This is a genomic window from Nonomuraea sp. NPDC049758, from assembly GCF_040674635.1.
Classification (GTDB): Bacteria; Actinomycetota; Actinomycetes; order Streptosporangiales; family Streptosporangiaceae; genus Nonomuraea.
Genome location: NZ_JBFAMZ010000002.1, coordinates 550,540 through 659,991 on the forward strand (window position 1 = coordinate 550,540; position 109,452 = coordinate 659,991).

At 70.6% G+C, this 109,452-nt stretch carries 113 protein-coding genes, 2 tRNA genes and 1 pseudogene (2 of these 116 cut by a window edge); 54 read left to right on the plus strand and 62 right to left on the minus strand.

The genetic code is table 11. The annotated features are described in order from the left end of the window. Positions 1-1,464: the 5' end (the start) of an AAA family ATPase gene (locus tag AB0J46_RS07110; RefSeq protein WP_364327545.1), read on the minus strand. It extends 2,274 nt beyond the left edge of the window; 1,464 of the gene's 3,738 nt are visible here — the first part of the coding sequence; its start codon is at positions 1,462-1,464; its stop codon lies beyond the left edge, outside the window. Between the two features lie 251 nt (positions 1,465-1,715). Further along, positions 1,716-2,231, minus strand: coding sequence for a hypothetical protein (locus AB0J46_RS07115; RefSeq protein ID WP_364327548.1), 516 nt, complete (start codon positions 2,229-2,231; stop codon positions 1,716-1,718). Here AB0J46_RS07115 and AB0J46_RS07120 point away from each other — a divergent pair. Continuing rightward, positions 2,224-2,637 carry a hypothetical protein gene (locus AB0J46_RS07120; RefSeq protein WP_364327551.1) on the plus strand — a complete coding sequence of 138 codons (414 nt, stop codon included), beginning with the start codon at positions 2,224-2,226 and terminating at the stop codon, positions 2,635-2,637. The genes AB0J46_RS07115 and AB0J46_RS07120 overlap by 8 nt on opposite strands. A gap of 241 nt (positions 2,638-2,878) precedes the next feature. After that, entirely contained in the window at positions 2,879-3,787 is a 909-nt protein-coding gene (locus tag AB0J46_RS07125; RefSeq protein ID WP_364327554.1) for a hypothetical protein, read from the plus strand. A 15-nt stretch (positions 3,788-3,802) separates the two neighbouring features. Here AB0J46_RS07125 and AB0J46_RS07130 read toward each other — a convergent pair whose 3' ends face one another. Further along, complete coding sequence (locus AB0J46_RS07130) at positions 3,803-4,156, minus strand: YbaB/EbfC family nucleoid-associated protein (protein WP_364327557.1); 354 nt, start codon at positions 4,154-4,156, stop codon at positions 3,803-3,805. A gap of 17 nt (positions 4,157-4,173) precedes the next feature. Beyond that, a complete protein-coding gene (locus tag AB0J46_RS07135; protein ID WP_364327560.1) occupies positions 4,174-4,521 on the minus strand; it encodes a hypothetical protein in 348 nt (115 codons plus the stop codon). On the opposite strand from AB0J46_RS07135, the gene AB0J46_RS07140 reads away from it, so the two are divergent. Then, complete coding sequence (locus AB0J46_RS07140) at positions 4,496-4,750, plus strand: hypothetical protein (protein ID WP_364327563.1); 255 nt, start codon at positions 4,496-4,498, stop codon at positions 4,748-4,750. The two genes, AB0J46_RS07135 and AB0J46_RS07140, sit on opposite strands and share 26 nt — an antisense overlap. An 87-nt stretch (positions 4,751-4,837) precedes the next feature. Here the strand turns inward: AB0J46_RS07140 and AB0J46_RS07145 are convergent, their stop codons facing one another. From AB0J46_RS07145 to AB0J46_RS07155, 3 genes are all read right to left on the minus strand, one after another. Next, positions 4,838-5,200 (minus strand): nuclear transport factor 2 family protein, encoded by a 363-nt coding sequence (locus tag AB0J46_RS07145; protein WP_364327566.1) that lies wholly within the window; start codon positions 5,198-5,200, stop codon positions 4,838-4,840. Positions 5,201-5,320: 120 nt separating this feature from the next. Then, positions 5,321-5,596, minus strand: a complete 276-nt coding sequence (locus tag AB0J46_RS07150; protein ID WP_364327569.1) for a hypothetical protein — start codon at positions 5,594-5,596, stop codon at positions 5,321-5,323. Between the two features lie 80 nt (positions 5,597-5,676). After that, on the minus strand, positions 5,677-5,943 hold the full coding sequence (locus AB0J46_RS07155; RefSeq protein ID WP_364327572.1) for a hypothetical protein: 267 nt from the start codon (positions 5,941-5,943) through the stop codon (positions 5,677-5,679). Between the two features lie 169 nt (positions 5,944-6,112). Here AB0J46_RS07155 and AB0J46_RS07160 point away from each other — a divergent pair, with 169 nt between their 5' ends. Then, positions 6,113-7,393, plus strand: coding sequence for an esterase-like activity of phytase family protein (locus tag AB0J46_RS07160; protein ID WP_364327575.1), 1,281 nt, complete (start codon positions 6,113-6,115; stop codon positions 7,391-7,393). Between the two features lie 9 nt (positions 7,394-7,402). Here the strand turns inward: AB0J46_RS07160 and AB0J46_RS07165 are convergent, their stop codons facing one another. The 3 genes from AB0J46_RS07165 to xylA are packed head-to-tail and all read right to left on the minus strand — an operon-like array spanning position 7,403 to position 10,394. Further along, entirely contained in the window at positions 7,403-8,506 is a 1,104-nt protein-coding gene (locus AB0J46_RS07165) for a Gfo/Idh/MocA family oxidoreductase (RefSeq protein WP_364327578.1), read from the minus strand. Further along, positions 8,503-9,246, minus strand: coding sequence for a sugar phosphate isomerase/epimerase (locus tag AB0J46_RS07170; protein ID WP_364327581.1), 744 nt, complete (start codon positions 9,244-9,246; stop codon positions 8,503-8,505). The genes AB0J46_RS07165 and AB0J46_RS07170 overlap by 4 nt, the downstream gene beginning before the upstream one ends. After that, entirely contained in the window at positions 9,243-10,394 is a 1,152-nt protein-coding gene (gene xylA / locus AB0J46_RS07175; RefSeq protein WP_364327584.1) for a xylose isomerase, read from the minus strand. Before xylA ends, AB0J46_RS07170 begins: the two co-directional genes overlap by 4 nt. A 90-nt stretch (positions 10,395-10,484) precedes the next feature. Between xylA and AB0J46_RS07180 the strand changes: the two genes are divergently transcribed. Next, on the plus strand, positions 10,485-11,597 hold the full coding sequence (locus AB0J46_RS07180) for an ROK family transcriptional regulator (protein WP_364327587.1): 1,113 nt from the start codon (positions 10,485-10,487) through the stop codon (positions 11,595-11,597). Between the two features lie 4 nt (positions 11,598-11,601). Here the strand turns inward: AB0J46_RS07180 and AB0J46_RS07185 are convergent, their stop codons facing one another. Next, entirely contained in the window at positions 11,602-12,117 is a 516-nt protein-coding gene (locus AB0J46_RS07185) for a DinB family protein (protein WP_364327590.1), read from the minus strand. A gap of 89 nt (positions 12,118-12,206) precedes the next feature. Here AB0J46_RS07185 and lysS point away from each other — a divergent pair, with 89 nt between their 5' ends. The 4 genes from lysS to AB0J46_RS07205 are packed head-to-tail and all read left to right on the plus strand — an operon-like array spanning position 12,207 to position 16,144. Then, complete coding sequence (gene lysS, locus AB0J46_RS07190; protein ID WP_364327593.1) at positions 12,207-13,820, plus strand: lysine--tRNA ligase; 1,614 nt, start codon at positions 12,207-12,209, stop codon at positions 13,818-13,820. A 13-nt stretch (positions 13,821-13,833) separates the two neighbouring features. Then, positions 13,834-14,373 (plus strand): AAA family ATPase, encoded by a 540-nt coding sequence (locus AB0J46_RS07195; RefSeq protein WP_364327596.1) that lies wholly within the window; start codon positions 13,834-13,836, stop codon positions 14,371-14,373. A gap of 60 nt (positions 14,374-14,433) precedes the next feature. Next, positions 14,434-15,162, plus strand: a complete 729-nt coding sequence (locus AB0J46_RS07200) for a glycosyltransferase family 2 protein (RefSeq protein WP_352321313.1) — start codon at positions 14,434-14,436, stop codon at positions 15,160-15,162. 19 nt (positions 15,163-15,181) lie between these two features. Then, complete coding sequence (locus AB0J46_RS07205) at positions 15,182-16,144, plus strand: 2-dehydropantoate 2-reductase N-terminal domain-containing protein (RefSeq protein ID WP_364327599.1); 963 nt, start codon at positions 15,182-15,184, stop codon at positions 16,142-16,144. Here the strand turns inward: AB0J46_RS07205 and AB0J46_RS07210 are convergent. After that, positions 16,119-16,646: a DUF6886 family protein gene (locus AB0J46_RS07210; RefSeq protein ID WP_364327602.1), complete on the minus strand. Its 528-nt coding sequence runs from the start codon at positions 16,644-16,646 to the stop codon at positions 16,119-16,121. The genes AB0J46_RS07205 and AB0J46_RS07210 overlap by 26 nt on opposite strands. A gap of 74 nt (positions 16,647-16,720) precedes the next feature. On the opposite strand from AB0J46_RS07210, the gene AB0J46_RS07215 reads away from it, so the two are divergent. After that, positions 16,721-17,161, plus strand: a complete 441-nt coding sequence (locus tag AB0J46_RS07215) for a hypothetical protein (RefSeq protein ID WP_364327605.1) — start codon at positions 16,721-16,723, stop codon at positions 17,159-17,161. Between the two features lie 2 nt (positions 17,162-17,163). Here the strand turns inward: AB0J46_RS07215 and AB0J46_RS07220 are convergent, their stop codons facing one another. Then, positions 17,164-17,577, minus strand: a complete 414-nt coding sequence (locus tag AB0J46_RS07220) for a hypothetical protein (protein ID WP_352357506.1) — start codon at positions 17,575-17,577, stop codon at positions 17,164-17,166. Between the two features lie 62 nt (positions 17,578-17,639). Here AB0J46_RS07220 and AB0J46_RS07225 point away from each other — a divergent pair, with 62 nt between their 5' ends. Continuing rightward, complete coding sequence (locus tag AB0J46_RS07225) at positions 17,640-19,541, plus strand: nitrate- and nitrite sensing domain-containing protein (RefSeq protein ID WP_364327609.1); 1,902 nt, start codon at positions 17,640-17,642, stop codon at positions 19,539-19,541. 176 nt (positions 19,542-19,717) lie between these two features. Here the strand turns inward: AB0J46_RS07225 and AB0J46_RS07230 are convergent, their stop codons facing one another. Genes AB0J46_RS07230 through AB0J46_RS07240 form a run of 3 tightly spaced genes read right to left on the minus strand, consistent with a single transcriptional unit; the run spans position 19,718 to position 21,497 of the window. Next, positions 19,718-20,584, minus strand: coding sequence for a hypothetical protein (locus AB0J46_RS07230; RefSeq protein WP_364327612.1), 867 nt, complete (start codon positions 20,582-20,584; stop codon positions 19,718-19,720). Between the two features lie 24 nt (positions 20,585-20,608). After that, the gene (locus AB0J46_RS07235; protein ID WP_364327615.1) at positions 20,609-21,346 is read right to left on the minus strand and encodes an MBL fold metallo-hydrolase; all 738 of its coding nucleotides are present in this window, start codon (positions 21,344-21,346) and stop codon (positions 20,609-20,611) included. A 10-nt stretch (positions 21,347-21,356) separates the two neighbouring features. Continuing rightward, a complete protein-coding gene (locus AB0J46_RS07240; RefSeq protein WP_352321299.1) occupies positions 21,357-21,497 on the minus strand; it encodes a hypothetical protein in 141 nt (46 codons plus the stop codon). A gap of 388 nt (positions 21,498-21,885) precedes the next feature. Between AB0J46_RS07240 and rho the strand changes: the two genes are divergently transcribed. The 3 genes from rho to AB0J46_RS07255 all read left to right on the plus strand — a co-directional run bounded on the left by rho (position 21,886) and on the right by AB0J46_RS07255 (position 25,941). Next, positions 21,886-22,998, plus strand: coding sequence for a transcription termination factor Rho (gene rho / locus AB0J46_RS07245; RefSeq protein WP_364327618.1), 1,113 nt, complete (start codon positions 21,886-21,888; stop codon positions 22,996-22,998). A gap of 20 nt (positions 22,999-23,018) precedes the next feature. Next, on the plus strand, positions 23,019-24,029 hold the full coding sequence (locus AB0J46_RS07250; protein WP_364327621.1) for a putative RNA methyltransferase: 1,011 nt from the start codon (positions 23,019-23,021) through the stop codon (positions 24,027-24,029). A 145-nt stretch (positions 24,030-24,174) separates the two neighbouring features. After that, a complete protein-coding gene (locus tag AB0J46_RS07255; protein WP_364327624.1) occupies positions 24,175-25,941 on the plus strand; it encodes a prolyl oligopeptidase family serine peptidase in 1,767 nt (588 codons plus the stop codon). 50 nt (positions 25,942-25,991) lie between these two features. On the opposite strand, the gene AB0J46_RS07260 is transcribed toward AB0J46_RS07255, so the two are convergent. Continuing rightward, on the minus strand, positions 25,992-27,194 hold the full coding sequence (locus AB0J46_RS07260; RefSeq protein ID WP_364327627.1) for a GAF domain-containing SpoIIE family protein phosphatase: 1,203 nt from the start codon (positions 27,192-27,194) through the stop codon (positions 25,992-25,994). 462 nt (positions 27,195-27,656) lie between these two features. Here AB0J46_RS07260 and AB0J46_RS07265 point away from each other — a divergent pair, with 462 nt between their 5' ends. Both AB0J46_RS07265 and AB0J46_RS07270 read left to right on the plus strand, forming a co-directional pair. Further along, the gene (locus tag AB0J46_RS07265; protein ID WP_364327630.1) at positions 27,657-31,847 is read left to right on the plus strand and encodes a HAMP domain-containing protein; all 4,191 of its coding nucleotides are present in this window, start codon (positions 27,657-27,659) and stop codon (positions 31,845-31,847) included. Between the two features lie 3 nt (positions 31,848-31,850). Further along, on the plus strand, positions 31,851-32,480 hold the full coding sequence (locus AB0J46_RS07270; protein WP_364327633.1) for a response regulator: 630 nt from the start codon (positions 31,851-31,853) through the stop codon (positions 32,478-32,480). A gap of 64 nt (positions 32,481-32,544) precedes the next feature. On the opposite strand, the gene AB0J46_RS07275 is transcribed toward AB0J46_RS07270, so the two are convergent. Both AB0J46_RS07275 and AB0J46_RS07280 read right to left on the minus strand, forming a co-directional pair. Beyond that, a complete protein-coding gene (locus AB0J46_RS07275; RefSeq protein WP_364327636.1) occupies positions 32,545-33,795 on the minus strand; it encodes an NYN domain-containing protein in 1,251 nt (416 codons plus the stop codon). 186 nt (positions 33,796-33,981) lie between these two features. Continuing rightward, positions 33,982-36,318: a sigma-70 family RNA polymerase sigma factor gene (locus AB0J46_RS07280; protein WP_364327639.1), complete on the minus strand. Its 2,337-nt coding sequence runs from the start codon at positions 36,316-36,318 to the stop codon at positions 33,982-33,984. A gap of 111 nt (positions 36,319-36,429) precedes the next feature. Between AB0J46_RS07280 and AB0J46_RS07285 the strand changes: the two genes are divergently transcribed. Further along, positions 36,430-37,128, plus strand: a complete 699-nt coding sequence (locus tag AB0J46_RS07285) for a hypothetical protein (RefSeq protein ID WP_364327642.1) — start codon at positions 36,430-36,432, stop codon at positions 37,126-37,128. Between the two features lie 10 nt (positions 37,129-37,138). Continuing rightward, entirely contained in the window at positions 37,139-37,672 is a 534-nt protein-coding gene (gene pyrE / locus AB0J46_RS07290) for an orotate phosphoribosyltransferase (protein WP_352357535.1), read from the plus strand. Here pyrE and AB0J46_RS07295 read toward each other — a convergent pair. Both AB0J46_RS07295 and AB0J46_RS07300 read right to left on the minus strand, forming a co-directional pair. After that, on the minus strand, positions 37,647-38,051 hold the full coding sequence (locus tag AB0J46_RS07295) for a hypothetical protein (protein ID WP_364327645.1): 405 nt from the start codon (positions 38,049-38,051) through the stop codon (positions 37,647-37,649). The genes pyrE and AB0J46_RS07295 overlap by 26 nt on opposite strands. A gap of 89 nt (positions 38,052-38,140) precedes the next feature. Beyond that, entirely contained in the window at positions 38,141-38,851 is a 711-nt protein-coding gene (locus tag AB0J46_RS07300) for a DedA family protein (protein ID WP_364327648.1), read from the minus strand. A 126-nt stretch (positions 38,852-38,977) separates the two neighbouring features. On the opposite strand from AB0J46_RS07300, the gene fbaA reads away from it, so the two are divergent. From fbaA to AB0J46_RS07315, 3 genes are all read left to right on the plus strand, one after another. Continuing rightward, complete coding sequence (fbaA, locus tag AB0J46_RS07305) at positions 38,978-40,000, plus strand: class II fructose-bisphosphate aldolase (protein WP_352357541.1); 1,023 nt, start codon at positions 38,978-38,980, stop codon at positions 39,998-40,000. A 34-nt stretch (positions 40,001-40,034) separates the two neighbouring features. Beyond that, entirely contained in the window at positions 40,035-40,445 is a 411-nt protein-coding gene (locus AB0J46_RS07310) for a DUF3151 domain-containing protein (RefSeq protein ID WP_352318011.1), read from the plus strand. Positions 40,446-40,573: 128 nt separating this feature from the next. Then, complete coding sequence (locus AB0J46_RS07315; RefSeq protein ID WP_364327652.1) at positions 40,574-41,857, plus strand: adenylosuccinate synthase; 1,284 nt, start codon at positions 40,574-40,576, stop codon at positions 41,855-41,857. 133 nt (positions 41,858-41,990) lie between these two features. Here the strand turns inward: AB0J46_RS07315 and AB0J46_RS07320 are convergent, their stop codons facing one another. Beyond that, complete coding sequence (locus AB0J46_RS07320; RefSeq protein WP_364327655.1) at positions 41,991-42,677, minus strand: GNAT family N-acetyltransferase; 687 nt, start codon at positions 42,675-42,677, stop codon at positions 41,991-41,993. A gap of 155 nt (positions 42,678-42,832) precedes the next feature. Between AB0J46_RS07320 and AB0J46_RS07325 the strand changes: the two genes are divergently transcribed. Beyond that, positions 42,833-43,741 carry a glycerophosphodiester phosphodiesterase family protein gene (locus tag AB0J46_RS07325; RefSeq protein WP_364327658.1) on the plus strand — a complete coding sequence of 303 codons (909 nt, stop codon included), beginning with the start codon at positions 42,833-42,835 and terminating at the stop codon, positions 43,739-43,741. 90 nt (positions 43,742-43,831) lie between these two features. On the opposite strand, the gene corA is transcribed toward AB0J46_RS07325, so the two are convergent. After that, positions 43,832-44,848: a magnesium/cobalt transporter CorA gene (gene corA / locus AB0J46_RS07330; protein WP_352357551.1), complete on the minus strand. Its 1,017-nt coding sequence runs from the start codon at positions 44,846-44,848 to the stop codon at positions 43,832-43,834. A 462-nt stretch (positions 44,849-45,310) separates the two neighbouring features. On the opposite strand from corA, the gene purD reads away from it, so the two are divergent. From purD to AB0J46_RS07350, 4 genes are all read left to right on the plus strand, one after another. After that, complete coding sequence (gene purD, locus AB0J46_RS07335) at positions 45,311-46,528, plus strand: phosphoribosylamine--glycine ligase (protein ID WP_358290629.1); 1,218 nt, start codon at positions 45,311-45,313, stop codon at positions 46,526-46,528. Beyond that, complete coding sequence (locus AB0J46_RS07340; RefSeq protein ID WP_364327663.1) at positions 46,525-47,361, plus strand: phosphoribosylaminoimidazolesuccinocarboxamide synthase; 837 nt, start codon at positions 46,525-46,527, stop codon at positions 47,359-47,361. Before purD ends, AB0J46_RS07340 begins: the two co-directional genes overlap by 4 nt. Before the next feature lie 78 nt (positions 47,362-47,439). Continuing rightward, entirely contained in the window at positions 47,440-48,705 is a 1,266-nt protein-coding gene (murA, locus tag AB0J46_RS07345) for a UDP-N-acetylglucosamine 1-carboxyvinyltransferase (protein ID WP_358290635.1), read from the plus strand. 201 nt (positions 48,706-48,906) lie between these two features. Beyond that, complete coding sequence (locus AB0J46_RS07350; protein WP_125644142.1) at positions 48,907-50,196, plus strand: GTP cyclohydrolase IIa; 1,290 nt, start codon at positions 48,907-48,909, stop codon at positions 50,194-50,196. Between the two features lie 362 nt (positions 50,197-50,558). Here AB0J46_RS07350 and AB0J46_RS07355 read toward each other — a convergent pair whose 3' ends face one another. Beyond that, positions 50,559-51,017, minus strand: coding sequence for a rhodanese-like domain-containing protein (locus AB0J46_RS07355; RefSeq protein WP_364327668.1), 459 nt, complete (start codon positions 51,015-51,017; stop codon positions 50,559-50,561). A gap of 159 nt (positions 51,018-51,176) precedes the next feature. On the opposite strand from AB0J46_RS07355, the gene AB0J46_RS07360 reads away from it, so the two are divergent. Next, complete coding sequence (locus AB0J46_RS07360; RefSeq protein ID WP_364327671.1) at positions 51,177-52,115, plus strand: EamA family transporter; 939 nt, start codon at positions 51,177-51,179, stop codon at positions 52,113-52,115. Here the strand turns inward: AB0J46_RS07360 and hisC are convergent. The 7 genes from hisC to AB0J46_RS07395 form a co-directional block, all read right to left on the minus strand. Next, on the minus strand, positions 52,112-53,170 hold the full coding sequence (hisC, locus tag AB0J46_RS07365) for a histidinol-phosphate transaminase (RefSeq protein WP_364327674.1): 1,059 nt from the start codon (positions 53,168-53,170) through the stop codon (positions 52,112-52,114). The genes AB0J46_RS07360 and hisC overlap by 4 nt on opposite strands. A gap of 62 nt (positions 53,171-53,232) precedes the next feature. After that, positions 53,233-53,730 (minus strand): GNAT family N-acetyltransferase, encoded by a 498-nt coding sequence (locus tag AB0J46_RS07370; RefSeq protein ID WP_364327677.1) that lies wholly within the window; start codon positions 53,728-53,730, stop codon positions 53,233-53,235. After that, positions 53,727-54,383, minus strand: a complete 657-nt coding sequence (locus AB0J46_RS07375) for an NUDIX domain-containing protein (protein WP_358290649.1) — start codon at positions 54,381-54,383, stop codon at positions 53,727-53,729. The genes AB0J46_RS07370 and AB0J46_RS07375 overlap by 4 nt, the downstream gene beginning before the upstream one ends. A gap of 31 nt (positions 54,384-54,414) precedes the next feature. Then, on the minus strand, positions 54,415-56,214 hold the full coding sequence (locus AB0J46_RS07380; protein WP_364327680.1) for a DUF4434 domain-containing protein: 1,800 nt from the start codon (positions 56,212-56,214) through the stop codon (positions 54,415-54,417). A 43-nt stretch (positions 56,215-56,257) separates the two neighbouring features. After that, entirely contained in the window at positions 56,258-57,346 is a 1,089-nt protein-coding gene (locus AB0J46_RS07385; protein ID WP_364327683.1) for a glycosyltransferase, read from the minus strand. Between the two features lie 19 nt (positions 57,347-57,365). Next, positions 57,366-58,613 (minus strand): nucleotide sugar dehydrogenase, encoded by a 1,248-nt coding sequence (locus AB0J46_RS07390; RefSeq protein WP_364327686.1) that lies wholly within the window; start codon positions 58,611-58,613, stop codon positions 57,366-57,368. 130 nt (positions 58,614-58,743) lie between these two features. Next, entirely contained in the window at positions 58,744-60,417 is a 1,674-nt protein-coding gene (locus tag AB0J46_RS07395; RefSeq protein WP_364327689.1) for a glycosyltransferase family 4 protein, read from the minus strand. Positions 60,418-60,473: 56 nt separating this feature from the next. Between AB0J46_RS07395 and wecB the strand changes: the two genes are divergently transcribed. Continuing rightward, a complete protein-coding gene (wecB, locus tag AB0J46_RS07400) occupies positions 60,474-61,604 on the plus strand; it encodes a UDP-N-acetylglucosamine 2-epimerase (non-hydrolyzing) (protein WP_364327692.1) in 1,131 nt (376 codons plus the stop codon). A 54-nt stretch (positions 61,605-61,658) separates the two neighbouring features. Further along, positions 61,659-63,695, plus strand: coding sequence for a glycosyltransferase (locus tag AB0J46_RS07405; protein WP_364327695.1), 2,037 nt, complete (start codon positions 61,659-61,661; stop codon positions 63,693-63,695). Between the two features lie 3 nt (positions 63,696-63,698). Here the strand turns inward: AB0J46_RS07405 and AB0J46_RS07410 are convergent, their stop codons facing one another. The 3 genes from AB0J46_RS07410 to AB0J46_RS07420 all read right to left on the minus strand — a co-directional run bounded on the left by AB0J46_RS07410 (position 63,699) and on the right by AB0J46_RS07420 (position 66,176). Continuing rightward, on the minus strand, positions 63,699-64,346 hold the full coding sequence (locus AB0J46_RS07410; protein WP_364327698.1) for a hypothetical protein: 648 nt from the start codon (positions 64,344-64,346) through the stop codon (positions 63,699-63,701). 107 nt (positions 64,347-64,453) lie between these two features. Continuing rightward, a complete protein-coding gene (locus tag AB0J46_RS07415; RefSeq protein ID WP_364327701.1) occupies positions 64,454-65,941 on the minus strand; it encodes an SPFH domain-containing protein in 1,488 nt (495 codons plus the stop codon). A 10-nt stretch (positions 65,942-65,951) separates the two neighbouring features. Then, entirely contained in the window at positions 65,952-66,176 is a 225-nt protein-coding gene (locus AB0J46_RS07420; protein WP_364327704.1) for a hypothetical protein, read from the minus strand. 110 nt (positions 66,177-66,286) lie between these two features. Between AB0J46_RS07420 and AB0J46_RS07425 the strand changes: the two genes are divergently transcribed. From AB0J46_RS07425 to AB0J46_RS07450, 6 genes are all read left to right on the plus strand, one after another. Further along, a complete protein-coding gene (locus tag AB0J46_RS07425) occupies positions 66,287-67,747 on the plus strand; it encodes a hypothetical protein (RefSeq protein ID WP_364327707.1) in 1,461 nt (486 codons plus the stop codon). Beyond that, complete coding sequence (locus tag AB0J46_RS07430; RefSeq protein ID WP_364327710.1) at positions 67,744-68,601, plus strand: PrsW family glutamic-type intramembrane protease; 858 nt, start codon at positions 67,744-67,746, stop codon at positions 68,599-68,601. The genes AB0J46_RS07425 and AB0J46_RS07430 overlap by 4 nt, the downstream gene beginning before the upstream one ends. 164 nt (positions 68,602-68,765) lie before the next feature. Then, positions 68,766-70,877, plus strand: a complete 2,112-nt coding sequence (locus AB0J46_RS07435) for a nitrate- and nitrite sensing domain-containing protein (RefSeq protein ID WP_364327713.1) — start codon at positions 68,766-68,768, stop codon at positions 70,875-70,877. Next, entirely contained in the window at positions 70,874-71,281 is a 408-nt protein-coding gene (locus AB0J46_RS07440) for a roadblock/LC7 domain-containing protein (RefSeq protein ID WP_352318060.1), read from the plus strand. The genes AB0J46_RS07435 and AB0J46_RS07440 overlap by 4 nt, the downstream gene beginning before the upstream one ends. Further along, entirely contained in the window at positions 71,278-71,640 is a 363-nt protein-coding gene (locus tag AB0J46_RS07445; protein ID WP_352357593.1) for a DUF742 domain-containing protein, read from the plus strand. The genes AB0J46_RS07440 and AB0J46_RS07445 overlap by 4 nt, the downstream gene beginning before the upstream one ends. Next, positions 71,621-72,193: an ATP/GTP-binding protein gene (locus AB0J46_RS07450; RefSeq protein WP_352318064.1), complete on the plus strand. Its 573-nt coding sequence runs from the start codon at positions 71,621-71,623 to the stop codon at positions 72,191-72,193. The genes AB0J46_RS07445 and AB0J46_RS07450 overlap by 20 nt, the downstream gene beginning before the upstream one ends. A gap of 53 nt (positions 72,194-72,246) precedes the next feature. Here the strand turns inward: AB0J46_RS07450 and AB0J46_RS07455 are convergent, their stop codons facing one another. The 6 genes from AB0J46_RS07455 to AB0J46_RS07480 all read right to left on the minus strand — a co-directional run bounded on the left by AB0J46_RS07455 (position 72,247) and on the right by AB0J46_RS07480 (position 78,286). Continuing rightward, positions 72,247-72,621 carry a DUF742 domain-containing protein gene (locus AB0J46_RS07455; RefSeq protein ID WP_358290686.1) on the minus strand — a complete coding sequence of 125 codons (375 nt, stop codon included), beginning with the start codon at positions 72,619-72,621 and terminating at the stop codon, positions 72,247-72,249. Next, the gene (locus AB0J46_RS07460; RefSeq protein ID WP_364327719.1) at positions 72,618-74,852 is read right to left on the minus strand and encodes a nitrate- and nitrite sensing domain-containing protein; all 2,235 of its coding nucleotides are present in this window, start codon (positions 74,850-74,852) and stop codon (positions 72,618-72,620) included. The genes AB0J46_RS07455 and AB0J46_RS07460 overlap by 4 nt, the downstream gene beginning before the upstream one ends. A gap of 56 nt (positions 74,853-74,908) precedes the next feature. Continuing rightward, the gene (locus AB0J46_RS07465; RefSeq protein WP_364327722.1) at positions 74,909-75,592 is read right to left on the minus strand and encodes a DUF998 domain-containing protein; all 684 of its coding nucleotides are present in this window, start codon (positions 75,590-75,592) and stop codon (positions 74,909-74,911) included. A gap of 353 nt (positions 75,593-75,945) precedes the next feature. Next, positions 75,946-77,433, minus strand: a complete 1,488-nt coding sequence (locus AB0J46_RS07470; protein ID WP_364327725.1) for an FGGY family carbohydrate kinase — start codon at positions 77,431-77,433, stop codon at positions 75,946-75,948. 84 nt (positions 77,434-77,517) lie between these two features. Further along, positions 77,518-77,706: a hypothetical protein gene (locus tag AB0J46_RS07475; RefSeq protein ID WP_352318071.1), complete on the minus strand. Its 189-nt coding sequence runs from the start codon at positions 77,704-77,706 to the stop codon at positions 77,518-77,520. 130 nt (positions 77,707-77,836) lie between these two features. Then, a complete protein-coding gene (locus tag AB0J46_RS07480; protein ID WP_364327728.1) occupies positions 77,837-78,286 on the minus strand; it encodes a MarR family transcriptional regulator in 450 nt (149 codons plus the stop codon). Between the two features lie 63 nt (positions 78,287-78,349). Here AB0J46_RS07480 and AB0J46_RS07485 point away from each other — a divergent pair, with 63 nt between their 5' ends. Beyond that, complete coding sequence (locus AB0J46_RS07485) at positions 78,350-78,859, plus strand: VOC family protein (protein ID WP_352357608.1); 510 nt, start codon at positions 78,350-78,352, stop codon at positions 78,857-78,859. Between the two features lie 44 nt (positions 78,860-78,903). Next, the gene (locus tag AB0J46_RS07490; protein WP_352318077.1) at positions 78,904-79,134 is read left to right on the plus strand and encodes a hypothetical protein; all 231 of its coding nucleotides are present in this window, start codon (positions 78,904-78,906) and stop codon (positions 79,132-79,134) included. A 96-nt stretch (positions 79,135-79,230) separates the two neighbouring features. On the opposite strand, the gene AB0J46_RS07495 is transcribed toward AB0J46_RS07490, so the two are convergent. Both AB0J46_RS07495 and AB0J46_RS07500 read right to left on the minus strand, forming a co-directional pair. Next, positions 79,231-80,511, minus strand: a complete 1,281-nt coding sequence (locus tag AB0J46_RS07495) for a TIGR04013 family B12-binding domain/radical SAM domain-containing protein (RefSeq protein WP_364327732.1) — start codon at positions 80,509-80,511, stop codon at positions 79,231-79,233. A gap of 15 nt (positions 80,512-80,526) precedes the next feature. Continuing rightward, positions 80,527-81,105 carry an NAD(P)H-dependent oxidoreductase gene (locus AB0J46_RS07500; protein ID WP_364327735.1) on the minus strand — a complete coding sequence of 193 codons (579 nt, stop codon included), beginning with the start codon at positions 81,103-81,105 and terminating at the stop codon, positions 80,527-80,529. A gap of 79 nt (positions 81,106-81,184) precedes the next feature. Between AB0J46_RS07500 and AB0J46_RS07505 the strand changes: the two genes are divergently transcribed. Next, positions 81,185-81,523: a helix-turn-helix domain-containing protein gene (locus AB0J46_RS07505; RefSeq protein WP_364327738.1), complete on the plus strand. Its 339-nt coding sequence runs from the start codon at positions 81,185-81,187 to the stop codon at positions 81,521-81,523. Positions 81,524-81,684: 161 nt separating this feature from the next. After that, on the plus strand, positions 81,685-82,854 hold the full coding sequence (locus tag AB0J46_RS07510) for an MFS transporter (RefSeq protein WP_364327741.1): 1,170 nt from the start codon (positions 81,685-81,687) through the stop codon (positions 82,852-82,854). On the opposite strand, the gene AB0J46_RS07515 is transcribed toward AB0J46_RS07510, so the two are convergent. Next, positions 82,811-83,329 carry a hypothetical protein gene (locus AB0J46_RS07515; RefSeq protein ID WP_364327744.1) on the minus strand — a complete coding sequence of 173 codons (519 nt, stop codon included), beginning with the start codon at positions 83,327-83,329 and terminating at the stop codon, positions 82,811-82,813. The two genes, AB0J46_RS07510 and AB0J46_RS07515, sit on opposite strands and share 44 nt — an antisense overlap. 185 nt (positions 83,330-83,514) lie before the next feature. On the opposite strand from AB0J46_RS07515, the gene AB0J46_RS07520 reads away from it, so the two are divergent. The 4 genes from AB0J46_RS07520 to AB0J46_RS07535 all read left to right on the plus strand — a co-directional run bounded on the left by AB0J46_RS07520 (position 83,515) and on the right by AB0J46_RS07535 (position 86,344). Further along, positions 83,515-84,600, plus strand: coding sequence for a S1 family peptidase (locus tag AB0J46_RS07520; RefSeq protein ID WP_364327747.1), 1,086 nt, complete (start codon positions 83,515-83,517; stop codon positions 84,598-84,600). A gap of 135 nt (positions 84,601-84,735) precedes the next feature. Then, positions 84,736-85,113: a VOC family protein gene (locus tag AB0J46_RS07525; RefSeq protein WP_352357622.1), complete on the plus strand. Its 378-nt coding sequence runs from the start codon at positions 84,736-84,738 to the stop codon at positions 85,111-85,113. 2 nt (positions 85,114-85,115) lie between these two features. Beyond that, positions 85,116-85,484: a VOC family protein gene (locus tag AB0J46_RS07530; RefSeq protein WP_364327750.1), complete on the plus strand. Its 369-nt coding sequence runs from the start codon at positions 85,116-85,118 to the stop codon at positions 85,482-85,484. A gap of 299 nt (positions 85,485-85,783) precedes the next feature. Then, complete coding sequence (locus AB0J46_RS07535; RefSeq protein ID WP_364327753.1) at positions 85,784-86,344, plus strand: DoxX family protein; 561 nt, start codon at positions 85,784-85,786, stop codon at positions 86,342-86,344. A gap of 1,086 nt (positions 86,345-87,430) precedes the next feature. On the opposite strand, the gene AB0J46_RS07540 is transcribed toward AB0J46_RS07535, so the two are convergent. From AB0J46_RS07540 to AB0J46_RS07555, 4 genes are all read right to left on the minus strand, one after another. After that, positions 87,431-88,147 (minus strand): hypothetical protein, encoded by a 717-nt coding sequence (locus AB0J46_RS07540; RefSeq protein WP_364327756.1) that lies wholly within the window; start codon positions 88,145-88,147, stop codon positions 87,431-87,433. 153 nt (positions 88,148-88,300) lie between these two features. Further along, positions 88,301-88,672, minus strand: a complete 372-nt coding sequence (locus AB0J46_RS07545) for a hypothetical protein (RefSeq protein ID WP_364327759.1) — start codon at positions 88,670-88,672, stop codon at positions 88,301-88,303. 337 nt (positions 88,673-89,009) lie between these two features. Then, positions 89,010-89,101: transfer RNA gene (locus tag AB0J46_RS07550), tRNA-Ser, on the minus strand. A 164-nt stretch (positions 89,102-89,265) separates the two neighbouring features. Next, positions 89,266-89,826, minus strand: a complete 561-nt coding sequence (locus tag AB0J46_RS07555; RefSeq protein ID WP_352318104.1) for a YceI family protein — start codon at positions 89,824-89,826, stop codon at positions 89,266-89,268. Positions 89,827-89,920: 94 nt separating this feature from the next. Here AB0J46_RS07555 and AB0J46_RS07560 point away from each other — a divergent pair, with 94 nt between their 5' ends. Next, complete coding sequence (locus AB0J46_RS07560; RefSeq protein ID WP_364327763.1) at positions 89,921-90,412, plus strand: MarR family transcriptional regulator; 492 nt, start codon at positions 89,921-89,923, stop codon at positions 90,410-90,412. Positions 90,413-90,426: 14 nt separating this feature from the next. On the opposite strand, the gene AB0J46_RS07565 is transcribed toward AB0J46_RS07560, so the two are convergent. Beyond that, entirely contained in the window at positions 90,427-90,957 is a 531-nt protein-coding gene (locus AB0J46_RS07565; protein ID WP_364327766.1) for a SigE family RNA polymerase sigma factor, read from the minus strand. Positions 90,958-91,172: 215 nt separating this feature from the next. Here AB0J46_RS07565 and AB0J46_RS07570 point away from each other — a divergent pair, with 215 nt between their 5' ends. Continuing rightward, positions 91,173-92,120, plus strand: a complete 948-nt coding sequence (locus AB0J46_RS07570; RefSeq protein ID WP_364327769.1) for a hypothetical protein — start codon at positions 91,173-91,175, stop codon at positions 92,118-92,120. Further along, entirely contained in the window at positions 92,117-92,932 is an 816-nt protein-coding gene (locus tag AB0J46_RS07575; RefSeq protein WP_364327772.1) for a MauE/DoxX family redox-associated membrane protein, read from the plus strand. The genes AB0J46_RS07570 and AB0J46_RS07575 overlap by 4 nt, the downstream gene beginning before the upstream one ends. Before the next feature lie 103 nt (positions 92,933-93,035). Here the strand turns inward: AB0J46_RS07575 and AB0J46_RS07580 are convergent, their stop codons facing one another. Next, positions 93,036-94,217, minus strand: coding sequence for an ATP-binding protein (locus AB0J46_RS07580; RefSeq protein WP_364327775.1), 1,182 nt, complete (start codon positions 94,215-94,217; stop codon positions 93,036-93,038). 220 nt (positions 94,218-94,437) lie between these two features. Between AB0J46_RS07580 and AB0J46_RS07585 the strand changes: the two genes are divergently transcribed. After that, positions 94,438-94,923, plus strand: a complete 486-nt coding sequence (locus AB0J46_RS07585; RefSeq protein WP_364327778.1) for a SigE family RNA polymerase sigma factor — start codon at positions 94,438-94,440, stop codon at positions 94,921-94,923. Here the strand turns inward: AB0J46_RS07585 and AB0J46_RS07590 are convergent. Further along, positions 94,889-95,134 (minus strand): hypothetical protein, encoded by a 246-nt coding sequence (locus AB0J46_RS07590; protein WP_364327781.1) that lies wholly within the window; start codon positions 95,132-95,134, stop codon positions 94,889-94,891. The two genes, AB0J46_RS07585 and AB0J46_RS07590, sit on opposite strands and share 35 nt — an antisense overlap. A 12-nt stretch (positions 95,135-95,146) precedes the next feature. Here AB0J46_RS07590 and AB0J46_RS07595 point away from each other — a divergent pair, with 12 nt between their 5' ends. Together AB0J46_RS07595 and AB0J46_RS07600 are read left to right on the plus strand one after the other, a co-directional pair. Next, positions 95,147-96,082: a hypothetical protein gene (locus AB0J46_RS07595; RefSeq protein WP_364327784.1), complete on the plus strand. Its 936-nt coding sequence runs from the start codon at positions 95,147-95,149 to the stop codon at positions 96,080-96,082. Between the two features lie 11 nt (positions 96,083-96,093). After that, a complete protein-coding gene (locus AB0J46_RS07600; protein WP_364327787.1) occupies positions 96,094-96,552 on the plus strand; it encodes a MaoC family dehydratase in 459 nt (152 codons plus the stop codon). Here AB0J46_RS07600 and AB0J46_RS07605 read toward each other — a convergent pair whose 3' ends face one another. The 7 genes from AB0J46_RS07605 to AB0J46_RS07635 form a co-directional block, all read right to left on the minus strand. Next, positions 96,553-96,762 carry a hypothetical protein gene (locus tag AB0J46_RS07605; RefSeq protein ID WP_352365768.1) on the minus strand — a complete coding sequence of 70 codons (210 nt, stop codon included), beginning with the start codon at positions 96,760-96,762 and terminating at the stop codon, positions 96,553-96,555. A 32-nt stretch (positions 96,763-96,794) separates the two neighbouring features. Next, positions 96,795-98,333: a radical SAM protein gene (locus tag AB0J46_RS07610; RefSeq protein WP_364327790.1), complete on the minus strand. Its 1,539-nt coding sequence runs from the start codon at positions 98,331-98,333 to the stop codon at positions 96,795-96,797. After that, complete coding sequence (locus tag AB0J46_RS07615) at positions 98,330-99,061, minus strand: prolipoprotein diacylglyceryl transferase family protein (RefSeq protein WP_364327793.1); 732 nt, start codon at positions 99,059-99,061, stop codon at positions 98,330-98,332. The genes AB0J46_RS07610 and AB0J46_RS07615 overlap by 4 nt, the downstream gene beginning before the upstream one ends. Positions 99,062-99,065: 4 nt before the next feature. Next, complete coding sequence (locus AB0J46_RS07620; RefSeq protein ID WP_364327796.1) at positions 99,066-99,338, minus strand: hypothetical protein; 273 nt, start codon at positions 99,336-99,338, stop codon at positions 99,066-99,068. A gap of 499 nt (positions 99,339-99,837) precedes the next feature. Continuing rightward, positions 99,838-100,068 (minus strand): hypothetical protein, encoded by a 231-nt coding sequence (locus tag AB0J46_RS07625; protein ID WP_358290834.1) that lies wholly within the window; start codon positions 100,066-100,068, stop codon positions 99,838-99,840. A 654-nt stretch (positions 100,069-100,722) separates the two neighbouring features. Next, positions 100,723-101,349: a response regulator transcription factor gene (locus tag AB0J46_RS07630; RefSeq protein ID WP_364327799.1), complete on the minus strand. Its 627-nt coding sequence runs from the start codon at positions 101,347-101,349 to the stop codon at positions 100,723-100,725. Continuing rightward, entirely contained in the window at positions 101,346-102,812 is a 1,467-nt protein-coding gene (locus tag AB0J46_RS07635; RefSeq protein ID WP_364327802.1) for a histidine kinase, read from the minus strand. Before AB0J46_RS07635 ends, AB0J46_RS07630 begins: the two co-directional genes overlap by 4 nt. A 461-nt stretch (positions 102,813-103,273) precedes the next feature. Here AB0J46_RS07635 and AB0J46_RS07640 point away from each other — a divergent pair, with 461 nt between their 5' ends. Together AB0J46_RS07640 and AB0J46_RS07645 are read left to right on the plus strand one after the other, a co-directional pair. After that, positions 103,274-103,819 carry a hypothetical protein gene (locus AB0J46_RS07640; RefSeq protein ID WP_364327805.1) on the plus strand — a complete coding sequence of 182 codons (546 nt, stop codon included), beginning with the start codon at positions 103,274-103,276 and terminating at the stop codon, positions 103,817-103,819. A gap of 57 nt (positions 103,820-103,876) precedes the next feature. Next, positions 103,877-103,949 (plus strand) — tRNA-Arg (locus AB0J46_RS07645). Positions 103,950-104,024: 75 nt separating this feature from the next. On the opposite strand, the gene AB0J46_RS07650 is transcribed toward AB0J46_RS07645, so the two are convergent. The 5 genes from AB0J46_RS07650 to AB0J46_RS07670 all read right to left on the minus strand — a co-directional run bounded on the left by AB0J46_RS07650 (position 104,025) and on the right by AB0J46_RS07670 (position 107,113). Then, positions 104,025-104,318: a tyrosine-type recombinase/integrase gene (locus AB0J46_RS07650; RefSeq protein WP_364327808.1), complete on the minus strand. Its 294-nt coding sequence runs from the start codon at positions 104,316-104,318 to the stop codon at positions 104,025-104,027. Next, positions 104,315-105,241, minus strand: coding sequence for a DUF3027 domain-containing protein (locus tag AB0J46_RS07655; RefSeq protein ID WP_364327811.1), 927 nt, complete (start codon positions 105,239-105,241; stop codon positions 104,315-104,317). The genes AB0J46_RS07650 and AB0J46_RS07655 overlap by 4 nt, the downstream gene beginning before the upstream one ends. Further along, complete coding sequence (locus AB0J46_RS07660) at positions 105,238-105,468, minus strand: DUF5615 family PIN-like protein (RefSeq protein ID WP_364327814.1); 231 nt, start codon at positions 105,466-105,468, stop codon at positions 105,238-105,240. The genes AB0J46_RS07655 and AB0J46_RS07660 overlap by 4 nt, the downstream gene beginning before the upstream one ends. 524 nt (positions 105,469-105,992) lie before the next feature. Beyond that, positions 105,993-106,406 (minus strand): hypothetical protein, encoded by a 414-nt coding sequence (locus tag AB0J46_RS07665; protein ID WP_364327817.1) that lies wholly within the window; start codon positions 106,404-106,406, stop codon positions 105,993-105,995. 431 nt (positions 106,407-106,837) lie between these two features. Beyond that, positions 106,838-107,113, minus strand: a complete 276-nt coding sequence (locus AB0J46_RS07670; protein WP_364327820.1) for a hypothetical protein — start codon at positions 107,111-107,113, stop codon at positions 106,838-106,840. Between the two features lie 179 nt (positions 107,114-107,292). Here AB0J46_RS07670 and AB0J46_RS07675 point away from each other — a divergent pair, with 179 nt between their 5' ends. From AB0J46_RS07675 to AB0J46_RS07685, 3 genes and pseudogenes are all read left to right on the plus strand, one after another. Then, positions 107,293-107,697 carry a hypothetical protein gene (locus AB0J46_RS07675; protein WP_364327823.1) on the plus strand — a complete coding sequence of 135 codons (405 nt, stop codon included), beginning with the start codon at positions 107,293-107,295 and terminating at the stop codon, positions 107,695-107,697. Positions 107,698-108,280: 583 nt separating this feature from the next. After that, a complete protein-coding gene (locus AB0J46_RS07680; protein ID WP_364327826.1) occupies positions 108,281-108,964 on the plus strand; it encodes a hypothetical protein in 684 nt (227 codons plus the stop codon). 341 nt (positions 108,965-109,305) lie between these two features. Then, positions 109,306-109,452: pseudogene (locus tag AB0J46_RS07685) on the plus strand (transposase family protein); it runs 435 nt beyond the window's last position.

Sequence of the window (109,452 nt, forward strand, 5' to 3'; positions counted from 1 at the left end):
GCCGTGGTGGGCGGCCGTGCTGGCCTGAAGAAACGCTCGCTCGTCGGGGGTGAGCGTGTCGAGGTGGTCGGTGAGGTGTTCGCGGGCGGTGGCGAGCTGGAGTCCGCGGTAGAGGGAGCCCGTGTCGCGGGCGTGACCGTTCCAGACGGTGGCCGCTTCGGTCAGGCGGCGGTGGACGCGCAGCCGTTCCCGGTCTTCGTCCACCCAATCGCGCAGGCGGGGCCAGGCGGTCAGCAGCGCCTCGTGGGCCAGGTCGGCGGTGTCGTCGTCCAAGGTGATCAGGCGGGCGACGGCCAGTCGTTCCAGCAGGACCGGGCCCGGGTCGTCCGGGTCGCCGGTGAGCAGTTCGGCGCGCCGCACCGGGCGGCGGGTGTCCTGCGCGCCGGCCTCGGCCGGCGTGACCAGGCGCAGCAGCAGCTCGCGTAAGCGCAGCCGCTCGACGGCGGTGAGATCGGCGTAGAGGTTCTCGGCGGTGTGGGCGACGGCGCCGTGGATGCCGCCGGTGGCCTCGTAGTCGGTCAGGGTGAGTGCCTTGCCGTGGTGGCGTCGCCAGGTCTCCAGCAGGGCGTGCGACATCAGCGGCAGCCCGCCGGGCTCGCCCGCCACCTCCTCGATGACGGTGGCGGTCAGTTCACGCTGGACGATCAGACCGGCGGCCGCCGCCGGTCGGATGATCGCCTCACGCAATTCCGGCCGGCTCATCGGGCCGACCGGGACCGTGGAGTCCCGGACGGCCTCCATCAGAACGGGGTGGCGTGCGCAGTGGTCGAAGAAGTCCGCGCGTACGGCCAGCACCACCCGGCCGCCCTGATCATCCCTGCTCCTGGCGACCAGGGCGTCGATGAACGCCTGCCGCTCGTCCGGGTCCTGGCACAGGGTGAACGTCTCCTCGAACTGGTCGACCACGATCACCTCATCCGCGGCGGCCTCCGGCAGCGCCGACCGCGGGTGGGCGCCCGGCGTCACCACCCACACCTCGCGCGGCCGCAGCTTCGGCACCAGCCCCGCACGTAGCAGCGAGGACTTGCCGCAGCCCGACGGGCCCACCACCACGACCAGGCGATGCGCCTCCACCAGCTCGGCCACCCGCTCGACCAGCGCGGCCCGGCCAAAGAAGTACGCCTGATCGGCCGTCTCGAACCTGGCCAGCCCCCGATACGGCGACCGTGCCGCATCCCCGCCCGAGCCGGTGGCTCCACGGGCGGCGGTGAGGGCCTCCTCCCATCGGGCCCGCCACCGCTCCGCGTCGCCGCCGCATGCCTGCACGTAGGCCAGGGTGACCGGCAGGGTCGGCAGTCTGTCCCCTGCGGCGGCCTGCGCCAGCGTGGTGGCCGAACACGGCACCCGAGCGGCCATCGCGCGATACGACGGCCCGCCCGCCTCCTGCCGAAGCTTGCGCAGCTCCACGGCGAAGGCGGCTACCGGCCCGTCCGCCGGATCGATCGGTCGTTCACGGCGTCCCACACGATCCCCCATATCCCCGAATACGGGCAAACCAGCACAACGTACCCAGCTCTGCAGAGATGATCAAGACGTGTTCAAGTGGCGAATCGGGCAGCCACCAGGCCGACCGTCCTCAGCCGGACAGGCCACGCCCTGCCGCCGCACGCCGTTCCAGGCGGCGCCCGCCTGGCCCGCGACCTGGCGATCCGTCGGCATCGGATCGAACCCGCGGCTGAACGCGTCCCGTACTGCAACGATGCCGTAGGGGCCGCCTACTGGTTCGCGGGTCGGTAGCCGGGCGGCGGGCCGTTCCTGATGTGCCAGGTCATGCCGGTGGCCAGGTCGAGGAAGAAGTTCTTGCGCTCGTCGTCCACCGCGTCCCGGTGGACCTGGAACGGGCCCTTGTTCGACCAGCCGGTGCCCGAATCGATCGGGTCCCCGTCGGGGAGTCGGGGGCGTACGCGATGGATACGCTCGCCGGTGGTGACGTCATAGGTCTCGACGAGGTTCCCGTCGTCGCTGATGATCAGGAGCCGGCTTCCGTCCGGTTTGAGGAAGGCGGTGCGGGACCGCAGGAGCCCGTCGGGGACGGCGGTGCTCAGAAGCTGCTTGCCGCGGTGGTCGTAGGCGATCACGCTGGAGGCCGTCCTGACCACCGTCCCCGCCGAATTGACTTCGAGCACCTTCAGCACGCCGGGAAGCGTGATCCCGCTCCACGTCCTGGTGTCGATGACGCGGGTGCCGTTCCTGGTCAGGGCGACGTACCTGCCGCGTTCGCTGATGCTCACCTCGCCATTTCCGCTCGCTGATCTCGATGTCCCTCAGGGCCAGGTCGATGTCGTCGAGCTGCGACGCGGCCGTCTGCTCCGCCAGCGCGCGCTGCTCGGTGAGCAGGGAAGAGATCATCCCGAAGAGCTCGTCGCGGACCGCCGGGTCGTCGACTTTCCGGCTGACGACCTCCTGGACATCCTGCAGTTGTTCCTGCGGATAGACAACGCGAATGCGGTCGATGATGGTTCGCTTTCGCTCCAGCAATATGGGCAGGGCGCCGATCGAGACCGTCGCCTCCGCACCGGTCTTGGCGATTATCGCGCCGGCCGATGCGCTGATCTTCAGCGCCAGAGTGCCGAACTGCGACGGGTTCGCGATTGCCCGGTTCGCCCGGTCGAGGGAATCCTTCAGCTCAGTCAATGACTGCTGCTCGATCTGCTGCTGGCCGAGCCCCATGAGCTGCATCTGGGGCTCGTAATAAGCCCGCGCAGTCTCCACGTAACTCGCCAGTTGTGAAACCGGGACGATGGGCGTTCGGCTCATGACCGGAAACCCTGACCGGACCGGCACCTGACGGCGGCGGAAATCCGGGACTGGCGTTACCGACGATAATGATGGGATGATCCGACAACCGATTGTCGATTTCAGCAGAAAGGGTTGTCGAATGAGTCCTTCTTCCCGGGCGCTGCCGATGGCGGGGTTCATGTTCTCCGCCGTCGGGGTGGGCGGCGTGGTTCTGCAGATGTTGAGCGTGGCCTATCCCGACGGCGATCCGGCGAAGGCGCGGGCGGCCGCGGAGTTGTTGCGGCAACTGGCCGGACGCGTGGACGCCAGTCTTGACGACGTGGAGGAGGTCGCGGCCCGGGTCTGGCTGCCACCGAATTCCGGTGCGGGCATCGACGCGTTCCGGACGTATTTCAACCAGGAGATCGCGCCCTATCCGCCGCGCGTCTCCGCCTACATCCGCGGACTGGCGGACGCGGTCGAGGATTACGCGGAATTGCTGGAACGCACGCAGCACACGTTGCGCACGATGGCCATGATCCAGTGGATCGAACTGCTGATGTTCTTCTGCTGGCCGGCGATCGACAAGAAGGTCCAGGTGATGATCAACTGGGCGATGCGCAGGTCGCAGGCGCGGCTGCTGCTCAAGATGTTCGAGAACGCCGTGGGGAAGCGGTTCATCTACGCCGTCGGGGGCAGCCTGGCCTACACCGTTCTCGACCAGGCGGTCGTCGACGGGCTCAAGCTGGCGCGCGGCGAGGACACCGGCTCCTGGGGGGACCGCGGCGAGTACATGCTGAAGAACTTCGCGGCGGCCATGGTCTTCTACCACGTGGACCCGGCCAACTTCGGCAAGGCCGCGAACGTGCTGCCGAAGAACCCGGCGGCGCGTAACGCGGTCGTGTTCCTGACCGGGTCCACCATCTTCAGCACCACCGCCAACGCGCTCAACCGGCCGGGCGACGTCGTGGACGACCCGGTCAGCCTGTTGCCGACCTGGCAGCAGATGCTCGCCAAGCTGGGGGTCGCCGCGGGCCAGGACCAGTTCAGGCGGTGGCGCCGGTACTGAGTGCCGGTCACGTCGTCAGTCCCGGGTGAAGCGACGGACCTCGTCGGCGAAAGGGGTCAGACCGGTCGTCATCAGGCCGGTCATCTGGGCGGCGAGGTCCTCGGCGGCGGCGTTCGCGGCGGCCAGGACGGCCTCGGCCAGGGCGTCCGCGCCCAGTCGCATGGCCCGCGGATCGATGCGCAGGCCGCCGAGCGCGCCGGTCGGCAGCACCTCCGCCCGCACCTGGCCGTCGGCGGCCTCGCCACGGCCGCGGACGGCGTCGAGGCTCTCCTGCAACTCCTCCAGCGGGCGGATGTCGGCCTGGAACTGGCCGAGGAGCCGGCGCATCTCGTCGTCGTAGTAGGGGGTGGGGTCTTCGGGGGTGGTCATCGGGGGCTCCAGGGGTGTCAGGCGAACTGTCCGTCGGGGGCGAGCTTGGGCGGGTCGGACACTTCGGGCAGGGATGCGATGGTGGCCCAGTTGGCGACGTCGAAGCTGGTCCGCATGTCGGCCAGGCGGTCGGCCACCGCCGGATAGACGTCGCGCAGGGCGTCGACGTAGGTCTCGGCCTTCTCCAGGGCCGTCGAATAGTTCTTCTTGAAGGTGTTCGCGGTCTCGTCGGTGCCGGCGAAGTCGCCCAGCGCGTCGAGGGCGTCGAGGATGCGGCGGGTGTCGGTCGCGAATGTGGTGCGCTCGGCGGCAAAGGCGTCGGCGGCCTTGGTGAAGGTGGTGCCGTACACCTCGGTGGTCGGCATCCCGGAGCCCTGGGGGGCGGGCACGGCCGGGGCGGGGGCCGAGGGGGTGGCGCTCGGGGTCGGGGTCCCGGTCGGGGTCGGGGTCGCGGTGGGCGACGGGGTTGCCGTGGAGGTCGGGGTGGGGGTGGGGTACGGGGTCGTGGGGCTGGGGGTCGGGGGCTCGCTGGGGGTCGGGGGCGTGGGGCTCGGGGCGGGGGTACCGGTCGGGGTGGGGGTGGGCGGCTCGTAGGTGGGCATGGCGGTTCTCCTGTCGGTACGTGGCCGCCGGCGGCGCACGAGAGTTGTCCACAATACCGACAGGAATAAAGGGCAGGGGCTACGGCTCGTATACGGGGGCTAGATCGGCGAAGATGCGGTAGTTCGAGATCAGGCCGTCGTCCCGGGTGTGCCAGATCGACACGGCCACCGCCGCGGCCTCCTTGCCGTCGAGCCGCCGATACGTCACCTCGGTCTCGGCGATCGTGTCGGCCCCCACCTGCCAGTCCCGGACGATCCGGTGCCGCAGGCCGCCGATGGTCGAGTAGAACGTCCGCAGGCCGGCGGCGACGGCGTCGCGTCCCACCATGGGCTCGGCGTTGCCGAACACCAGGGTGGCGTCCTCGGCCAGCAGCTCGGCGAACTTGTCAGGGTCGAACGAGTCGACCACCTGGAAAACGCGTCGTACCACATCGTGGGACATGTTGATCATTCCTCACGTGGACGGGGTCGCTGCTGCGGACGATACGGGACGACGCGTTCCCGTGCGACAGGCCGGCGCGTCCGGCGCTTCCGGCACACAGCCGGGCGTTCCGGCGGGTGCTCAGGCGGGCGAGGCCCCGCCGGGACCGGGCGGCGACTCGAAGGTGATCGACACGATGGCGCTGATGGCCAGGTTGTGCTCTCGTACGCCGGAGGTCCGCTCCGAGGACTCGACGGTGACGACGGAGTCGCCCCGGCGGGTGACGTGGCCGGTGAAGCAGTCGCCGCTCAGCAGGCGTACCGAGATGACCCGGTTCTCGTGGCGGGCGTTGTCGAGGAGCGCGATCCAGGAGGTGATGAGCCCGGTTCCGGGGGGTTCGAAGGGGTCTTGGGTCATGAGCACCCTCCTGCCCCGAACGAAGGGAAGGGAACGGCCGGACCGGGGACCTCACCGGCAGGCAAGGAACCGGGACGGGCTCAGCCCGTGCAGCCCTCGCCCGACAGGGAGCCGTTCCAGGAGAAGGCCGTGCGGCACAGGTACGTGCCGGGGTCGGGGCCGGCCGTGATCGTGACGTGGACGTTCACGTAGCCGACGCCCTCGCAGTCCCGGCCGGAGATCGTGCCGTGGTCGATCCGGCCGAGGAAGCAGGTGTAGGCGCCGTCGGCGCGGGCGGCCTGCGCGGGCAGCAGCGAGCAGATGAGCGCGGCCGCCGCGGCGACGGCCGTACGCCGGATGAGGGTCACGGCTCCACGGTAGGAAGCCCCCCGAAGCCCGCCTAGTACGACATGTCACCAACCGTCGTTAAATTTCGTGGGATGTCGTGTGACGAATTCACGCGCCCTTCAACGGCAGGACATCCAGCGCGGATACCTTTCGACCCTTATCTGTAGATTTGCTGCCAAGGGAAGCGTCATGTCTCGTTCGTTCATCGCCATGCTGGCCGTCGGCGCGGCCCTCGCCACCACCGTCGCCGCGCCCGCCGACGCCGCCTCGGGACGGCAGCCGCGCGTCCTGTCCGACGTGACGCTGCCCGCCCCCGACCTGGCCGCCTTCGAGCCGGACATCGTCAAGGACTCCCGTGGCGTCAAGCTCGGCGGCCTCGGCAGCGGCCTGTTCCCGGCCAGGCGCGCGGGCGAGTACTGGATGGTCACCGACCGCGGCCCGAACGGCGAGCCCAAGATCAACGGCGAGAAGCGGCGCACGTTCCCGGTGCCGGAGTTCGCGCCGGCGATCGTCCGCGTGGCCGTGCGGCACGACACGGCGCGCATCGTGGAGAGCATCCCGCTGAAGACCTCCGACGGCACCCCGATCACCGGCCTGTCCAACCAGTCCGGCCACGACGAGGCCCCCTACACCTGGGACGGCCTGACGCAGCTGCCCTACGACCCGAACGGCCTGGACACCGAGGACATCGTCACCGACGGCCGCGGCGGCTTCTGGCTGGTGGACGAGTACTCCCCCTCGCTGCTGCACGTGGCGAGCGACGGCCGCGTCCTGGCCAGGTACGTCCCCAAGGGCCTGAAGCTCACGGGCGCCGGCTACCCGGTCCACGAGACACTGCCCGCGATCCTGGCGACCCGGCAGCAGAACCGCGGCATCGAGGCGCTCGGCGTCTCGCAGGCCGAGCGCGCCCTGTACCTGGCCGTGCAGAGCCCGCTCGCCAACCCCGACAAGAAGACCGGCAAGGCGTCGAGCACGGCCCGCATCCTGCGGGTGGACCTGCGTACCGGCCGCCCGACCGGCGAGTGGGCCTACACCATGGAGAACGTGGCCACCTTCGACCCGGCGGCCGAGCAGGGCGACATGAAGATCTCCGCCCTGAACGTGCTGAGCCCCGGCCGCCTGCTGCTCCAGGAGCGCACCGACGCCGTGGCCCGCCTCTACACCGTCGACCTGCGCCGGGCGACGAACCTGCTCGGCGGCCGGCACGACGACCCGGCCACCACGCCCTCGCTGGAGGCGTCGCTGCCGTCGAACGTCACCGTCGCCACCAAGGCACTGGCCGTGGACCTGGCCGCGATCCCCGGCCTGCCCGGCAAGATCGAGGGCGTCGCCCTGCTCGACCCGGTGACGCTCGCCGTGGCCAACGACAACGACTTCGGCCTCGGCACCTTCGACGCCGACGGCCGCCTGGTGGACTCGGGCGTGACCAGCCGGATCCTGACGATCCGGCTGGCCAAGCCGCTCTTCTGAGCCGTCCCGTCAGGACAACGTGCTCGCGTACGGGTCCCAGCCGGCGGGCAGGGGCTCGGGGGCCGTCACGGCCGAGGTGATCGGGCGGAACTCGGCGCGTTCGCCCGACTCGGTGATGGCCGTCATGAGCTCCAGCACGTGCAGCGTCAGCTCGCCCGAGGCCCGGTGCGGCGTGCCCGCGCGCAGCGACCGGGCCAGGTCGAGCACGCCGATGCCGCGCCCGGCCTGGTCGGCGGCGACCGGCAGCTCCCGCCAGTCGGGGTCGTGCGGGCCGCGGACCAGCAGCGGGCCGCCGAAGGTGTTGGGGTCGGGCAGCAGCAGGGCTCCTTCCGTGCCGATCACCTCGATCAGCTTGCGGCTGACGGGCGAGTCGAAGCTGAAGGTCGCGGTGGCGGTGGCCGTGCCGGGGAAGTCCAGCAGGGCGTTGACGTGGGTGGGCACGTCCACGGGGAACAGGGTGCCGGCCTTGGGGCCCGAGCCGACGACCCGCTCGGCGCGGGCCCTGCGCGTGCCGCCCGCGACCCGGGCGACCGGGCCGAGCAGGGAGACCAGCGCGGTCAGGTAGTAGGGGCCCATGTCGAACAGCGGGCCGCCGCCGGGCCGGTAGTAGAACTCGGGATCGGGGTGCCAGGACTCCGGGCCCAGGTTCTGGAAGGCGACGGTGATCCCGACCGGCTCGCCGATCAGGCCGGAGCGCAGGGCGTGCGCCGCGGCCTGGAGACCGGGGCCGAGGAAGGTGTCGGGGGCGCCGCCGACGCGCAGGCCCAGGTTGGCGGCCTCGGCCATGACCTTGGCCGCCTGGTCCATGTCCAGGGCGAGCGGCTTCTCGCCGTACACGTGCTTGCCGGCGCGCAGGGACTCCAGCGCGACGGTCGCGTGCGCGGCCGGGACCGTCAGGTTGACCACGATCTCGACCTCGGGCAGGGCGAGGATCTCGGCCAGGCCGCCCGAGGCGGGCACGCCGTGCTCGCGGGCCGCCGCGGCGGCCCGGCCGGTGTCGAGGTCGGCCACGCCGAGCACCCGCACGTCGGGGAAGGCGGTGAGGTTGCGCAGGTACTGGGCGCTGATCACTCCGGCGCCGACGACCGCGACGCCGACCGGCCCGCCGCTCATGAGCCCTCCAGGCCGGTGAGGTGGGCGTGGCTGTCGGCCAGGGCGGTGAACAGGTCGGTCGCGCACGTGTCGAGCTCGACGATCCGCCAGGCGTCCGGCGCGGCGGCCAGGATCTCGGGCACCGGCATCGCGCCCGCCCCCACCGCCGTGTGCGGCTCGCCCTTCACCACCGGCCCGTCCTTGACGTGCAGCGCGAGCGTGCGCCCGGCCAGGCGGCCGAGCAGGGCGGGCACGTCGGCGCCGCCCACGGCCGCCCAGTACGTGTCGATCTCCAGGAACACCTCGGGGGCGAGCAGGTCGGCCAGCGCCTCGATGGCGTGCCGGCCGTCGATCCTGGGCTCGATCTCCCACCAGTGGTTGTGGTAGCCGATGCGCATGCCGTGCCCGGCCGCCTGCTCGGCCAGGCCGTTCAGCAGGTCGGCGGTGCGCGAGAGGCCGTCGCGGGTGGTGAACTCGGCCTCGGGGACGCCGCCGGGGATGATCACCAGGTCGGCGCCGACCGTGGCGACGGCGTCGAAGACCTCGGCGGGCTCCTGGCTGAGCAGCGCGTACGCGTGCGTGCTGCTCACCGCGAGCCCCAGGTCGTCGATCACCTGGCGGAAGCCCTTGGGGTCGGCGGTCGGGTCGAAGGGCTCGACGGCGCCGTAACCGATGCCGGCGATGCGCTCAAGGGTGCCGTCGCGGTCGGCGGCGAGCTGTTCCCTGACGGTGTAGAGCTGGACGCTGAGCGGCCTGGTCATCCACGGACCCCCATGAGGTGTTCGAGGGCGAGCTGGTTGAGCCGGGTGAAGTGGAAGCCGCGCCGGGCCGCCGCCTCGGGGTCGAAGTCGTCGGCGGCCAGGTCCTGCCAGGTCTCGCCCGCGGCGAGGGTGGGCCGGGCCAGCTCGTCCACGCGGGAGGCGCGCAGGGCCTCCTGGACCTCGGGGTCGGCGCGGAAGGCGCGCGACTTCTCCTTCAGGATCAGGTACGTGCGCATGTTCGCGGCGGCCGAGTCCCACACGTCGTCGGCGTCCTCGGTGCGCAGCGGCTTGTAGTCGAAGTGGCGGGGGCCGTCGTAGCCGCCGTTCTCCAGCAGGTCGACCAGGAAGAAGGCGCTCTTGAGGTCGCCGTGGCCGAAGATCAGGTCCTGGTCGTACTTGGGGCCGTGCTGGCCGTTGAGGTCGATGTGGAACAGCTTGCCGTGCCACAGCGCCTGGGCGATGCCGTGGACGAAGTTGAGCCCCGCCATCTGCTCGTGACCGACCTCGGGGTTGAGGCCCACCATCTCCGGGTGCTCCAGGTCGTTGATGAGCGCCAGGGCGTGGCCGATGGTCGGCAGCAGGATGTCGCCGCGCGGCTCGTTGGGCTTGGGCTCCAGGGCGAAGCGCAGGTCGTAGCCGCGGTCGAGGACGTACTGGCAGAGCAGGTCCAGGCCCTCCTTGTAGCGGTCGAGGGCCGCCTTGACGTCCTTGGCCGCGTCGGACTCGGCGCCCTCGCGGCCGCCCCAGCACACGTACGTGGTCGCGCCGAGCGAGGCGGCCAGGTCGATGTTGCGCATGACCTTGCGCAGGGCGTACCGGCGCACGTCGCGGTCGTTGCTGGTGAACGCGCCGTCCTTGAACACCGGGTGGGTGAACAGGTTCGTGGTGGCCATCGGGACCTTCATCCCGGTCTCGTCCAGGGCCTTGCGGAAGGCGGCGATCGCCTTGTCCCGGTCGGGCTCGACGGCCAGCAGGTCGTCGTCGTGGAAGGTGACGCCGTACGCGCCGAGCTCGGCCAGCCGGTGCACGCTCTCGACGGGGTCGAGCGCGGGACGGCTCGCGTCGCCGAACGGGTCACGGGCCTGCCAGCCCACGGTCCAGAGTCCGAAGGTGAAGCGATCGGCGGGTGTCGGAGTGAAGGATGACATTTGCTGACGTCCCCTACCTTTAGTCCATAATCTGTACATAATCCTGAGGAGGCATGCATGGTGGCGTCAAGGGGGGTCCGGCATGATTCCATGCGTGCCCGCAATCTGGCCGTGGTACTCCAGGCCGTCCACGCGCACGGCCCACTCACCAGGGCGGCGCTGGCCGAGCTCACCGGGCTGACCAAGACCACCGTGTCCAGCCTGGTCGCGGCCCTGTTGGAGGCCGGCGCGGTGAGCGAGTCGGGCGCGGTGCGCGACGGCGAGCGCGGGCGGCCCGGCGTGGCCGTGCGGCTGAGCGGGCACCGGGTGGCCGCGCTCGGGCTGGAGGTCAACATCGACTATCTGGCCGCCTGTGTGGTCGACCTGACCCGGTCCGTACGCCTGCGCCGCATCCGTCCGGCCGACAACCGCGGCTCCGACCCGGCCGACGTGCTGCAACTGCTGCGCGACCTGGTGAAGGAGGTCACCGCGGAGGCCGAGGCGGCCGGGCTGCGGGTCATCGGCGCCGCCCTGGCCGTGCCCGGCACGGTCGAGGACGGCCTGCTGCGCAACGCCCCCCACCTGGGCTGGCGGGACGTACGGGTGGCCGACCTGCTCGACCTGCCGTGCGCGGTCGACAACGAGGCGAACCTGGCGGCGCTGGGCGAGTTGTGGTTCGGCTCGCGGGCGACGGACTTCCTCTACGTCTCCGGCGAGATCGGCGTCGGCGCCGGGCTGGTCGTGGACGGGACCGTGTTCCGGGGGACGTACGGGCTGGCCGGCGAGCTGGGCCATGTCGTCGTGACCCCCGACGGCCCCGCCTGCCGCTGCGGCGGCCGCGGCTGCCTGGAGGTGTACGCGGGCCAGGACGCCCTGCTCGGCGACCTGGACTCGGTCGCCGCCCTGGCCGACGCGCTGGCCGCGGGCGACCGGCGCGCGCTGGCCGCCTGCGCGCGGGCCGGGGAGGCGCTCGGGGTGGCGCTCACGTCGGCCGTGCACCTGCTGGACCCCGGCCGGATCGTGCTCGGCGGCGTCTTCGCCCCGCTGTTCCCGTGGCTGGAGACCCCGGCCCGGGACGTGCTGGCGGCCCGGCTGGGGCAGATGCGCGGCACGCCGCCCGCCCTGGTCGTCTCGGCCAACGGCGCCGACGCGGCGGTGCTGGGGGCGGCCGGGCTGATCATCCAGCGGATCGTCGCCGACCCGGCGGACGTGCTGGGCGTGTGAAGGGTCAGTAGTAGCCCTTGTTCCCGTCGACCAGCTCTCTGACGATGTCGAGGTGGCCGGCGTGCCTGGCGGTCTCCTCGACCATGTGGATCAGCACCCAGCGCAGCGAGGACGCCGCCGACCGGAAGTCGGGGTGCTTGCCGACGTCGTCGAGCGAGTGGGCGGCGACGATCTCGTTGGAGCGCTCGCACTGCTTGGCGTAGTCGTCGAGGAGCTGGGCCAGCGTGACGCCCTCGACCAGCATGTCGGCGTCTTCGGGCTCCTCGAGGAACTGCGGGTTGCCCTCGGCGCTGCCGCCCAGGAAGAGCACCTCGAACCAGCAGTGCTCGGTCCAGCGCATGTGGGCGACCAGACCGGCCATCGTCATCAGGGGCGAGGTCGGCAGGACCGGCCGGTGGGCGTCGGCCTCGGACAGCCCCTCGCACTTCCAGTGGACGATCGAGCGCTGCATGTCCAGCCAGCCGACGAGCTGGGTACGTTCGTCGGCCACGAAGGGCGGACGTACACGGGGTGGCGTCATGCGCGGGAGGCTACTGCAGGGCTCATCGGCAACGCACCGGATTTTCGGCTGGTTCGCGCATGACCCGGGCGAGCCGCGACAATGGCTCGATGGCGGAAAGTGCAGAGGCCGACTGGGTCTCCAGGTTCGCGGACGAGGTGATCTCCGAGGCGGAGCGTCGTGCCCCGGGCAAACCGATCGTCTGCGCCTCCGGGCTCAGCCCCTCGGGCCCCATCCACCTGGGCAACCTGCGCGAGGTCATGACCCCCCACCTCGTCGCCGACGAGATCAGGCGGCGCGGCCTCGACTGCGTCCACCTGCTGTCCTGGGACGACTACGACCGTTTCCGCAGGGTGCCCGCGGGCGTCGACCCGTCCTGGGCCGAGCACATCGGCAAACCGCTGACCTCGGTGCCCGCCCCGCCGGGCAGCCCGCACGCCAACTGGGCCGAGCACTTCAAGGCGCCGATGACCGCCGCGCTGACCGAGCTGGGCGTCGACTACCGGGGCATCAGCCAGACCGAGCAGTACACCTCGGGCGCCTACCGGGAGCAGATCCTGCTGGCCGTGCGCGAGCGGTCGCGGATCGACGCGATCCTGGCGGCGTACCGGACCAAGGACGGCGGCCGGGAGGTGGCCGACTACTTCCCGTACAAGCCGTACTGCGAGCTGTGCGAGCGCGACCTCACGAAGGTCACCGCGTACGACGACGAGACGACCGAGCTGGCCTACACCTGCGAGTGCGGGTTCGGCGAGACCGTGCGGCTGGCCGAGCACGACCGCGGCAAGCTGGTGTGGAAGGTCGACTGGCCGATGCGGTGGGCGTACGAGGGCGTGGTCTTCGAGCCGTCGGGCGTCGACCACCACTCCCCCGGCTCGGCCTGGGTCGTCGGCGGCCAGATCGTCGGCGAGGTGTTCGGCGGCGAGCAGCCGATCGGCCCGATGTACGCCTTCGTCGGCATCACCGGCATGGCCAAGATGAGCAGCTCCAAGGGCGACGTGCCGACCCCGGCCGACGCGCTGGGGATCATGGAGGCGCCCGTGCTGCGCTGGCTGTACGCCCGCCGCAAGCCCGCCCAGTCCTTCAAGATCGCCTTCGACCAGGAGATCCAGCGCCTCTACGACGAGTGGGACGCCCTGGCCCGCAAGGTCGACTCCGGCCAGGCCCAGCCCGCCGAGCTGGCCGCCCACGCCCGCGCCGTGGGCACCGCCGCCGGGCCGCTGCCGGCCACGCCGGTCCCGGTGCCCTACCGCACGCTGGCCTCGATCCTCGACATCACCACCGGCCACGACGAGCAGGCGCTGCGCATCCTGCGCGACCTCGACGCCGTCGACCGGCTCGACCAGGCCCGCCCCCGGCTCGACCGGGCGCAGCGCTGGGTGGCCGACCACCTGCCCGCCGACCAGCGCACCCACGTGCGCGAGACGCCCGACCAGGACCTGCTCGACTCGCTCGGCCAGACCGAGCGCGAGTCGTTGCGGCTGCTGGCCGACGGCCTCGACGACTGGACGCTCGACGGCCTCACCAGCCTGGTCTACGGCGTGCCGAAGCTCCAGGCCGGCCTCGACGCCGACGCCAAGCCCACGCCGGAGCTGAAGGCGGCCCAGCGCGCGTTCTTCGTCCTGCTCTACCGGCTGCTGGTGGGCCGCGACACCGGGCCGCGGCTGCCCACGCTGCTCATGGCGGTGGGCGCCGACCGGGTGCGGAAGCTGGTCGGCGGATGAGGGGCGGCCGCGGGTGAACGGCGTCGTCCTGGTCACCGGGATCTCGGCCGCCGGCAAGTCCACGGTCGCCCAGGCGCTGGCCGAGCGCCTGCCGCGGTCGGCCCACGTCCGGGGCGACACCTTCCGTCGCATGGTCGTGGGCGGCCGGGCCGAGATGACGCCCGGGTCGGAGGAGGAGGCGGCGCGCCAGTTGCAGCTGCGCTACCGGCTCGCGGCCCAGACGGCGGACTTGTATTTCGAAGCCGGATTTACAGCAATTGTGCAAGATGTGGTCCTTGGAGAGGACTTGGAGCGGTTCACCGGGTGGATCCGTACCCGTCCGCTCCGGGTGGTCGTGCTCGCCCCCGACGCCGCCGCCGTCGAGCGCCGCGAGCGCGAACGCGCCAAGACCGGCTACGGCGCCTGGACGATCGCCCAGCTCGACGCCGCCCTGCGGGCCGAAACGCCGCGCATCGGCCTGTGGCTGGACACCTCCGCCCAGTCCCCCGCAGAGACCGTCGAGGAGATCCTCGCGCGGGCGGACGAGGCATTGGTCGGCGGAGATCGCATATAAGTAGGATCACTGCAAGGCAGTGTCAAGTGGGCTGCATGTGTGCAGGTGCACCTTGTACCCATGAACAAGCAGCCCTTCGCCGCCAGTGTCAGTGTCATCGTCCCCGCGATGAACGAAGCCGAGAACCTTCCCCACGTCTTCGCCACGCTGCCCGACTGGATCGACGAGGTGATCCTGGTCGACGGCAACTCGACCGACGACACCGTCGCCGTCGCGCGCAGGCTGCGCCCCGACCTCCGGGTCGTCGTGCAGAGCCGGCGGGGCAAGGGCAACGCCCTCATCGAGGGCTTCCAGGCCGCCCGGGGCGACATCATCGTCATGATCGACGCCGACGGTTCCACCGACGGCAAGGAGATCCGCTCGTTCGTCGAGACCCTGATCGACGGCGCCGACTTCGCCAAGGGCTCCCGGTACGCCCCCGGCGGCGGCTCCGACGACCTCAGCCCCATCCGGTCGCTGGGCAACAAGTTCCTCACCGGCCTGACCAACATGCTGTACGGCACCCGCTTCACCGACCTGTGCTACGGCTACAACGCCTTCTGGCGCGACCACCTGGACGTCATGGAGCTCGACTGCGACGGCTTCGAGATCGAGACCCTCATGAACGTCCGGGCCGCCCAGGCCGGCCTGGTCATCCACGAGGTGCCCAGCCACGAGCGCTCCCGGATCCACGGCGCGAGCAACCTGCACGCGGTGCGCGACGGCTGGCGCGTGCTGAAGACGATCATGCGCGAGCGTACGCGCGGGACCGCCCTGATGCCGCAGACCGAGGTGGCGCTCGCGAAGTAAGAAGTGACATTCTCGGACAATGCGCTACATAGTGATCGGAGCAGGAGCAGTCGGCGGCACCATCGGCGCCCGCCTCCACCAGGGCGGGCACGAGGTCGTGCTCGTCGCGAGAGGCGCGCACCACGAGGCGCTCAAGCGTGACGGACTCCGCCTGATCACCCCCGACTCCGACGAGACCCTGCGCATCCCCACGGCCTCCGGCCCGATCCCCACCCGCGACGACGACGTGCTGATCCTGGCCACCAAGTCCCAGGACACCCTGGCCGCCCTCGATCCCTGGCCGACGGACCTGCCGGTCGTGTGCGCGCAGAACGGCGTGGCCAACGAGCGCACCGTCCTGCGCAGGTCCGAGCGGGTCTACGGCATGTGCGTGTGGCTGCCGTCCCAGCACCTCGAACCCGGCGTCGTGGCCGCCTACGGCCGGCCGTACTCGGGCCTGCTGCACGTCGGGCGCTACCCCCAGGGTGTGGACGACCTCGCCGGGCGGATCGCCGACGATCTCGGCAAACACGGGCTGCTCGCCCGCGCCACCCCCGACGTCATGCGCTGGAAGCACGGCAAGCTGCTCAACAACCTCGGCAACGCCGTCGAGGCCCTCGTCGGGCACGCCGACGGCATGGCCGAGCTCGTCGACCGGGCCCGCGCCGAGGCCGTCAGCGTGTTCGAGCACGCGGGCATCCCCTACTCCACCGCCGAGGACGAGCGCCGGGTCCGCGGCCACCAGGTGGACGTCGTGCCGATCGAGGGCGTCCGGCGTGGCGGCGGATCGTCCTGGCAGAGCCTGGCCAGGGGCAGCGGCTCGATCGAGGCCGACTACCTCAACGGCGAGATCGTCCTGCTCGGCCGCGAGCACGGCGTGCCCACGCCGGTCAACGAAGTGCTGCGCCGCGAGGCCAACCGGGTCGCCCGCGAGAAGCTGCCGCCCGCCTCGATGCCGGTGGCCGAGCTGACCGCGCTCATCGACGCGCGTTCCGCAGCCTGATCCCGCTGAACTCCATGCTGCTGCCGGTCACCTCGTGCCAGAACGGCCACAGGTTGTCCAGCACGCGCAGCTGGATCCCGGCCTGCTCGTGCAGCTCGAACAGGTCGCCCACCGGCTCGGGCGGTCCGATCGGGACGACCGGCTCCCTCGACACCACGGCGTGCGGCGGGTCGCCGATCGGCGCGAACCCGGCCGCGGGCAGGCGGTAGGCGTACAGGCGCACGTCCATAATGGCCTTGAGCCAGGCGTACTCGACGGCGTGCACGCGGTCGCCGCAGCCCGCGCCGGCGATCCTGGCCACGTCCTCGTCGGTGGTGTCCGGCCCGCGCCAGGCCATCGCCCGCGGGCAGGCGCGCGGGAACCAGTGGTCGGGGCAGCGGTCGTGGCCGACCGCCCACACGTACGGCTCGCCGAGCGAGGACGTCACCGCGACCTGGGGCACGAACCGCTCGATGGTCGGGTCCTCGGAGAAGTGCAGCACCTGGCCGGGCTCGGGTCTCATACCCGCCATCATGCGCATACCCCGTCTCCGTCAGGGCAGAAGAAACGCGCTCTGACGACAAGGGGTGAGTTCGGATGGTCTTATTGGGTCTGATCCTGGTCCTGCTCGCCGGCGGCGCCGTCGCCTTGGTGGTGACGGAGGAGAGCTCCAGGTACATCCTGTTCGGCAACACCTACCAGCTCGACCACGTCCAGATGTTCCTCGCCGGAGCGGTCGTCGCGGCCGCCCTGCTGGCGGGGATCTGGCTGATCGGCGCCGGGTCGCGCAGGACCGCCAGGAAGCGCCGCAGGCTGCGGGCCGTCCGCGCCGAGGCGTCCGACCGGGTCTCCCGCCTGGAGGACGAGAAGCGCGACCTCGAACGGCGGCTCGAACGCGACCGCAACCGCGCCGCGCACGACGGCGGAACGGACGGCCGCGTCGCGCACGAACGGGTCGCGAGCGAGCGAGCCGCGCACGAACCGGTGGACGGCGACCGGCTGGTGGCCGGCGGCCGCCCCGACGACACCAGGCCGTGAGCTCATGGGCGCGAGGGCAGCAGCTTGCCCTCGCGCCAGAGCGCGAACCCCGTGACCAGCGCTCCCACGCCTTCCCAGAGCCCCACGCCGAAGAACTCGCCCGGCGCCGCCCCCGTCAGCACCAGCGTCGTGAACACCGCGAACGTCACCAGCCGGAACGGCACGGTCCACCGGAAGAACGGCGTGTAGTCGGCGGATGCCGCGAAAACGTAATAGACCCCCATGTTCACCGCCGCCATCGACGAAGCCGCCATGTAGACCAGCGTGTAGTCGCCGGACGGGCGTACGTCGAGCACCTCGAAACCCAGCAGGACCAGCAGGGAGTCCGGCGACAGCAGCCCGACGAGCCCGAGCGCGAAGGCGAGCACGCCGAAGACGCCGATGGTCCAACCGGCGGCGGAACGCGGAAGACGCACAGAAATCCTTCCAAAAGGGGGTGTAATCTGCGAGGCGATCTCATCATGCACCCGGAGGTCGCATGCCCCCCACGCGTGGCCGTCCCATTGCTCTGAAGCTCCTGATCCTCCTGCTCGTGCCGCTGCTGTCCCTGGTCGGGCTGTGGGCGTTCGCGGCGGGCCTGACCGGCGGCGACGGCCTGCGCCTGCTGGAGATCAACAAGCTCGCCTCCAACCTGGCCACGCCGTCGGAGCGGATCAACGCCGAGCTCCAGGACGAGCGGCTGGCCTCGGTCGAGTTCCTGGCCACCCACCGCGGCGCGGACAAGCTGGCCAGGCAGCGCGGGCAGACCGACCGGGCCGTGGCGGCCTTCCGCAAGCTGGCCAAGGACCAGCGCGGGATGTCGCCCGAGATGCGCACGCAGCTCGACGCCCTCAACGCCAAGCTCGACCTGCTGTCCGGCATCCGCGCCGAGGTGGACGGCAACACGGTCGCGCCGCTGGCCGTGATCGACGGCTACAACCAGATCGTGGACGCCTCCTTCCGCATGTACGACGCGATGGTGCTGGTGCCCGACATGTCGCTGTACCGGCAGGCGCGGGCCGTCACCATGCTCGGCGAGGCCAAGGACCTGGTCTCGCGCGAGCGCGCGATGATCGTCGTGGTGCTGGCCAGAGGGCGGGTCGAGGCCGTCGAGCGGGAGGCGTTCACCGGGATGGTGGCGACCCGGCGGCTGCTGTACTCGCAGGCGCTCTCGCACCTGGACGGCGGCCTGCGCGGCCCGTACGCGCAGCTGGCCACCTCGCCCGTCTACAAGGAGTTCCTCGACGCCGAGGACGCCATCCGGGGGCAGGCCGCGATGAACGGCCTGCCCGCCACCGCCGCCACCTGGGAGGTGGACGGCCAGAACCTGTGGGCGGTGCTCGAACGCGACCAGGGCCAGGCCGTGGAGGGCATCGTGGCCCGGGTGACGCCGGCCGCCGGAAGCATCCTGATCAAGATCGGCGTGGCCGGCGGCGTGGGCCTGCTCGCCGTGCTCGCCTCGATCCTGCTGTCGCTGCGCTTCCGCAGGCGGCTGGTCCGCGAGCTGGCCGGGCTGCGCGACGCGGCCACCGAACTGGCCGAGGTGCGGCTGACCGGGCTGATCGAGCGGCTGCGCACGAACACCGGCCCGCCCACGGCCGCCGAGGTCGCGCCGCTGGAGGTCAGGACGGAGACCTCCGAGGTCGCCGACATCGTGCGGGCCTTCAACCACGTGCAGTCCACGGCCGTGGAGGCCGCCGTCGACCAGGCCAGGCTGCGGCACGGCGTCAGCCAGGTCTTCGTGAACCTGGCCCGGCGCAACCAGTCGCTGCTGCACCGCCAGCTGCTCCAGCTCGACAGCATGGAGCGGGCCACCGAGGAGCCCGACCTGCTGGCCGACCTGTTCAAGCTGGACCACCTCACCACCCGCATGCGCAGGCACGCGGAGAGCCTGATCATCCTGTCCGACCAGGCCCCCGGGCGCGGCTGGCGCAACCCGGTGGCCATCCTCGACGTGCTGCGCGCCGCCGTCGCGGAGGTCGAGGAGTACGAGCGCGTCGAGATCCTTCCGCCGCCGCAGACCGCGCTGCTCGGCGCGACCGTCACGGACGTGGCCCACCTGCTGGCCGAGCTGGTCGAGAACGCAACCCTCTTCTCACCCCCGCAGACCAGGGTGGACGTGCGCAGTTCGAGCACCCCGAACGGCCTGATGATCGAGATCGAGGACCGCGGCCTCGGCCTGCCCCGCGTCGAGCTGGACGAGCTCAACGACCGGCTGGCCGAGATGCCGGAGTTCGACCTGGCGCAGAGCGACCGGCTGGGCCTGTTCGTGGTCGGCCGGCTGGCCGCCCGGCACGACATCAAGGTCACCCTCGCGCCCTCGCCCTACGGCGGCCTGACCGCGATGGTCTTCCTGCCCTCAGCCCTCCTGGCCGACCAGCCGGTCCTCGCCGGGAGCTAGGTAGGCCGTCCCGCCCGAGGCCCGCGCCCGCGTCGATGATGCCGCCGGGAAAGGACCAGCGGTCGCGGTAGTCGGGCTTGACGAGCAGGGCCCGGCCCCGCTCGTCGGTGATGCAGGCCGCGGCTCCGGTGACGACCCGGTTGACGGTGGACCAGAAATCGTTCCCCGGGCCGACGTTACGGCAGCACCTGCAGCAGCGCCTGGGTCCTGGCCCTGGCCGGTTCCTCGATCCGCTGGCCCTCCTTGCCCGCCGCGTCCAGCACGACCAGCGTGTTGTGCGCGCCGCCCGCCACGCGGACGACCAGCCGCCCGTCGGCCAGGTAGAACGCGCCGATCAGCCGGCCCTTGACGGCCGGGGTGAGCTTCCGGCCCGTCACCAGGTCGACCACGGCGGGCTTGAAGGCCGCCGGCCAGCTCCCGTCGCCGAGCGCGGCGGGATCGGCGGGGACCGCGACGACCGCGTTGCGGCCGTTCGGCGACAGGCTCTGCACGTGGGTGACGAGCTTGACGCCCTTGGCCCTGGCGGCCTTCCCGGTCCTGACGTCGAGCCGGTAGACGGCGTCGGCCTCGCCGGTGTAGCCCGCGAGGTAACGGCCGCCCGCCGCCCACGCCAGATGGCACACGCCCCTGGACGTGCCGAGCCTGCGCCTGCCGGTGCCGTCGGCCTTGACCGCCATGACGGTCTCGCCCTTGCCGACGTAGGCGACCTGCGTGGAGTCGGGCGACCAGACGGGGGTCAGGCACGGCGTGCCGCCCTGGAGCTTCGTGGCCGCGGTGACGGTCTTGGCGCCGTCCTTGACCTGGAGGTCGCCGCCGTCGGTCACCCAGGCGGCCTTCCTACCGTCCGGCGAGACGGCGAACTGCGGCAGCGCGCCGATCTTGGCGAGGGTGCTCCACTCCCCGCCTTCGTAGCGGGCGAGCCGGTGGCCGTCGTCGGCGTAGACGGCGGCGCCCGAGAGCTCGGGCGCGGTGGCCGCCGACGCCGGGGCGGGGGCCAGCAGCGCGGCGCCGAGGGCGATCCCGGCCACAACACGAATCTTCATGACAGCCAATGGTGCCGTAACGGATCAAAGACGCATGAACGGCTCGCTGAAGTGCGCGGTGGCGATCGTCGCCCGCTCGGCCCGCAACGCCGCCAGGACCTCGGTGCGCGTGCGCGCGGCCGTCTCCTGGTCGTCGTCGTAGGTGTAGTGGATGCCCGGGTCGGCCAGTTGCACCGGGTGGAGCACGAGATCGCCGGTGATGGCCAGGTCGCCGACCCTGGCGATCTGGTGGCCGGGGGTGTGGCCGGGCGTGTGCTGGACGTGGATGCCCGGCGCGATCTCGGCCTGCCCCTCGACGACGTGGAGCTGGTCCTTGAGCGGGGTCAGCAGGTCGGACATGGCTCCTGAGGCCGCGTCCACCTCGGCCCGCTGGAGCACGTGGCGCGCGTTCTCGAACACCGGCCGGCCGCCTGTGACCGCGCCGCTCGCGTGGTCGCTGTGCAGGTGGGTGAGGACGACGGTGCCGATGTCGGCGGGCGCGACGCCCACCGCCGCCAGCTCGTCCGTCAGGACGCCGGGCACGGGCGCCCAGCCGGCCGCCGGGGAGTCCTCCCCGCCGATGCCGGTGTCGACGAGGGTGAGGCGGCCTGCGCCGTCGCGCAGCAGGTAGCAGTGGAAGTGCAGGACCCACGGATCGTCCGCCGGACCGGATCCGGGGAACATCTCGGCGAGCGGGAGGCGGATCGCGGGGCCCATCGGGCCCACCGCGTCGCAGAGCGGCGTCACCTCGACGCCGGAGACGGTGATGGGGCTGTGCTTCATCCCGCCTAGGTTAGGCGGCGACGGGCTGCCGCGGAACGTACTCGTTCTCCAGGTCGGCGGCGTAGACGGCGCGGCAGCAGTGGGCGCACCGGTACATGATCGGGCCCTCGTCGAGCGTGTGCTGGCATTGCGGGCAGTGGACGGTGTTCATGGTGTTCCCCCAAGGAGCTCGGATGTGTCCATGGAACCCCCGCCGAGTTGCAGGGGTCCTGCATGTCACTTGACACGGTGCCGCTGCGCTGATGGGGGTTGTGTGCCTTCGCCGCACCGCCGGCCGGGGTCTTCCTCACGGCGTGGTGCGATGAAGAACATTGTCACGCGTACGGGCCGGGACACGCGGCAGAACACACCAGAACCGTCCGGGAATAGTCCAAGAGGGCTAGGCGTTTGATGGGGCGGAACGTGTGGTATCTTCCCCACAAGCGTTGAGCTTCCGCTCCGCTGGTTCTGCTCCAGCCCCGCCCAGGTCTCTCCGGGCCCGGCTTCTTCATCGAACTCGCCGATCTCTGGTCGGCGCATCTCCCCCAAAGGGGCTCATCATGTCTGTTCACACCATTCCGCAACAGCGCGCGGAAACGCCCGCAGGGCAGGTGAGCGGCCTCCTCGACGTGCAGGAGAAGTCCGCCTTCATCCGCGCGGAACACCTTCCCGGGCCGGGCGACGTCCGCGTGCCGGTCGAGCGGGTCAGGCAGCTCGGGCTGCGGCGCGGCGACCACGTCGTGGCCGCCGTGGCCGGGAACAAGCTGGCCGGCGTCCAGTCCGTCAACGGCCTGGCCGAGTGGCGGGACCGGCCGCGTTTCGAGGAGCTGACGCCCGTCCACCCGGACGAGCGGCTGGCCATCGAGACCGGGTCGCTCAGCACCCGGGTCATCGACCTGGTCGCGCCCATCGGCAAGGGACAGCGCGGTCTCATCGTGGCGCCGCCCAAGGCCGGCAAGACGATGGTGCTGCAGGCGCTGGCCGCCGCGGTCACCCGCAACCATCCCGAGGTCCACCTCATGGTCGTGCTCGTGGGCGAGCGGCCCGAGGAGGTGACCGAGATGCGGGCCTCCGTCCAGGGGGAGATCTTCGCCTCCACCTTCGACCACCCCGACCGCGACCATGCCGCCGTCGCCGAGCTGGCCCTCCAACGCGCCAAGCGCCTGGTGGAGGGCGGCCGCGACGTCGTGCTGCTGCTCGACTCGCTGACCCGGCTCGGCCGGGCCTACAACAACCTCGCGCCCGGCGGCGGCCGGGTGCTCACCGGCGGCATCGACGCCCGCGCCCTCTACCCGCCCAAACGCTTCTTCGGCGCGGCGCGCAACGTCGAGGGCGGCGGCTCGCTGACCATCCTCGCCAGCGCCCTCGTGGACACCGGCTCCCGCATGGACAACAGCCTGTACGAGGAGTTCAAGGGCACCGGCAACATGGAGCTCCACCTCGCCCGCGACCTGGCCGAGCGACGCCTGTTCCCGGCGGTCGACCTGGAGGCCTCCGGCACCAGGCGCGAGGAGATGCTGCTGCACCCGCAGGAGCTGTCGGTGATCTGGCGGCTGCGGCGCACGCTGGCCGGGCTGGACCGGCAGCAGGCCCTGGAGACGCTCGTCGGCAAGCTGCGCGCGACGCCGTCCAACGCCGCGTTCCTGCTGGAGGCGCTGCGCGCGGCGGCGTGAGGCCGCTGGAGAATGGGCGCATGCTGGCCGACATCGTCGAACATCTGATCTGCCCCGTCTGTCACGCGGACGTGGAGCTCGCCGAGGGCGCACTGCGGTGCGCGCGGGGGCACTCCTTCGACGTGGCCAAGCAGGGGTACGTCAGCCTGCTCACCGGGTCACGCCCGCCCGGCACCGCCGACAGCCCCGCGATGGTGGCCGCGCGGGCCGAGTTCCTGGCGGCCGGGCACTACGCCCCGCTGGCGCAGGCGCTGGCGGAAACCGTACGCGTACGGGTGGCGGCCGGAGAAAAACGTGAATCTTCTACTGAATCGAATGACGAAACCGGGCCGGAAGCGTACGGTGGGGCGGGAGTGGAGGCCGGTCCGCAAGGTGGGCCGGTGACCGTCGAGGGTCTCGGCGCGGCGGGCAGGGTCGCACCGCTGATCGTCGACGCCGGCACGGGCACCGGGCACTATCTGGCGGCCGTGCTCAATGCGGTGGACGATGGCATCGGGATGGCGTTCGACGTGTCCAAGCACGCCGTACGGCGGGCGGCGCGGGCGCATCCGAGGCTGGGGGCGTTCGTGGCGGACGTGTGGCGGCCGCTCCCGATCCGGCATGGGGTGGCCGATGTGGTGATCGATGTGTTCGCGCCCAGGAACGGGCCCGAGTTCCGGCGGATCCTGCGCCCTGGAGGGGTCGCGGTCGTCGCGACCCCGGCGGCTGCGCACCTGAGCCCGCTGGTCGAGGAGCTGGGGCTGCTCTCGGTGGACGAGGAGAAGGATCGCCGGGTCGCCCGCAGCATGCAGGGGTTCGCCCTGACCGGGCGGCGCACGATCGAGTTCGACATGGAGCTCGGACCGGACGAGCTGGTCCAGGTCGTGGGAATGGGCCCGAGCGCGTGGCACACTGATTCCGCCGAGCTGGCCGCCCGCATATCCGGTTATTTCAGCCAACATGCCAAGAATGGCCAGAAGAAAGTTACGGTCAGAGCCGCGTTTCATCTGTCTATCTTCGAGCCTGAGCCCCGTTCAAGACCTGTTCCTTGACGGGCATCTGCGACTGGTGTTACTGATGGGGTATTTAGTCCGAAATTCCCCCACATTCCCCGAGTATTTCCCCGACTCAGGCGCAATACTGGACGGCATCCCGCACCCAGAGGGCGTGGGCCATCGATGGGAGGGGGCGCGCCGGATGAAGGCGGAGGAACGCTGGCAGGCCAGGTTCCGCGCGTCGCGCATGACGTTGCCGGCCTGGGCCCGCCAGGCCCCGAACCGCTCCATCTACCGCTCCAACGCCACCGGGACGTGGGAGGTCTACGCCTGGGACCGGGCGACCGGCGCCGTGCGCCAGGTCACCGACCGGCCCAAGGGCACCGCGTACGCGGCGATCGACCCGGCGGGACAGTGGATCTACTGGTTCGCCGACACCGACGGCGACGAGTTCGGCACCTGGTGGCGCCAGCCGTTCGCGGGCGGTCCGAGCGAGCCGGCCGCGCCCGGCCTGCCGCCGGGCCAGCCGGGCGGCATCGCGCTGTCGGCCACCGGCCTGGCCGCCATCAGCCTGGCCAGCGAGGGCACGTTCCGGATCCATCTGGTACACCCCGGCGCGCCGGCCGAGCTGCTGTACGAGCACGCCGAGGCCGCCTGGGTGACCGACATGTCCCTCGACGGCTCCCTCATCGCCATCAACCACGGCGAGTACGGCGACTTCCGGCGTCCGGCGCTGCGCGTCGTCGACCAGCACGGCGAGACCGTCGGCGAGCTCTACGACGGCCCCGACAAGGGCGTGCACGGCCTCCGCTTCGCCCCGGTGCTCGGCGACCGCCGCCTGCTGACCCTGCACGAGCGCCGCCAGCGCCACGAGCCCCTGGTCTGGGACCCGGTCACCGACGAGCAGCGCGAGATCTGGCTGAAGGACCCCGGCGACCTGGCCGCCGAGTGGTTCGACGACGGCCGCGGCCTGCTGATCGTGCGCGACCACCGTGCCCGCAGCTACCTGCACCGCTACGACCTGGCGGGCGGCGTCCTGACGCTCATCGACACCCCGCACGGCGTGATCGACGAGGCCGCGCCGCGGCCCGGCGGCCACATCGAGTACTCCTGGTCCAGCGGCTCGCGCCCGCCGGTCATCCGGTCGAGCAACGGCCAGGTCGTGCTCAACGCGGGCGGCCCGCCGGCGCCGCCGAGCGTCCCCGTCGAGGACCTCGACGTGGAAGGGCCCGGCGGGCGCATCCATGCGCTGGTGTCCAAGCCCGAGACCGGCGCGGCGCCCCACCCGGCGGTCTTCCTCATGCACGGCGGCCCGACCGACCACGACCGCGACGCCTTCTCCCCCGAGGTCGCGGCCTGGGTCGATGCGGGCTTCGCCGTCGTCCGCGTCAACTACCGCGGCTCGACCGGCTACGGCTCCGCCTGGCGGGACGCGCTGCACGGCGACGTCGGGCACATCGAGCTGGCCGACATCGCCGCCGTGCGCCAGGCGCTGGTGGACCGGGGCACGATCGACCCCGCCCGGCTGATCCTGGCCGGCACCGCCTGGGGCGGCTACCTCTCGCTGCTCGGGCTCGGCGTCCAGCCCGGCCTGTGGGCCGCGGGCATCGCCGCGGTGCCCATCGCCTGCCACCAGACCTGCTACGAGGACGAGGCCGAGAGCCTGCGCGCCTATCAGCGCGCCCTGCTCGGCGGCTCCCCCGACGAGCAGCCCGAGCGGTACGCGTTCTGCTCGCCGATCACGTACGTGGACCAGATCAAGAGCCCCCTGCTGATCCTCGCCGGCGAGAACGACACCCGCTGCCCGCTGCGCCAGATCGAGAAGTACGTGGCCAAGCTCGCCGAGCACGGCCGCGAGCACGAGCTCTACACCTACGGCGCCATCCGCGGCTCGCTCGTGGTCGCCGAACGCATCGCGCAGACGGCCCTGCAACTGGAGTTCGCCCGCAAGCACGTGCACGTCGGCTGACCTCTCGCGCACGTCGTGGGAGCGCTCCTGCGGGGGCGCTCCCGCGCCGGTCAGCGCGCGCGCAGGACCACGATGGCGAGGTCGTCGGCGCTCGGCTCGGCGGCGAACTCCGCCGCGCCCCTGCGGATGCGCTCGGCCACCGCCCTGGCCGACAGCCCGGCGCACTCGGCCAGCAGCTTGGCCAGGCCGCCGTCGTCGTCGAGCAGCCGCCCGCCCGAGCGCCGCTCGGTCACGCCGTCGGTCACCGCCAGCAGCACGTCGCCGTGGTCGAGATGGATGGTGTCGGCCTCGAACACGACCTCGTGGAAGACGCCGAGCAGCGACTGCGGCGTGGTCACCGCCTCCACCTTGCCGCTCGGCCTGAGCCGCAGCGCCTCGGGATGGCCGGCGGACACCAGCCGCACCTCCAGGCCGGACGCCACGGGCGTGATGTCGCCGTGGAGCAGCGTGAGGAACCTCGCCCGCTCACCCTCCTCCAGGATCGCCTGGTTGAGCCGGCCGAGCACCGCGGCGACGCCGTAGCCCTCGCGGGCCAGCAGGCGCAGCGTGTGACGGGCCAGGCCGGTCACCGCGGCGGCCTCGGGGCCGGTGCCGCAGACGTCGCCGATCGCGAAGCGCCAGGAGTCGTCGCCCGCCTTGAACAGGTCGTAGAAGTCGCCGCCGACCTCGTTGGCCTCGCCGGCGGGCTCGTAGATGACGCCGTAGTCGAGGCCGGGCACCTCGGGCTCGTTGGGCGGCAGGAGGCTGCGCTGCAGCGCCCGGTTGGCCGCGGCCTGCTGGGCGTAGAGCCGGGCGTTGTCCATGGCCAGCGCGGCGCGCCTGCCGATGTCGTCGGCGAACTGGATGACCTCGTCGGGGAAGCGGTCGGACCGGCCCAGGCACATCATGCCGAGCCCGCGGCCGCGCGCGGTGAGCGGCACGGCCAGCACCTGGGAGTCGTTCAGGTGGATGACGGACGTGGCCCTGGTGTCGGCCGCGCCGACGTCCATGTCCGTGAGCTGCTCGCGCAGGCCGTCGATGCGGGCCTCGTCGGCGTGCCAGAGGTAGACCAGCCGCAGCGGGCCGCCCGAGGTGCCGGCGGTGTAGACCGCGCACCAGCTCGACAGGCGGGGCACGACGATCTGGGCGATGATCGCCGGGACCATGTCGGGGTCGAGGGTGCCGGCCAGCAGGTCGCTGGCGTCGGCCAGGAAGCCGAGCCAGTGGGGGCCCCGAGCGCTCTCCTCCGCCCATTCGGCGGCCACCTGGTCCACGGAGCCGGGTAGCGTGAGCCTTGCCCAATGGACACGGGAATCGCCCGCGAAGGTGACTCCCCACTCTTCCACGTTCACGGAAGGAGCCTTCGGGTCACCGTGCGCGGTGATCCGCTGCCGCAGTTCGACCTGGACTGAGTCCCCGTAATGCTTCCAAATCACCTCAAACGGCTCGTCAGAGACCTGCTCCGCCAGATCGCCGGCCACCTGCTCGGCGGTATGGAGCACGCTGACGGTGGCCCACGCGGTCATCACCTCGCGCGTGAACCTCATCGCAGCCGTCACAGCGGTATCGCCAGGCGCGAAGGTCGCGGCCAGCACCGCGTGGGGAGAAGCAGTCATCCCATCGTGCCTACCACACTTCTCACTGACTTGGGGTAAATCCAAGGGCAGGACTACGAGCTACTCATCGTGACAGACTTGAATCACTCGCCGGGACCCGTCGCGAGTGAAGGAGGCCCCATGACCACGGCCAAGGCCGCATCAAGCCCGGAGGAGCGGACCTATACAGAATCGGATCTCGTTCCCGTGCTGGAGACTCTTTTCTCCTGGCGTGACGGCGATTTCCGGCGTCGGGTCCCGCACGCTCCTCCCGGCATCCTCAGCGAAGTGCGCCTGCTGCTGAACGAAGTGGCCGACCGTCGCGAACATCTCGCGAACGAGCTGGCGAGAGTTCGCAAAGAAGTCGTCAAGGAAGGGCGCTTCGGCGAGCGGCTGACGCCCGGCCCGGGCGTCGGGGCGTGGTCCGAGAGCGTCGAGTCGGTCAACATGCTGATCGACGCCCTGGTCAGCCCGGTCAGCGGCGCGGCCGACGTGATCGACGCGGTGGCCAAGGGCGACCTGTCGCGGCGCATCGACCTCGACCGGTCGGCCCGCGGCGAGGTGCGCCGCCTGGGCAAGGCCATCAACGGCATGGTCGACCAGCTCGCCCTGTTCAACTCCGAGGTCACCAGGGTCGCCCGCGAGGCGGGCACCGAGGGCCGGCTGGGCGGCAGCGCCAACCTGCGGGGCATGTCGGGAAGCTGGCGCGACCTCACCGAGGCCGTCAACACGATGTCCTCGCGCGTGGCCGCGCAGGTCCGCGACATCGCCGTGGTCACCACGGCGGTCGCCAAGGGCGACCTGAGCCGCAAGGTCACGGTCGACGCCGTGGGCGAGATGTTCGAGCTGAAGAACACCGTCAACACGATGGTCGACCAGCTCTCGGGCTTCGCCGAGGAGGTCACCCGCGTGGCCCGCGAGGTGGGCACGGAAGGCCAGCTGGGCGGCCAGGCGCAGGTCACCGGCGTGTCGGGCGTCTGGAAGGACCTCACCGACAACGTCAACTTCATGGCCAACAACCTGACCTCGCAGGTGCGCTCGATCGCCACCGTCGCGACGGCGGTCGCCCAGGGCAACCTGTCGAAGAAGATCACCGTTGACGCCGAGGGCGAGATCCTGCAGCTCAAGGACACCCTCAACACCATGGTCGACCAGCTGTCGTCCTTCGCCGACGAGGTCACCCGCGTGGCCCGCGAGGTCGGCACCGAGGGCAAGCTCGGTGGGCGCGCCGAGGTGAAGGGCGTGTCGGGCGTCTGGAAGGACCTCACCGACAACGTCAACTCGATGGCCAACAACCTGACCTACCAAGTGCGCAACATCGCCCAGGTGACCACGGCCGTGGCCAACGGCGACCTCACCCGCAAGATCGACGTCGACGCCCAGGGCGAGATCCTCGAACTCAAGTCGACCATGAACACGATGGTCGAGCAGCTGTCCTCGTTCGCCTCCGAGGTCACCCGCGTGGCCCGTGAGGTGGGCACCGAGGGCCAGCTCGGCGGCCAGGCGCAGGTGCGCGGCGTGTCCGGGGTCTGGAAGGACCTCACCGACAACGTCAACTCGATGGCCAACAACCTCACCTCGCAGGTGCGCCAGATCGCGGCCGTCTCGTCCGCGGTGGCGCAGGGCAACCTGTCGAAGAAGATCACCGTTGACGCGCAGGGCGAGATCCTGCAGCTCAAGGACACCCTCAACACGATGGTCGACCAGCTGTCGTCCTTCGCCGACGAGGTGACCCGCGTGGCCCGCGAGGTGGGCACGCAGGGGCAGCTCGGCGGCCAGGCGCGGGTGCAGGGCGTGTCGGGCGTGTGGAAGGACCTCACCGACAACGTCAACTTCATGGCGAACAACCTGACCTATCAGGTGCGCAACATCGCCGAGGTCACCACGGCCGTGGCCAACGGCGACCTGACCCGCAAGATCGACGTCGACGCCCAGGGCGAGATCCTGGCGCTGAAGACCACCATCAACCGGATGGTCGACCAGCTGTCCTCCTTCGCCTCCGAGGTCACCCGCGTGGCCCGCGAGGTGGGCTCGGAGGGCCAGCTCGGCGGCCAGGCCCGGGTCGAGGGCGTCGAGGGCACCTGGAAGCGGCTCACCGAGAGCGTCAACGAGCTGGCCGGCAACCTGACCACGCAGGTGCGCGCCATCGCGACCGTGACCAGCGCCGTGGCCCGGGGCGACCTGACCCGGTCGATCGCCGTCGAGGCGCAGGGCGAGCTGGCGGAGCTGAAGGACAACATCAACTCGATGGTGGCCAACCTCCGCGAGACCACCCAGGCCAACCAGGAACAGGACTGGCTCAAGTCCAACCTGGCCCGCATCTCCCGGCTCATGCAGGGCCACCGCGACCTGTTCGAGGTGGCCAAGCTGACGATGAGCGAGCTGACTCCGCTGGTCTCGGCCCGCTTCGGCGCCTTCTACGGCATCGACCCCGAGGGCGACCACGAGCTGACGCTGATCGGCGGCTACGGCGTGCGTCCCGACCGGGGGCCGCGCCGGCGTTTCGCGATCGGCGAGGGCATCGTCGGCCAGGCGGCGGCCGAGGGCAGGCACATCATCCTCGACGACGTGCCGCCGCAGTTCATCACCATCGACAGCGGGCTCAGCCAGTCCACGCCCGCGCAGATCGTCGTGCTGCCGATCCTGTTCGAGAACCGCGTGCTCGGCGTGCTGGAGCTGGCCTCCTTCACCCCGTTCGGCGAGGTGCACCTCGACTTCCTGACGCAGCTCGTCGAGACCATCGGCGTCACGATGAACACGATCATCGCCAACTCCCGCACCGAAGACCTGCTGACCGAGTCCCAGCGGCTCACCCGCGAGCTGCAGGAGCGCTCCGACGAGCTCCAGCGGCAGCAGGAGGAGCTGCGCAGGTCCAACGCCGAGCTGGAGGACAAGGCGGCGCTGCTGGCCAAGCAGAACCGCGCGATCGAGATCCAGAACTTCCAGATCGAGCAGGCCCGCCGCACCCTGGAGGAGCGCGCCGAGCAGCTCGCGGTCTCCTCGCGGTACAAGTCCGAGTTCCTCGCGAACATGTCCCACGAGCTGCGCACGCCGCTCAACAGCCTGCTGGTGCTGGCCAAGCTGCTGACCGAGAACGCCGAGGGCAACCTGACGTCCCAGCAGGTCGAGTTCGCCCGCACGATCCACAGCGCGGGCTCGGCGCTGCTGCAGCTCATCAACGACATGCTCGACCTGTCGAAGGTCGAGGCGGGCCGGATGGACATCCATCCGATCCAGGTGTCGCTGCCCAAGATGGTCGACCTGCTGGAGGCGGCCTTCGCGCCGCTGGCCCAGGACAAGGGGTTGTCCTTCGGCGTCGAGGTGGCCTCCGACGTGCCGAGCGAGCTGCGGGCCGACGAGCAGCGCCTGCAGCAGGTGCTGCGCAACCTGCTGTCCAACGCGGTGAAGTTCACCCCGAAGGGCGAGGTCAAGCTGCGGGTCGCGGCGGCCCCCCGAGGGGTCGACTTCGACGACGACACCCTCCACGACGCCACCGACCTGCTGGCCTTCCAGGTGATCGACACCGGCATCGGCATCGCGCCCGACAAGCGCGAGGTCATCTTCGAGGCGTTCAGGCAGGCCGACGGCACCACCAGCCGCAAGTACGGCGGCACCGGCCTCGGCCTGGCCATCTGCCGCGACATCGCCCGGCTGCTCGGCGGCGAGATCCACGTCGAGAGCGAGCTGGGCAGGGGCAGCACGTTCACCCTCTACCTGCCGGCCTCCTACACCGGCCCGCTGGCCGCCACCGACGGCAGCACGGCCCCGCGCCGGCAGCTCATGACCTCGCCCGCCGAGGAGCAGGCCGCCGCCGCGACCCTGCCCGAGCCGCCGCCGCTGGACATGCCGATGCCCGAGCTGGTCGAGCCGCCGGTGGAGACGCCCGCCCAGTGGCAGGGCGACGACCCGCTCAACGGCGCCAAGATCCTCATCGTCGACGACGACATCCGCAACGTGTTCGCCCTCACCAGCGTGCTGGAACGACACGGATCGACGGTCGTCTACGCCGAGAACGGTCGCGAGGGCATCGAGCAGCTGGAACGGAACGAGGACGTCGCGCTCGTGCTGATGGACATCATGATGCCGGAGATGGACGGCTGGGCCACGACCTCGGCCATCCGGCGCATGCCCCAGTTCGCCGACCTGCCGATCATCGCGCTGACCGCTAAGGTCATGCGTGGTGATCGCGAGAAGAGCATCGCCTCGGGCGCGTCCGACTACGTGCCCAAGCCGGTCGACGTCGATCGCCTGCTCGAACGGCTGCGCGGCTGGCTCAGCCGTGGGCGGGGAGCCACGACCGACTCGTCGCCCTCAACCGCTGAAGGGTCGTGATCGATGCCGGACCGTGCAAAGATCCTCCTGGTCGACGACCGCGAGGAGAACCTGATCGCCCTGGAGGCGATCCTCAGCTCGCTCGACCTGGTGCCCGTACGCGCCAGGTCCGGCGAGGAGGCGCTCAAGGCGCTGCTCAACACCGAGTTCGCGCTGATCCTGCTCGATGTCCGGATGCCGGGCATGGACGGTTTCGAGACGGCCGCCCACATCAAGCGGCGGGAGCGGACCAGGAACATCCCGATCATCTTCCTGACCGTGGTCGACAGCGCCCCCGACTACGCCTTCCGCGGATACGCGGCGGGGGCGGTCGACTATCTCACCAAGCCGTTCGACCCCTGGGTGCTGCGGGCGAAGGTGTCGGTGTTCACCGAGCTCTACAACATGAACAAGCGCCTGGCCGAGCAGGCGTCGTTGCTCCGCGAGCGGCTGACCGGCGAGCTGCCGCCCGGAGCGGGTGACCACGCCTCGGTCCTGCCGGAGTTGTCCCGGCGGCTGACGGCAGTGGAGGACGAGCTGGCCCGGGTGCGGGAGCTGGCCCGCAAGTCGCAGGATCCGGCGCTCGCCGTGCCGCTGGCCGACCTGGGCGATCGGGTCGCCCACCTGCGCGCCGGGTTCGACGCGCTCTCCTGACCCCGTCCGACGCCCGGGCCGCCCTCATGACGCCCGGGCGTCCGGCTTGCCGTGCGGTGGTGGGTCAGTGGCGGGCGCGTTCGAGGGCGTCCCAGAAGCCGCGGCGCAGGGCGTGGCGGACCTCGTCGTGCAGCAGGAAGTCGATCGGCAGCGAGGAGCCCTGCAGGAGGCGGGCCTCCAGGTCGGAGGGCATGCGCGGCTTGCGGGCCAGCACCGCCTCCAGCCACAGCGCGGGCGCGTCGCGGGCCACGGACTCGCCGAAGTCGTGCCCTTCGCGATGGGCGGCCTTCACGGCGTCGGCCAGCGTGGTGGCCCCGGCGGTGGCGGCGGGCGGCGGGGAGACGGGCGCGGCCTGCGGCCCGGTGTACGGGCCGAGCTGCGCCGGCTGGTAGGTGCCCCCCGAGGACGGCGTGGCGAACTGCCCGGTGCTGGGCGAGGCGGACTGCGGCTGCTGCAGCGGCCCGGTCGCCGGCGCGGACGGCGGCACGGACGGCGGGATCGACGGCGGCTGCTCCTGGTACCCCGAGTACGACGGCAGCACCGGCGGCGTGGCCGACCGCCCGCCCGAGGACGCCTGCCCGTTGGCGGACGACTGGCCGGAGGCGGGGGCCGCGTGGCTCCCTGAGTGCTGCCCGGCCGCGTGGCTGCCCGCGGACGGCGCCGGCGGCAGCGAGGCCGCCGGGGTCACCGGGGGCGCGGCCGGCGGCGCCGGCGGCAGCGAGGGGGCGGCGTGCCCGTTGCTGAGCGGCTGGTGGTGGCCGTTGGAGGACTCGGTGACGCCGCTCACCATCGTGACGTAGGGCCGCAGGTGGGCGTTGCCCAGCTCGACCAGGTCGTCGCACTCCTGCCGCAGCGACCGGGACACGGCCCACCCGCCGTCGGCGGCGATGTGGATGACGGTGACCCTGATGCCGAGGTCCTGGGCGTCGCACACCACCTGGGCGAGGTCTTCGTCGCCGCTGACGACGACGGCGTCGCAGATGGCGTTGTTGCGGGCGAGGGTCATGAGGTCGCGATGGACCTGGGCGTCGACGCCTTCGCGGCGGCCCGGCCGGATGCGCGAGAGCCTGAGCTTGAGGCCCGGGATGTCGGCCAGCGCGTCGTGCTCCGGGGTGCGGCGGCCCTCGACGGTCGCCTCGTACCAGTAGCACCGCAGCAGCGGCAGGCCCGTGCGTTCGCGCGACAGGTTGGTCATCAGCTGGAGGAGCCCGGGATAGTCCCAGGCGACGGCCTCTCGATGGCGAGTGCCGTGCACGGCCATCGCTCCGTCTGCCAGCAGATAGCCGGCGTCCACGAACAGCGCACAGCGATCCACTGACACCGCCCCTTTCCTGGTGGTCCGACCTTGCTGGCTCTGCACCGTCAGAGACCGGACTCGGCGGCCCTCTTTCAGGGTAATGAAAGCAGGTGATCGCGCGAGGGTGAATCCCGACGATTCGACCGCGGGCCGCCGTGCAGCCGGACCATTTAGGCAGACCGTACCAGTTCGTCCTGTTTGCGGTCATGAGCGTGCCCGGACGGTCAGCGCGGCCGCTCCGAAGAGCACGACGTCCTTGTCGGTCACGATCGTCAGCGCCGGATCGCGGCCCAGCTCGGCGTCGACCGTGTCGACGTCGACGCCGAAGGTCATGCCCCCGGCGCCGTTGGCGGAGCCGTCGAAGACGTTGGCGCGCTCGCGGTCGCCGCCCTCCGGGACGATCGCGCCGGTGCCGAGCGAGACCTTGTCGCCCTGGAGATCGGCGTCGCCCTCCCAGGTCACCAGCTCGGCCCGGGCCGGCGCGGCGGCCGGGCTCAGGCCGCCGAGCGGCATGCGCACCTTCCTGTCCGCGCCGCCGATCACGGTGGCGGTGTCGAGCACCACGGCCTGGCTGTACGGCTGCCGCGGCCCGGTCACGACCACCACCAGGCTCCACCCGGCGTGGCTGGAGGCCCCCTCCGCCATCGGCGCGTCGGCCGCCCACCACAGGCCGCCCTGCCGCGCCTGCCCGGCCAGCGCGGTGACGTCGGCGAACGCCTGGTAGGCCGGGCCCAGCGGCATGTCGAGGGCCGTGACGTGGTCGGGACGGACCGACACGTACGTGCGCCGGCCCGGCGCCCTGACCTTGACGGGCCCCGCCGCCGCACCGCTCGCCGACCAGTAGAGACCGGCCCACACGACCCTGCTGTCCTTGGGCAGGGTGAGCCGGGCCGCGCTGGAGGCGCTGGTGGCCGGGCTGGCGTCCTGGTCGAGGGGGATCATCGGCCACAGGTCGTTGTCGCGCTGGTCGCCCTGGCGGCGCCTGGCCTCGGGACAGCCGTCGTGCTCCTCGGGGCAGCTCAGCAGCGTGTTGCCGATCGCCCGGACGGCCACCCTGCCCTCGGTGGCGAACCTGGCCGACGCCCCCACCGTGCGCACGCCCTGCGCGGCCCGCGCGTTGACGTGGAGGTCGTCGGCGTCGACGCGCACGGCGGGCCCGGCGCCCTCCGGAGCCAGCTCCGACACCAGCACGCGCAGGAACACCGCCGTGCCCTGCCCGGCGGCCAGCGGCTGCCTGGCGCACCGCGCGCCCTGCCCGGCCTGCCGGCAGGACCAGCCGTCGACCGTGCCCACGGGTTCGAGCAGCGCCACGCCGTGCCCGCGCCTGGCCGGCGGCAGGAGGGTCACGCCGGGCGGCAGCTCGACGGTCGCGGCCAGCTCGCCGCTCGGGCCGTCGCCGTCGTTGCGCAGGCGCATGCCGACGATGCCGGGCTGGGCGCGTACGAGGGCGCCGAGCGCGCCGATCGTGGCCCGCAGCCGCGCCCTGCCCCGCGGCTCCTTCCGCGGCGGCGGGACGCGCGCCGGCGGCTCGCTCGCCACGGGCAGCGGCACCGGCCGCACCGACACCGGGGGCTGGGCCACCGGCGTGGGCGTGGCCACCGGCCGCTCGGCCACCGGCGACTCCCCGGACACCAGCACGAACGCCGCCACCGCCGCGGACGCGACCGCGACGCCGCCCGCCGCCACGACCTGCTGCCGCGAGGGCGCCCGCCGCAACCAGCCGAACAGCCGCAACAGCCAGCCCGCTCCGCCGCCCGCCGCGCCCGTCTTGGCCAGCGCCGCGGCGTAGCCGCTGAACACCGGGCCGGCGATCAGCGGGCCGACGATGACGCGCAGGCCGCGGTTGACGTCGGTCAGTTCGAGCAGGACGCCGTGGCACTCCTCGCAGTCGTTGACGTGGTCGTCGACCGCGCGCGAGTCGCGCCTGGCCAGGCCGCCCCTGACGTAGGCGCCCATCTTGCCGAGCACCGGACGGCACTCGTGCTGCGGCGCCGCGCGCAGGTGCATCTGCAGGTACGCCTGCCGCAGCCCCTCGCGCGCCCGGTAGGCCAGCGCCGCCACCCCGTTGGCCGACAGGCCGAGCAGCGGCGCGACCTCGGCGGGCTTGCACTTCTCCACCTCGGTGTGCCAGAGCACCGCCCGCCATCGCTCGGGCAGCGACAGGAACGCGCGCGAGATCATCGACCGCTCCAGGCCGACGAGCGCGGGATCGACGAAGGGCACGCCCGCGTCGTAGCGCTCGATCTCGCCGGTGGTCACCTGGCGGCTCTCGACCCGGCCGCGGTCGTAGACGGTACGGCGCACGACGGTCAGCAGGTACGTGCGGAACCCCGACTCGGGCCCGCCGCCCCTGCCCACCAGGTCGAGGATCTTCGTGAACGACTCGGCCACGACGTCCTCGACCTCGGACTCGCCCCTGACGAGCTGCCTGGCCAGCGCGCGGGCCGCGGCCACGTGACGCTCGTAGAGCCGTCCGTACGCGGTCGCGTCGCCGGCGCGGACCTCCTTCAGCAGGTCCGCATCGCTTCGCGGCGATTCCACACTCATTGTGACCTCACGATTACGGTGGGTTGCCCCGCGCAATCATTCCGCATTCTCCGTCATGACTAAACCGCAGCGCCGTCTTTACCTCTGAGGACCACGGGAGGACGCATGGACGAGGACGTGCTGTCGCGCTGGCGCGGGCGGAGCATGGTGGAGGGCTGGTCGCTGGCCGACGACTGGTGGACCCCGGCGGTGGCGTACGCGATCAAGGCCGTGACGGACGGCGGCGACCTGCCGCGCGCCTGCGAGGAGCTGGGCGCGGCGCGCGCCGGGGCGGGGGTGGGGATCAGCGAGGGGCTGGGCGACCTGGCGGCGCTGTTCGCCGTCACCGATCGAGGAGAGCCGACGTTCCCGCTGGTACGGGCGTACGCCGCCGGGTGGGCCGAGCAGAGCTTCGCGCCCATGAACGACCTGCAGTGCGAGGACCCGCTGACCGGCCTGGCCACGGTGGCCTACCTGCGTACCAGGCTGGGCGAGCTCTACCGGGGGGCGGTCGCGGGCGGGCACCTGCTGGTGGTGGCCGAGCCGTACGGGCAGATCGCCGAACTGGCCGAGCGGCTGGCGGCGGCGCTCAACCTGGCCACGGCGCTGCGCAAGGCGTTCACCGGCGACGAGACGCTGGCGCTGCTCGCGCCCACCCGCGTCGGCGCGGTGACCAGGGAGGACGATCGGCTGGCCGGCAAGATCGCCGACCTGCGCGCCACGGAGATCCTGCACGGCCGCCGCCCCCGCGTCCGGGTGCGCCGGCTCCCCCGCGCGCACGCGCAGGCCCTGGCTCTCATCAGGACGCTGAGCCTGGGACCCTAAGCTTGGGCGCATGACAGACCGCGACAACCTGCTGGCCGAGATCAAGCGCAAGGCCGTCGTCCACGGCAAGGTCACGCTCTCCTCGGGCAAGGAGGCCGACTTCTACCTCGACCTGCGGCGGATCACGCTCGACGGGGTGGCCGCGCCGCTCGTCGGCAAGGTGATGCTCGACCTGACCGACGATCTCGACTTCGACGCCGTCGGCGGGCTCACGATGGGGGCCGACCCGGTGGCCTGCGCGATGCTGCACGCGGCGGCGGCGCGCGGGCGCACGCTCGACGCGTTCGTGGTGCGCAAGGCGCAGAAGTCGCACGGCATGCAGCGCCGGATCGAGGGGCCCGAGGTGAAGGGCCGCCGGGTGCTGGCCGTGGAGGACACCTCGACGACCGGCGGCTCGCCGCTGACCGCCGTGGAGGCGCTGCGGGAGGCGGGCGCCGAGGTGGTGGCCGTGGCCACGATCGTCGACCGGGGCGCGGGCGCGCGGATGGCGGAGGAGGGGCTCGACTACCGCACCGCCTTCACCCTCCAGGACCTCGGGCTGTGAAGGCCTCCCTCGCGCCCTGCTCACCGGGGGCGCGGGGGCTGCCGTTCTCGGTGACGCGGACGGTGCCCGCGTCACCGAGCACGACGTCGAGCTCGGGCTCGAAGTAGCTGACCTCTTCGCCCCTGCTCATCTCGCGATGGTGCAGCACGTCCCCGCCGGGGACGCGGACGGTCACGGTGGGGCAGACCTCGGCCACGCACTCGATGCGCACGGTCGGCGCCCTGCCCTCGCTCGCCCGCACGACCGGGGACCCTGCCGCGGTGGGCGGCCGCTCCGGCTGCGGGCCGGACGAGCCGATCAGGGCGCGCACGCCGACGACCACCAGCGTCACCACGGCCCCCACCGCGAGGACGACGAGGGCGGATCGGGCGATTCCCATCGGATCTGACCTGTGGCGTCCCACAGGGGGCACTGTACCCGGTGGTAACCAAAAGCCCCCCGGTCAGCGCCGGGGGCCGGTGCCTGCTGTCAGTGCTGGGGGTCGGTGCTGGAGGGCACGCGGTGGTGCTTGCCGTTGGGCAGCGGCAGCCGCTTGCGCTCGCGGCGCTTCTTGACGACCTCGACGATGATCGGGATCAGCGAGATGAAGACGATGATGAACACGCCCGGCAGGATGTACTTGTCGATCTGCTTGGGATCGACCTTGCTGCCGAGGAAGTAGCCGAGCAGCACCAGGCCCTCGACCCAGACCACGCCGCCGATGACGTTCCACAGGAAGAAGCGCCTGGCGGGCATCTCCAGGACGCCGGCCACCGGGTTCATGAACGTGCGGACGATCGGCACGAACCGCGCCAGCACGACCGCCCGCGCCGGGCCGAACTTCTGGAAGAACTCCTCGGCGCGTGCCACGTGTTCGCGTTTGAACAGCCGCGAGTCGGGCCGGTCGAACATCTTCCTGCCGAACCTGGCCCCCAGGAAGTGGCCGAGCTGGGCGCCCGCGATGGCACACAGCGGTGTGCCGATCACCAGGACGGGGAAGGAGATCGGCGGCGCCTCGCCCACGACCAGCGACGCGGAACTGAAGATCCCCGCCGCCACCAGCAGCGAGTCGCCCGGCAGGAAGAAGCCGAGCAGCAGACCCGTCTCGGCGAAGATGATCGCCAGGACGCCGATGGTGGCGAAGGCGCCGAGGATGGTGAGCCACCACGTCGGGTCGAGGAGATTCCAGAGCCAGTCCACCCCGTGAGCCTACCTGGAGCCGAGCGAATCGGATGTGGCCATCCGGCACGCGTTGTCACTACCAGTTGTGGTTGCGAGCCGGGATACTGGGCAGGCGCGAAGCCGTACTTCTCAGGGAGATGACTCATGCCCATCGCGACTCCAGAGGTCTACGCCGAGATGCTCGACCGTGCCAAGGCGGGCGGGTTCGCCTATCCGGCGATCAACGTGACCTCTTCTCAGACCTTGAACGCCGCGCTGCGCGGGTTCGCCGAGGCCGAGAGCGACGGCATCGTGCAGGTGTCCACCGGCGGCGCCGAGTTCCTCTCCGGCACGACGGTCAAGGACATGGTGACGGGCGCGACCGCGCTGGCCGAGTACGCGCGGGTGGTGGCCGCCAAGTACCCGGTCACGGTGGCGCTGCACACCGACCACTGTCCGAAGGACAAGCTCGACGGCTACATGCGGCCGCTGATCGACATCTCGCTGGAGCGGGTGTCCAAGGGCCTCGACCCGCTCTTCCAGTCGCACATGTGGGACGGCTCGGCCGTGCCGCTGGAGGAGAACCTGGAGATCGCCAAGGAGCTCCTGGACAAGTGCGCCCGCGCCCGGATCATCATGGAGATGGAGATCGGCGTCGTCGGCGGCGAGGAGGACGGCGTCGTCGGCGAGATCAACGAGAAGCTCTACACCACCGCCGAAGACGCGCTGGCCACGGCCGAGGCCGTCGGCGTCGGCGACCGGGGCCGCTACATGCTGGCCGCCACGTTCGGCAACGTGCACGGCGTCTACAAGCCGGGCCACGTGAAGCTGCGGCCCAGCGTGCTGAAGGAGATCCAGGACGCGGTCGGCGCCAAGTACGGCAAGGACAAGCCGTTCGACCTGGTCTTCCACGGCGGCTCCGGCTCGCTGCTTGAGGAGATCCACGAGGCCATCTCCTACGGCGTGGTGAAGATGAACGTCGACACCGACACCCAGTACGCCTTCACCAGGCCGATCGCCGACCACATGTTCCGCAACTACGACGGCGTGCTGAAGGTCGACGGCGAGGTCGGCAACAAGAAGGCCTACGACCCGCGCGCCTACGGCAAGAGCGCCGAGACCGGCATGGCGGCCCGCGTGGCGGAGGCCTGCCACAACCTCAAGAGCAGTGGGACGAAGATCTCCTAGCCACTTGGGCGGCACGGCGGGTATGACTTGTCCTATGGATAACCTTCTCGCCGGGCCGCCCCCGACTCACCTGCCGGACCTGCCCGAGGCCAGGGAGGCGCTGGAATCCGGGGCCAAGGCCGCCGACGTGGCCGCCCGCTTCCCCGCCCACCCGGCGGCCTGGGCCGCGCTCGCGGAGGAGTACTTCGCGCAGGGCCATGCCGTCACCTCCTACGCCTTCGCCCGCACGGGCTACCATCGCGGCCTCGACCAGCTGCGCAGGAACGGCTGGAAGGGCCACGGTCCCATCCCTTGGGAGCACGAGCCCAACCGCGGCTTCCTGCGCTGCCTGCACGCCCTGTCCAGGGCGGCGCAGTCCATCGGCGAGAAGGACGAGGCCGAGCGCTGCCTGCAGTTCCTCAAGGACAGCAGCGAGACCGGATATGAGGCGCTGACCAAGGGTTAGCAGCGCATTGGGCCCGCATTGGGCCCACGCGCCTTGGGACGAATGGGCAGACTCGGGTAGTCTCTCTACGCAAGAGCCCCTGTCGCACTTGCGCCAGGGGTTTCGTTTTGTGCTCGGGAGACTGAACAATGCCGGCTGCCGTTCTCGTTGGGGCCCAGTGGGGCGATGAGGGCAAGGGCAAGGCCACCGACCTGCTCGGTGGCGACGTCGACTACGTCGTCCGTTATCAGGGTGGCAACAACGCGGGACACACCGTCGTCATCGGTGACCAGAAATACGCTCTGCATCTTCTGCCGACGGGGATCCTGTCGCCGGACGTCGTACCGATGATCGGCAACGGTGTGGTGATCGACCCGGGGGTGCTGCTGAGCGAGATCGACGGGCTGGCCGCGCGGGGGATCTCCGCCGAACGCCTGCTGATCTCCTCCAACGCGCACCTGATCATGCCGCACCACAAGGCGCTGGACAAGGTCACCGAGCGCTATCTGGGCAAGGCCAAGATCGGCACCACCGGACGCGGCATCGGCCCCGCGTACGGCGACAAGATCGCCCGGATGGGCGTGCGGGTCCAGGACCTGCTCGACCCGGGCATCCTGGCCAAGAAGATCGAGGTCGCCCTGACCGAGAAGAACCAGGTGCTGACCAAGGTCTACAACCGGCGCGGCATCGACCCGGCCGCCGTGCTGGAGGAGTACCTGGCCTACGCCGAACGGCTCAAGCCGCACATCGCCGACACCTCGCTGGTGCTCTCCAAGGCGCTGGACGAGGGCAAGTTCGTGCTGCTGGAGGGCGGTCAGGGCACGCTGCTGGACATCGACCACGGCACGTACCCGTTCGTCACCTCCTCCTCGCCGACGTCCGGGGGCGCGTGCGCCGGGGCGGGCATCCCGCCGAACCGGCTCACGAAGATCATCGGGATCCTGAAGGCGTACACGACCCGCGTGGGCTCGGGGCCGTTCCCGACCGAGCTGACCGACGAGACGGGCGAGTGGCTGCGCAGGACCGGCGGCGAGTACGGCGTCACCACCGGCCGCGACCGTCGCTGCGGCTGGTTCGACGCGGTGATCGCCCGCTACGCGACCCGGATCAACGGGATCACCGACTACTTCCTCACCAAGCTCGACATCCTGTCGGGGCTGGAGCGCATCCCGGTGTGCGTGGCCTACGAGGTCGACGGCGAGCGGTTCGACGAGATCCCGATGACCCAGACCGACTTCCACCACGCGGTCCCGGTCTACGAGGAGCTGCCGGGCTGGAAGGAGGACATCTCCAACGCCAAGTCGTTCGACGACCTGCCGCCGAACGCGCAGTCGTACGTGCGGGCGCTGGAGGAGATGAGCGGGGCGCCCATCTCGGCGATCGGCGTCGGCCCCGGCCGCGACCAGACCGTGGTGGTGCGGTCGCTGGTCTGACCGGCACGTGACGAGGGGCCCGGCGCGGCAACGCGCCGGGCCCCTCGCGTGTCAGGGGACCACGGCCGGACGGCGGGCTCCTCGCGTGTCACCGGACTACGGCCGGACAGCGGGCCCCTGGCGTGTCACCGGACTACGGCCGGACGGCGGGCTGCTCCTCCGTCGAGTCCCCGGCGGTGAGGACGGCGGCGGTCATCGGGGTGTGCAGGGTCCACCCCAGGGTCTCGTACAGGGCCTGGCCCGCCTCGGTGGCGACCAGGATGCCCGTGCGGGCGCCCCGGGAGACGGCGGCGGCGGCGAGCGCGGCCATGACGACCGTGCCGAGGCCGCGCCGGCGGTGTTCGGCGGCCGTCTCCACCTGGTCGATCACGGCGGCCCGGTCCGCGACGGCGAACTGGCCGCGCGCCGCGACCTCGCCCGCGGCCGTGAGCAGCCGGGCCACGGTCACCCCCGCCCTGGTGGTGATCGCCAGGGTGTAGCCCGCGGGGGCCTTCGGGGTGGTGCGGGCCAGGGACGCGGTGGTCATCATGTACTCCTGCTCCTGCACGGACCACCGCGGGGCCAGGGAGGGGGCGACCGCCTCGGCGGGGGCGCAGAGCTTGAGCCAGGTGCCGGGGACGGTGAGGGTGCCGGTCAGGTGGTCCAGGATCTCCGCGGTAGGGGTGGGGACGACGTGCCGCGCCACGTGGCCGGGAAGGCCGACGTCCACTCTGAGGCCCCACGGTTCGGGTACGGGCCGCGGGGCGCTGCGGGAGATCACCCAGCCGTCCACCCATGCCCGGACTGTTGCGGAATGGGCATGTTTGAGAACCTCCGTCATGAGCTCCAGCTTATTGCAAGGTAGTTGCATTTATCGTGCAATAAGCGGGCGGAGAGTCCTCTTGGCGCCTTCCCTTCCGACCAGGGCGTAGCAGGATAAAAAGGACACGGCGTGGCACTGCCTCAGCGGGCCTCGCGCCGGGTAGTGTCCCCGGTGTGCGCGTTGAGATTCATGGTCACCGAGGAGCGCGGGGCCTGTGGCCGGAGAACACCCTGCCAGGGCTGAGCCGCACGATGGAGCTGGGCGTTCACGCGCTTGAGCTCGACGTCGCCCTCACCGCCGATCGTCGCCTCGTGCTCACGCACGACCTCACGGTCTCGGCCGTCACCAGTGCCGACCGCCGTCCGCTGCGGCAGGGCGATCCGCTCTTCCCGTACGTGGGCAAGCCGATCAACGCGCTCAGCCTCGCCCAGCTGCGCACGCTCGACGTGGGCGTACGCCTGCCGCGTCACCTCGACGACCCGTTCGCGCTCACCCAGGTCGCCATGCCGGAGACCAGGATGCCGACGCTCGGCGCGGTGCTCGGGCTGGTCAACGCCTACGAGGCCGAGCACGTGCGGCTGCACGTCGAGCTGAAGTCCGACCCGACCAGGCCGGAGCTGACGGCCGACCCGGAGATGTTCACCGAGCTGGTGGTCGAGGAGCTCGACCGGCACGGCAGGCTGGGCAACGCCGCCGTCCTCAGCTTCGACTGGCGCGTCATCAGGCACGCTGCCCGGCTCGCCCCGGCGGCCAGGCGGTTCGCGCTGATCGAGCTCGACACGCTCCACTGGCACGAGGGCGGGCTGGGCGACGACATCCCGGCCGCCGCCCGCGAGGCCGGTGCCACCACGCTCTCGCCCGAGCACGTGATGGTCGACGAGAAGCTGATGGTCCAGGCGGCCGCGGCGGGCCTCGACGTGGCGGTCTGGACGGTCAACGACCAGGCCCTGGCCGGCCGCATGATCGACCTCGGCGTGGCCGGGATCGTGACCGACTACCCCGACCGCATGCGGGAGCTGTGGCGCGAGCGCGGCCTCGATCTGCCGGAGGGCGTTCGGCCGCTCAAGCCCGTGAGCGTCTGAGCGCCGTTCAAGCCCGTTAGCGGCTGAGCGCCGCGCAAGCGCGTGAGCGTCTGAGCGCTGCTCAAGCCCCCGAGCGTCCGGGCGCGTCGTTCAGAGCCAGCCGTTGCGGCGGAAGCCGCGGTGCAGCAGCACGCAGGCAGTGATCATCACGGCCAGCACGGCCGGATAGCCCCAGACCTGCTTGGTCTCGGGCATGAAGTCGAAGTTCATGCCGTAGATCCCGGCGATCATCGTCGGCACGGCCAGGATGGCGACCCACGACGAGATCTTGCGCATGTCCTCGTTGGCCAGGGCGTTCGAGCGGGCCAGGGCGGCCTGCAGGATCGAGCTGCACAGTTCGTTGGAGGACTCGACCTGCTCGCACACGCGGGACAGGTGGTCGCCGACGTCGCGGAAGTACTCGCGCATCTCCGAGGGGATGACGCGGCGCTGCGGCAGCGCCGACAGCGGCGACTGCAGCGGGGTCACGGCCCGCTTCATCTCCAGCATCTCCCGCTTGAGCTGGTAGATCCGGTTGATGTCGCGGGAGCTGACGTCGGCGAAGACGGTCGCCTCGACCTCTTCGAGCTCCAGCTGCATGAGGTCGGCCACCTGGAGGTACTGGTCGACGACGTGGTCGGCGATGGCGTGCAGCACGCCGGCCGGGCCGCGGTTCATCAGCTTGGGCTTGTCCTCAAGGCGCTCGCGGACCAGGGTCAGCGGGCAGTGCTCGCCGTGGCGCACGGTGACCACGAAGTCGACCCCGAGGAACACCATGATCTCGCCGGTGGCGATGATCTCGCTGTTGGCCGTCAGCTCGTCGTGGTCGAGGTAGGCGACCGTCTTCAGCACCATGAACAGCGACTCGCCGTAGCGCTCGACCTTGGGACGCTGGTGGGCCTTGACCGCGTCCTCGACGGCCAGCGGGTGCAGCCCGAAGACCTCGGACAACCACTCCACCTCGGGCGCCTCTGGCTCGTGCAGCCCGACCCAGACGAACGCGTTCGCGCCGTCGGAGTTCTTGTTGTGCTCGCGGACGAGGTCGAGGGACTCGACGATGCCCGGGGCGCAGACCTTCTTGCCCTGGATGTAGGCGCCGAATTCGACGATGGAGTCGACAGGGGGCACGCAGACCTCACGCACCGGCTTGGTGAGCGGGCGTGCGGCGTGCGGCTGAACAGGGTGACGGTTGATGCGACGGAAAAGCGTGGACGAGCGCATGGCAGTCCCTTTCCGCCCGACCTGGCACGCTCCACGCGCGATGAAAAGTCACCTCAATCGACACAAATGCGTGGAGGCACGATCAGGCTGCCGGATTGGAGTGGTCGGGGGTAACTGGGGCGTACGTGGGAGAGCACGTACTGCTGGGATCACCAGGTTTCATCCCGGACCACCTCCAATCACAAGAGACGCCGCAAAGCCGCCTTAACCTACCACAGGCGGGTGAACCCAAACGACGATACTCGCCGGAGGGTGCTCGGTTCAGGTAGAACCGCACAAAGATGCGGGCTTGTTCCGGCATTCGACGTGCCTGCAACCCGCCCGGGACCCGCGCCGGGCGAGGGGGCCGGGCCTGCGACAATGGGGCACGTGCGCGTTCTAGTCATTGGTTCCGGAGGGCGTGAGCACGCCCTGTGCCGTTCGCTCAAACTCGATCCCCAGGTCAGCGAGCTCCACTGTGCTCCCGGTAACGCGGGCATCGAGGGCGTCGCGACCGTTCATCCCGTCGATCCCGTCGATCCCGCGCAGGTGGCCGAGCTGGCCGGGCGGCTGGGGGCCGACCTCGTCGTCATCGGGCCGGAGGCGCCGCTCGTCGCGGGCGTGGCCGACGCCGTGCGCGAGGCCGGCATCGCCTGCTTCGGGCCGACCCGTGAGGCGGCCATGCTCGAAGGCTCCAAGGCGTTCGCCAAGGAGATCATGAATGCCGCCGACGTGCCCACCGCCCGGGCCCGCACCTGCGAGACCGAGGAGGAGGCCGCCGCCGCGCTCGACGAGTTCGGCGCCCCCTACGTCGTCAAGGACGACGGCCTCGCGGCGGGCAAGGGCGTGGTCGTCACGCGCGACCGCGACCAGGCTCTGGAGCACGCGCGGGCCTGCGAGCGGGTGGTCATCGAGGAGTTCCTCGACGGGCCCGAGGTGTCGCTGTTCGCGCTCTGCGACGGCAGCACGGCGGTGCCGCTCCAGCTCGCCCAGGACTTCAAGCGCGCCTACGACGGCGACGAGGGGCCCAACACCGGCGGCATGGGCGCGTACACGCCGCTCCCCTGGGCGCCGGAAGGGCTGACCGAGCAGGTCATGCGCGAGGTGGTGCACCCGACGATCGCCGAGCTGGGGCGGCGCGGGCTGCCGTACCAGGGGGTGCTCTACGTGGGGCTGGCCCTGACCCAGAAGGGGCCGAAGGTGGTCGAGTTCAACGCCCGGTTCGGCGACCCCGAGACGCAGGTGCTGCTCGACCGGCTGGAGACGCCGCTCGGCGGGCTGCTGATGGCCTGCGCCACCGGCGAGCTCGGCCTCGACCCGGTGTTCAAGGACGGCTCGGCGGTGACCGTGGTGATCGCGGCGGAGAACTACCCCGACTCCCCGGTCAAGGGCGACGTGATCACCGGCCTGACCGAGACCGAGAACGCGTACGTGATCCACGCCGGCACCGCGCGCGGCCCCGGCGGCGAGGTCGTCTCCAACGGCGGCCGGGTGCTGACCGTCGTCGGCCACGGCCCCGACCAGGCGAGCGCCCGCCGCAACGCCTACGACCTCGTCGACCGCGTCGAGCTGCGCGGCTCGCACCACAGGACGGACATCGCCCGATGAAGCATCTGCACTCCGGCAAGGTACGCGACCTCTACGAGACCGACGAGGGCCTGCTGCTGATGGTCGCCTCCGACCGCATCTCGGCCTTCGACTACGTGCTGGAGCCCGACATCCCCGACAAGGGCGCCATCCTCACGCAGATGTCGCTGTGGTGGTTCGACCAGCTCAAGGACGTCGTGCCCAACCACATCCTGGCCAGGGGCGACGACGCGCGCAGCGTGGTGTGCAAGCCGCTGCGCATGGTCCAGGTGGAGTGCGTGGCCCGCGGCTACCTGACCGGCGGCGGCCTGTCGGAGTACCGCGCGACCGGCACGGTCTCCGGGGTGCCGCTGCCCCCCGGTCTGGAGGACGGCTCCCGGCTGCCGGAGCCGATCTTCACCCCCTCGACGAAGGCCCCCCAGGGAGAGCACGACGAGCCGATCTCCTACGAGCAGGTGGTCGCCGAGGTGGGCGCGGAGACGGCCGACGAGCTGCGGCGCATCACCCTCGACGTCTACACGCGCGGCTCGGAGATCGCCCGCGAGCGCGGCATCATCCTGGCCGACACCAAGATCGAGCTGGGCTGGGACGCCGACGGCGTGCTGACCCTGGGCGACGAGGTGCTGACGCCGGACTCGTCGCGGTTCTGGCCGGCCGACGAATGGCAGCCGGGCAGAGCGCAACCTTCTTTCGATAAGCAATATGTACGTGATTGGCTACTCTCGCCCGAATCCGGATGGGACAAATCCTCCGGAAACCCCCCACCTCGGCTTCCGGAGCACGTTGTCGAGCGCACAAGGCAGCGATACCTAGAAGCGTATGAGCGCGTCACGGGGGCTCCCTTTAGCGGATGATTCGGCTGGGTCACCTGGTGCAAGCCACTACTGTTGGCCCGATCGAGCCTCACCGTTGATTTCAAGGAGCCGCACGAAATGGTCCGTTACCGCGTGCGCGGTGGCAACGCACTGCGTGGAACCGCGTTCATCCAGGGCGCGAAGAACGCCGTGCTTCCCATGATCGGTGCGGCTCTGCTGGCCGCCAAGGGCCGTACCGTGCTGCGGAACGTGCCGATCATCGAAGACGTCCGGCGCGCGGTCGAGCTGGCCGAGGCGATCGGCGCGTACGTGGAGCTGCACGAGTCCGAGCGCACGCTGGTCATCGACGCCTCCCGGCTGAGCAGCCCGGTGCTGCCGGCCGAGATCGCGCGCCGGTTCCGCGGCTCGGTGCTGTTCACCCCCGCGCTGCTCCACCGGCTGGGCGAGGCGATCGTGGAGGGCGTGGGCGGCTGCAACCTCGGCAGCCGCAACCTCGACTTCCACTACCTGGGCTACAAGCGGCTGGGCGCGGTCGTCGACGAGGGCGAGACCGTCATCCACGTCAAGGCCAGCGGCCTGACCGGCGCGACGCTCTACCTGGACACGCCCTCCCACACCGGCACCGAGAACCTGATCATGGCCGCCGCCCTGGCCAAGGGCACGACGGTGATCGAGAACGCGGCCCTTGAGCCGGAAGTGCTCGACGTCATCGACATGCTCACCAAAATGGGCGCGCGCATCAGCGGCGGCGGCACCGGGTTCATCACCGTCGAGGGCGTGGAGGAGCTGCACGCCGTCGAGCACACCGTGATGCCCGACCGGCTCGACGCGGGCGTGTTCGCGATGGCCGCGGCGATCACCGGCGGCGAGCTCAGCCTCGTGGGCACCGGCCTCGACCTGGGCGTCGTCCGCTACAAGCTGGAGCAGATGGGCGTCGACTTCGCCCGGCAGGGCGCGGTGCTGCACGTGCGGTGCGACCGTCCGCTGCGGCCCATCAACATCATCACCGACACCTATCCCGGGTTCGCGACCGACCTGCAGTCGCCGATGATGACGGTGGCCGCCCTGGCCGACGGCACGAGCTACATCCACGAGCGCATCTTCGACGGCCGTTTCGCCCTGGCCGGCGAGCTCAACAAGATGGGCGCCGACGTCGAGGTCGACGACAGCAGGGCCGTCGTGCGCGGGCGCACGCCGCTCAAGGGCGCGCAAGTCACGGCGCACGATCTGCGCTCCGGTATCGCGCTCGTGCTCGCCGGTCTGGCGGCCGAAGGAGAGACCGTCATCGAGTCCGGATACCTCATCGATCGCGGCCACGCACATCTCGCGGCGCGAATGCGCGCGCTCGGCGCGGACATTACACGAGAGATTTCTGAGCGCTAAAAAACATGAGAAAAACCGCGTTGAGCTGCTGAGACATCTTGTCGGGCGGTCAACCAGAACGACTTTCCGGAAAAGTCGGGCGTGACATTACGGCCCCCGCGAGCGATCGTTCCAAAAGAGAGCACTGCAACGGACGGCAGGATGGGACGAACATTGGTCGAGAGGGCCGAAGAAACTCCCCGAGTGTCACGCCCGGGCGCCATGACACCGGACCTCACCATCGGCGTGGTCGGACCCCACGACCTGGTCGAGCGAGTCATGCTGATGGGTCACGCCGCGGCACCGCTGCCGTGTCGCCTGGTCGCGGCCGCGTACCGCGATGAGCAGGAGGCGCCCGACAAGGTGACGCGGCTCGGTCCCGGTGTCGACGCGTGCCTGTTCGCCAGCCCGGTCCCTTATGACCTGGCCAGGCGATCAGGCGTGCTGACGATGCCCGCGACCTACGTGCAACTCGGCGGAGCGGCATTGGTGGCGGCACTGGCGAAGGCCGCACTTGACACTCGGATGGACCCGCAACGGGTCAGCGTGGACGTGGTCAGCAGGGCGGATGTCGAGGAGGCGTACACCGACCTCGGCATACCGGCCACGGACGTGCACAGCCGCGACGAGCCCGGAGCCACGGGCACGATCGCGGCCTACCACGAACGGCTGGCCCGCCAGGGCGCCACCTCGGGGGCACTGACGTGCCTGCCCGCGGTGGCCGAACGCCTGCACGCAGCCGGCGTGCCGGTCATCAGGATCAGGCCGACCTCGGCCGCGGTCCGGACGGCGCTGCACACCGCGGCGCTGCTCGGGGCGCATCACCGGCTGGAGGAGTCGCAGCTCACCGTGGTGCTGGTGGAGGTGCCGACGCTGCGCGAGCCCGTGCGGCGCGCGGCGCCGCGCTACTGGCGCGACGAGCTGCGGCTGTCGCTGCACCGGCTACTGGTCCAGGAGGCGAACCGGATCAACGCGACCGTCTGGCCGATCGACGATCACAGTTACCTGGTCACCGCGACCAGGGGCTCGATCGCCGCGGCCACCGACGGGTTCAGGGTGCTGCCCTTCGCGGCCAGGATCCGGGACGAGCTGGGGCTGGCGGTCGAGGTGGGCGTCGGGATGGGGCGGACGACACACGACGCGGAGTCGCACGCGCGGGCCGCGCTGGCCCGTACCCAGGCGGGCAAGCAGGCGCAGGGGTTCGCGGTGGACCGCGAGGGCCGGGCCCTCATCCCGGCCCCCCGGATGCCACCCACCGGGTCGACCGCGCTCAAGCCGAAGGGCGTGGAGGTCCTGGCCAGGCTGGCGGCCAAGCTCGAAGGCGGCGACACGGTGGTCGACGCCGAGGGCGCGGGCAAGATGCTCGGGGTGACGCCGCGCACGGCTCGGCGGTTGCTGCGCACGCTGGTTGACGAGGGACTCGCGTGGCCGCTTCCGCCGAACCGCACCCCGCAGCCGGGGCGTCCGCGCCAGCTCTACCGGCTCATCGTGGAGAAGCTCGGACCGCGGTGACCGTACGGGGCCCGTCGTCCCATTTCAGGGGCGACGGGTGCCCGGTTCTTGACCTGGGGAGTCAAAGGTACAGACAATCCGCTTGACTCTTGTGGTCTTATTGGTTGACCCGAGTAGATGCGGGTATGTTCTCCCACGCCCCCGATCGACGGGATTCGGACGGGGGCGCCAAACTTTCCCGCACAGCCCCTTCGCCGCCATCCTTTTTACGGAAGGCGTCCGGACGGGGCTGTGAGGCCGTTTGGCGGCACTGTCGGACCGGCGGGCATGTCCGGATATAGCCGGTCACCACAACCCGCCTGGGACGCTTTCAGCAGGCGCACGCCCATCGCCCGTTCAGCAGGCGCCACCCCACGCCGCCTTCAGCAGGCGCACGCGATCCCCGACACCGGCGCCGTCAGGGCGTCGATCGGTCGCCGGCTCACGCCCGACGCGGTCTCGACCGGAAAGCCCTCCCTGGCCCAGTACTCGAAGCCGCCGAGCATCTCCTTGACCGCGTAACCGAGCCTGGCGAACTCCAGGGCGGCCCGCGTGGCGCCGTTGCAGCCGGGACCCCAGCAGTAGGTGACGACGGTGGCCTCCCGGGGGATCAGCGCGGCGGCCCCGGCGGCGATCTCGGCCGTCGGCAGGTGCACCGCCCCCTCGACGTGCCCCTGCTCCCAGCTCTCCCGGCTGCGCGAGTCCACGACCACGACGCCCGGCGCGCCGGCGGCCAGGTCGGCGGCCACGTCCGAGACGTCGGTCTCGAAGGCCAGGCGGGCGGCGAAGTGGGCGAGGGCGGCGGCGTTGGGGGCGGCCGGGGTGGAGGTGACGGCTGACATCTACGACATTTCCCTTCATTGCTGGTCAGTGGCGATCGTCTCAGCCGGCCCGCCAGCTCAACAGTGGCACAAAAGCCGCCTGTCGCTAATATCGCGCCAAATCCCTAAGTCCGATACCCGCAGGTGCTTTGTCGTGGTCGCCCGATAAAGTCATGACCCATGAGTGCGAACACCACTGACAGCCGGGCTCCCGTCCTCGTCTGGAGCGCCCTGGCGATCGTGTACGTGGTGTGGGGCTCGACCTACCTCGGCATCAGGATCGCCATCGAGACCATGCCCCCCATGCTGAGCGGCGCGCTGCGCTTCGTGACGGCCGCGCTGCTGCTCGGCGGCTTCCTGCTGATCAGGAGGGGCCTGGAGCCGTTCCGGGTGTCGTGGCGGCAGGTCTGCGGGGCCGGGCTGGTCGGCCTGCTCCTGCTGACCAGCGGCAACGGCATGGTCGCCGTGGCCGAGCAGCACATCTCCAGCGGCCTGGCCGCGCTGCTGGTGGCCTCGGTGCCGCTCTGGCTCGTCGTGTTCCGGATCCTGGTCAGGGACCGGCCGGCCGTGCTGACGCTGGCCGGCGTGCTCGTCGGGTTCGCCGGCGTCGCGGCGTTGTCGCTGACCGGCGGCCAGTCGGTGGACACCACCGGGATCGTGGTGATCCTGGTGGCCTCGTTCTCGTGGTCGGTCGGCTCGTTCCTGTCGGCGCGCATCCCCATGCCCGCCAACCCCTTCGCGGCCAGCTCGATCGAGATGCTGGTCGGCGGCGCCGGCCTGGCCGTGACCGGCACGGTGCTCGGCGAACGGCTCGACCTGGCGGCGGTCTCCGGACGTTCCTGGGCGGCGCTGGCCTACCTGGTGCTGGTCGGCTCGCTGGTCGGCTTCACCGCCTACACCTGGCTGCTGGGGAACGCGCCGATCTCGCTGGTCTCCACGTACGCCTACGTCAACCCGGTCGTCGCCGTGCTCCTCGGCGTGCTGGTCGTGAACGAGCACGTGACCCCGCAGATCATCGCCGGCGGGGCGGTGATCCTGGTGGGCGTCGCCCTGGTGGTCTCCACCGAACGACGCGCCAAAGCCAGGACCGCGCCCCTCGCGGAAGAGGTCAGCGCCTAACCGCGGAATTCCTTGGCGGCGGCGAGGAAGGCGTCGTTGGCCTCGGGGTCGCCGATGGACACCCGGGCCCCCTCGCCCGCGAACGGCCGTACGGCCACGCCCTCCACCGCGCAGGCGGCGGCGAAGTCGAGGGTGCGCTCGCCGAGCCGCAGCCAGACGAAGTTCGCCTCGGTCGGCGGCACCGTCCAGCCCTGCTCGATCAGCGACTCGCGGACCCGGCTGCGCTCCTTGACCACCCGCTCGACCCGCTCCAGCAGCTCGTCCTCGGCCTTCAGCGAGGCGATGGCGGCGACCTGCGCGAGGTGGTTGACGGCGAACGGGATGATCGTCTTGCGGACGGCCGCGGCCACGGGCTCGTGCCCGATCAGGTAGCCGACCCGCAGGCCCGCCAGCCCGTACGCCTTGGAGAAGGTGCGCAGCACGCAGACGTTCGGCCGGTCGCGGTAGAGCGTCAGGCCGTCGGGGACGTCCTCGTCGCGGACGTACTCGCGGTAGGCCTCGTCCAGCACGACGAGCACGTTCTCCGGCACGCGGTCGAGGAAGGACACCAGGGCGTCGCGGCGGATCGCGGTGCCGGTGGGGTTGTTGGGGTTGCACACGAAGACCATGCGGGTGCGGTCGGTGATCGCCTCCGCCATGGCGTCCAGGTCGTGGTCCTCGCCCGCCAGCGGCACCTGGACGGACGTGACCCCCGACAGGTCCGCCAGCAACGGGTACGCCTCGAACGACCGCCACGCGTAGACGACCTCGACGCCGGGCTCGCCGACCGTCTCGAACAGCTGCTGGGCCACCGTGACCGAGCCGGCGCCCAGCGCGATGTGCTCGAACGGCACGTCGTACCGCTCGGCGATGGCCTCGGTCAGTCCGACGGCGCCGGGGTCGGGATAGCGGTTGATCTGCCGGGCTCCCTCGGCGACGGCCTCGACCACGGAGGGCAGCGGGTCGTAGGGGGATTCGTTCGAGGAGAGCTTGTACGACCGGCCGTCGGCGGAGACCACGGCCTTGCCCGGCTTGTAGGGGGGCATGGTGTCCAGGATGTGGCGGAAACGAGGCATAGAACTACCTTAAAAGGCCACGCCCGATGAAGCATCCGCCAGCCCCCGCACGTCGAGAAGGCTCACGGCCGGACGCGTTCCCAGCGCGTCTCGCCGTCGTGCACGAGGTCGGTGGGGTGGAGGCCGGCGTGGGCGGCGACCGCGGCGGAGGCCGCGTGGCCGGGGTGGATGTGGGCGACGACCGTGCCGATGTCCTGGGCGTCGCACCAGGAGACCAGGGCACGGGCGGCCTCGGCGGCCAGGCCGCGGCCCTGCCAGGGCACTCCGACCACCCAGGCGATCTCGGCCGTGCCCGCCTCGACGGTCGCCTGCACGTAGCCGGTCAGCCGGCCGTCGGCGCGCAGGCGGAGCACCCAGTTGCGCCAGCCGGGCGGGCCCGCGGCCAGGCGTTCGTAGCGGGCGCGCAGCTCCTGCTCGGTGGCGGGGACGCCGCCGACGAACTCGTGCAGGCGCGGGTCGGCGAGCACCGCCGCCATCTCCGCGGCGTGCTCGACCCGCAGGGGCACGAGCGACAGGCGAGGGGTCTCGATGACGTCGATGAGGTCGTTCGGGATGGTCACTCCTGGAGCATGGGCGGGTGGAGGAGCTCGGCGGGGCCGCGGCGGAAGAGCTTGGCGGGGCGGCCGCCGTCTCTGGTGGTGGTGGCGCCCGTCTCCACCAGGAAGCCCTCCGCCTTGGTGACCTTCCGGTGGAAGTTGCGGGGATCGAGGGGACGCCCCCAGACGATCTCGTACACCCGGCGCAGGTCCGCGACGGTGAACTCCGGCGGGCAGAAGGCCGCCCCCAGGGACGTGTACTCCAGCTTGGCGCGGGCGCGGTCGACGCCGTCGAGCATGATGCGGCGGTGGTCGAAGGCCATGACGGAGAGCGCCTCGACCGGCTGCCAGCTCATGTGCGCCTTCTCCGAGGCCGGCAGGTCGGGGGCCAGGCCCAGGTAGGCGACGCTCAGCACGCGCTGGCGCGGGTCGCGGTCGGGGTACCCGTACGTCTGGAGCTGCTCCAGGTGCACCGGGGCGCCCGGGAGCCCGGCCCGCTCGGCCAGGATGCGGTGGGCGGCGGCCGGCAGGTCCTCGTCGAGCTGGATGAAACCGCCCGGCAGCGACCAGCGGCGCAGGAACGGCGGGTTGTCGCGCCGCCACACCAGGGCGCTGAGCGCATGGTTGCGTACGGTGAGCACGACCAGGTCGACGCTGACCGGGATGCTCGGGACCATGGACGGCACGTTACACGGAGTCCCGTCTGCCCTATGCGGATATGCGTACGTGGAGGGGCGTCGTGGCCTCCTTGCCGGACGCCCCCTTGATCCCTATCTTGACCCATTCCCCGGGCGGCACCTGGGTCCAGTCGAACGGCACCCAGGCCGTCGCCATCCGGGCCGGGTGCTCGTCCAGCGGGTCCTTGTCCAGCCAGCCGACGGCCGAGACCACCAGTTCCTTGGTGCCGCCGGACCATTCGACGAGCACGGTGCTGCCGTCCAGGTTGTAGCCGCGCACCTCGACGCCGTCCTGGGGGTCGCGGGGCCGCCTGATGGCGTCCACGGCGATCGGGCGCTGCCAGTCGCCGGCGATCTCGTCCTGGAGCGAGGGGTCGCCGCAGGTCATGAAGTCGCTCCACATGTAGGAGACGATCTTCTGGACGTACCGGCCGGCCATCGTGACGGCCTGGTCGAGGCGCTTCTTGTCCGTCTGGCCGCGGGTGCCCTGCGGGGCGCACGGCTGCTTGCCGGACGGCTCGAACGCCTCCACGTTCGCCCACAGCTCCACCTCGTGACCGGCCTGGAGCATCTCGTCGCGGGCCTTGGCCATCTCCCGGTAGTAGTCGCGGGTCGAGCCGTGGTACGCGGTGCCGTACGTGGCCTCGCCGACCACCGGACGCAGCCGGTCGTCCACCTCGGTGTCGCGCTCGTCCGGCCAGAACAGGCCGACCTTGCCGGTCCCCCGGCTGTCCTGCGGGGCGATGATGCCGACGCCGGTCCGGGCCAGCGCCTTGAACGCCTCGGCCACCTGCGCCGGCGTCTGGCCGAAGCCGACCCGTTTGCGCGCGTCCAGGTACGGGCTGATCAGGATCGGCTTGCCCAGTTCCTGCTCGACGATCCGGTGCTGGTCGGCGTACACCTCAAGGGTGGGGTTGGTGGCCAGTGTGGCCCCCATCTGGACCTCGAACGGCTGGTAGACGCCGCCCAGGGCCTGCCGGTCGGCGAAGCGCACGCCGTAGTCCTGCAGGATGCGCCGGGTCAGCGTGGTGAGGGTGCCGAGGTGCCGCTTGTTCGCCCTGGTCGGCGTCTCGGAGTCGCGCGGGGCGAGCGGCAGCGCCGGGAACACCCGCATGCTGAACTGGTCGGCCAGGTCGAGCAGCTCGTTCAGGCTGTCCTTGGCCGAGCCGGCCACCAGGATCAGGTCGTACGACGTGGCCTTCTTGGCGAAGTCGCAGGTGGCGTCGTCGGAGCCGTCCGGAGGGGCGATCATGCGGTAGTAGATGCGGTCGCCGGCCTTGACGGCGTGTTCCATCGTGGGGCAGCGGAACAGGTCGCCGCCGAACGCCTCGTCGGTGCGGTAGACGTACGTGCGCCCGATCCGGTTGCCGGGGTTGGCCTTGCGCAGGTCCCGTTCGGCCGCGTCGTGGCAGCTCAGGCCGTCCTCTTCGCACGCCTTGTACAGCGGGTCGAGCGTCCCGTCCTTCGCCAGCACCTCGCCGGTGTCGTCGGAGACGCTACGGAACTGCAGGCCGTACCCGATCCTGATGATCGTGTCGCCGCCGGCGCGATGGATCTCCTGGAGCTGGTGACGCCAGGTGCACGGGTTCGACTTCGGCGTGATCCAGTAGCCGGTGACGGCGTAGAAGTTCTTGGTCGTGGTGTCGAACGTGCCGCAGGGGTCGGTGAACTCCTTGACCTTCGGCGGCGGCGGCGTCGAGACGGTCCTGGACGGCTTCGGCGTGCTCGACGAGGACGCGACCGGCCGCTCGGACGACGACGGGAAGAGGATGATCACCACCGCGACCACGGCCAGGACGGCTGCGCCCACGAGCAGGAAGAGCCATCGCACGTTCAGGAACCTACCGCTCTCGTGATCTGCCGGAGATAAACCGCTATCGCGTGATCCCGGCCCATGCCTCGAGCTGGGTCACGAACCGCTTGGCCGAGTTCGGCCAGTGGTGGTTCGCGCGGGCCGCGGCGTACCCGCGAGCGCCCTGCGCCCGCCGCTCGCGCACGTCGTCCCGCAGCGTCAGCACCGCCTGCGCGACGGCCTTCGGGTCCTCCCAGGGCACGACGACGCCGCTGTCGTACCGCTCCACCAGCTCGACCGCGCGCGGCGACGGCGTCGTGATGACCGGGATGCCGTGCGCCATGTACTCCACGATCTTGGTGGGCATCGAGTGCCGGTAGTTGGGCTCGTCGTGCAGCAACGACAGCCCGGCCAGCGCCCCGTCGAGCCGCTTGAGCGCCTCGTCGTTGGGCATGAAGTCACGCCACTCCAGCAGGCCGTCGGCGACGGCCTGGTTGAGCATCGGGCGGCTCTGCGGATCGGCGTACCCGATCAGCTCCACCGTCACCCGGTACGGCTGGAGCAGCTTGGCCACCTCGACGGCCTCGAACACCCCGCGCGCCCGCGACAACCACCCGAGGTAGACCACCCGGTCGTCGCCCGGAGGCGTCACCGAGTCGGGTACCCAGGTCTCGTTCGGCACGATCAGATGGGCGTCCTTGAACCGGCCCGCGTAGGCGGTCTCGGCCAGCAGCAGGTGCATGTGCCGCTCGGCCGTGCCCTCCAGCATGCGGGCGAAGAAGCGCACCGGCGGGCGCAGGAACGAGGGCAGCCACGGCTTGAGCGACAACGTCGCCGGGGTGTCCTCGTGCACGTCCCAGACCACCGGCGGCCGGTTGCGCACGCCCCAGACCGCGAACAGCAGCTCCGGGTCGTGGATCAGGACCAGGTCGACCTTGTTCCGCATGCGCTTGAACAGCCGCCGGGCGGCCCAGACGGCCGCCATGCGTTTGCGCTGGGCGGCCCTGGGCAGATCGACGCCGTTGACCCATGGACGCGGTACGACCCCGTGCGCCGAGAAGGAGGCGGCATACGTGACCTCATGACCGGCATCCACGAGGGCACGGATCTGCCGATGCAGAATTCTCGCGTCCTCGGGGTTATGCACCACCGTCATGACGAGCACGTGCACTGCGCGCAGCCCTCCGTCGCTACAGCCGCTCGACGCGTTCACCCTCGGTGAGCACACCGCGGGTGTCCAGCACGAGCTTGGCCTTCGCCTCGACCATGGCCAGATCGAACGCGGCGTGCTGCTGCAGCAGCAGCGTCACGTCGGCGTTGACCACGGCCTCGGTCAGATCCTCTTCCCGTGGCACCGGAGTGCCGTCGACCGACCACTCCTTGACGTACGGATCGGCGAACGAGAGGTCGGCCCCCAGCTCCAGCAGCGCACGCGCCACCGGCAGAGCCGGAGTTTCCCGTTCGTCGGCGATATCCGGTTTGTACGTGACGCCGAGCATAACCACTCGGGCGCCGTTCACGGGCTTCTTGTGTCTGTTCAGCAGTCGCTGGACGCGCGCCACCACGTAGGACGGCATGCGCTCGTTGATCTCCTGGGCCAGCTCCACGAACCTGAACGGGTACCCGAGCTTGCGCACGGTGTAGGACAGGTACGAGGGGTCCACAGGGATGCAGTGACCGCCGACGCCCGGCCCCGGCAGGAACTTCTGGAAGCCGAACGGCTTGGTGGCCGCGGCCTCGATCGACTCCCACAGGTTGATGCCGAGCTCGTCGCAGAAGATCGCCATCTCGTTGACGAGGGCGATGTTGACGTGCCGGTAGGTGTTCTCCAGCAGCTTGGCCATCTCGGCCTCGCGGGTGCCGCTGACCGGCACCACCTGCTCGATGAACTGCTTGTAGAACGCCGTCGCCCGGTCGCGGCAGACCGGCGTGTAGCCGCCCACGACCTTCGGGGTGTTCTTGAGCCCGAACTTCGGGTTGCCCGGGTCGATGCGCTCGGGCGAGAAGGCCAGGTGGAAGTCCACGCCGGCGGCCAGGCCCGACTGCTCCAGCAGCGGGCGGGCCACCTCGTCGGTGGTGCCGGGCCAGGTGGTGGATTCGAGCACGACGAGCGTGCCCCTGCTGAGGTTGCGGGCGACGGCCTTGGTCGCGCCCTCGACCGCGGACAGGTCGGGACGGTGGTCCTCGTCCAGCGGGGTGGGAACGCAGATGACGATCGTGTTGCTTCTGGCCAGCACGGACTCGTCCAGCGTCGCGCTGAATCCGTTCGCCAGCATGTGATCGAGGTCAGCGTCGGTCAGGTCATCGATGTAGGACTGCCCGGCGTTGAGCGCGTCGACCTTCCGGGGGTCGACGTCCACGCCGACGACCCGCAGCCCGGCGGCAACCGCTTCCTTCGCAAGCGGCATACCGACGTAGCCCAGGCCGATGACAGCCAAGTCGATTTCTGTCACAGCAGTGCCTTCGAGAGCCGGAAACAACACTTCATGGTCGCAAAGGTTATCTCAAGTCCACCTAGCTCACGCCTAATGCGACCGAACCCGTCACAACGTACAGGCAACGTGGAGGTCATCTTTCGGCAAGCGATCGGTATAGAGCTTGATAAGTCTCGGCAACGCGGCTCCAGGTCCGCTTCGCGGCGACTTCGGCGCGTCCGGCCTCGCCCATCTCCGCCCGTCTGGCCGGATCCTCGCGCAGGCCGGCGATGGCCTTGGCCAGCTCGGCCGGGTCGCCGGCAGGCACCAGCAGGCCGGCCCCGTCGGAGCCGACGAGCTCGGAGAGCGCGGGCAGATCGCTGAGCACCACCGGCTTGCCGAGCGCCATCGCCTCGACCGGCTTCAGGGGCGTGACGAGCCGGCAGACCCGCAGGTCCTCACGCGGGCAGGCGAAGATGTCGATGGCGTCCTGGGCCTGCAGCGCCTCGTCGGGGCCGACCCGGCCGGGCAGGACGGCGTCGCGCAGCCCCAGCTCCTCGACCAGGGCGAGCAGGTTCTCCCGCTCGGCGCCGTCGCCCACGATGAGCACCCGCACCGGCGTGCGGTCGTCGCGCAGCAGCGCGGCGGCGCGCAGCAGGGTCGCGAAGCCCTCGTAGGCCACGATGCTGGACACCGAGCCGACCACGATCTCGCCGGGGGCGATGCCGTACGCGTCGCGGAACGAGGCGCCGTCGTAGTGGGCCGACAGCAGGGTGTCGTCGACGGCGTTGGGCGCCAGGTGGATGCGTTCCCTGGGCACGCCGCGATCGACGATCTCGGTGGCCATCGTCTCGGCCAGCGTGACGACCGCGTCGGCCTCCCGCATGAGGAACGCCTCGCGCTCGCGCTGGAGCACGTGCCGCTGGCTGCCGACCCGGATGGGGTCGCGGGAGGCCCACGTCTCCTCCAGGAAGCCGCGCACCTCGTAGACGAACGGGGTGCCCGTCCGGTCGCGGACGGCGTGCGCGACCGAGCCGTTGCGGTGGTCGGTGGCGGCGTGCAGGACCTGCGGGCGCAGCTGCTCGACCAGCCGGGTGACGCCCTCGGCGCCCTTGACCATGCGGCCGCGCATCTCGAACGGCACCTCGCCGTGCCCGTCGGGCAGCAGGCGGTAGTACGGGATGCCGTCGATCTCCTCCTGCGCGGGCGCGTCGGCGTGCCCCTGAAGCATGGGCCAGCCCCAGCTCGTCACGACGTGCGGGTCGAGCCCGGCCGCCTTCTGGGAGGTGACGATCCGGTGGGTGCGCACGGTGTAACCGGCCTGCGTGTACGGCAGCGCGTTGGTGACCAGGTGCAGCACGCGGCCCTCGACGCGCCCGGCGATGGCGACCTTCGGACCCGGCGGGATCGGGTCGGGGCTGATGGCGGCCAGCTCACCGCGGTAGTAGGCGGCCCTGCGCTTGACGAAGGGGTATTTGGTGTGCGCGTCGAGCACTTCGGCGGCCTGCGAGACCCGCCCGGCGTCCCAGTGGGCCTTCGCCTCGTTCCACGGCGCCTTGATCACGCGCATGCCGATCTTGCGCACCATGCGCCGGGCACGGCGGGCGGCGGGCCAGGCCACGCTGCCGACGAGCGGGCGCAGCTTGGGCGGGAGCGCGTCGGCGGCGGCCTGCGCCACGCGGACGGGGTCGGACTTGACCTTGGTCACGACGACGCGGGAAACGATGACGGGGTGCTGGACGAAGCCTTTGAGAAGTCCCCCGACGCCGGCCCGGGCGGACTTCGCGGAAACCTTGGAGGAGTCTTGACGACTGGCGTCGGATGCCACGCTGGGACCGTACCATAGGCAGCGTTTTTTCCCTTCCGCTATGAAAGGCGAGGTCAATGAGGGAGAACCCCCTGGTCCTGCACGTTTTGGGTGCTCGTCCCAATTTCGTGAAAGCGGCCCCGGTGGTGCGTGCACTCGGTGAACTCGGCGTGCGGCAGGGCATCATCCACACCGGTCAGCACTACGACGCGCTGATGTCGGACGTCTTCTTCGCCGATCTCGGCCTGCCCGAGCCGGTGGCCAACCTGGCGGTGGGCTCCGGCACGCACGCCAGGCAGACCGCGGCCCTGCTCGTGGGCCTGGAGGACGTCTTCGTCGCCCAGGAGCCCGACCTCGTCGTGGTCTACGGCGACGTGAACTCGACGCTGGCCGCGATCCTGGTCGCCGCCAAGCTCGGCATCAGGACGGCGCACGTCGAGGCCGGGCTGCGCTCGTTCGACCGGGGCATGCCCGAGGAGGTCAACCGGGTCGTCACCGACGCGCTGGCCGACCTGCTGTTCGTCACCTCGCCCGAGGCCCTCGCCTATCTGGCCTCGGAGGGCGTGCCGCCCGCGAAGGTGCACCTGGTGGGCAACCCGATGATCGACAGCCTGTTCGCCGCGCTGCCCTCGCTGGACCCGGCGCCGGTGGTGACGCGGCTCGGCCTGCCGGCCCGGTACGCCGTGGCGACGCTGCACCGCCCGGCCAACGTGGACACCGCCGAGGCCGCCAGGGAGCTGGTCGAGGCGGTGCTGGAGGTGTCGCGGCGGACGCCGGTCGTGGTGCCGGTGCACCCGCGCGGCAAGGCGCGGCTGGCCGAGGCGGGTCTGGTGGACGGCGACACGATCAAGGTCATCGAGCCGCTGGGTTATGTGGACTTCCTCTCACTCGTCCGGGGGGCGGCGCTGGTCGTCACCGACTCCGGCGGCGTGCAGGAGGAGACGACCATGCTGGGCGTCCCCTGCCTGACGCTGCGGCCCAACACCGAGCGGCCGATCACGATCACGCACGGCACGAACCGCCTGGTCACGCCCGCGCTGCTGCCCGCCGCGGCGGAGAAGGCGCTGGCCGACGGCGCTGCCACGCCGGCCGGCGAGCTGCCGGTGATGTGGGACGGCAAGGCCGGTCCGCGCATCGCGACGGTGATCGCGGCGTGGCTGAAGGGCGACAACCTGGCCCCGGCTTCCCAGGCCAAACGCCCCGAATAGCGGCTGAATCCGCCGTACTATGACATACCTCCGCTGAGCGATAGGCGTATCACCATGGCCGAAAACCCTGAGCCCCCCGCGTTCCAGCGACTGGGACCCGTCAACTGGCTGCCCGAGGAGCGCAAGCTCATCGAGCGGTACGAGGCCGAGGTCAGGGAGCTGCGGCGGCGGCTGGAGATCGCCGAGGCCAAGGCCGCGTACGCCGGCTGGAAGCTGGAGGCCACCCAGGCCAAGCGCACGTTCAAGCTGGGCGAGGCCCTGGGCTCGAAGAGCCCGGGGAGGATCGTCGAGGCGGTCAGGTCGAAGGACAAGGCGCCCAAGCCGCCCATGCCGGTCACCGAGGCGGTCGAGCTCGCCAACCACCGCCCCCCGCTGGTCGAGGTGCCGACGGCGAAGTGGCCGCTCGGCCCGGTCAACCGGCCCGACCTCAAGGTGGCGGTCATCCTGGACGACTTCTCCAGGATGGCCTTCAGGTACGAGTGGGACCAGATCGAGTTCGGCCTCAAGGACTGGCCGGAGATCTTCGCCGACAAGCGCCCCGACCTGCTGTTCTGCGAGTCGGCCTGGCACGGCAACCAGGGCCGCTGGCGCTACCAGATGACCGGCACGAACGCCCCCAAGGAGCCGCTGCGCGACCTGGTCGCCTGGTGCCGCGCCGAGGGCATCCCCACGGTCTTCTGGAACAAGGAGGACCCGCCGAACTTCGACTTCTTCATCGACACGGCCAAGCTGTTCGACTACGTGTTCACCTGCGACGGCGACATGGTGCCGAAGTACCGCGAGGTGCTCGGCCACGACCGGGTCGACGTGCTGCAGTTCGCCGCGCAGCCGCGGGTGCACAACCCGATCCAGCAGAAGCAGGGCCGTCTGCACGACGTGGTGTTCGCCGGCATGTACTTCCGCGACAAGCACCCCGAGCGGCGTGAGCAGATGGAGGTCGTCCTCGACCCGGTGCGCGAGCTGGGCCTGCACATCTTCGCCCGCAACGGCGAGGTGGACGAGAAGTACGCCTGGCCGGAGAAGTACCGGCCGCACATCGTGGGCGAGCTGCCCTACGACCAGATGCTGGCCGCGTACCGGATGTACAAGGTCTTCCTCAACGTCAACTCGGTGCTCGACTCGCCGACCATGTGCGCCCGCCGCGTCTTCGAGCTGTCGGCGTGCGCGACCCCGGTGGTGTCGGGGTGGTCGCGGGCGATCGAGGAGACGTTCGGCGAGCTGGTGCCGATCGCGCGCGAGCCGGTCGAGTCGTACAACCAGGTGCTGCACCTGATCAACAGCCCCGAGCTGCGGGCCAGGATGGGCCACCTGGCGATGCGGGAGGTCTTCGACAAGCACCTGTTCTCGCACCGGGTGGACCAGATCCTGCAGAACCTCGGCCAGGCCACCGCGCCCCGGTCGCGCTCGATCTCGGTCGTGCTGCCGACCAACCGGGCCGCGCAGATCGAGCACGCGATCTCGTCGGTGGCCCGGCAGCTCCACCGGCCGCTGCAGCTCGTCATGGTCCTGCACGGGCTGGACATCGACCCGGTGGTGGTCGCCGACAAGGCCCGGATGGCCGGCATCACGGACGTCGTCGTCCTGCCCGCCGCCCCGGAGCTGACGCTCGGCGCCTGCATGAACCTGGGCATCGCCGCCGCCGAGGGCGACCTGATCGCCAAGATGGACGACGACAACCTCTACGGCGAGCACTACCTGTCGGACCTGGTGCGCGCGTTCGACTACTCCGACGCCGAGCTGGTCGGCAAGGGGGCGCACTACGCGTACTTCGAGGGCAGCAACACCACCATGCTCCGGCTGCCCGGCCTGGAGCACCGGTACTCCTTCCTCGTCCAGGGCGGCACGTTCCTCGGCAAGGCGGACATGTTCCGCTCGTACGGCTTCGCGGACATCACGCGGGGGGAGGACACCCAGCTGGTACGCCGGCTGAAGGAGGACTCCGTCAAGATCTACTCGGCCGACCGGTTCAACTTCGTCTACTGGCGCAGCGCCGACGCCTCGATGCACACCTGGCAGGCCGACCACATCAAGCTGACCCGCAACGCGCAGTTCTCCTTCGTCGGCCGCCCGGACGACCACGTGCTCATCTGAGCCTCAGCGGGTGACGCGGGCCAGGTTCTGGTCGGCCAGGCGGGCGAGCTCGTACAGGCCGGCCGCCTTCACCTTCTCGCCGACGACGAGCATGCTCATGATCAGGTGGGCCCGCCTGATCACGACCGACCCGATCTGGGCGCGCTTGTCGCCGCCGGAGGCCGTCGTCAGGTAGGCCCGCGACTCGTCGCCCCTGGCCGGCATGGCCAGCTTGGCGGTGCGGTAGGTCACGTCCGCGCCCTCGACGGTGGCCTTGTACAGGGCGCACTGCGGCGGCAGCGGCGCCGGCATGGACGCCGACGGCATCGACACGACGGCCTGCGTGATCGAGCCGCGCGCGGCGGAGAAGGCGATGACGGCGGCGGGCGCCTGGGCGACCTCCGGCTTGGCCGCGTCGAGCTGGGCGGCCCCGGCGCACTCCGGACGTTCCAGCTTGGCCTGCTGGATGGCGGCCAGCCCCTCCTGGGTGGACTTGAGCGAGCCGAACGCCCCCATCTCCGGCCCGTACGCGATGCGCATGCCCTTGGGCACGGGCAACAGGGCGGCGCGCAGCCGGGCCGCCTCCACCGCCGAGGAGGACGCGGCGGGCCGCGCCGACCCGGCGGCCTGATTATCGGCCTCGCCGGCGGAACATCCGGCGACGACCATCATGCTCAGACATACCCCCGAAATAGCCTTAAGCACGAATTCTCCCCTTGCTCTAGCGGCCTTTTCGGAAACGCTAGAGGAAGGGCTGAGTAAGGAGCCGAGTAACGTCGCTATTCGCGGAATTCGGCAGGTTCGCGCGGAATTTCAGGTTCGCGAGAGGTTTTGGGTTCCCTCGGGACTTCGGGTTCGGCGCCGTTCCGGCTTCCGCCGTCGAGCAGCGCCCTGGCCAGGCCGATCCCGGTGCCGCCGAGCGTGAGCGCCTTGGCCAGCAGCTCCTCCACACCCTGGGCGCCGTTCAGCACCACCATGTGGTCCACGTTCCCGAACGCCTTCGCGCCGGCCTCGACGACCTCCGGCCAGCGCTCGGCGAGCTGCTGGGCGATGACCGCCTCCTGGTTCTCCTTCAGCGCCTCGGCCCGCGCCCTGATCGCCTCGGCCTCGGCCAGGCCCAGCGCCCTGGCCGCCTGCGCCTCGGCCAGCCCGCGCGCCTGGGCGGCCTGGGCCTCCGCCTCACCCGCGATCTTGGTGGCCGCGCCGGCCGCCTCGCCGCGCAGCCGTACGGACTCGGCCTCGGCGGCGGCGGCCAGCTTGACCTGGCCGGCCTGGGCCCCGGCGCGCAGCTCGGTCTCCTGGGCCTCGGCCTGGGCCTGGGCGATCCGGGCGTCCCGGTCGGCCTGCGCGAGCGTGACGGTCTCGTACGCCTTGGCGTCGGCGGGCTTGCGCACCTGCGACTGGAGCCGCTGCTCGGCGAGCTGCGCCTCCAGCTCGGCCGCCCTGGTCTCCTGGACGACGACCTCCTGCCGGGCGGTGGCCTCCGACAGCGGCCCCGCCTGCCGGGTCGTGGCCTGCGCCCGGTCGATCTCGGCCTGGTAGGCGGCCCGCTTGAGCTGCGCGTCGCGCTGGGCGGCGGCCTTGTTGGCGGCGGCGATCTGCTCGGCCTCGGTGGCCTCCTGGTCGCGCTGGGCCTGGGCGATGCGGGCGATGGCCGCGACCCTGGCGGCGTGCGGCTTGCCGAGGTTGGCGATGTAGCCGGTCTCGTCGTCGATCTCCTGGATCTGCAGCGAGTCCACGATCAGCCCGAGCTTGCTCATCTCGTCGGCCGCCGAGGCCCTGGTCTCGCTGGTCAGGCGCTCGCGGTTGAGTATCAGGTCCTCGATGGTGAGGTTGCCGATGATCGAGCGCAGGTGCCCGGTGAACAGCTCGTGGATCGCGCTGGTCATGAAGTCCTGCTGGTCGAGGAAGCGGCGGGCGGCGTTGGCGATCGAGGACAGGTCGTCGCCGACCTTGTAGATGACCACGCCGCGGATGTGCACGGGGATGCCCTGCTGGGTGACGCAGGAGACCTGGAGGTTGGCCGCCCTGGTGTCCAGGCGCAGCCGCCGGGCGGCCTGGAAGCCGGGCAGCACGGCCGTGCCCTTGCCCGTGATGATCTTGAAGCCCAGGCTGTCGACGCCCTCGCCCCGGCGGCGCGCCCCCAGACCGGAGATGATCAGCGCCTCGTTGGGCTCGGCGACCCGCCAGACGGCTTTGAACAGCAGAATCACGATGACGACCGCGACGACCGCGGCTCCGGCGACGATGAAGACCTCGGGGGACAACCGGCCCTCCCTAGACGAGTGCTCTGGCCACGTAAACCGTCCGCGGGGGGAAGTAGTCCACCACGACCACGATGGTGGCCAGGCCGAACTCCTCGTCGGGCACGCTGGGGTGGGCGTAGAAGGCCTCCACCCCGCCTCTGACCGGGATCATGACCTCGCCGACGAGCCCTGGGCCGATCTTCCCGGTGACCCTGCCCTGCTTGCCGACCACCGCACTCCCCCCGCTCGCGTCCATTCCGGACGCTACTCCAAACGGGCATTCGCGGTAATAGGCCACGCAAAATGTTTCTCGAACCGCTGCGCGCCCCTGTGGGGCTTTTGGCCGAAGTGCTGATGATCGCCCTCATGAGCAGGAATCCGCGCGACCTCGGGATGGATGTGCCCATTTCCCGCCGTGACTTGTTCGACGGGATTGCGGTGAGCGCTCTGGGCTGCTCGGCGGCGAAGGCCGTTGTCAATGCCGCGGAACCGGCCGGAGGGCTGCGCGGGGACACCGCGCAGGCGGTCGCCGTGCCGCACGCGCTGCGCGACGGCCGCTTCTGGCGGCACGCGGGGCAGCCCGAGCCCACCGGCGAGAGCTACGACCTCGTGGTGGTGGGCGGCGGTCGCAGCGGCAACAGCGCGGCGGCGGAGTGGCTGCGCCGGGAGCCGAGGGCCCGCGTGCTCGTGCTGGACAACCGCGACCCCGGCGAGCACGGCGGCCCGGCGGGGTTCGGCGCGGGGCCGGCCGTACACGTGATGTGCGACAGGGAGAGCTTCGGCGCCGACACGCTGGTCCCGGCCGGCCGGCTGGAGGAGCTGCCGCTCGTCGCGCGGGCCGTCGACAACCTGCGCATGCTGCGCGACGACCCGCCCGACTGGTTCCCCGGGCTGTCGCAGGAGGACAAGCAGGAGCGCCTGGCCGGGCTGACCTACTCCCGGTTCCTGCTGGAGGTCTGCGGCGCGCATCCTGACGCGGAACGGTTCTGCCGGACGCTGCCGTGCGCCGAACGGGCCTTCGACGGCCGGGCCCTCGGGGCGGTGGACGCCTGGGCCGCCGGCTACCCGGGGTTCGGCGGCCTGGGGCTCGACAAGCCCTCGCGGTACGCCTCGGCGGCCGGGCCCGCGACCGGGAGCCCGCCCGGTGCCGCGCGGGCGGTGCTGCGACCGTCCAGCCCGGTGGTCTCGGTCCGGCACGGGGACGCGTCCGTGGTGGTCGCGTACTTCGACGGGCATCGGGTCAGGACCGTCGGCGCGGAGTCGGTGATCATGGCCTGCTGGAGCGCGGTCGTGCCGCACCTGGTGCCCGACCTGCCCGAGCAGCAGCGGCGGGCGTTGGGCCAGGCGGCCCGGCTGCCGGTCCTGGAGGCGAGCGTGCGGCTGCGCGGGGGCCGGGCGCGGATCGGGCGCACGCGCTGGACGGGCGCGTTCTGGTGCCTGAGCGAGCCCGCGCCCGAGGGGTTGCGCCTGCTGGCCACGCCGTGCCGGTCGGAGCTCGGGCCCGTGGCGGGGGCGGCGGCGGGCCGGCGGGAGATGATGGCGACGCCGTACGACCGGCTGGCGGACCGCGTGCGCGACCAGGTGGCCCGGCTGCTGGGCCCCCGGGCCGGCGTCGAGGCGGTCACCGTCCACCGCTGGGGGCACGGGCTGCCGGTGGCGTACTGCAGGCCCTGGCACCCCTTCTACCCCGACGGCCCCTTCCCCGCCGACGTCGCCCGCAGGCGGTTCGGCCGCATCGCCATCGCCGGGTCGGACACCGAACCGGCGGCCGGCGGCGACGCAGCCGTGGTGGCCGCGCACCGGGCCGTGCGCGAGCTCACCGCATGAGGCCCTGGCTGCGGGTCTTCCTCGGCGGGCTGGTCCTGTGGCTGGCCACGGTCGCCGTCACGGCCTGGACGGCCAACTCCAACCTGGTGCCGACCGTCGTGCTGTTCGGCAGCTTCCTGATCCCGGTGACGTTCGTGGTGTGGGCGCACGGACGCGACCGCTCGCCGGTGGTCACGGTGGAGCTGCAGTTCCGGGCGTTCGTGGTCGGCGGCGTGCTCGGGGTGCTCGGCGCGTCGCTGCTGGAGAGCTGGCTGATCCGGCCCTCGTTCGTCATGTACGCGCTGGTCGGCCTGATCGAGGAGGGCGTGAAGCTGGCCGCGCTGATGTACGTCACCCGGCACGCGGTCCGCCGCTCGTCCAGGGACGGCGTGGTGCTCGGCGCGACGGTCGGCTTCGGCTTCGCCGCCTTCGAGAGCTCCGGCTACGCCTTCAACGCCCTGTTCACCGCCGACGGCCTGTCGCTGGCGCAGCTCGTCGAGACCGAGATCCTGCGGGGCATCCTGGCGCCGGTGGGCCACGGCCTGTGGACCGCGATACTCGGCGGCGTGCTGTTCGCCGCCCACGGACGCCTCACTGGGCACGTCGTGTGGTGCTACCTCGGCGTCTCCCTGCTGCACGCGCTGTGGGACTCGATGAGCGCCATCGCCATCGCGATCACGCTGGTGCTGACCGGGCGGCCGTGGCAGTTCGAGCTGCTGCGGATCGGCCGGGTGCCGAACGTGACCGAAGGGCAGGTGCACGTGTACACGCTGGTGAACTGGGCCGGACTCATCGTGATCTCGCTGGTCGCGCTGGGGTGGCTCTGGCGGGTGCTGCGCGCGGCCCGCCGGGAGACCGAGATCATGCCCCAATAATCACGGTAATCATCCTGTTCCTCCCACTGCGCCGGAACCATAAACGATGCTAGTCTCCTGTGCGATCTTCCGGAGGTGTATTTACACAAGGTGTGGAAATGCCCCCGACTCGAGGTTGGGACATGGGCTCGCGAAACCGGTCAATTCGGTTCAAGATCTTTTTATTGCTGCTGCTACCCCTCCTGTCTCTCAGCGCGCTGTGGGGTTTCGTCCTCAACCTGACCATGGGCGACGCACAGTCACTCCTCCGGGCCGACACGCTTTACGAAACACTCGGCGTCACCTCCACCGACCTGGGCGTTCAGCTCCAGTCCGAACGGGTGCGCTCCGCCGAGGCGCTCACTACCCGTGAACTCACCGAGGTCCTGGGCGCGCAGCGGGCCCGTACGGACAAGGCGGCGGCCGACTTCGAGCACGCCGTCACCGAGGCGGGCGACGCGGTCGGCGACGACCTGCGGACGCCGCTCGATGCCCTGACCGCCCACCTCGACCGGCTCGGCTCCATCCGCGCCGACATCGACGGCGGCATCAGCTCCCGCCTGGCCGGCGTGGACGCCTACAACCAGGTGCTCGACGCCGTCTTCGCCCTCTACGACCACCTGATCTCCGTCTCCGACCTGACCGTCTTCCAGCAGGCCACCTCCCTGCACGCCATGGGCAGCGCCCGGGAGTACATCGCCAGGGAGCACGCCCTCATCGTCGGCGCGCTGGTGGACGGGCGGCTGACCGAGCCCGAGCGGGCCGCCTTCACCGAGTACGCGGCCTCCAGGAAGTTCCTGCACGCCCGCGGGCTGGCCGGGCTCGACGTGCCGCTGCGCAGGCCGTTCGAGCAGGTGTTCGCGTCCCAGCCGTTCCTGACCTTCTCCGCGCTGGAGTCCAGGGTCGTCAAGACCGGCTCGCCGCCCGCCGACGCCGAGGCGTGGAAGAGCGCGGTGGACCGGCTCACCACCGAACTGGACCGCGACAGCGCCGCCGCGGCCAAGACGCTGGCCGGCCGGACGTCGCGGGCCGCGACCGGCACGGTCGTCGAGATCGCCGTCGCGGGCGGCCTCGGGTTGATAGCCGTGCTCGCGTCGATCATCATCTCTGTACGCTTCGGTCGCCGCCTGGCGAGCGAGCTGTACGGGCTGCGTACCGCCGCGATCGAGCTGGCGGAGGTGCGCCTGCCCGACGTCGTGGACAGGCTGCGCAAGGGCGAGGACGTTGACGTGCGGAAGGAGGCCAGGGCCATCAGGGTGAGCGGATCGGCGGAGATCACCGACGTGGGCCGGGCCTTCGCGTCCGTGCAGCGCACGGCGGTGACGGCGGCCGTCGGGCAGGCCGCGCTGCGCCGCGGGGTCGGGCAGGTCTTCCTCAACCTCGCCAGGCGCAAGCAGGGCCTGCTGCACCGGCAGCTCGGGCTGCTCGACGGCATGCAGCGCCGCACGCACGACCCCGACCGGCTGGAGGAGCTCTTCCGCCTCGACCACCTGACCACCCGCATGCGGCGGCACGCCGAGAGCCTGATGATCCTGTCGGGCGCGCCCCCGGCGCGGGCCTGGCGCAGGCCGGTGCCGGTGATCGACATCGTCCGGGCCGCGGTCGCCGAGGTCGAGGACTACACGAGGGTCAACGTCGAGGCCATGCCGGTCAGCGCGTTCGACGGCGGCTCCGCGGCCGACCTCACGCACCTCGTGGCCGAGCTGATCGAGAACGCCGCCATCTATTCACCGCCGGACACCGTGGTCCAGATCCGCGGCGACGTGGTCAGCAACGGCTACGCCATCGAGATCGAGGACAAGGGGCTCGGCCTGTCGGCCGTCGAGTACGCCGCGATCAACAAGCTGCTGTCCGCCCCGCCCGAGTTCGACCTGGCCGACAGCGACCGGCTGGGCCTGTTCGTGGTGGCCAGGCTGGCCGAACGCCACGGCCTCAAGGTCCAGCTCCGCCGCTCGCCCTACGGCGGCACCGCGGCCATCGTGCTCGTGCCGCGCTCGCTGGTCGCCGACCAGGCCGCGCTGTCCTCCGGCGACGACGACGGCCGGCCGGCGGAGCTGCCGAGCCGGACGAAGAAGGCCCTCGCGGTGGTCACCTCGGGCACCCACGCCGGACTGCCCAGGCGCGTGCGCCAGGCGAACCTGGCGCCGCAGCTGAAGGAAGAACCGCCGGAGCCGGAGCCGCAGGCCGAACGCTCTCCCGACGAGGTACGCGATCTGTTCTCCGCGTTCCAGCGGGGAACCCAACGTGCCCGAGAAGAAGCCTCCGAGGAGGAGCCCATGAGCAAGGGGGACGCATGACTGCGCAAACCACCAACACCGGTGAGCTGAACTGGCTGCTCGACGACCTGGCAGGCAGGGTCGCCGCCGTCCGCCAGGCGGTCATCCTTTCCACCGACGGCCTGGCCGTCGGGTACTCCAAGGGATTGACCCGCGAGGACGCCGAGCACCTGTCGGCCGTGGCCGCGGGCTTCCAGAGCCTGGCCCGCGGCACCGGGCGCCATTTCGGCGGCGGCGACGTGCGCCAGACCATCGTGGAGATGGAGAGCGCGTTCCTGTTCGTCACCGCGGCCGGCCAGGGCACCTGCCTGGCCGTGATCGCCGAGGCGAACGTCGACGTCGGGCACATCGCGTACGAGATGGCGATGCTGGTCAAGCGGGTGGGCCAGCACATCACCACCAACCCGCGCGCGGGAACGGCATGACCGACGCCCCCCGCTGGTACGACGAGGAGGCCGGCCCCGTCGTCCGGCCCTTCGCCCTCATCCGAGGCCGGACGCGCTCGTCGGGAGACGCCTTCGACCTCGTCGCGTCCGTGCGTGCGCTCGCCGACCAGGCGGACGACCTCGGGCCGGAACAGCAGCTCATCCTGCGGGCGGCGCGGAGCCCGATCTCGGTGGCCGACCTGGCCGTCGAGCTCGACCTGCCCGTAGGCGTCGTCCGGGTGCTGCTCGGCGACATGCGTGACCACGGCCTCATCTCGGTGACGTCGCCCTCGGCAACGGGGTCGCGTTCGAATGAGCGCATTCTCAAGGAAGTGATCAATGGACTCCGTGCTCTCTGAGGACCCCGTCGCGCTGAAGATCCTCATCGCGGGCGGGTTCGGCGTCGGCAAGACCACCCTGGTCGGGTCGATCAGCGAGATCAAGCCGCTGCGCACGGAAGAGGTGCTCTCCGACCGCGGGATCGGGGTCGACGACCTCGACGGCGTGGAGGCCAAGACCACCACCACCGTGGCGATGGACTTCGGCCGCATCACGATCCGCGACGGACTGGTCGTCTACCTGTTCGGCACGCCCGGCCAGGAACGGTTCTGGTTCATGTGGGACGAGCTGTCCTACGGCGCGCTGGGCGCGGTCGTCATCGCCGACACCCGGCGGCTGACCGACTGCTTCCCGTCGGTGGACTACTTCGAGCAGCGCGGCACGCCCTTCGTGGTGGCCGTCAACTGCTTCGACGGCGCGTCCCAGCACAGCGTGGACGACGTGCGCATCGCGCTCGACCTCGACGACGACGTCCCCGTGATGCTGTGCGACGTGCGGCGCAGGGCCTCGGCCAAGGAAGTGATGATCACCCTGGTCGAGCACTCCCTGCGGACGCTCACCGCCGCCAACTAGGCCGCGCGGCCCGCCGCCGTCGCGAACCCGGGCGGGCGCGGCCCGCCGCAGGGCTAGAGCGCGCGCAGCCCGTTGATCACCTCGCGGAGCAGGCTCTCCGTCGGGGTGGCGGTCTTGTCGCGCGGCGGGCGCACGTCGATCAGGTCGTACTCCAGCAGGTCGCCGAGCAGCACCCGGATCACGCCCACGGGCAGCCCGAGCTCCGAGGCGACCTCGGCGACGGGCCTGGAGTGGCCGGACAGGCAGCTCATCAGCCGCCGGTGCTGGCCGCTCAGCTCGGCCTTGGCCGGCGCGGGCCGTCCCGTCGAGACGACGGTCGCCAGCAGATCGAGGGCCGGGGACGAGGGCCGGGTGCGCCCCCGCGCCACGGCGTACGGCCGGACGACGGGCCCGGCCTCCTCGTCAACCCACTCGTGCTCGCCGCTCACGCTCGGGAACCCCCATCCTGGTCGCTTTCCTGCCGCCCCCGCTGCCATCCGGACTGGAGTGAGGAGAGCAGCGCCCTGGTCTCCTCAGGAGAACGCTCGTCGGCCACGGGCGCCACGGGCGCCGGTGGCGTCGGCGCGGCCAGGGGCGCCTGCCTGAGCCGCTGCCGCTGCGGCAGGCCCGTCTGCCGGTCGCGGCGGGGCAGGTCCTGTCCCTCTCCCGGCGCCGGCCCCGCGCGCTTGCTCGTGCGCACCCGGCGCGGCAGCTCGCCCGGCCCGGTCGCCTCCCCCGCGTCGACCGGCCGCTCGGACCGGAGGACGGAGACGGACACGGGCTCGAACTCCATCGGCCGCACCGGCGTCGCCATGGGCTCGACCAGCGATCCCGGCACGAGCACGATGGCGGTCGTGCCGCCGTACGGGGACAGCTTCAGCGTCACCTTGATGCCGTGCCGGGCGGCCAGCATGCCGACCACGGCGAACCCCAGCCGCTCAGTCTGCGCGGGGTCGAACTCGGGCGGGCTGGCCAGCCGGTCGTTGATGGACTTGCGGGTCTCCTCGTCCATGCCGAGGCCGCGGTCCTCGATCTCGACCGCGAAGCCCCTGCCGACCATCTCGCCGCGCACCGAGACCTCGTTGGCGGGCGAGGAGAACGATGTCGCGTTCTCGATCAGCTCGGCGAACAGGTGCATGAGGTCGGCCACGGCCGAGCCGGACACGCCGCACTCGGGCATCGGGTAGACCCGGACCCGGGTGTACTCCTCGACCTGGGCGGCGGCGCCGCTCAGCACGTCCTCGACCGGGATGACGCCGCGCCACCTGCGGCCCGCCGTGCCGCCCGAGAGCAGCACCAGGCCCTCGGCGTGGCGGCGCATGCGGGTGGTCAGGTGGTCGAGCCGGAACAGGCGCTCCAGGGCCTCGGGCTCCTCGGTCTGGTGCTGCATCTCGTCCAGCATCCTGAGCTGGCGCTGGAGCAGCGACTGGCTGCGCCTGGCCAGGTTCCGCAGCGCCTCGGCCACGCCCTCGCGCAGCCTGGCCTGCTCGACGGCGGCGTCCACGGCGGTGCTCTGCACGCTGTCGAAGGCCGCGGCGAGGTCGGCGACCTCGCTGGTGGCGTTGTCGCCGACCTTGATGGGCGGCGCCTCGGCCTCGATGTCCACCCGCTCGCCGGTACGCAGCTTCGTCACCACGTCGGGCAGCCTGACCTCGGCCAGGTCCAGCGCCGTACGGCGGAGGGTGGCCAGCTCCCTGGTGATCCTGCGGCCCACCCGGACGGAGATGAAGATCGAGAAGGCCACCGCGATGAGCCCCAGCGCGCCCGCGATCGCCGCCCTGACCACGATGACCACGCCGGCCGGCTGCATCCGGCCCAGCAGCTTGTCCCCGGTGCCCCAGACGGCCTCGCTGTACTCCTTGAGCACCTGGTCGGCGATGCCCCGCCAGAGGTCCATGTCGGCCGGCTGGCCGGCGACGAAGCTCCGCAGGAGGCTCTCCATGGTGATGTACCTGGAGGAGTAGAACAGCTTCTCGAACGGGGCCCGCAGCTCGGTGTCGAGGTTGGCCAGCGCCTTGGGGAACAGGAACGTGCGGGTGCCGTCGATGCCGGCCAGCAGGTGCACGTCGTGCATCGAGGGGCGGCCGTTGGAGGCGACGACCAGGGCGTTCTCGCGGCTGAGCAGCTCGCGCACCTCGTCGGCCGCGATCAGGCCGTGGGCCTGGAGGGACAGTTCGAGGTCGGTGCTGACGGTCAGCCTGGAGTACAGCAGGTGGACCTCGTCGGAGACCTTGGCGTACTCGGTGACCAGGGTGCCGGGGGTGATCCTGCGCTCGTCGACCTTGCGCCGGACCTCCGGCAGCCGGTCGACGGTGTCCAGGACGACCTGGAACTGCTTCTTCATGTCGTCGGTCATCGCCGACTGGGCGTCCTCCGCCAGGCCCTGCTCGCGCAGGGTCTTCCTGCTGGCGTCCACCTTGGCGCGGGCCTTGGACAGGGCCGCCTGCTCGGTCGCCGTGCCCGCGAGGCGTTCGGCGGAGGCCAGGCGTTCGGTCTGGAGGCTGGAGACCAGGTCGTCGGCGTTGTTGATCACACTCGACCAGATCGCATCGATCCTGAAGAGGTTCAGCGCTTCACCCGTGGTCGTGCTCGCGGCGAAGCCCCAGAGCGCGATCAGGGAGATCAAGGGGATGACGAGCAGCGTCGAGATCTTGAATCGGATGGATCTGCCCGATGCCATGACACCTGCTCCCGCATAGAAGATCGCGGGAGAGAATAGCACCGAAACAGACGAGATTAAGATCGACTAGCGATAAATCTGTGATATGTCGGGAAATTTGCGTCTACTGGGTGCTTCGGGGCGCGGGCCGGCGACCACGTCAGCCACAGCGCCCACGCCGCCAGCAGGCCGAGCAACGACACCTCGGCGCCCAGCAGCAGCCGCTCGACCAGGCCGATCATGACCCGCTCCCCCGGCAGGGCCACGTACGTGATCGCCAGCAGCCCGAACCCGCCCGCCAGCGCCACCCACTCCACGGCCCGCGCGACGGGCTTCCAGTGGACGTCCGCGGTCAGCCTGGGCACCAGCAGCGCCCCGGCGGCCGGAAGGCTCACGAACGCCGCGATCGACACGTACCGGTGAACCTGGGCCGCGACGTCGAGGTCGAGACCGAGGGGGACGGTCGGGATGACCGCCACCACGACCAGCGCCGCCGACCACACCATGAGCAGCTTCTCCGGCAGCCCCCGGATCGGCGCCCCCATCCTCCGCAGCGCGGTCAGCAGCGCGAGCGACCCGAGCCCGAGCACCGCCATCGCGACCTCCGTGACGCCCCCGCGGTCGGTCACGGCGTACTCGCTGATGGTCACGTTCATGGGGTCGAGGTAGGGGTCGGGCCCGAAGTGGCCGACCAGGATCGCGACCACCGAGAACACGATCGATGCACAGGCGATCAGGGGGTAGAGCCTCGTCGGGGTCATGAGGGCCCTCAGGCTCACGCTCCAGGGCGCTCTCGCGACTCTCACTCTGCTGTTCGGCACTGCGGTCATGTGCCCAACTCTCGCGCCCACAGGCGTGCCGGCACATCCGGTGGCACCCCCGAGCCGTCCCTGAGTCCACCCCTGAGTCCCCCTCCCCGGCCCCCGGGGGTGGAGGGCACTCCTCGGCGCCCGTCTCATCGCCGGTTCCCCTCTCGCAGGAAAGACACCCGTGGTTCCGCACACCACGCTGATCGCAGCATCGCTTCGCACGGCCGCGATCAGTACGTCCGACACGCATCCGGACTTCTAAGGAATTGTCAACTGCGAGGCTTTTTCACCCGATACCAGAGCCCTCAGTCGAGCACGTGGGACGTGGCCCTGGCGTAGCGGGCGCGGATCTCCGGGACGGCCGGGGCGTCGTAGGTCTCGGTGTCCTCGGTCCGCCAGTCGGGGGTCGTGAGGAGGGTGGCGGCCTGGCGGGCGGCGCCGTCGGCGACGTACTCGCCGGGCGGCGGCACCGCGATCGGCACGCCGAAGACGGTCGGCGCGACGCGGCGTACGGCCTCCGAACGGGCCGCGCCGCCGATCAGCAGCACCCGCTCCGGACGGGTGCCGAGCGCGTCGAGGGCGTCGGCGAGGCCGCACAGCATGCCCTCGACGGCCGCGCGGGCCAGGTGGGCCGGGGTCGCGGTGGCCAGCGTGAGCCCGAGGACCGAGCCGGTCGCGGTGGGCCGGTTGGGGGTGCGCTCCCCCTCCAGGTACGGCACCAGCGTCAGGCCGCCGGCCCCCGCCGGGGCCCGGAGCGCGAGGTCGCTCAGCTCGCCGAGGCCGACCCCGGCCAGCCCGGCGGCGGCGTCGAGGACCCGGGCGGCGTTCAGCGTGCACACCAGCGGCAGGAAACGCCCGGTGGCGTCGGCGAACCCGGCGACCGCGCCGGTGGGGTCGGCGCTGGGCGTCTCCGCGACCGCGAACACCGTCCCGGACGTGCCGAGCGAGACCACCACGTCACCCGGCCCGGCCCCGACGCCGAGGGCGGCCGCCATGTTGTCGCCGGTGCCCGGCGCGAGCAGCGGCCCGGACGACGCCGGGTCGCCCGCGCGGTCGGCGGGCCCCAGCACCCGGGGCAGCAGCGGGACGGCGCCGAAGGCGGCCTTGAGCAGGTCGGTGCGGTAGGCGCCGGTCGCCGGGGACCAGTAGCCGGTGCCAGAGGCGTCGCCCCGGTCGGTGGTGAGCAGGTCGAGCGGCGGCGGGGGCGCGTCGTGCCAGGCCGCGAGATCGAAGCCCGAGCCGGAGCCGCCCCGGCCGGTGCCGTTGCCCGGCCCGGAGCCGCCGCCCCGGCCGGTGCCGCCGCCCAGGGCGAGCGCGCCCGCCAGGCGCCAGGTCAGCCAGTCGTGCGGCAGGCAGACCGCCGCCGTGCGGCGGGCGTTGTCCGGCTCGTGCTCGGCCAGCCACCGCAGCTTGGCCACCGTGAACGCGGCGACGGGCACCGAGCCGACCGCGTCGGCCCAGGCTCCCGGCCCGCCCAGCTCCGCCACCAGGTCGGCGGCGGCCCGGGCGGAGCGGGTGTCGTTCCAGAGCAGGGCGTCGCGCACGACCTCGCCCGCCTCGTCGAGGCAGACCATGCCGTGCTGCTGCCCGGCCACGCTGACGGCGGCGACGTCGGCGAGCCCGCCGGCCTCCTCGACGGCCCGCAGCAGCGCGGTCCACCAGTGGGAGGGGTGGATCTCGGTGCCGGCCGGATGGGCGGCGCGGCCCTGCCTGACCAGCGCGCCCGTCTCGGCCTCGCGAATGACGACCTTGCAGCTCTGCGTGGAGGAATCGACCCCAGCGACCAGCGTCACCCGAACTCCTTATGCGTGTCCCGCGCGAGATGGTTGAGATGGTATCCCCGCTCGGGAGCGACGTTCAGGGGCAATTCGGGTGATTCACAGCCCCGAGGGGTCGCGGCCGACGCTGATCTCCTCTGCGATCTTGCGGATCTCCGTCACCTCGAGACCTGGGGCCTTGGGCAGGTGGCGCAGCAACGCCTCCATGACGACGGGCACGGGCTGGCCCGCCATCAGCCCGGCGATGCCGTGGACCGTCCGGAACAGTGCCTCTTCGGTGTCGTGCATCGGCAATCCCCTCGTTCGGCTACCGGGAGAGGCTACGGCCTGGCCATGACAGTTCGCTCGCTACCGCTCCAGCGTGTCCCGCACGGCCCGGCGTTCCACCGTTCCAGCGCGGCCCGCACGGCCGGGTGCTTCACCGTTCCAGCGCGGCCCGCACGGCGGAGCAGATCGCGCCGAGCTCGCGGACCTGCTCGCGGGTGAGGACGTCGAACAGGCTCCTGCGCACCTCCTCCACGTGGCCGGGGGCGGTGGCGGCCAGCGTGGCGAACCCCTCGTCCGTCAGGACGGCGACGTTGCCCCTGCCGTCGGCCGGGCAGCGCTCACGGCGCACCCAGCCGCGCTCCTCCAGGCGGGCGACGGCGTGCGACAGGCGGCTCTGGGAGCTCTGGGCCCTGGCGGCCAGCTCGCTCATGCGCATCGACCGGTCCGGCGCCTCCGACAGGGCCACCAGGATCATGTAGTACGTGTGCGGCATGCCCGCCTCGCGCTGGAGCTGCCGGTCCAGCGCCTCGTTGATGAGCTGACCGGCGGCCAGGAAGTCACGCCAGGTCTGCTGCTCGTCCGGATCCAGCCATCGAGTCACCCTCTCATTTTAGTTGAACTCTCATATACTCTGGCCGGGAGAAACAGGTGAAAGGGGACGACCATGCCGGTCCACAGGCTCAATCACGCGGTCCTCTACGTCCGTGACGTGGAGCGCAGTGTGGCCTTCTACCGGGAGGCGCTCGGATTCGAGGTGGTCATGGGCATGCGCGGCGCCGCGTTCCTCCAGGCCCCCGGCTCCAGCAACGACCACGACCTCGGGCTGTTCGAGATCGGCGCGGGCGCCGGCCCCTCGCCCGCCGGACGCACCGCCGTCGGGCTCTACCACCTGGCGTGGGAGGTGGACACGCTCGACGAGCTGGAGCGCATCGCGGTCACCCTGAGCGAGCTCGGCTCCCTCGTCGGCGCCTCCGACCACGGGACGACCAAGGCGCTGTACGCCAAGGACCCCGACGGGCTGGAGTTCGAGGTCTCCTGGCTCGTGCCCGCCGCGCTGATCACGGAGGAGACCCTGGCCGCCCGGTCCGCCATCCGCCCGCTCGACCTGGCCGCCGACAAGGAGCGGTACGGCGCGCAGACCCGGGGCGGGGTAGGGGTGTCGATCCCGGCCTGAAGGTACCGTGGCAGGTATCCGACCGATTTGTTCCGGAGAGGGTCATGCCAAACGATCCGGATCACGTCCTCGACGCCATCGACGGCGTCGTGGACGAATGGGAGACGCTGAGCGCGGACGCCATGCGCTGGGCGCCTCCCGAGCACAAGTCGCCCGACCTGCTGGACGAGGCGACGGAGATCCTCAGGCCGCTGGCCGAGGCGCTCTCCGAGGTTCTGCGGCCGCTCGGCGACTCCATCAACCGCGCACTCGAACGACTCACCGACGACGACTGACCGGCCCGCCGCCGCGCGTGCCGGGTGGGACGCAGTCGGGTCGTCCTGCGACGTGCTCGGCTTGCCGTCTGCGTCGGCGTAGCGTTTCGCGGCCCCTCAGTCCGTTCGGCGGCGGCGGGTGCGGCGGGGGTAGGCCTTGGCCGTCTCGGCCAGCCGGGCCGAGTGCTCGGCCTGCCGGCGCCAGTGGCCGTACGCGTCGCCGCGCTGGGCCAGCCGGTCGAGCTCCCGCATGGTCGTGAGCGGGATGAACGCGGGCTCTGCGTCCCGCCAGGGCGTGCCGGGCAGCGGCATGAACGTGTGCGTGTGGATGCGGGCGCCCAGCTCGGCCAGGTCGCCGGCCAGCACGAGCGACTGGCGCTGGTCCTCCTCCGACTCCCCCGGCATGCCGAAGATGAAGTCGACGTTCGGCCTGAAGCCGTGCTCGACGGCGATCCGGACGGCGTCGCGCACGGGCGAGGTGCCGTGCCCCCGGCCGGAGGCGGCCAGCACCCGGTCGGACCCCGACTGGGCGCCGATGATCAGGTTGTCGTTGGCGACGTACCGCTTGAGCAGCCGCATGGCCTCGGGCGTGACGTGCTCGGGCCGCACCTCCGAGGGAAAGCTGCCGAAGAACACCCGGCCGCGCGGCGGCAGCTCCTCCTTGACCCCCGCCAGCAGCTCCTCCACCGCGCCGAGATCGGGGTCGGGGCCTGGCGAGCCGTAGGAGAGCGAGGTCGGCGTGATGAACCGCACGTCCCGCAACCCCTGCTCGACCATGCCCTTGACGTGCTCGCGAACGCTCGCCACCGATCGGTGGCGGAACTGGCCGCCGAACATGAACGGCGTCTGGCAGAACCGGCAGGTGTACCGGCAGCCCCGGGTGATCTCGATCGGCCCCTTACGCCCCAGGAACGACGGGAACGCGTCGAGCGGGAGCTGCGGGGCCGGGCGCGTCCTGAGCGCGACGCCGTCGGCGTCCTTGACCGCGAGGCCGGGCACGGTCGTCAGCGGCTCGTCCCGCCGCAGCGCCTCGACCAGGGCGATGATCGTGGACTCGCCCTCGCCGATCGCGGCCAGGTCCCAGCCGGCGTCGAGGACCTGCTGCGGCTCGGCGGTGGCGTGCACGCCGCCGGCGATGTGCAGCCCCCGGCCGTCGCTGAGCGACCTGACGGCGGCCAGCTCGGCGGCCATGGCCTCGGCGTCGGGCGAGTAGAACGACCAGAGCACGAGCACCCGGTCGGCCCGGCTCGCCGCGATGTGGGCCGCCGTCTCCTCCGGGGTGACGCCCAGCAGCTGCCGGTGCTCCACGCCCGAGGTGTCCAGGGCGGCGAGCAGCGCGTGCACGCCGTACGTCACGGCCTTGCGGTAACGGACCACCACATCCACTGCCAGCGCCACGACCGGCAGCGTAGCTCAGGCGGAGGCCAGCCGCATGGGACGCAGCGCGCCGGTGAGCTTGGCCAGCTCGGCGAGCATGGCGTCGGCGGCGGCGATCATGACGTCGTTGGGCGCCACTGTGCCGTCCTCGGCGATGAACTGCTGGTAGAAGGGGATGTTGACGGCCTCGACCACGGGGATCATCTTCAGCGTGCTGACGACCTGGCGCAGGCCGTTCACCGCCCGGGTGCCGCCGGAGATCCCGCCGTAGCTGACGAACCCCGCCGCCTTGTGCTGCCACTCGTGGTGCAGGTAGTCCAGGGCGTTCTTCAGCACGGCCGTGAAGCTGTGGTTGTACTCGGGGGTCACGAACACGAAGGCGTCGCCCCGGTCGACGGTGGCGCTCCACTCCTTGGTGTGGGCGTTCACGTACTGCTTGAGCTTGGGGTGGTTCGGCTCGTCGAGGAACGGCAGGCCCACCTCGGCGAGGTCGACCAGCTCGACGTCGAACTGGCCGGCGGCGACGGCCCGGCTCTTGAACCACTCGGCGACCTCGCGCCCGGCGCGGCCGGGACGGGTGCTGGCGACGATGATCTGCAGGACCGGCTTGTCCATGGGGTTCCTCCTCAGGTAGTTGATACCTCAACATTATTGAGTAACTAAACATTTCTTAGCAAATGCTAGGATCTGCCCCGTGAGCCCCCATTCCGTCTGCGTCCGGTTCCACGTCGCCCTCGAACTGATCGGCGCCCGGTGGTCGGGAGCCGTGATCCACATGATCTTCAAGGGCGCCCATCGTTACGCCGATCTCAAGGCGGCCATCCCGGGCATCAACGACACGATGCTGGCCCGCCGGCTGCGCGAGCTGGAGACGGCCGGGCTCGTCGAGCGGCGGGTGCTGGCCACGTCGCCGGTGCGGGTCGAATACCACCTGACGGAGATGGGCCAGGAGCTGCGCCCGGTGCTCGACGAGCTGGTCACCTGGGCGCACAAGTGGATCCCCCTGCCCGGGGAACCGGCCAGATCCGCCTAGTGCGTACGGGCGAGCGCGGGGAGGCGGGCCGGGGTTAGACTCCCGGCATGCACTGGCGACATTGATGAACCACCAGCGGCCGACGCGGCAGGAGCGCGCGCGGGCCTCCGAGGTGCCGAGCACCAGACGGAGTCCCTGTCCGCCCCTTCCGAGAGGGCCGCATGTTCGTCCCCAAGCTTTACGTCTACACGTTCCTCGGCGAGTTCATCCTGCTCTACCCGGTGTACACGCTGTTGTTCACCGACTCCGGGCTCTCGGTGGCCGAGACGTCCTCGCTGTTCGTCATCTGGTCCGTGACCGGCATGGTGCTGGAGATCCCCTCCGGCGCCTGGGCCGACGCGGTGTCCCGCAGGCTGTTGTTGTTCCTGGGCCCGCTGCTGGCCGGCGCCGGCTTCGCGCTGTGGGTGCTGTTCCCGTCCTACTGGGCCTTCGCGCTCGGCTTCGTGTTGTGGGGAGCCGAGGGCGCGCTCGTCTCGGGCGCCTTCGAGGCGCTCGCGTACGAGGAGCTCGAACGCCGGGGCCTTCAGGGCCGGTACGCCGCCATCATGGGCCGGGCCCACTCGATCGGCATCGCCGCCGCCGCGTCGGCGATCGCCCTCGCCACGCCCGTCTTCGCGGCCGGCGGATATCCGGCGGTGGGGGCGGCCAGCGTGGCCGCCTGCCTGTTGTGCGCCGCCACCGCGCTGACCCTGCCCGAGCGGCGTCCTGCCCGAGCGACGTCCACTGAGACGTCCACTGATTCGGACGGGCGGTATCTAGCGGTTCTGCGGGCCGGTGTGGCCGAGGCCCGTACCGATCGGAACGTGCTCGAAGCGATCGTCCTGATCTCCGTCGTGACGGCGATCTGGGGCGCGCTGGAGGAGTACGTGCCCTTCCTGGCCGCCGCGACCGGCGCGTCCAGGACGGCCGTTCCGCTGCTCGTCCTGGCCGTCTGGGTCGGGGCGGCGGCGGGCGGCCTGCTGGCCGGGCCCGCCCGCCGCCTGAGCGAGCGGTCGTTCGCGCTGGTCCTGGGGCTGGCCGCGCTGGCCATGGCGGCGGGCGCGCTGGTTCCGCATCCGGCCGGGTTCCTGCTGGTCGCCGGCGCCTTCGGGGCGTTCCAGATGGCCGGCGTGGTGGCCGACACGCGACTGCAGGAACGCGTCTCGGGCGATCAGCGGGCCACCGTGACGTCGGTGGCCGGGCTCGGCACGAACGTGGTCACCCTGGCCGTCTACACGGCCTACGGCGCCGGATCGCCGTTCCTGTCCCACGGCACGACGTTCGCCCTCCTGGTCCTGCCGTACGTGGTCATCGCCCTGTGGCTGGCCCGGGAGCGGGTCGCGCCGATGTGATCCTCTTCGACGCGAACGGGACGCGCTTGGGCAGCGGCGGCGGCTCCTCCCCCTCCTTCTCCGGAGCCGGCGCCTCGCCCCGGCGCGCCCGCCAGCGGGACGGGAACAGCGAAGCGGTCAGCAGAATGCCGCCGACCATCAACGACCAGGTATTCAGCAATGCCGCGTACGCGTCCAGATAATCGGCGGGCACCAGGTCGAATCCCATTCTGCGGTCGCCTCCCGTGGCGGCCCGCACGACCGTCGCCCCGGCCAGGGCTGTGAAAGCCAGGCCGGGCAGCAGCGAGGCGACCGGAGAAATCCGGGAACCGGCCAGGATTCCGATGAGGACCGCGGTCCCCGCCAGCGCCGCCGTCGCCGTCCAGTCGGGGACGGACGTGGTCGCGCGGGGTCCGTACAGGAGACCGGCCGCGATCAACGGGATCGCGGCGACCCCCACCGCGGCCCCGGCGAAATGACGAGCACCATTACCCATAGGGAACACCTCCAGGCCCAATACGATACCGACATACCACCAGTTACAACTTTAGGACGAAAAATCTCCATTTGTGGCCGGTGACCGGAAGGACGGGCATATCGCCTTAATAGGAAATATTTGGTATCTCCTCATTTGTCTGTCAGCCGTTAGCGTGACAGAACCCCCCATCGAGGAGCGGCGGCATGTTTCGCTGTGCAGTGGCAGGCATCACCCTGGTGGCCGCCTGCCTGGCCACCCCCGCCCACGCGGCGTCCGACCCCGTGATCGAGGCGCTCTCGCGCGACCTCGGCCTCTCGGAGCCCGCAGTGGTCACCCGGCTGGCGAACGAGCGGCATGCCGCCGCCCTGGAGGCCGAACTGGCCACCTCGCTGGGCGACTCCTACGGCGGATCGTGGCTGACCGAGGACGCCTCCGCCCTCGTCGTCGCCACCACCGACCCCGGTCGGACCGCCGCGATCTCGGCCCGGGGGGCGCGTCCCGTCGTCGTGCGGCACTCGCTGTCGGAGCTGGACGCCGTCGTGCGCCGCCTGGACCACGCCGCCCGCCGCATCCGGACGGGCCCCGCCCTCTGGTACGCCGACATCCGCGCGAACCGGGTCGTCCTCCAGGTCCCCTCCCCGTCCGGGTCCTCACCGGCCGCCGCCCTGGTGGCGGCGGCGCGCAGTGCGGCCGTCGTGGTGGCGCCGGCCGCCGAGCTGCCCCGCACGTACGCCGACATCATCGGCGGCGACCCCTTCTACGTCGGCTCGATGCGCTGCACGATCGGCTTCTCGGTCACCAAGGGCAGCATTCCGGGCTTCGTCACCGCGGGACACTGCGGGCACACCGGCGACCTGGTCAAGTCACCGGCCGGCACCTTCCAGGGCTCGTCCTTCCCGGGCAACGACTACGCGTGGGTCGCCACCCCCGAGTACACCGCGCAGCCGTACGTCCGCGGTCCCGGCGGGACGCTGGTGACCGTACGCGGCTCGGTCCAGGCGACGGTGGGCGCGTCCGTCTGCCGTGCCGGCCCGACCACCGGCTGGCACTGCGGCACCGTCCAGCAGCACAACGCCACCGTCACCTACGCCCAGGGCACCGTGTACGGCCTGACCCGCACCAACGTGTGCGCCGAACCCGGCGACTCCGGCGGACCGTTCATCTCGGGCGGCCAGGCCCAGGGCGTGACGGTGGGCGGCTCCGGCAACTGCGGCACGGGCGGCACGACGTACTTCCAGCCCGTCAACGAGATCCTCAGCGCGTACGGCCTGACCCTCCGCACCGCCTGACCCCCGCCCTCTTCCAGGGCCACCCGGCACCCTCAGGAAATCCGTTCGCGCGCCACCGATGAGTTCCCGCGCCCGGCCGAGTCTGCCCTCCCGAAAGCGGATCCCCTCCGCCGCACCGACCACCGGGAGGCACCGATGACGCGCCCCAACCTGAACAGCCTGCTCCTGGCCAGCACCGACCCGGCCCGACTACGCGCCTGGTACGCCACTGTGCTCGACCCCGAGTCCGACACCGACGTCACCCATTACGGCGTGCTGACGTTCGGCGACTTCCACCTGATCATCGACACCCGGGCCGACGTGGCGGACAAGAATCCCGAGCCCGGACGGGTGATACTCAACTTCGACGTCCCCGACGCGCGCGCGATCGTCGCCCGGATGGAGGAGGCGGGCGTGTCCTGGCTGGCCGAGCTCGAAGACCGCGAGGGCAGCCTGTTCGCCACGGCGATCGACCCCGACGGCAACTACGTCCAGATCATCCAGCTCAGCGAGGAACACCGGAAGGCGATGTGACGATGTTCGGCAAGACGAAGGCGTTCAGCGGATTCTCCGTCGACGATCTGGCCGCCGCGAAGGCGTTCTACGGCGACACCTTGGGGCTGGCGGTGTCGGAGTCGAACGGCCTGCTCACCCTGCACATCGCCGGCGGCACCGACATCCTGGTCTACCCCAAACCCGACCACGTCCCCGCAACCTTCACCATCCTCAACTTCCCGGTCGAGGACATCGAGCAGGCGGTCGACGCCCTGGCGGCCCGCGGCGTGCACTTCCAGCGCTACGACCAGCTGAAGACCGACGAGAAGGGCATCTTCCGCGGCGGCGGCCCCCTGATCGCCTGGTTCACCGACCCGGCAGGAAACGTCCTCTCAGTCCTCCAGGACTGACGCCCGGAAGCCGGGCCGCGGTTCGGCGCCGCAGGAACACCTTCCCCGCCCTGCGGCGCCCGCCCCACCGCCGGCCTCGCGTGTGGACCGTCCCATCCCACGGCCACGGCATATGACTCACGTTTCCGCAGGCAGACCGCCTCTCCCGTGTCCCACCCTGTCCCACGGACGATGCGCACGACCTCGCTTCCGTGCTCGGATAAGCCCCGTCAGCACGCACCGCTCACACGTACCGACGAAGGCACGAAGCGCCGGCGAGTTCCCCCCGCGAATCCGATCAGAAAAGGCAGTGACAGGACATGAGCCACCACGTCAGCATCACGGACATCGAGCAGCAGCCCAGGACGCGCAGAATGAGGTTCACCCTCAACGGCGCACTCTGGTCGCTCCAGGCGCTCTGGGGCTTCTTCTTCGCCGGCAGCGGCTTCGGCAAGGTGCTGCTGTACGACGACGCCCTGTTCGCGACAGCCCCCCGGGCGGTGGCCTGGTACGCGGCGGTGCCGCAGTCCCTGATCGTCTTCATCGGGATCGTCGAGGTGCTCGGCGGCATCGGCCTGATCCTGCCGGCGATGACGAAGGTCAAGCCGATGCTGACACCGCTCGCCGCCGCCGGCCTGACGCTGACGATGATCCTCGCGGCCGGTTTCCACATCCTGCGCGGCGAGTACGAACTGGTTCCCGCCAACCTCCTCCTGGGCGGCGTCGCGGCCTTCCTCACGGCCGGACGATGGAAGCAGCGCCCCATCTCCCCCGCGCCCCTCACCACCCCGCGCGTCCTCGGCGCACTCGCCGTCCTGGTCGCCCTGATCCTCCTGACATTCGCCCCGACCTGGTACACGATGACCAACGTCCAGTTCTGACCACCGCCCCGGCACGCCGAGGGCGCCGAACGCCGCACCGAACGGCCCTGTCCGGCGCCTCCTCGACCCGCCGCTCCTACAGGATCAGAAGATCGCCGATGCGCTTGAGAGCATCGTGGGAAAGAGCCCCGGATGACCGCGACGACATCGTTCAAGGCTGGTCAGCGGGCATGGGCGGCCCACTCTGAGCGGGCTGGGTGCGGACTTGAACTGCAACATGGGTTGCTACTGACGGTTGATCGTCTGCGATGCGCCGTCGGCACACTCGCGCCATGTTCAGCATGCGCTGGCCGGACTATTTCGACGGGCAAGCTTCTCTTATCGAGAAGGCTGGTTCGCGGATGTCTTGATCGAGTGGAACGGGCAGAGCTACCGGCCAGTGTTCTAGGATCCGTTCCGACTCTGGCATGAAGTCGCCGACGAGCTGGCACGTGGTACCAACTTCTTCAAAGAGCCCAACCTCGTCGTGGTTGACCAAGTCACACGCGACCGCATGGAGGCCGCCATCACATCGCTCATCGACAACGGCTTCAACATGCTTCCCTGAACGAGACCAGCCGGAACCAGCAAACTAGCTAATCGGTCGTCCGTCGCTGCGCCCGCCGTCGCTGTACTGCCCTGTAGGCGAGAAGGCCGGCACCCGTCAGGGTCAGCAGGACGCCGGCTGCGATCGCCCAGAGGTTCATCAGGTCCGCACGGGCAAGGGCCTCGGCTCGCTCCCTCATCATCTCCGGCGTCGGTCCTGATAGGGCAAATAGGTGCCGGCGGTCGCCATGCAACTGGCAACGGGTAAGAGGAGTCGACGCAGATGGCAAAGACCCCGATCTTCCCTCCGTTGAGCGTCACTGGTTAAGGCTACCGAGTACCCACTGGCGACTTGGAACGCCTTCAAGGCTCACGCTTTTGAGTTGGGTAAGGCTGACCTCGGCATACGCGATTCGAGGGCCGCAGAGTCCCGTCACTCTTCGTTGATCGCCGTAGCTGCGGGCACGCACGGGCGCAAAGTTTCAAAAACGTCGGATCAGAAGTGGAGTGATCTTCGTTCGTTGCATGGAGTGCCTGACCTGTGGCCTGCGATCTTCCTGATCACACCCGAACGAGATCATTCCGTCTATGGTTAGGATCTTTAGGCGTCAGCACTGCTCGGTTCGTCTCAACATCCACAGCCAGGGTCAATGAGGATCGCCTTCGCCAGCGCGCGAGCCGCGAGCGAGGCGTGAACGTGAAGATCACATGAGCACGCGGGCCGTCTCCACCGGGTAACTCCTCCAAGGTGTGCCAGCGGTCCTCTTCCCATGCCTCCTTGTCGTATCCGAGGGCAATCAGCTCTGCCTCTGCGGCAGTTCGGGCCGTTCGGATCTTTCCTGACCTAGCCGCCCTGTCATAACTGTCGTGATCACCTTGGTCCGGGAACAGATGACGGTGGTCGTAGCCGACTTCGGCGAATGCATCTCGCAGCCATTGGCGCTTATTCGGGCCGGCGGTTCTCCACGTGTAGGTCAGGTTCCACGTGATGTTCTTCCGGGAACGAGGGCGACGGACCATGGCTGCAAGACATGACGGCAGTTGATCTCCGAGGTCTGACAGCATGTGGATCCGCTGAAGGTAAGCCGTCGGCTGGGCTCCAGGGTGATCACTGTCCAGCCAGAGCGGCTTGCGATATCGGACCATGTGACGGATGTCTATGAAGGCTCGATGGATCACGTTGGCAAGAGCCTCTTCCGCTCCCGATGGATACAACGGCCGTCCCAGCAGGAACCGATTCTTGATGCGCATCGGCATGCTCCCCTCTTGCTGGATCATCCTGTCACCGTTGTCCCACCCCTACGGGAGTCGATTCCGTGCTGTCAGCCTGGGAATTGCAGGACCCCGCCGGCAGTGGCGTTGACCTGCGGCCGAGACCGGTCTTGAGTGACGGTGTTTGCCCCCTCGTCACTCCGCTTAATGGCACGGTGATCAGGGTTTGAACCTCTGCACTTCCACAGACTCTGCCATCGCGCGAAGCCGGCTGATCTCCTTGATGATCTCCTGGTCGGACAGTACCGAGATGATCGTCAATCCCTGCGGTCCTGGTTCCTCATGGAACTTGCCCAGGGTGTGGCAGAGCGCCGCGCGCAGTTCGCCAAGCTCTCGTTGGATCGCGTCTCGCTGGGCTCTGCGTGTCACCAGCTCGACGGCCGTGGGTGTACGGCTTCCTGCCTGGCCCTCATCCGTAGTGGTGGCCCCTTCGACCAGTACGTATTCATCGCCTGGGCGCACGTCGATCACTACAGGAGTGTCGTCGGGTAGGCCTTCGAGGTAGTTGAGGAGCTGCCGTACGGTGAGCATGACTGCAGGGTTTCTGAGATGTGCACACCTGGGCAAGCCTCGCACCGACCGGTCATCCCGTTTGCCTTCGACCAGCCCTGGCTGGCGGCATATTTCTGCTCGCCTAGCTCAAGGCCCACCGCGAGATCCAAGATGCGGAGCGGCGGCGGAGATCGCCGAGAGGATCACGACCACCGAGTGGTACACCCCCGTAGCCACCCTCCAGGCGAAGGATGCCAGCGACCGCATGGGCTCGGCCCTTGGAGGCTGACGGGCCAACTGCAACCCGAACTGCAACCCACAGGCCCACAGAGATCAAAAAGGCCCTCCCCCGAAGATCGGGGAAGGGCCTTCTACCTGGCGGAGGATCGGGGATTTGAACCCCGGATGGTGTTGCCACCAAACCGCATTAGCAGTGCGGCGCCATAGACCTGACTAGGCGAATCCTCCTGGAAGCCATCGCGGCTCAGCACAGCGTACCGGCCTTCTGCCGAGGCGGCAAAGCGGTTGCGCGTCGTGCCTTCACCAAGAGTTATCAACAGCCTGTGGGTAACCACCTGTGGATGAAGCCCGCCCCATGCCAGGGCGGGCTTCCGGGGTGTGGATAACCCAGCTCAGGCGGGGTTCGCCTCGCCCTCGATCTCGATCTTGACCTTCTTGCCCACGAGCACACCGCCGGCCTCCAAGGTCTGGTTCCAGGTCAGGCCGAACTCCTCGCGGTCGAACTCGGTGTTGATGGAGAAGCCCCAGACCGAGTTGCCCCAGGGGTTGGTGCCGGCGCCGCCGTACTCGACCGTGAGCTCGACCTCCTTGGTGACGTCGCGGATGGTCAGGTCGCCGACGACGGTGAACTCGTCGCCGGAGTGGCCGACCACGCGGGTGCTGCGGAAGGTGATCTCGGGGAACTTGTCCACGGCGAGGAAGTCGTCGCTGCGCAGGTGGCCGTCGCGGTCGCCGACGCCGGTGTCGATGCTGGCGGTCTTGATCGTCAGCTCGGCCGTGGACTCCAGCGGGTTCTCCGCGATCGTCACGGTGCCGCTGAAGTCGCCGAAGCGGCCGCGGACCTTGCTCACCATCATGTGCTTGACCACGAAACCGATGCGGGTGTGGGCCACGTCGAGGTTGTACGTGCCGGCGGCGGGGATGGTCAGGGACTCCCAGGTGCGGGTGCTCATCGGGTTCTCCTTGGGAACGTTGCTGTGCGGATGTCTGCGGCAACAAATGTCTACACGAGGAATATTCCGCGAGTCAACTAACGTCGGTTAAGGTATGGACGTGAAGCACATCGATGACCCCAGGCTGACGGCGATGGGCCTGCTCGCCGAGGTTCACGCAGGTCTGACGGCCCGGATGCAGCCCGTCTTCAGCGCGGCGGGGCTGTCGGGCATCGACTTCGAGACCGTCATCCGCCTGGCACGATCACCGCGGCAGGCGCTGCGGATGACCGACCTGGCCGCCCAGACGGGCCTGTCCACGAGCGGCGTGACCAGGGTCGTCGACCGGCTCGAACGCGAGGGCCTGGTGACCAGGCAGGCGTGCGCCACCGACCGCAGGGCCTCCTACGCCGCGCTCACGGACGAGGGGCGCGACCGGCTGGCGAGCGTCCTCCCCCAGCACCTTCAGGACATCGAGGACACCTTCACCGGCCTCCTGAGCCACGACGAGCTCGCCGCGTTCCTGCAGACACTCCGCAAGATCAGAGACGTCGTACGCCCCTGCGCGACCGCCGGCGCCGAGGAGACCACACCCTCGCTCAACTGATCCTTGGAGCGATCCTACGAGGACGTCTCCGGAACCCCCGATCCCCCCGCCTCCGAGGGGATCCCCAAGGCGCTCCTGAGCTTGCCCATCGCCCGTGACACCGTGCTCTTGACCGTGCCGACGCTGATCCCGAGCGTCCTGGCGATCTCCGGCTCGGTCATGTCCTCGTAGTACCGCAGCACGATCGCGGCCCGCATCCGCTCCGGCAGCCCCTCCAGCGCCTGTTCCAGCAGCTCGTGCACCTCCCCGCAGGCCGGCGGGTCCGCCGTGGCCACCTCGGGCAGCTCGTCCGACGGATACTCCTCCAGCTTGCGCCGCCGCCACTGCGAGATGTTGATGTTGACCATCGCCCGGCGGACGTACCCGTCCAGCGCACCCCGGTCCTCGATCTTCCCCCACGCCAGGTACGTCTTGGCCAGGGCGCTCTGCAACAGGTCCTCCGCGTCCAGTGGATGCCCGGTGAGCTGACGGGCGGCGCGCAGCAGCGCGGGACCGCGGGCCATGACGTACTCGCGGAACTCCTCTTCCCACCCGGTGGTCTGCATCGTGGCCAGAATCGCAGCCTGATGCCCTTTTGCGACTGAGCCACAATTCAGGTTTCGGCCCGACGAAGACAAAGGTCAGTCAAGGTCGGTGGCAGATTGTTCGAAGGCGGGTGTCAGCTACCTTCCCCGGGGATGCGTATTTTGCTCCCATCTGTTCGCCGCGGCACGAGCCGCTCCGGAGTCATGTGAACCTAGTACCTGACGAGGGAGGGCGGATGGGCTATCCGAACGTCGAGCGCCGCAGACTGCTCGCGGCCGCCGCGCTGGGCCGCGCCCCGGGCATCGCCGGCCCCGACCCGGCCGACGGCGCGCCTTTATGCGCCGTCACCGGCGAGATCCTTGACGTGAGCCCGCATCTCATCGCCATCGAGACCCCCGAAGGCGCCGAGGAGCGGCTGGTGATCGCCCCCTGGGCCACCGCCTGGCACGGCGCGGAGATGGCGCCCGCAGACCTCCCGGTGGGCTCCATGGTGCTCATGCGCACGTTGCGCGAAGGCCGCGTGGTCGAGCGGATCTGGGCCGACACCACCCGTCTCACCGGCACGATCGTCTCGATCGAGGGGCGCGGGGAGCTGACGGTCGTGCTCGACTGCGGCCCCCACCGCGGCCCCCGCACCATCGTCATCCCCTACCCGGCCACCGGACGGCTGCAGGTGCGGCATCCGAAGTTCGAGCCGGGTTACCTGTTCGACGCGATCGGGATCAGGCGCGACGGCTCCGCCCTGGCGCTGCTGCCGGCGACCTCGCAGCCCGCCCACCGGTCGGGCAGCGTCCCGGCTCCGCCGCCGGCCTACGCCGGGGCGCAGGCGCGCATCTCCGGCACCGCCACCTGGTCCGACACGTTCGACGAGGAGGAGCGCGGCGCGGCGTACCCGATGCTGGAACGCGTGGACACCGGCTGCCCCGACGCCGGGCTCTCCTGCGCCGGCCTGCCCTACCTCGCCATCGGCTCGCTGCTGCAGATCAGGAACACGTGCGCCGGCCGCACGGCCAACCTGCCGGTGGTCGCCTGCGGATGCCTGGCCGGGCGGTTCTGCGACCGCTGCGTCGAGTGCGAGACCTCGCCGCGCGGCCGGGTCGCCGAGCTGTCGCCGGCCTCGTTCGTCGAGCTGGGCGGCGAGTTGATCAAAGGCTGCTTCAACGCTCAGATCGGATTGGGGTGACGGACGTGCTGGAGACGGGCGTGCTGGAATCGCAGCTGCCGATCCTGATCGTGCTGCTGGTCATGGGCACCGGCGCGAAGGTGGTCACGGTCCGCGGGGGCGGGGAGCCGGGCGCCCTGTCCCGGCTGGGCCCGGCCGTGCTCATGCCCGGCCGGATGCAGGCGCCCTCGCTGCTGGTCTGCGCGGCGGGCGAGTTGGTGCTCACCGTCGGGCTGCTGGCCACCACCGCGCCGATCTTCAGGTGGGGGACGGTCTGCTTCTTCGCTCTGTCCACGTACGTGCTGATCGAGCTGCGCAGGCGACGTCCGGACGCGGGCTGCGGCTGCTTCGGCGAGGTCAGCTCGGCGCCGGTCGGCATGCGCTCGATCGGCCGGACGGTCGTGCTGACCGGGATGTCGGCGTTGTCGGTGGCCGCGCCGGAGTCGGGGTGGGCGGCGATGACCCATCCGACCTGGTTCACGGCCGCAGGGGTGGCGGTGCTCGCGCTGCTCTCCCCCGAGATCGAGGAGCTGATCGATCGGGTACGGTACCGCGCCCCCTGCGAGCAGCGCCCCGGCCCCGCCGAGCAGGTGATGCTCTCCAGGCTCAGGTCGAGCGGCCCGTGGCGGACGTACCGGGAGGCGCTGACCTCGCCCGAACCGTACGACAGCTGGCGCGAGCTGTGCTGGCGCTTCTTCGTCTTCACCGGCCACGACCACGACGACGTGGTCTTCGCGGTCTACCTGAGCGGACGTCGTCCGGCGGTGCGCGTGGCGGTCGTGAGCAGCGACGACAGCGACTCTCTGCCGGAATATACGTCAGTATCGGCGTGACGCTAGAGAGCCCTAGATTTCTTTATCCGGGCATGGCGATACAGCTCTATTGGGCTGTCTAGCTTCCCCACTAGACAGCCCAATAGAGGTCTAGGGGCGGCGCTCAAACGGGTTGAGCCCGCAGGAACCTTCCGAAGTGCGGCACCGTGAACGCGATCAGACCGCGCTCGGCGCTGTAGATGAGCCCTTTCTTGATCAGACTGTCGCGGGCGGGCGAGAGGCTGGACGGCTTCCGCCCGAGGGCGTCGGCCACGTCGGCGGTGGCGACCGGCTCGTCGCCGATCTGGGCCATGGCGTGCATGTAGTCGCGCTCGGCGGGGGTGGCCCGCTCGTAGCGGCTGCCGAAGAAGCCCACGGCGAGCTCCTCCTCGGCCTCGGGCGCGGACACCTTGACGTCGTCGAGGGTGATCGGGCTGCGCAGCGCGAGGTCCCAGGCGACCTTGCCGTACGCCTGGACGAAGTAGGGATAGCCGTCGGCGGCCTCGTAGAGCGCGTCGAGGGCCTCTTGGGTGAACTCGACCTTCTCCTCCCGCGCGGGCAGGATCAGCGCCAGGTCGGCCGCCTCACGATCGAGCTTGTCGATGCGCGCGTAGCGGAAGAGCCGTTCGGAATAGCTCTTGCTGGCCGACAGCACGCTCGGCAGGTGCGGCAGCCCCGCGCCCACCACGATCAGCGGCCCGCCCGACTGGGACAGCTCGTGGCAGGCGGCGCAGAGCGCGGAGACGTCGGCGGACTGCACGTCCTGCATCTCGTCGATGAACAGCGCGATGCCCACGCCGAGGTCGGTCGCCACGCCGGCGGCGTCGACGAACAGCTCGGTGAGGTCGATCTCCAGGTCGCCGGAGTCGGCGCGCCCGCGGCTGGCGGGCACCTCGATGCCGGGCGACCAGTGGGAGGTGCCCTTGGCCGCGGACGGGTCGCGCATCGCGAACGCCTTCAGCACGCCGAGGAACTCCTCGATGCGCTCGGGCGCGCGGTGGCGCGGAGCCAGCTCGCGGATGGCCATGTGCAGGGCGGCCGCCACGGGACGCCGGATTGACTGGTCGGGCCGGGCCTCGATCTTGCCCGTGCCCCACAGCCGCTGCATGGCCATGGACTTGAACGTGTTGAGCAGGACGGTCTTGCCGACGCCGCGCAGGCCGGTGACGACCATGCTGCGCTCGGGGCGGCCTCGGGCGACCCGCTCCAGCACCACTTCGAACTGCTGCAGCTCACGGTCGCGCCCGGCCAGCTCCGGCGGACGCTGCCCGGCGCCGGGGGCGTAGGGATTGCGCACAGGGTCCACGCTCTCGGACTTTATTGCCGGATATAGCGGCCGTCTTAGATTTGGGAAGAAAGTGCTACGGCGTGTCCGAGCAGGAGCTGTGGCGAGCATCGTCATCGGACACACCCCCTCTCACCAGGCCGAACCCTTGTTCGATTTCGATACCCAGAACTGTAGCGCGGACTCGAACATGCATGCGATGGTTTCGAGTAAAAGATCTTTGCAACAGTCCGGGACGCCCGTGCGTCTGGGTGTTGTGGAGTTCGAGGAGTTCGTGCAAGCGCGTGGCGCCGCCCTGCTCCGGTACGGATACGTGCTCACCGGAAATCCGGACGACGCCGCAGACCTCGTCCAGGAGGCGCTGCTCAAGCCCGGCGACACCTGGCGCAAGGTGCGCAACAAGGACAACCCGGAGTCCTACGTACGCACGATCATGACCCGGCAGCACGTGAGCTGGTGGCGCCGGCGACGCAGGGAGCAGCTCACGGGCGAGGTGCCCGAGGGGGCGTACACCGACAGCCACTCCTCCGGCGAGCTGTGGCGGGAGCTGGCGACGCTGCCGCGCAGACAGCGGGTGGTCCTGGTGCTGCGGTACTACGAGGACCTGTCGGACCGGGAGATCGCCGACATCCTCGGCATCTCCCGCGGAACCGTCCGCAGCCAGGCGCTCCGGGCGCTCCAGACGTTGCGCATCAGGCCAGGGCTGTTCGAGAAGGGACGAACATGAGGAGCGAGGACGACCTGGCCGAGGCCCTGCGGGCGGCGGCGGACCGTGCGCCGGAACCGTCCAGGTTGCTCGGCGGGGTGGCGGCGCGCAGACGGCGACGGCGCAGGCGGCGTACACAGGGGCTGGCCGCCGCGACGGCGGTGGCGGCGGTGATCGCGGCCGTCACGCTCACCAGCGGGAACGGACGGGAGGAGGCGACGCGGCCCGTCACCGCCCGCAGGTCGTGCCTCTGGAACGGGCGTGGCCGCAGGCGGTCACCACGATGCCCGCGCAAGGGCCGGACGGATGGCGGCGCTTCCCGCTCACCGCGTTCGACGCCACGCGGGTGCTGGTCGCCACCGGCCCCAGGGAGGACACGTTCCGCCTGTTCGAGGTGTACGACACGGTCACCCGGACGTTCCGCGAGCTCGCCGGCCTGACGGTCCCTCCCGGCATGAGGACGTACCTGCCACAGCCGCCGGCGTTCGACGGGACGAACCTCGCCTGGTATGTGAAAGCCCTCCGCGACGACGGCACCCCCGTACGCGAGATCTGGACGGCCGCGCTCGCGGGCGGCGCGCCCCGGCGGGTCGCCGCGATGACGGGCGAGCACCTCCGGATCGAGCGCATCGCCGTCAACGGTGACCGGATCATCTGGTCGGAGGGCGGCGGAGGCGTGTGGTGGATGCCGCTCGCAGGCGGCGAAGCGCCGCGGCTGATCCCCGGCAGCGAGGGCCTCCACCTCATCAGGTGGCCGTGGGCCACGGACGCGGACGACTCGCAGAAGGTCCAGACCAAGGTCGTGGACCTGTCCGGCGACCCCTACACCGTGCGCGTCGTCATCCCCCGGGACGTCGTGACGCTGCGGTGCGGGCCGTTCTGGTGCTGGGGAGCCCAGGGCGGGCGCTCGTACCTGCAGCGGGCCGACGGGACCGGTGCGATCGAGCCCCAGGGGCTCGGCCTCGCGCCCCGGCTCGCCGACTACCCGGCTCTCGACCGCTTCGCGGTGTCCGACGGCGAGGTGTACGACCTCGCGACCGGCGCGCTGGTGACGTTCGAGCGGGCGGGGATCTGGTGGGGGGACGATCGGTCCGCCGAGCCCAGCACGATCGTCTACTGGGTGGTCTCGGGGAAGGAGTACCGGTTGCTCAACTTGGCAGCCGTCCCGCCCGCGCAATAGCGTTCGTGGCCATGCGGACCTTCGCGAACGTACAGGAACTCAAGGCGGCCGTGGGCGAGACGTTCAGCCCGACCGAGTGGCGCACCGTCACCCAGGAGCAGGTCGGCCTCTTCGCCGACGCCACCGACGACCACCAGTGGATTCACGTGGACGTGGAGCGCGCCAAGGAGGGGCCCTTCGGCGGCACGATCGCCCACGGCTTCCTGACCCTGTCGCTGCTGCCGACGTTCATGTTCGAGATGGTGCGCGTCGAGGGCATCGCGATGGGCGTCAACTACGGGCTGAACAAGGTCCGTTTCCCCCGGCCGGTGCCCGTGGGCGCGCGGGTCAGGGCCGTGGGCGAGCTCACCGACGTCAAGGGCACCCCGGCCGGTTATCTGGCCAACCTGAAGATGACGATCGAGATCGAGGGCGAGCGCCGGCCCGCCTGCATCGCCGAGTCGCTCATCCTGTACGTCCCCGCGACCTGATCACCGCAGCGACAGGACGATTCCCACCACCGCGGCGAGCCCGATCAGCCCGAGATAGGCCAGCACGAGCCGGGTGTCCCTGAGCAGGCATTTGCTCCGGGTCAGCCCGGCCCGCCGCGCCTTCCAGTACCCGGCGAACCCCAGCGCCGCGAAGCCGAGCACCGCCCACGGCCCGAGCAGCCAGGCCAGCAGCGCCACGGTGGCGTACACACACAACCGGAGCGGATCGTACGGCCGGCTCTTCAGAGGATCACCAGCCCCGGCTTGGCGGCCACCGCGGACAGCCGCTGCCGCGACAGCTGCGGCCAGGCCTGCACGGCGCAGAACGGCGCGCACTGGTCCTGCTCGGCACGCGTGCCGACGTGCACGCAGCACTGCGTGAGCCGCTCCTCGATCATGGTCGAGATGTCCATGAACGGCTTGATCGTGATCCGCACCACCCGCTCGCCCAGCATCCTGCGCAGCTTCCTCCGCCGGCCGGGCAGCGCCGAGGAGGCGAGGGTGAGCAGCGTGGCGACGCCGAGGTCGCAGTTCTCGCAGATGTCCCGCCACAGGTCGCCGATCTGCGGGTGGGACAGCGACGACTGCTCCGACAGCAGCCCCAGCAGCGATTCCTGGACGGCCATCCGCAGCTCGCGCGGCAGTTCGGAGTCGGCGATGCGGTTGGAGACCAGGCCCAGGTTCTCCTTGAGGCGGTCGTGGCCGATCAGGGCGACCAGCGAGCGCCACTGCTGGGCGTCGTCGCGGATCAGGTAGCCGACCGAGCAGCAGTGGGGGTGCGAGCAGGGCAGTGCGGTCAGGTCGCGCCAGGTCACCAGGCCGCCGGTCTGCGGGCCGAGCCGCTTGAGCACGCCGGTGTGGGTGAGCCGGTCGGACGGGTCGATGACGCCCGATCTCCCCGAGCCGAACTGGGGTTGCAGCGACACGCCGCCGACGAACGGCGTGTCGAGCGCGAGGCGCACGACGTCGCCGATCTCGCCGTCGTTGACGCCGAGGGCCGCGGTCATGACCAGGGTCGTGAAGATCTCCCGCTCCGACAGCCGCCGTACGGCCTCCGTCTTGATTCGGCGCAGGTCGCCGCCGCGGTGGTGCCTGGACGCCTCGGCCGACGAGCCGTCGTACTGGAGGTAGACCTCCACCCGGTCGCGGTGCTCGGTGAGCAGGTCGAGCAGGGCGTCGTCCCTGGCGATGAGCACGCCGTTGGTGTTGATCAGGATGCGGGTGACCGGCCGGCTCACCAGCTCGGCGAGGAGGGTCTTCAGCTCGGGGTGGAGCGTGGGCTCGCCGCCGCTCAGCATCAGGACGTCGAGCTTGCCGTTCTCCCTGGCCAGACGCTGGTCCACGTTCGCCAGCACGTCGGCCACCGGGACGACGCCGGTCAGGTCGGGCGAGCTGTCGGCGAAGCAGGTGGGGCAGCGCAGGTTGCACGCCTCGGCGATGTCCTCCAGGAGGATGCAGGTGTGCTGGGTCTGCATCTCGGGCAGGCCGTTGAGGTACGCGCCGGGGATCGGGGCGAAGTTTCCGGACACGTCGGGGATGTGCTGCTTGGTGGGAGCGGTCCACTCCTCCAGGTAGGAGAGGATCTCCGGGTCCTCGTCGTACAGCGTGCGGATCAGGCCGTGTTCGCGGCAGCCGCGTTCCAGCCACACCTTGCCGTCGCGCTCGGCCAGCCAGCCGCTCAGCCGTTCGACCTGGTCGAGGTCCCGGCCGTGGCATTTCGGGCAGAACGCGTTGACGTACCGGAGGATGCGGTCTCCCCGTAGCCCCATCCCTGCGCTCATGTCGTGACCTTCCGCTTGAAAAGGGCATCGTAGTGGCCTCGACGCCAGCCGTACGCGAGCCTGAGCGCGAGCAGCGTCAGGCCGGGGACCAGGAACCATTGCGGCCCGGTGAGGTCGAGCCACAACGTCTCGTTCGCCCTGGTGAACTCGACCAGGAACCGGAAGGCCGCGTATCCGGCGAGATAGAGCGTGAACAGCTCCCCGGGCTCGGTCAGCCGCTTGCGCGCCCACCGCAGCGCGACGAACGCGGCCAGCTGGAAGACGATCTCGTACACGAACGACGGGTGCATGGCCTGGCCCGTCAGACATCCCGGGCATTCCGGGGTGGACGGCGGCGCGTGCACCCCCCAGGGCAGGTCCGTGGGCCTGCCGGGAGCCTCGGTCAGGTGACAGCCGATACGGCCGATCACCATGCCGAGCGCCACCGCCGGGGCGAACAGGTCACCGGTGCGCTCCTTGTAGCCGATGACCTTCTTGGCGACCAGCACGCCGACGTACGCGCCGGTCAGGCCGCCGAGGATGCTGCGGGAGCCGTACAGCCACAGGTCGGCGAGGTCGAGGGTCTCCAGCCAGCCCGCCAGACGCATGCCGATCGCGCCCCCGACCAGGGCTCCGGTGACGGCGACCAGTGACTGCTCGTTGAGCGCGCCCCTGGCCCTGGCCTCGCGGACGAAGACCACCGAGGCCACCAGGACGCCCAGGCCGACGAATATCTCGTGGTACGGCATGGTGTCAGCCGTACAGGCTGGGGTTGAGGCCGGTGCAGACTCCGGCCGTCAGCATCGACCACAGCGCCCAGCCGATCGCGAGCCCCAGCCCCAGACCTCGGGACCACGACTTGCGGACCAGGCCGAACCCCAGACCGCCGCCGAGACCGACGAGGGCCAGCAGCACCGCGGCGGCGATCACGACCCCCTTGTTCGTGCCGTTGATGGCGGAGAAGAAGGCGAAGAAGCCCACGATGCCGTTGACGACGGTGTAGGTGAACACGCCGACGAGAAGCATCGCGCCGAGAAGCATCGCGGAGTTGCGACTGCTGGGTGGTGGTGGCGGTAGAGGCATCGACCGCGGCAGTGGCGACGGGGGCGGCGGGAAGTTTTCCGCCCGCGATTGCGACGGTGGCGGTGGCGGTGGCGGTGACAACGGTCCCAGCTGTGACAGGGGCGGTGACAACGGTGCTGGCCGTGACGACGGCGGGGACGTCGGTCCCGGGTGTGTCGACGGCTGTGACGACGGCGAGGGCATCGGCCCCGCCTGTGACAGGGGCGGGGGCATCGGTCCCGCCTGTGATGGCGGCGGGGGCACCGGCCCCGCCTGTGACGGTGGCGGCGGCAACGGTCCCGGCTGTGACGACGGCGGGGGTGACGTTGGTGGCGACGTTGGTGGCGACGTTGGTGGTGGCCAGTTCTGGTGCGGCCCTGGCGGGCCCTGGGGCGGTGGTGTCGTCATCCCGCTACCTCTGGCCGGCAGGGGATGCTACGTGCCGAACGATCAATGCCTTCACCTATGCGTACAGGCCGGGGTTCAGCCCCGTGCAATATCCGGCCGAGACGATCGACGCCAACGACCATCCGATCATCAACCCCAGCCCAAGGCCGAACGACCACGGCTTGCGCAGGACAACCAGCACGATGCCCAAGCCGAGCCCCAGAAGCAAGAGGAACCCCGCCGCGACGCCGATCCCCGCCGAGGACTGCGTGCTCAACGCGAGCAGCCCGACCACCAGGTTGATCACCAGGTAGGCGAAACTCCCGGCCAGCGCCAACGCAACGGTCAGCCCAGGCTGCCGCCGCGGCTGCGACGGCCCGCCCGGCGGCCCGGTTGCCGGCCCGAACGGAGGCTGCCCGGTTGCCGGCCCGAACGGAGGCTGCCCGGTTGGCGGCCCGAACGGAGGCTGCCCGTGAGGAGGAGGCCCAGGTGGACGCTGCCCGGACGAAGGCTGCCCAGAAGCCCCGGACGAAGACTGTCCCAACGGGGACTGTCCCAACGGGGACTGTCCCAACGGCGGCTGTTCAGACGGCCCGACCGGACGCTGCCCAGACGGAGGCTGCCAAGGAGCCCCGGACGAAGACTGTCCGAACGGGGACTGTCCCAACGGCGGCTGTTCAGACGGCCCGACCGGACGCTGCCCAGACGGAGGCTGCCAAGGAGCCCCGGCCGGAGACTGCCCGGACGGAGACTGCCCGGAGGGCGGCTGCCCAGGTGGAGGCTGGCCACCCGTCGGCCCGGGTGGACGCTGCCCGAGTGGAGGCCGCTCGGGGGATGGCTCCCCAGGTGGAGGCTGGCTGCCGGGCGGCCCGGGCGGACGCTGCCCGAGCGGAGGCCCCTCGGGGGGCGGCTCCCCGGCTGGAGGGGGCGGCGGCGTGGTCACGGCGTTCACCCTACGGGGCTAAAGCGACTCTGAGTAGTAAATCGCCGCCTGCACGCGGCTCTTCAGGCCCAGTTTGTTCAGCAGCCGGCTGACGTGCGTCTTCGTAGTGGCCTCAGCCATGTCGAGCTCCTTGGCGATCTCGGCGTTGGACAGGCCGCGACCGATGCAGGCCAGCACCTCACGCTCGCGCGGGGTCAGCGCCTCCGGCTCGGGCGGCTCACGGCGGGGCGGCTGGTCGGCGAAGGCGGCGATCAGCCGTCTGGTGACGCCCGGCGCGATCATCCCCTCGCCGCCCGCCACCAGCCTCACCGCTTCCACCAGGGCATGGGCCTCGGTGTTCTTGAGCAGGAAACCGGCCGCCCCCGCCCGGAGGGCGCCGAAGACGTACTCGTCGACGTCGAACGTCGTGAGGATCAGGACGTCACTCACCCCCGCCAGTTCCCTGGTGGCGGAGATGCCGTCGAGGCGAGGCATGCGGATGTCCATGAGGACGACGTCAGGGCGCAGATCATGAGCCAACCGAACCGCCTGCTCACCGTCAGCGGCCTCACCCACGACCTCGACGTCGTCGGCGCCGTCCAGAATCATCACGATCCCGGCCCGTACGGCCGCATGATCGTCAGCTACCAACACCCTGATGCTCATGCCACGTCCGTCCCGCCATCACCATTCCTGGGCCACTCGCCGTCCCCGGGACGTTCACCATCCCCGAGGTGTTCACCGTCGTCAGCAGCGCTCTCGTCCGGCGCCGACGCTGCCCCTCCGACCGCCCGCCACCGCACCGCCCGCCCATCCACAGCCCCAGCCTCCGACACCGGCACACCCGCACCCCGCGCTCGCGAAGCCCGCTCCCCAGAAGTACGCGCCTCCGCAGGACGGCCACCCGAGGCACGACCACCCAAAGCACCATCACCCACGGCACGCCCGCCCACAGGACGGCCACCTGACGCGCGACCGCCCGGCCGGCGGGCGTCGAACGGCTGTGTGTCGGGGTTGAGCGACATCGGAAAGGCCGCCGCGATGCGCCACCCATCCCCCGACCGTCCCGCCTCGAAGAACCCTCCGACCAGCGAAGCCCGTTCGCGCATGCCGATCAGCCCCGCCCCCGAACCCGGCAGCCGAGCCCCCCGCCGCCCGACCCGGTTCTCGACCGTCAGGAGAACCTCCCGAGGTTCGTACGTCAGCGAGACGACAACCGGCGCCTCACCATGCTTGAGCGCGTTCGTCAGCCCTTCCTGAAGGATGCGATAACCGGCCAGATCCACCGAAGCCGGCACCTCACGCACCTCCCCGTCGACCCGCAGCTCGACCTCCATCCCAGCCCGCCGCGTACGCTCGACCAGGCTCTCCGCGTCGGCCAGCCGCGGCCGGGTGGCCTCAAGCTCCGGCCCGTCCCCCTCATGCCCGCCGTTGGCCTCCCGCAGCAGCCCGATCATGTCCCGCATCTCGGCCATGCCCTTGACGCTGTTCTCCCGTACGGACTCCATGACCTTCCGAACCGTCTCCCGATCCAGGTCTTTACGGGACAGAGCAGCCGTCGACTGAATGGCGATGGCACTGAAATGGTTCGCGATCATGTCATGCAGCTCACGAGCCATCCGCGTACGTTCGGCGGCGATCGCGGCCTGCCGGTCGAGCTCGGCGAGATGCGCGACCTGCTCGGCCCGCGCGCGTTCCGCGGCCGCCCGGTCGCGCTGCTCCCGCAGCACCCAGGCCGTGGTGACCGGCGTGACCAGCACCAGCCCCGCCTGGATCCCCATGACGGCCAGCAACCGCCAGTCCGCCGCGATGAACGCCGCCACGGCCCCGGCCACCACGGCCAGCACCGTCGTGATCCCGAGCAGCCACCGAGCGAGCCGCGCCGGCCCGTAGAGCGCCGCGGCGTAAAGATTGTCGGTGAACACCAGCACGGTCGCCAGCGACGGCCCCACCAGCCCGTCGATCGTGACGGCCACCACCCCCAGTGCCAGCGACCACAACGGGGCCCGCTGCCGCAGCAGCACGGCCGAACAGGTGATCGCCAACGGCACCAGCAACACCCACACCGGCACGCCGCGGCGCAGGTATCCCCCGGCCAGAATCAGCAGCGCCCCCAGAACGAATGCCACCCCGGCCGCCACCCCAGGCGGCACCCTGCCCTTCTCCTGACCACCGCCCCCGGAGGCCCTCCGCGCCGCGAACCGCGTCAACCACCGTGAACCCGCCCGCACCCCGGCCCCCCACGGCCGCGGTGCCGACCGCCACCACTGTGAACCCGACCGAGTCGAGGCCGGCGGCCGGTCAGCGACCCTACGCACCCGGACCACCCGGCCTACGCCGGCCCCGCCCACACCCTGAACAACCGAAGGCGGCCCCCGGCGGCGCCCAGGACAGTGTCGCCCGACCCGCCACCGCCCGCGCCCCGGCGCCACAGCCTCTCACCGCCGCTCGTGTCATGTCCTCATCTCACCACTCCCGGACGCCGCCGCCGTCCTCCGAGGGTCAGCCTGTGGATACACCTTTCGATGTATCCACAGGCTCGTTTTCGCCGACGATGTGCCGGGCCGCGAATCACCGCAAGCTGGTACATGTGATTGTCGCCATCCTCATCGGCTGCGAAATCGGCTTCTGGCTCCTCCTGGGCGTCGGCCTGGCCTGCCGCTACCTCTGGAAGCGCCGACGGCTGAGCACGGCCCTCCTGCTCTGCGTCCCGCTCCTCGACGTGGTCCTCCTGGCCGCGGCGGTCATCGACATGCGCGGCGGCGCCACGGCGGACCTGCGCCACGGCCTGGCAGCGGCCTACCTGGCCTACTCGATCGTCTTCGGCCACCGGACGATGCGCTGGGCCGACGCCCGCTTCCACCACCGCTTCGCCGGCGGCCCCCCGCCCTGGAAGCCTCCAGCAGGCGGACCCGCCCGGACACGCTACGAGTGGGCGTTCTGGCTGAAACTGCTCCTGGCGTACGGAATCTCGTGCCTTATCCTCTTCGGCCTCATCTGGCTCGTGAACGACCCCTCCCGCACAAAGGCCCTGGTGGACTTCATGCTCAACCTCCTCAAGGTCCCCCTGATCGCCCTGATCTGGCCGGTGAGCCACACCCTCTGGCCCAAGAAGGAGGAGCCGGCTCGCCAGTGATCGCGGTATTCGGTTCGATGCACTGCACAGAACCCGCTATGCTTGCTTACGCAGCGAGCGGCCGTAGCTCAATGGATAGAGCATCTGACTACGGATCAGAAGGTTGGGGTTTCGAGTACCTCCGGCCGCACACATGCGAAAGGCCCGCAACCAGGGGTTCCTGGGAGCGGGCCCTTCTGTTTGTCAGGAGCATCTCCGGATCTTGTTAACACGGCTCCTCGTCCTTCACCGATCGCCTCAGCGAAGACATCGGCGGCTGACGCCTCTGCGGCGCGGACCACATGGGCATAGACCCTGAGCAGCTCGACGGGTCGGCGTGGCCGAGGCGGGCCGCGACCACATGGACGGGGACGCCGGCCAGGAGCAGGATCGTCGCAGGGATATGGCGTAGGTCGTGAAGCCGTGCATGGGGCAACGGCATGCCGGTGTTCATTTGGTTGTATCGCTTGATCGTGATCAGGAAGAGCGAGCCGAGCGTGTCGGGGGTGAACGGGCTCATCCCATCCCGTGGCGAACACGTAGTCGCCGGCGGCTCACCATCCGGGGCCGAGCTGGAGCTCGTCCGCAGCTTGCTGGGGCCGCGCCGAGCGCTCTCGTTACGCGCTGACGCCCGGGGCAGGCACCACGAAGGAATCGATGGTCAGAGTCGTGCTCTTGACGATGTCGAGGAGCAGGTAGTCGTACATGTGCTGGACGATTCGTCCTCAGGTGACAGGTGGGGGCCGGGCCAGGGTCACGCATCGCCCGCTTACGCTCTCCGGCCAGGCGCCGGACGCGTTTCGTGCGCCCTGCTCGGACGAGGGTTTCGAGCATCGCCGGATCGGAGGTGGTCGCCGCGAGCCTGAGCTGCAACCACTCCGACCATTCGCCAGGCTGACCGACTGGCCCCCCCGTCAAGAGTTCGAGATCTTTCGCGCGGGCCTCGGCTCGCTCACGATCCTGTCCGGCAGGGGCCAGATCGATCCACTCTCGCCGCTCGTCCGCGTTCACTGTCTCCAGCGCGCGCAGGATCACGGCCAGTGCCAGCTTCCGGTCAGGCTCTTCGGTCAGCGCATCGCGCAGCAGCAACAAGCCACGTTCGTCCATGTTGTCCAGCACGTCGAGGTACAGCCGCCACCGTCGATGCGTCTCGTGGTCCTCCGGAACGGACCAGGTTCCCGACTCCTGGAAGGCGTCACACCCGTCATGCTCGAAACGGATCCGGCCGTCGAAGAGGGACGCCGCATTCGCGCACGCGCCGTAATCGTTGCCCAGCGCGCCGGCCAGCGGGAACCAGAATCGGCAGGCGCCGCACTGCTCGGAGTACCACTCTTCTCGATAATGGGGATCCTCGGTACGCCGACGACGCTCCGCAAGCCACCGTTCGTGAATTGCGGAGCGCTTGGCCTCGCTATATCCAGCATGGTCGGGATTATCTGTCATTTGCCAGTAATGATCCTCAGGATGGCAGCGAAGCTCTTGATCTTCGAGTTTATCTGGATCGCGTTCCGCCCGAACCCGCCATCCATTTGCCGACCGCGATCCCGGGTCACCACCTTGGCACCGAGTTGTTCGGCGAGCTGGGCGAGCTTGGCATCTGACGCGCCCTTGAGACCCATCTCCGTAACGCTCCGAACATCGGAACCCTGCGCGCGGAGGAAGGCGGCCAACCCTCCTGCAGGCGGCGAACCCAGTCCGCAGGGAAGACCTGCTCAAGCCGCTCCCTGCTGGTCGCCAGCAGACCCTCCTTCGCCGGCAGGAGCAGAGTGTCATCCTGGACGGCCTTATGCTTCTCGGGTGCCGGGCGGATCAGTACAGGGCACGTGGTGACGATCGAATTCAATGCCTCCAACGCCTGCATGCGGCGAGCCCAATCCCGATCGGCCATCGTCGGCTTCAGCCGGCCTGCCTACCACTGCGTCCCTGCCGAACCCCACGGAGGCCTCCGTGAAGCGGCTGCCCGCACTTCGGAGGGGCACGAAGAGATGGGACGTGAAACCCTCTACAGCGTGTTCTACGCCCGGCGGCTACCCGGTCACGACAGGCGTCGGACGGCACCGTGTTCGGCGACGCTCTGGAGAATGCTCTGAACGCGGACGGCCGCGGGGCGAGTGGAACGGTCACCCTCGACGACTGGGCCGTCCTGCTGAGGGTGTCATGGGTTTCGGGTGCGGCAGTACATCAACGAGGTCAACTAGCCAGTGACGTTCTGCCGTCGTCTGGCGGCGAGCCATCGCAGTGTCGAGTAGCAGACCCATACTGCTGCGGAGAACGCCAGAGCGGCGATACCGATCCTCAACCATGGCTGCGCCCCATCAGACACCTTCATCAGGATCATCGCAGCCATGAAGCAGACCAAACCGGCTGCCGAAATCGCGGCCGGAATCGTCCACGCAGGCAGTTGCCGGCCGGTTCGGGTGGCAGCAGTTCCTGGTCCGGATGCTGCGCCAGAAGTCTTCGTCACCACGCCATTCTCCAGCCCTTCAAGGGCATGTGTGAAGGCTGCGCTGAACGTCTCCGGAACGCGATTCGATGCCGCTTCCGAGTGTGCTGTCCGATGCGGGGCACTCTTCGGTTGGCCCCATTCCTCATTGAGGAGAACCTTCAATGAGGATCTTTTAGAGCGCTGTAGTCCCGTCCGCTCTCGTCGTCGGCCTCGGTGTGCCTGGTGCCGCCTCCGCGAGCGCCGCGCCGGGCAAGCCGAAGAGCTTTGGCGTGTGCATCAATGCCGAAGACTGGCGCCGTGCGACCGCTGGCCCCTGGACCGCAGCCAGTACGACAAGTGCAAGGCTGGCGAGCAGAAGGTGACGCTGCCGACGCTCAACGCCATCCCGGCCGTCCCGCCGCCGCGTGCGGCTGGCTGCCGTCGAAGGTGCCTGGCGTCCTGATTGTGGCCGTACGCTCCATCGGCGCGCAGTACATGGATCGGCGCCGCTCATTGAAGACAGGCACAAAGCGCCGCCAGCGCGCCAGCATTGACGCCTACGAGAAGACCGTCCTCAATCAGGCCTGGAGGCCTACGGTGGTGCCCGGCCTGCTTCAGGCCACCGCCCGCCTTTCGCTGTGAGTCGCAGCGGAGGGCGTCACGTCTTCCAAAGCGGTTTCGCTTTCCGAATGTCTATGTTTGGAACCGGCCCCGGATCTCGCCAGGCGTCGGCAGCGCGTGCACGCCGGTACCGCCGCGGCAGCACCCGCGACCGGACGCAAGCCGCTGCCCGCGCACTGCGAGCACTTGGTCAGCGGGTTGCGGCTGACGGCGACGTGGAGCACGGCCACAAGCGCCGCGGCGATCAGCAGGGCGGTGAACGGGCCCATGGTGGCCCTCCCTCCAGTAGCGGTGCCCCAACAAGTGACATGGAACGACGCATCCTTGTAGCGGATAGCGGCCGCCCTGAGCGGCCTGGTTGCCGTTCTCATTACCTGGCGCGTAATCGCGGTCCTTACGTCTCGCTGCCATTGTTCAGGTGTCGAAACGAGCACTTGAAGGAGCAGAGATGACCGCCCTCACCATCACCGCCGACCGGACCAAGTTCCTGCGCCTCGCTCTTGTTGCGGACGCCGTCGTCACCGGCGTCAATGGGCTGGTGTACCTGGCCCTGGCCGGGCCCGTGAGCGGCCTGCTCGGGCCGGAGGCGGGGCTGCTGCGCGAGATCGGGGTCTTCCTGCTCGTGTACGGCGCCGCCGTCGGCCTGGTGGCCGCGCGTCCCGCGATCGGCCAGAACGCCGTCAGGGCCGTCGTCGCGTTGAACATCGTCTGGACCCTCGGCAGCGTGGCCGCAGTGGTGACGGGTGCGCTGGAGTTCAGCACGCTCGGGGCCGTCTGGGCCATCGCTCAGGCTCTGGTCGTGGGGCTGTTCGCCGAGCTGCAGATCACCGGGCTGCGCAAAGCCCGTCGCTGAACCCCTGGACAACCTGTTCGAAGGCGCCGCCGACCGTACCGCGGCGCCTTGGGGGGCGGCGTGCGGCCGGGCCGGCTTCCTGGTGACGTGTTCGTCCTCGGGAGGAGCGGGAGCAGCTGTTGTTCCCGGCGTTCCATGTCACATGGTCGGGTCGATTGCTTGCGATATGGAGATCGGCCCGAAGTGGGGCTTCAGGAGCGTCGGTGCTGGCACTGGCTGGGATTTATTTCAGGCGCGATTCAGCCACGCGATCAATAAGGTGTCTCCCATGCGAGGCCGAGCCGGAAGTAATCGAAAGACAGACGTTGTGCGGCTGCGCCATCACGCGGACTTGGTTCCGCCGTCCCGGGGCGCGGAGATGGTGAGTACGGCGGCGGGTCCCAAGGGGGAGCTCGTCGTTGTGTGGGTCTCGCAGGAGAACGCTGATCCGCTGAATGCACGGACTGTCGCCTCTGATGGGGCGTCTTTTCCCCATTCGCGTACGGCCGCGCCAGTCTCGTTGCATGTCGCCACGTACCGTCCCCATCTGACGAGGTCGGTTTCCATTGCCCGGCACTCACAGGCGCACAACCACGTCCAGCCGATGCCGGACGGGGCCGTGCTCTTGGTGGGGGCGCGGTGCCGTTGGCGGGACGGAGCGGCCGAGTCCAACGCCGCCGTCTACGATGCCGATGGAAAGCTCCTGCGAAAGGGCGTGCTGGGAGACGGAATCGAGGACGTGCAGACGACGCTTTCCGGCGACATATGGGTGAGCTATTTCGACGAAGGCGTGTTCGGCAACTTCGGCTGGGGAGAGAAAGGCAGTCCCGCCCCCATCGGCTCCCCCGGTCTGATCCGCTTCGGGGCTGATCTGGCTCCCGCGTGGCGATATCCGTACGACGGTGAGTTCGGCGCGATCTCCGACTGCTACGCGCTGAACGTGTCGGGGAATGAAGCGTGGGCCTACTACTACACCGACTTTCCTATCGTGCGGGTTCGAGCCGGCGCGGTTGCCGGCTGGTCCACGCAGGTGAAGGGCGCCCATGCGCTCGTCGTCGCCGGCGACCGGGTGGCGCTTGTCGGCGGATATGAAGGACAGCGGCACCGGGTGGTCACCGGGAGCATCAAGGGGGAAGGCTTGTCGGTGGATCGTCCCACCCGGCTGGTGATGCCCGACGGAGGGCCGCTTCCCAGGACGGCTGTCGTGCTGGGGCGAGGCAGTGAGCTGCACGTCGTCGTAGGCACTACTTGGTTGAAGGCGGGGTTCGAGGACCTGGCGTCGGCGTGAGTGATCGAGCGGCACGTGCGGAGTCTGTGTCAGTCGAGTGGCCATAGTTTGCGGCCTTTCGACCTCTTCGGCGCCGGTGCTGTGCAGTTGCCAGGCCAGAGGCCGGGGGCGGCCATGCCCAGCGCTCCTACGACGGCGGCGGCGACCGTGGGGACGGGCTGGTCCCAGCGCCCTACGATCCACTCGTTCACGGGCTTGGGCCGATCGGGGTCCTGACACTGAGCTCTTTCCGACCTGATGGCGCTGGCCACGATGGGCATGCGCAGAGCGGTGACGGATGAGAGGAGATTCCCGGTAAGACAGCAGCCGACCAAGATCCGATGCCCCGACCGGGAACCTCGTTGCTGTCTTACCGGGCCTCGATTCCGCTGTCCGACCACACCCTCATCCGCTTGGCTGAACTCATCCCCAACCAGCGAGCCGAACGCCGCTGCCGATGACGTCGGTTGGCCCCGGCCCAGCAGGCGCTGCTGGTTCTGGCCCATCTG

What these genes read in the sequence shown, in the direction of transcription:
- AB0J46_RS07530 (WP_364327750.1), top strand. Translation starts at nt 85,116, where the DNA reads ATGTTCGGCAAGACGAAGGCGTTCAGCGGATTCTCCGTCGACGATCTG.
- AB0J46_RS07490 (WP_352318077.1), top strand. Translation starts at nt 78,904, where the DNA reads ATGCCAAACGATCCGGATCACGTCCTCGACGCCATCGACGGCGTCGTG.
- AB0J46_RS07135 (WP_364327560.1), bottom strand. Translation starts at nt 4,521, where the DNA reads ATGCCGACCACCGAGGTGTACGGCACCACCTTCACCAAGGCCGCCGAC.
- AB0J46_RS07270 (WP_364327633.1), top strand. Translation starts at nt 31,851, where the DNA reads ATGCCGGACCGTGCAAAGATCCTCCTGGTCGACGACCGCGAGGAGAAC.
- hisC (WP_364327674.1), bottom strand. Translation starts at nt 53,170, where the DNA reads ATGCCTCGTTTCCGCCACATCCTGGACACCATGCCCCCCTACAAGCCG.
- AB0J46_RS07145 (WP_364327566.1), bottom strand. Translation starts at nt 5,200, where the DNA reads ATGTCCCACGATGTGGTACGACGCGTTTTCCAGGTGGTCGACTCGTTC.
- AB0J46_RS07350 (WP_125644142.1), top strand. Translation starts at nt 48,907, where the DNA reads ATGACACCGGACCTCACCATCGGCGTGGTCGGACCCCACGACCTGGTC.
- AB0J46_RS07265 (WP_364327630.1), top strand. Translation starts at nt 27,657, where the DNA reads ATGACCACGGCCAAGGCCGCATCAAGCCCGGAGGAGCGGACCTATACA.
- AB0J46_RS07120 (WP_364327551.1), top strand. Translation starts at nt 2,224, where the DNA reads ATGCTCACCTCGCCATTTCCGCTCGCTGATCTCGATGTCCCTCAGGGC.
- AB0J46_RS07570 (WP_364327769.1), top strand. Translation starts at nt 91,173, where the DNA reads ATGGGCTATCCGAACGTCGAGCGCCGCAGACTGCTCGCGGCCGCCGCG.
- AB0J46_RS07230 (WP_364327612.1), bottom strand. Translation starts at nt 20,584, where the DNA reads ATGAAGATTCGTGTTGTGGCCGGGATCGCCCTCGGCGCCGCGCTGCTG.
- AB0J46_RS07655 (WP_364327811.1), bottom strand. Translation starts at nt 105,241, where the DNA reads ATGACAGATAATCCCGACCATGCTGGATATAGCGAGGCCAAGCGCTCC.
- AB0J46_RS07150 (WP_364327569.1), bottom strand. Translation starts at nt 5,596, where the DNA reads ATGACCCAAGACCCCTTCGAACCCCCCGGAACCGGGCTCATCACCTCC.
- AB0J46_RS07185 (WP_364327590.1), bottom strand. Translation starts at nt 12,117, where the DNA reads ATGACGCCACCCCGTGTACGTCCGCCCTTCGTGGCCGACGAACGTACC.
- AB0J46_RS07285 (WP_364327642.1), top strand. Translation starts at nt 36,430, where the DNA reads ATGGACGAGGACGTGCTGTCGCGCTGGCGCGGGCGGAGCATGGTGGAG.
- AB0J46_RS07680 (WP_364327826.1), top strand. Translation starts at nt 108,281, where the DNA reads ATGCCGGACGGGGCCGTGCTCTTGGTGGGGGCGCGGTGCCGTTGGCGG.
- AB0J46_RS07430 (WP_364327710.1), top strand. Translation starts at nt 67,744, where the DNA reads ATGAGGCCCTGGCTGCGGGTCTTCCTCGGCGGGCTGGTCCTGTGGCTG.
- lysS (WP_364327593.1), top strand. Translation starts at nt 12,207, where the DNA reads ATGGCGGAAAGTGCAGAGGCCGACTGGGTCTCCAGGTTCGCGGACGAG.
- AB0J46_RS07340 (WP_364327663.1), top strand. Translation starts at nt 46,525, where the DNA reads ATGAAGCATCTGCACTCCGGCAAGGTACGCGACCTCTACGAGACCGAC.
- AB0J46_RS07540 (WP_364327756.1), bottom strand. Translation starts at nt 88,147, where the DNA reads ATGATCCAGCAAGAGGGGAGCATGCCGATGCGCATCAAGAATCGGTTC.
- pyrE (WP_352357535.1), top strand. Translation starts at nt 37,139, where the DNA reads ATGACAGACCGCGACAACCTGCTGGCCGAGATCAAGCGCAAGGCCGTC.
- AB0J46_RS07315 (WP_364327652.1), top strand. Translation starts at nt 40,574, where the DNA reads ATGCCGGCTGCCGTTCTCGTTGGGGCCCAGTGGGGCGATGAGGGCAAG.
- AB0J46_RS07420 (WP_364327704.1), bottom strand. Translation starts at nt 66,176, where the DNA reads ATGGACGCGAGCGGGGGGAGTGCGGTGGTCGGCAAGCAGGGCAGGGTC.
- AB0J46_RS07510 (WP_364327741.1), top strand. Translation starts at nt 81,685, where the DNA reads ATGTTCGTCCCCAAGCTTTACGTCTACACGTTCCTCGGCGAGTTCATC.
- rho (WP_364327618.1), top strand. Translation starts at nt 21,886, where the DNA reads ATGTCTGTTCACACCATTCCGCAACAGCGCGCGGAAACGCCCGCAGGG.
- AB0J46_RS07555 (WP_352318104.1), bottom strand. Translation starts at nt 89,826, where the DNA reads ATGAGCACCCGCACCTGGGAGTCCCTGACCATCCCCGCCGCCGGCACG.
- AB0J46_RS07465 (WP_364327722.1), bottom strand. Translation starts at nt 75,592, where the DNA reads ATGACCCCGACGAGGCTCTACCCCCTGATCGCCTGTGCATCGATCGTG.
- AB0J46_RS07160 (WP_364327575.1), top strand. Translation starts at nt 6,113, where the DNA reads ATGTCTCGTTCGTTCATCGCCATGCTGGCCGTCGGCGCGGCCCTCGCC.
- AB0J46_RS07445 (WP_352357593.1), top strand. Translation starts at nt 71,278, where the DNA reads ATGACCGACGCCCCCCGCTGGTACGACGAGGAGGCCGGCCCCGTCGTC.
- AB0J46_RS07500 (WP_364327735.1), bottom strand. Translation starts at nt 81,105, where the DNA reads ATGGACAAGCCGGTCCTGCAGATCATCGTCGCCAGCACCCGTCCCGGC.
- AB0J46_RS07235 (WP_364327615.1), bottom strand. Translation starts at nt 21,346, where the DNA reads ATGAAGCACAGCCCCATCACCGTCTCCGGCGTCGAGGTGACGCCGCTC.
- AB0J46_RS07485 (WP_352357608.1), top strand. Translation starts at nt 78,350, where the DNA reads ATGCCGGTCCACAGGCTCAATCACGCGGTCCTCTACGTCCGTGACGTG.
- AB0J46_RS07295 (WP_364327645.1), bottom strand. Translation starts at nt 38,051, where the DNA reads ATGGGAATCGCCCGATCCGCCCTCGTCGTCCTCGCGGTGGGGGCCGTG.
- AB0J46_RS07535 (WP_364327753.1), top strand. Translation starts at nt 85,784, where the DNA reads ATGAGCCACCACGTCAGCATCACGGACATCGAGCAGCAGCCCAGGACG.
- AB0J46_RS07650 (WP_364327808.1), bottom strand. Translation starts at nt 104,318, where the DNA reads ATGAGCCCGTTCACCCCCGACACGCTCGGCTCGCTCTTCCTGATCACG.
- AB0J46_RS07225 (WP_364327609.1), top strand. Translation starts at nt 17,640, where the DNA reads ATGCCCCCCACGCGTGGCCGTCCCATTGCTCTGAAGCTCCTGATCCTC.
- murA (WP_358290635.1), top strand. Translation starts at nt 47,440, where the DNA reads ATGGTCCGTTACCGCGTGCGCGGTGGCAACGCACTGCGTGGAACCGCG.
- AB0J46_RS07215 (WP_364327605.1), top strand. Translation starts at nt 16,721, where the DNA reads ATGGTCTTATTGGGTCTGATCCTGGTCCTGCTCGCCGGCGGCGCCGTC.
- AB0J46_RS07610 (WP_364327790.1), bottom strand. Translation starts at nt 98,333, where the DNA reads ATGAGCGCAGGGATGGGGCTACGGGGAGACCGCATCCTCCGGTACGTC.
- AB0J46_RS07460 (WP_364327719.1), bottom strand. Translation starts at nt 74,852, where the DNA reads ATGGCATCGGGCAGATCCATCCGATTCAAGATCTCGACGCTGCTCGTC.
- AB0J46_RS07320 (WP_364327655.1), bottom strand. Translation starts at nt 42,677, where the DNA reads ATGACGGAGGTTCTCAAACATGCCCATTCCGCAACAGTCCGGGCATGG.
- AB0J46_RS07255 (WP_364327624.1), top strand. Translation starts at nt 24,175, where the DNA reads ATGAAGGCGGAGGAACGCTGGCAGGCCAGGTTCCGCGCGTCGCGCATG.
- AB0J46_RS07200 (WP_352321313.1), top strand. Translation starts at nt 14,434, where the DNA reads ATGAACAAGCAGCCCTTCGCCGCCAGTGTCAGTGTCATCGTCCCCGCG.
- AB0J46_RS07630 (WP_364327799.1), bottom strand. Translation starts at nt 101,349, where the DNA reads ATGAGCATCAGGGTGTTGGTAGCTGACGATCATGCGGCCGTACGGGCC.
- AB0J46_RS07240 (WP_352321299.1), bottom strand. Translation starts at nt 21,497, where the DNA reads ATGAACACCGTCCACTGCCCGCAATGCCAGCACACGCTCGACGAGGGC.
- AB0J46_RS07450 (WP_352318064.1), top strand. Translation starts at nt 71,621, where the DNA reads ATGGACTCCGTGCTCTCTGAGGACCCCGTCGCGCTGAAGATCCTCATC.
- AB0J46_RS07355 (WP_364327668.1), bottom strand. Translation starts at nt 51,017, where the DNA reads ATGTCAGCCGTCACCTCCACCCCGGCCGCCCCCAACGCCGCCGCCCTC.
- AB0J46_RS07440 (WP_352318060.1), top strand. Translation starts at nt 70,874, where the DNA reads ATGACTGCGCAAACCACCAACACCGGTGAGCTGAACTGGCTGCTCGAC.
- wecB (WP_364327692.1), top strand. Translation starts at nt 60,474, where the DNA reads ATGAGGGAGAACCCCCTGGTCCTGCACGTTTTGGGTGCTCGTCCCAAT.
- AB0J46_RS07670 (WP_364327820.1), bottom strand. Translation starts at nt 107,113, where the DNA reads ATGGGCCCGTTCACCGCCCTGCTGATCGCCGCGGCGCTTGTGGCCGTG.
- AB0J46_RS07565 (WP_364327766.1), bottom strand. Translation starts at nt 90,957, where the DNA reads ATGCAGACCACCGGGTGGGAAGAGGAGTTCCGCGAGTACGTCATGGCC.
- AB0J46_RS07475 (WP_352318071.1), bottom strand. Translation starts at nt 77,706, where the DNA reads ATGCACGACACCGAAGAGGCACTGTTCCGGACGGTCCACGGCATCGCC.
- AB0J46_RS07560 (WP_364327763.1), top strand. Translation starts at nt 89,921, where the DNA reads ATGGACGTGAAGCACATCGATGACCCCAGGCTGACGGCGATGGGCCTG.
- AB0J46_RS07205 (WP_364327599.1), top strand. Translation starts at nt 15,182, where the DNA reads ATGCGCTACATAGTGATCGGAGCAGGAGCAGTCGGCGGCACCATCGGC.
- AB0J46_RS07250 (WP_364327621.1), top strand. Translation starts at nt 23,019, where the DNA reads ATGCTGGCCGACATCGTCGAACATCTGATCTGCCCCGTCTGTCACGCG.
- AB0J46_RS07125 (WP_364327554.1), top strand. Translation starts at nt 2,879, where the DNA reads ATGAGTCCTTCTTCCCGGGCGCTGCCGATGGCGGGGTTCATGTTCTCC.
- AB0J46_RS07405 (WP_364327695.1), top strand. Translation starts at nt 61,659, where the DNA reads ATGGCCGAAAACCCTGAGCCCCCCGCGTTCCAGCGACTGGGACCCGTC.
- AB0J46_RS07170 (WP_364327581.1), bottom strand. Translation starts at nt 9,246, where the DNA reads ATGACCAGGCCGCTCAGCGTCCAGCTCTACACCGTCAGGGAACAGCTC.
- AB0J46_RS07310 (WP_352318011.1), top strand. Translation starts at nt 40,035, where the DNA reads ATGGATAACCTTCTCGCCGGGCCGCCCCCGACTCACCTGCCGGACCTG.
- AB0J46_RS07410 (WP_364327698.1), bottom strand. Translation starts at nt 64,346, where the DNA reads ATGATGGTCGTCGCCGGATGTTCCGCCGGCGAGGCCGATAATCAGGCC.
- AB0J46_RS07180 (WP_364327587.1), top strand. Translation starts at nt 10,485, where the DNA reads ATGCGTGCCCGCAATCTGGCCGTGGTACTCCAGGCCGTCCACGCGCAC.
- AB0J46_RS07375 (WP_358290649.1), bottom strand. Translation starts at nt 54,383, where the DNA reads ATGGTCCCGAGCATCCCGGTCAGCGTCGACCTGGTCGTGCTCACCGTA.
- AB0J46_RS07515 (WP_364327744.1), bottom strand. Translation starts at nt 83,329, where the DNA reads ATGGGTAATGGTGCTCGTCATTTCGCCGGGGCCGCGGTGGGGGTCGCC.
- AB0J46_RS07165 (WP_364327578.1), bottom strand. Translation starts at nt 8,506, where the DNA reads ATGAGCGGCGGGCCGGTCGGCGTCGCGGTCGTCGGCGCCGGAGTGATC.
- AB0J46_RS07130 (WP_364327557.1), bottom strand. Translation starts at nt 4,156, where the DNA reads ATGACCACCCCCGAAGACCCCACCCCCTACTACGACGACGAGATGCGC.
- AB0J46_RS07520 (WP_364327747.1), top strand. Translation starts at nt 83,515, where the DNA reads ATGTTTCGCTGTGCAGTGGCAGGCATCACCCTGGTGGCCGCCTGCCTG.
- AB0J46_RS07360 (WP_364327671.1), top strand. Translation starts at nt 51,177, where the DNA reads ATGAGTGCGAACACCACTGACAGCCGGGCTCCCGTCCTCGTCTGGAGC.
- AB0J46_RS07600 (WP_364327787.1), top strand. Translation starts at nt 96,094, where the DNA reads ATGCGGACCTTCGCGAACGTACAGGAACTCAAGGCGGCCGTGGGCGAG.
- AB0J46_RS07675 (WP_364327823.1), top strand. Translation starts at nt 107,293, where the DNA reads ATGACCGCCCTCACCATCACCGCCGACCGGACCAAGTTCCTGCGCCTC.
- AB0J46_RS07210 (WP_364327602.1), bottom strand. Translation starts at nt 16,646, where the DNA reads ATGAGACCCGAGCCCGGCCAGGTGCTGCACTTCTCCGAGGACCCGACC.
- AB0J46_RS07615 (WP_364327793.1), bottom strand. Translation starts at nt 99,061, where the DNA reads ATGCCGTACCACGAGATATTCGTCGGCCTGGGCGTCCTGGTGGCCTCG.
- xylA (WP_364327584.1), bottom strand. Translation starts at nt 10,394, where the DNA reads ATGTCATCCTTCACTCCGACACCCGCCGATCGCTTCACCTTCGGACTC.
- AB0J46_RS07525 (WP_352357622.1), top strand. Translation starts at nt 84,736, where the DNA reads ATGACGCGCCCCAACCTGAACAGCCTGCTCCTGGCCAGCACCGACCCG.
- AB0J46_RS07425 (WP_364327707.1), top strand. Translation starts at nt 66,287, where the DNA reads ATGAGCAGGAATCCGCGCGACCTCGGGATGGATGTGCCCATTTCCCGC.
- AB0J46_RS07620 (WP_364327796.1), bottom strand. Translation starts at nt 99,338, where the DNA reads ATGCTTCTCGTCGGCGTGTTCACCTACACCGTCGTCAACGGCATCGTG.
- fbaA (WP_352357541.1), top strand. Translation starts at nt 38,978, where the DNA reads ATGCCCATCGCGACTCCAGAGGTCTACGCCGAGATGCTCGACCGTGCC.
- AB0J46_RS07545 (WP_364327759.1), bottom strand. Translation starts at nt 88,672, where the DNA reads ATGCTCACCGTACGGCAGCTCCTCAACTACCTCGAAGGCCTACCCGAC.